Source organism: Terrabacter sp. 2YAF2, from assembly GCF_052114705.1.
In the GTDB taxonomy this organism is placed as follows: domain Bacteria; phylum Actinomycetota; class Actinomycetes; order Actinomycetales; family Dermatophilaceae; genus Terrabacter.
This window is the reverse complement of the sequence record NZ_JBFRFG010000003.1, coordinates 115,344-230,686: the sequence shown is the minus strand read 5'-3', so window position 1 is coordinate 230,686 and position 115,343 is coordinate 115,344. Positions and strand designations below refer to the sequence as shown.

Genomic DNA, 115,343 nt, shown 5'->3' with positions numbered 1-115,343 from the left:
AGTTCGTGAGCGACACGTAGAGGTAGTCGATGAACTCCGGGCGCCAGTTGGTCCGCTGGCTCGACGTCGCGGCGACCTCGATGACCGTGTCCTGGTTCTCGTCCTGGGAGAAGCGCCAGTCCGCCGCCGGCAGCCGGTCCCGGGCGAGGGTGTGGCGTGACACGGGCCCCCCTCGGTCGAGCTCCCAGAAGAGCAGACCGAATCCGATGACGTTGGTCAGCCAGACCTGCATGCCGGCCAGCAGGAGCGGCATACCGCCCGGCTTCGCCGAGGCGAGGGCGCGCACGAGCATGCCCAGCGCCACGAGGTTCGCCGCGATGACCACGCACGCGAGGGCAATGGACAGACCACGCGACCACCGTGTCTGGCGCACCATCCGTCTCGGGTTGGTCACGAGCAGGGCGCCGAGCAGCACGAGCTCGACCACCGGGATCGCGAGGCGAGGGCCGACGAGCAGTCCCTCGGGCAGCACGGCATACGCGAGCGCCGCCACGACGACGGCGAGGGCGGGCCACAGGCGGTTCTCCCCCGCGCTCGACCGCGTCTCGCGCCGACGCCGTCCTCGCCGCTCGGATGTCATGGCGACAAGGTAGCGCTGGCGGCTGGACGAATCGGTCAGGCGAGCGAGATGAGGTCCTTGTAGTCGGGACCCCACAGGTCCTCGACGCCGTCGGGCAGGAGCAGGATGCGCTCGGGCTCGAGGGCGTCGACCGCTCCCTCGTCGTGGGTCACGAGGACGACGGCTCCCTCGTACGTCTTGAGCGCGCCGAGGATCTCCTCGCGCGACGCGGGGTCGAGGTTGTTGGTGGGCTCGTCGAGGAGGAGCACGTTGGCGGCCGACACGACGAGCAGCGCGAGCGACAGGCGCGTCTTCTCCCCGCCGGACAGCACGCCCGCCGGCTTCTGCACGTCGTCACCGGAGAAGAGGAACGAGCCGAGCACCTTGCGGACCTCGGTCTCGCCCAGCTCGGGGGCGGCCGACTTCATGTTCTCGAGCACGGACCGGGTGACGTCGAGGTTCTCGTGCTCCTGGGCGTAGTAGCCGAGGCGCAGCCCGTGCCCGGGCTCGACCTCGCCCGTGTCGGGGGTGTCGACGCCGGCGAGCATCCGCAGCAGGGTCGTCTTGCCGGCGCCGTTGAGCCCGAGCACGACGACCTTGCTCCCCCGGTCGATGGCCAGGTCGACGTCGGTGAAGACCTCGAGCGAGCCGTACGACCGTGACAGCCCGGAGGCTCGCAGGGGCGTCTTGCCGCAGGCGGCGGGTTTCGGGAAGCGCAGCTTGGCGACCTTGTCCTGGACGCGCTCGCCTTCCACGCCGGCGAGGAGGCGCTCCGCGCGCTTGGCCATGTTCTGGGCCGCGGTCGCCTTGGTCGCCTTGGCGCGCATCTTGTCGGCCTGCGCGAGCAGGGCGCCGGCCTTCTTCTGGGCGTTCTGCAGCTCGCGGCGACGACGCTTCTCGTCGGTCTCGCGCGACTGGAGGTAGGTCTTCCAGTTGACGTTGTAGACGTCGAGCGCCGAGCGGTTGGCGTCGAGGTGGTAGACCTTGTTGACGACCGCGTCGAGCATCTCGGCGTCGTGGCTGATGATGATGAGCCCGCCCTTGTAGGCGCGGAGGTACTCTCGCAGCCAGACGATCGAGTCGGCGTCGAGGTGGTTCGTCGGCTCGTCGAGGAGCAGGGTCTCGTTGCCGGAGAAGAGGATCCGCGACAGCTCGACGCGGCGGCGCTGTCCGCCGGACAGCGTCTTGAGCGGCTGGCCGAGGATGCGCTCGTCGAGGCCGAGGGCGCTCGCGATGGACGCGGCCTCCGACTCGGCGGCATAGCCGCCCTGGGCCTCGAACTCGACCTCGAGGCGGGTGTACTTGCGCATCGCCTTGTCGCGCACCTTCTCGTCGTCGCTGCCCATCCGGGCCTCGGCCTCGGAGCGCTCGCGGACGATGGTGTCGAGTCCGCGGGCCGAGAGGATGCGGTCGCGGGCGAGGATCTCGAGGTCCCCGGTGCGGGGGTCCTGCGGGAGGTAGCCGACGGCGCCGGTGCGAGTCACGGTGCCCGCGGCGGGCTGCCCCTCGCCGGCGAGGACCTTCGTCAGGGTGGTCTTGCCCGCACCGTTGCGCCCGACGAGACCGATGCGGTCGCCGGAGTCGATCCTGAAGCTGGCGTCCTCGACGAGCAGGCGCGCTCCCGCACGCAGCTCGATCCCGGTGGCGACGATCACGGCATTCCTCCTATCGGTGCCGCACTACGTCAGCGGCCGGACAACCCCACCAGTCTAGGAGCCGCGAGGGGGTGCTCTCGACGCGTTATCGCTTCGGCGGCCTGATGGCACGCAGCGCAGTCGCAGGTGCGCGAGGCGTGCATCGTGCCCGCGTTGCGCTGGGATCCGGGTTGCCACAGGGGTTCGCGAATGCCGTGTGGCGAGCTCGTCGTGGGCAGCAGGGTGGGCGTGGGGTCGGGGTCGGGCACACCGGCGCGGCAGCACCGGCACGGCGTGTAGCCGCCGTTGCCGGACTCGTGCCAGGGCTGCTGGTGGGTGCAGCTGCGACACAGGTGGACGAGGACGCTCACCGGCGCCGGCCCTCGGGCGCGACGGGCATGAGGACGGAGAAGCCGGCGCCGTTCCCACGGATCGCGAGCGGGCGCAGCGGACCGTCGAGCACCAGGGTGGGACGCGGTCCCGCCACGGCGAGCGCCTCGTGGAGGAACTCCGGGTCGACGAAGACATCCGCGCTGCCGGCCTCGTCCGACGGCGCGAGGTGCACGGAACCGTCGCGCACGACGAGGCCGACCGATCGCAGCTCGAGCGGCAGGAGTGCCGGCAGCCCCGCTGCGTCCACGGGGTCCCGGCTCGGTTCCGAGGCGACGATGCTCCGGTAGTCGGGGAACGAGCCCGGGACGACCGGGGTCGCGAGCAGCTCGCCGTCGACGACCACCCCCACCCGACCGGGCCCCACCTCGACCACCACCTCGGCGTCCGGGTCCGCGCGCGCACAGGCCTCGGCGACCCGGTCCGCCCAGCTGACGGGGACGACAGCGGTCACGGGCTCGGTCGGCAGGTCGACGTGCCCGCCGAGCGCCGGGGCCCACCCGACCGCGAGGCGGTAGCGGTCGGTCGCGACCCACCGCACCTCCCCGCTGCACAGCTCGACGAGGATCCCGGTCAGCACGCGCAGGTCGACCCCGCCGGGCGCACCGGCCACCGGCTCCCCCGGCGCGACGGCGAACCGGACCGATCTCATGGCTGCGACGAGGTCGGCGGCGCGGACCGCGACCCGGCGGCCCGCTCCCCCGCCTCGCCCGCCTCGCTCGCCTCCGCCTGCTCCCCTGGCGTCGCGCCCGGCGCCCTCGGCGAGGAGCGCCAGGGTCCGCACGATCTCCCGCCGGGCGTCCGCGAGGCCGTCCACGAGCCGCTGCTCGTGTGCGGCGACGACGTCGGCCGCCGCACCGGACGCCCCGAGGGCGTCCTCGTCGAGCACGAGCGCCACCTCGGCGAGCGGCATGCCCACCCGGCGCAGCGACGCGAGCAGGCGCGCGGCGCGGACCTGCGCGACGGCATACCTCCGGTAGCCCGTCACGGGGTCGACGTCGGCGGGCACGAGCACCCCCTCGCGGTCGTAGAAGCGCAGGGCGCTCGCGGTGAGGCTGCTGCGACGGGCGACCTCACCGATCGTCAGGCGGTGGTCCGGCTCGGGCACGGGGTGGGCGGGCATGAGGAGAAGACTGGGCCCTCGACCGGGTCGAAGGTCAAGACCCCGTCGTGCCCGCACGCGGCGGTGGCGGGCGAGGGCGTATGCCGGGTGGCGGGCGAGGCGAGTCGGCCGCACCGTCGCGCTCGGGTAGCGTGAGCCAGCGTGAACTCGCCCATCTCCGTCCGTGACATCACTGCAGCCGAGCACCTCGCGTGGCTGCGGACCCAGCCGTCGGCGAGCTTCCTCCAGACACCCGCGTGGGCCGACGTGAAGAAGGACTGGCGCTCCGAGTCGGTCGGCTGGTTCGAGGGCGACGAGATGGTCGGCGCCGCGCTGGTGCTGCACCGCTCGCTGCCGCGGATCAAGCGGTCGCTGGCATACGTCCCCGAGGGGCCGTGCATCGACTGGTCCTCGCCACGGCTCGTCGAGCTGCTCCGTGCCCTGCGTGACCACCTCAAGGCCAAGGGTGCCTTCGCGCTGCGGGTCGGACCGCCCGTCGCGACGCACCGCTGGGGCACGGCGACGATCAAGGACGCCATCGCCGACCCGGCGATCCGTCGCTACGACGAGGCGGCCCCCGACGTCGTCGAGCCGGTGGGGACGGCCGTCGTCGCCCAGCTGGAACGACTGGGCTTCCGGCACCTCAGTCCCGAGGATGGCTTTGCCGCCGGGCAGCCGGAGTACGTCTTCCAGGTGCCGCTCGCGGGACGCACCGAGGCCGACGTGCTCGCCGGGATGAACCAGCTGTGGCGCCGCAACATCAAGAAGACCGTCAAGAACGGCGTGAAGGTGCGCGTCGGTGACGCCACCGACCTGCCTGCCTTCCACCGCACCTACGTCGAGACCGCCGAGCGCGACCGGTTCACCCCGCGCGGGCTCGCGTACTTCGAGCAGATGTATGCCGCCCTGGCGTCCGAGGACCCGGAGCGGATCCGCGTCTACCTCGCGGAGCACGACGGCGACGTCCTCGCCGCGACGATCTTCATCCGCGTCGGCGAGCACGCGTGGTACTCCTACGGCGCGTCGTCGGCGGCCAAGCGCGAGCTCCAGGGGTCGACGGCGATCCAGTGGCGGATGATGCAGGACTCCCTTGACGCGGGCGCTGCGGTCTACGACCTGCGTGGCATCACGAACACCGTCGACGAGGCCAACCCCCACATCGGCCTCATCCGGTTCAAGGTGGGCACGGGCGGCGAGGCCGTGCGGCTGGCCGGCGAGTGGGACCTGCCGCTGAATCGCTTGCTCTACAAGGCTTTCGACCTCTACATGAAGCGGCGGTGACGCATCGTGTCCTTCGTCCTGCACGTCGACGGTGAGCGCTGGCGCGCCGGTCACGACCGCTTCGTCGCCGACCACCCCGGCGTCGTCCCGGTGATCAAGGGCAACGGCTACGGCTTCGGCCGCGACCTGCTGTGCGCCGAGTCCACCCGGATGGGCGTCCCGATGGTCGCTGTCGGCACGTATGCCGAGGTCCCTTCTGCCCTGGCCGAGTTCGGCGGCGACGTGCTCGTCATGGAGCCCTTCCGGGCGGCCATCCACTCCGGGCAGCCCCAGGTCGCCGACCGTCGCCTCATCCACACGGTGACGAACCACGCCGATGTCTCGAGCCTCCGGGGTGGCTTCGGCGATGCGCGGGTCGTCGTCGAAGGCCTGACGTCGATGAACCGCTTCGGGGCCCCTGCTGCCGACGTCGCCGAGCTCGCGGGGTCGGCGGACGCCGTCGGCGTGACGCTCCACCTGCCGCTCGGCACCGGTCACGTCGAGGAGATCGCGGGCTTCATCGCCGCCGTCCCCGGCGTGCTCACGTGGTTCGTCTCGCACGTCTCTGCAGCCGAATTGGGCACTCTCGCAAAGCGATTCCCAGAGCATGAGTTCCGCCCACGCATCGGCACCGACCTCTGGTATGCCGACAAGGGCTCCTACGAGGTGCGCGCGCACGTGCTCGACGTGCGGCCGGTCAGCAAGGGCACGCGCGTCGGCTACCGGCAGCGCGCCGTCGCCGCCGGGCACCTCGTCGTCGTCAGTGGCGGCACGTCGCACGGTGTCGCCATGGAGAGCCCGTCGTCGGCCGCGACGGCCCGGTCGCGGGCGATCGCGGTCACCGAGGGCGTCCTCGAGGCGGCCCACCGGGTGCGGTCGCCGTTCACGGTGTCCGGGGTGATGCCGCGCTTCGCGGAGCCGCCGCACATGCAGTGCAGCCTCATCGTGCTTCCCGAGGGCGTCACTCCCCCGCAGGTCGGCGACGAGGTGACGGTCCGGATGCGGCTGACCACGACCACGCCGGACGCCGTCGTCGTCTCCTGACCCCAGAGGCGACCTGGTCGGCCGGCAGGCACGCCCAGGCAGACTGGCCGGAACGAACCGCCGAAACGGGGGCGGAACGCATACCTCAGGCACCTCGCTCCGGCCGGTCCGCCCGCACGGCCCAGCCAAGCGGCACCATGTCGGTGTGAAGCTCACGATCTCCCGGCTCGCCGACCGGCCCGATCTCGCCGAGGCCATGTGGACCATGCCCAGCTCGTGGCCGGAGTTCATGCGGCACGACCCCATCGGCGGCCTCTACTACGGCAACGTCGAGACCCGTTTCGCCGAGTTCGTCCTCATCGCGCAGGACGACGCTGGCGAGGTCGTCGCGGTCGCCCACTCGATCCCCTTCGAGCAGGGCGACGGCGCGCTGCCCGAGAACGGGTGGGACTTCGTCATCCGCAACGGTCTGCTGACCAGCCTGCACGGCCGCCAGCCCGACACCGTCTCGGCGATCGAGATCGCCGTCCGGCCGGACCGCCAAGGGCAGGGGCTGTCCGGGCAGATGCTCGCGGCGATGCGCGAGAACGCGGCCCGGCACGGGTTCGCCACGCTCGTCGCCCCCGTCCGACCCAACGGCAAGGACGACGTCGACGAGCCGATGAGGACGTATGCGTTCCGGGTGCGTGAGGACGGTCTGCCGGTCGACCCGTGGCTGCGGGTGCACGTGCGAGCGGGTGGCCGCATCCACGCAGTGGCCCCCCGCTCGATGGTCGTGCCCGGCACCCTCGAGGAGTGGCGGGAGTGGACCGGGCTGCCGTTCGACCGGACCGGACCGGTCCTCGTGCCTCGGGCGCTCACCCCGGTGCACTGCGACCTCGAGCACGGGGTGGCCGTCTACGTCGAGCCGAACGTCTGGGTCGTGCACCCGACCGGGGCCGGTGGTGCCCGCGGGGCCGGCAACGACTAGACAGGGGTGGTGCACAGCGACCCGACCGACCACTTCGTCCACGTCCGCGGCGCCGCGGAGCACAACCTCAAGACGGTCGACGTCGACCTACCGCGCGACGCCATGGTCGCCTTCACCGGTGTCTCTGGGTCGGGCAAGTCCTCGCTCGCCTTCGGCACGCTCTACGCGGAGGCACAGCGCCGCTACTTCGAGTCGGTCGCGCCCTACGCCCGCCGACTGCTCCAGCAGGTCGGTGCGCCGCACGTCCAGGAGGTCACCGGGCTGCCGCCCGCGGTGGCGCTGCAGCAGCGCCGTGGCGCTCCGAGCTCGCGCTCGACCGTGGGCACGCTGACGACGCTGTCGAACCTGCTGCGGATGCTCTACTCGCGCGCCGGCAGCTACCCCGAGGGCACCCAGCGTCTCGAGGCAGAGGCCTTCTCGCCCAACACCGCGGCCGGGGCGTGCCCCGAGTGCCACGGCCTCGGCGAGGCCCACGACGTGGCAGAGGACCTGCTCGTGCCGGACCCGTCGCTCACCGTCCGCGAGGGCGCCATCGCGGCGTGGCCGGGCGCCTGGCAGGGCAAGAACCTCGTGCGGGTCACGCGAGCCGTCGGCATCGACGTCGACGTGCCGTGGCGCGACCTGCCGAAGAAGGACCGCGACTGGCTGCTCTACACCGACGAGCAGCCGCGGGTGCTCGTCGACCGGAAGGGCGAGCCCGACGACTCGACGGGCCGCGACTACCACGGCACCTTCTGGAGCGCCCGCAAGCACGTCCGCCACACGCTCGCCGACACGAAGAGCCAGATGATGCGCGACAAGGCACTCCGCTTCGTCCGCAGCGTCCGGTGCCCGGCCTGCGGCGGCACGGGGCTGCGGCAGGACGCGCTCGCGGTGACGTTCCGCGGGCTCAGCATCGCGGAGGCGAACGCGCTGTCGTTCACCGACCTCTCGGCCCTGCTGCGACCCGTGGCCGAGCTGACCGAGGCCGGTCCGGCCACGTCGTCGGCCACGTCGGGCGAGGCCACCGAGGTGGCGGTCCGCCTCTGCACCGACCTCGTCGAGCGCATCGCGGTGCTGCTCGACCTCGGCCTCGGTTACCTGTCTCTGGGGCGGAGGTCGACGACGCTCTCCCCCGGTGAGGCCCAGCGCCTGCGCATCGCGACCCAGCTGCGCTCGGGGCTCTTCGGCGTCGTCTACGTGCTCGACGAGCCGTCGGCCGGGCTCCACCCGGCCGACGCCGAGCCGCTGCTCGGGGTCCTCGACGCGCTCAAGCGGTCGGGCAACTCGCTCTTCGTCGTCGAGCACGACCTCGACATCGTGCGGCGCACCGACTGGGTCGTCGACATCGGCCCGGGCGCCGGCGAGCAGGGTGGTCAGGTGCTCTACTCCGGCCCGGTCGAGGGGCTCGAGCAGGTCGAGGCGTCGGTCACCGGCCAGCACCTCTTCGGCCGCGCCGAGGTCTTGCAGCCGCACGAGCGCACGCCGCAGGGCTGGCTGCACCTGCGCGGCGTCAGCCGGCACAACCTCGATGCCCTCTCGGTCGACGTGCCCCTGTGCGTCCTCACCGCCGTGACCGGCGTCTCGGGGTCGGGCAAGTCGACGCTCGTGACCCAGGTGCTCGCCGAGCTCGTGCGCCGGCACCTCGGCCAGGCCCCCGACGACGCCGAGGAGACCGAGCTCGAGATCGACGTCGACGACGCGACCGGGCTCGAGTCGTTCGACCGCCTCGTTCGCGTCGACCAGCGCCCGATCGGACGCACGCCGCGCTCGAACCTCGCGACGTACACCGGCCTCTTCGACGCCGTGCGGAAGCTGTATGCCGCCACCCCCGAGGCGCGCGAGCGCGGTTACGGGCCGGGACGCTTCTCCTTCAACGTCGCCGAGGGCCGCTGCGAGACGTGCCAGGGCGAGGGGTTCGTGTCGGTCGAGCTGCTCTTCCTACCGGGCACGTATGCACCGTGCCCGACCTGCCACGGCGCCCGCTACAACGCGGAGACGCTAGAGGTGACCTACGACGGCAGAAACATCGCCGACGTGCTAGGCCTCACCGTCGACGAGGCGGCCGACTTCCTCGCCGACGTGCCCGCCGCCGCCCGGAGCCTGCTGACGCTGCGCGAGGTCGGCCTCGGCTACCTCCGCCTCGGGCAGCCGGCCACCGAGCTGAGCGGCGGCGAGGCGCAGCGGATCAAGCTCGCGACCGAGCTGCAGCGGGCCCGCCGTGGCCACGCGCTCTACCTCCTGGACGAGCCGACCTCCGGGCTGCACGCGGCCGACGTCGCGCTGCTGCTGCGTCAGCTGCACGCGCTCGTCGACGCCGGCAACACGGTCGTGCTCGTCGAGCACCATCTCGACACCATCGCCAGCGCCGACTGGGTCATCGACCTGGGCCCCGGCGGCGGGGACGAAGGCGGTCGCGTCGTGGCGGCTGGCACTCCGGAGGAGGTCGCACGGGTCGAGGGCAGTGCCACGGCGCCCTACCTGGCCAGACGGCTCTCGTCTCGCGAGGATCGTCGCTAGGGGGCGAGCTCAGTGGGTTCGGCGGCCCGGGGCCGGGACGAGGTAGACGGGAACCGGCGCCGAGCGGACGATCTTGGAGGCCCGGGAGCCGAGAAAGAGCCGGGCGGCCGGGGCCGACGAGCTCGGACCGACGACCAGAAGGTCGCCGTCGCTCCATTCGACGTCCCAGATCGCCTTGCTCCAGGACACACCCTCACCCACCACGAGCGATCGCGCGAGACGGTCACCCAGACGGCCGGCGTCGGCCGCCTCCACCTGCTTCAGGAGGGCATCCTTCAGGCGCTTCACCCACCGGTCGATGACGAGCTCGTCGGCCGACTCCTCCACCCCGCCGTAGAACCTCCGGGGAGGCCGGACGGCGAACGACACGACCCGCACTCCCGCGCCGAGCGCCTCGGCCAGTCGCGCCCCCACGACAGCCACGTGCCCCGCACCCTTGGATCCCCCGTAGCCGATGTTGACCCGGCGGACGCGTGCCGTCGCTCCGGCGCGATAGCCGCGCGGGGCGAGGAGCACCGGCAGCGGTGCGGAGTGCACGAGCCGGTCGGTGACGCTGCCGAGTGAGATCCGGCCGAGGGGGCCCTTGGTCGACGAGCCGAGCACGATGGCGGACGCGTCGACGTCGGCCGCCAGCTCGAGCAGGCCGCCGGGGATCGACGACGCCTGACGCACCTCGAAGGACGCCTCGACGCCGGTCGGCAGACTCGTTCTGGCCTGGTCGAGGACGGCGCGCCCCCAGTCCGTGAGCGGACCGACGTAGTCACCGTCGATGAAGTCCGGCACCCCCGCCGCATGCGGGGTCGTGACGACGACGGCGACGACCAGCGGCTCGCCGGTGGAGCGCGACAGCACGCCCGCCAGCTCGAGAGCCGAGGTGCCGCTGTCCTGGGCGGTGAAGGCGACGACGATCGTCATCGATCACACCTGCGCGACCAGCGAGGCCGCCTCGACGTGGGTCACCGGCACCCCGAGCTCGGCCGCGCGGTCGACGACCTCGAACCGTTGCCACACCGACTCGGCGGCGGGAAGCGTCACGATGACGATCTGGTCGGGATCGAACTGGCGCACCGCCGTGCGCAGGGCACGCAACGGCCGGTAGTCGCCGATGCCTCCGGAGGCGTCGAGATGGTGCGCCGTGAGCGCTTCGAGCGTCCGGTCCAGCCGCCCCTGCGCCGCCTCGGTCGTCGCATCCCGGACCGACACTGCGCCGTGGGTCGACGCCGTGCCGGTCTCCACCGCGCTGGCCGGGACACAGACGTAGTACGTCGCCTTGCCCATCGCGTCGATGCGCTGCAGCTCCCCGATCAGCTCGTCGGCCTCGAGCGTCTGGTTCGCCAGGACGAGCACGCGGCGCGCCTCGCCGGTCTGCGCGGGGGCAACCCGCTCGGGCAAGCGGGCGATGCGGGCCCGGTTGATGAAGAACAGGACGAGGACGACGGCGAACGACACGAGGCTCAGCACCAGCTGGATCCGCACGTCCTCGGTCAGTCCCATCTGGACCAGCACGAGCACGATGCCCAGGGTCGTGATCACGGAGAGCGCCGGGAACCACCACATCTTCACCTTGAGCGTCGACGGGTCGGCCCGGTAGCGCAGGATGATCTGCGAGATCGCGATGAGGAGGTAGACGAAGAGGATCACGGCGCCGGACGAGTTGAGCAGGAAGGAGAACACGGTGTCGGGCGAGACGGCCGCCATGATCACGGCGAGGAAGCCGACGACGGACGAGGCCAGGATGGCGACGACCGGAACGCCGCGCGAGTTGACCGACACCATCGAGGCCGGAGCCTCGCGTCGAGCCGCCAGGACGAAGAGCATCCGGGAGGCGGTGTAGAGGCCGGAGTTCAGGCACGAGAGGACCGCGGTGAGCACGACGGCGTTCATCACGTGGTCGGCATACGGGATGCCCATCTCCTTGAACGCCGCGACGTACGGGGACGCCTCGAGCGTGGCGGAGTTCCACGGCAGGATGACGCAGAGCAGGAAGATCGAGCCCACGAAGAAGATCGCGATGCGGGTGATCACCGAGTTGGCGGCCTTGGAGACGGCCCGCTCCGGGTCGTTCGACTCCGCTGCCGCGATCGTGGCGATCTCGGCGCCGACCATCGAGAAGATGACCGTCACGACCCCCGCCGTGATCGCCAGCTTGCCGTTCGGGAAGAACCCACCGTGTGCGGTGAGGTTGCTGAAGTCGAGGTTGGCATTGGGCCAGATCCCGAGCACGAACAGCCCACCGCAGACGAGGAAGACGATGATCGCGCCGACCTTGATCCCCGCGAACCAGAACTCGAACTCGCCGAACGACGAGACCGAGATGAGGTTGGTGCCCGTCATGAGGAGCATGAGGACGAGGCTGAGCACCCAGGTCGGCACGCCCGGGAGCCAGAAGTTGAGCACCTTGGCCCCGGCCACGGCCTCGAAGCCCACGACGATGACCCAGAAGTACCAGTACAGCCAGCCGACGGAGAAGCCGGCCCAGTCGCCGAGCGCCTTGCGGGAGTAGTCGGCGAACGAGCCCGTCGACGGGTTGGCCACGGCCATCTCGGCGAGCATCCGCATCACCAGGATGATGAGGACACCGCACAACGCGTACGTGAGGAACGCGCCGGGTCCGGTGTCGTGGATGACCGTTCCCGACCCGACGAACAGGCCGGCCCCGATCACGCCGCCCATGGCGATCATCGTCAGCTGTCGCTGGTTGAGCGTCTTCTTCAGCTCGGGACCGGCGCCGGACACGTCAGGCCCCCGGAGACGTGATGGGCGGACGGCAGGATTTCACGTGACGAGACATGGACGTATCCCTCTCGATCGGTCCGAAGTGGCAGTGCTCCCCCTCGACGATCTGCCCAAAGTAGCCACAGTGTGGTGATCTGTCTATGCCGGGTCCAACCTCGCGGCGTCTGTGTCTTGCCCCCGAATGACTCACGGGGGCAACGGTCCTCGTCGCCCGGATCCGGTGCACCTGAGTCCGCGACGGTGGCTCACCATGGGCAACGACTCTCTCGCCGCACCTGCGGCATACGTTCTGCCCGTTCACCCACCTTCGTGAGAAAGCAGGGCGAGGAAACGCTCTGCGTCGCGACACTAACTGGTCCCCGCGGCACACTGGGTTGATGGTCATATCGCCCCGGCGGAGCCGGTGGACGAACCTCGCGCTCCTCGTGCTCCTGGCGGGTTCGTTTGTGACCGGCTGGGTGGCCTTCGGAATCGAGGGCTGGCCTGGATCCAGGACCGTGAGCTGGGTCCACGGCGTCCTGGGCCTCGGCATCCTGGTGCTCGCCCCGTGGAAGAGCGTGATCGTCAGACGCGGCTTGCGCCGTCGCCGCAGGCACGCGGTGGCGCTCGTGTTCGCCATTGTCGTTGCGGTCAGCTTGGTCGCCGGAATCGTGCACGCCACGCTCGGTCCGCTTCAGGTCGCCGGGTTCAATGTGCTCGCCGTGCACGTCGCGGCCGCAGTGGCAGCCGTACCACTCGCTCTGCGCCATGTGGTCCGCCGACGGCAGCGGGTCCGCGCGACCGACCTGTCTCGACGAACGGCGCTGCGCGCGATCGCCGTCGCCGGCACCGCCGCACTGGCGTACGCAGCTCTGGAGTCCGCTACGTCGCTGGCCGGGCTCGCTGGGGCACGACGCCGTGCAACCGGGTCCTACGAGCTCGGGTCGGGGCAACCCGCCTTGATGCCCGTCACGCAGTGGTTCACCGACGATGTGCCCACCATCGACCCGGCGGCCTACGAGCTGCAGGTCGGCCGACCCGGCGAGCGAACGCTGCGGATCTCCCACGACGACCTGCTCGCGATGACCAGCACGACCCGGTCGGCAGTCCTCGACTGCACCGGCGGCTGGTGGGCCGAACAGACCTGGCGAGGCGTCCAGCTCGACACGCTGCTCGGCCCCCACACCTCCGGATCGATTGCGGTGCGTTCGGTGACGGGCTACACCAGACGCTTCCCATCCGAGGACGCTCCCACCCTGCTGCTCGCTACGCACGTAGGAGGCATACCGCTCTCGCCCGGCCATGGCGGGCCCGTCAGGCTGGTCGCCCCCGGACGCCGTGGCTTCTGGTGGGTCAAGTGGGTCCAGCACGTCAGTCTCGAATCACGGCCCTGGTGGTCGCAGTCGCCGTTCCCTCTCCAGTGAGACACCCCCGGCCGCCGCAGCGACACATCGAGACCGCCAAGCGTGCCGAGACCCGAAGCCGACGCATCGAGCAGTTCGTCGCCAGGCCCGCGCGGGGAGAAACCGTCCACCCCAACACCGCCAGGCGCCAGGATGATCACCGCGACGCGTAGCTGGACGCAGCCGCGCAGCAGTCTGTCCTCCTCCCTCCGAGGCACCTTTCGCCGCTCACTCGCGCATCAGCATCCCCTGGGCTTCTCGCTCCAGGTCGATGTACGGCTCGCCACTGACGTCGACGGCGACCCGCTTGATCGTGCCTCCGGTGAAGCGGTAGGGGCGCTCGCCGGGATAGTCCTGTGTCACCGGATCGCCGACGTCGCGGCCGACGGCCAGGCCCTCGCCCGCGATCATGTAGCTGCCGGGCTGGAGCTTGATCCGCCCCTCACCGACCTTCGTGTCGCCGTGGAAGAGGGACAGGATGCCGGTCGCCACCGGTGTGACTTCGCCGTCGTCCTTCTCGAAGGACGCTGCCAGGATGAGGTTTTCGCCGGTCGGCAGGTCCTGCGTCGCGACCACTCTCTGCTCGACGATGCCGACGAAGCTGTTGACGTAGTGCAGCCGGTTGTCCTTGACGTAGAGGCTGTGACCACCGAAGCGGGACCCCTGCGCGAAGAGCACGCCCTGGGCACCCGGCTCGGGAAGGTCGACCAGCGCGCCGATGACGAACGACCGGCCCCGAACGACGACGGCCTGGGCCTCGGGCACCTCGGCGTGGTTGGGGTAGTAGACGTAGCGGCCCCGCGGCGCGGAGAGCTGCGGGCGCGGTGACACGAGGATCTCCAGCGCCGACCGGTCGTCGAGCGGGAAGCCCTCGTTGGCGCCGGCCTCGGCGTACCAGAGGTTGACCATCTCGCGGAGCTTGTCGGGTTGCTCGGCCGCGAGGTCGTGCAGCTCGGAGCGGTCGACGTCGACGTGGTAGAGCTCCCACTGGTCCTCGTTGAAGTGCCCCCACCCGCTGATCGTCGGGTGGGTGGTGACGGCCTTCCAGCCGTCGTGCCAGATGCCCCGCGACCCGAGCATCGAGTAGAACTGCGTCTGCCGCTCGCCGGGGGCGTTGGCGTCATCGAAGCTGTAGCGCATGCTCACGCCGTCGAAGTGGCTCTGGGTGTGGCCCTTGATGGTGGCCGGGGCGTCGATGCCGAGGGCGTCGAGCACGGTGGGCACCAGGTCGATCGCGTGGTGGTACTGCTCGCGGATCTCGCCCTTGGCGGTCATGCCGGCCGGCCAGGAGATCACGCACGGGTCGGAGGTGCCACCGTTGAGCTCGTAGCGCTTCCACATCTTGAAGGGCGTGTTGAACGCCATCGCCCACCCGTTGGGGTAGTGGTTGTAGGTCTTCGGCCCACCCAGGTCATCGAGCATGGCGAGGTTGGCGTCGATGTCGTCGGGGATCCCGTTCATGAACAGCATCTCGTTGACCGACCCGTTCGGGCCGCCCTCGCCGCTGGCCCCGTTGTCCGACACGAGGATGACCAACGTGTTCTCCCGCTGGTCGGTCTGCTCGAGGTAGGTGAGCAGCCGACCGATCTGGGCGTCCGCGTGGGAGAGGAACCCGGCATACACCTCGGCCATCCGGGAGAAGAGCCGCTGCTCCTGTTCCGACAACGAGTCCCACGGACGGGTGGTGTCCACGGGAGGGAAGGGCTGCCCCTCGGGACCGGTGCGCGTCTCCGGGGTGCCGAGCGGGTTGATCGCCGGCAGCTCGGTGTTCGGCGGGACGATACCCATCTCGATCTGGCGGGCCAGCGTGGTCTCGCGCATCGCCTCGTAGCCCTCGTCGAACCGGCCCGCGTACTTCTCGATCCACTCCTTGGGGGCGTGGTGCGGTGCGTGGCAGGCGCCGGGGGCGTAGTAGAGGAAGAACGGCTTCTGCGGCGCCACCGCCTTGGCGTCCATGATGAACTCGATCGCCTTGTCGGTGATGTCCTCGCCGAAGTGGTAGCCCTCCTCGGGCGACCTCGGCTGGTCCACGGGATGGTTGTCGTAGGTCAGCTCCGGGTACCACTGGCTGGTCTCGGCGCCGAGGAAGCCGTACCACCGCTCGAAGCCTCGTCCCGTCGGCCAGTTCCGACGCGTCGACGCGAGGTTCATCTCGACGGTCGGGCACAGGTGCCACTTGCCGACCATGTAGGTGTTCCAGCCCCGCTCGCCGAGGATCTCCGACAACATGCCGTTCTCGGGCGGGATGGTGCCGCTGGCGTTGGCGAAGCCGCTGGCGCCCTCGGTGATGCAGGCCATGCTGTTGCGGGTGTGGTTGCGCCCCGTGAGCAGGCAGGAGCGCGTCGGCGAGCACAGCGCGGTGGTGTGCCACTGGGTGTAGCGGACTCCGTCGCCCGCGATCTTGTCGATGTTCGGGGTCTCGATCGGACCGCCGTAACAGCTCATCGCCGAGAAGCCCACATCGTCGAGCACGATGTAGACGACGTTGGGCGACCCGTCCGGCGCCTTCGGCGGCGCGAAGGGCCCCCAGTCCTCCACGGAGTCCCGGATGTCGACGTTGACCTTGCCCTTGAACGGGACGCTCATGGCTCCTCGAATCTGTTTCGTGACGAAGGCGACTGCTCGCCCGCCGAGTTCGAGCGCGCCAGGTCGGCTCGCCTTCCCCCGAGACAACAGCCATCGCGACGCCGCGGCATCGCCCGGACGGGGTGACGTGTCGCCGTGCCTCAGCGTCCGCCTGCCGCAACGAGGGTCTCGGGGTAGCCTCTCAAGCGTGACGACGCCCACGGGGCTGACGGCGCTGGTCGAGGTGTCGGGCGGCTCGTTCGCCATGGGAGCGGATCGCTTCTACCGGGACGAGGGCCCGATCCACGACGAGACCGTCGGTGCGCTCGCCGTCGAGCGCCACCCGGTGACCAACGCCCAGTTCGCACGCTTCGTCCGCGACACGGCATACGTCACCGTCGCCGAGCGACCCCTGGACCCGACGCTCTACCCCGGCGTCGCGCCCGAAGACCTCGCCCCGGGGGGACTCGTCTTCCGGCCGACTCCCGGACCGGTGGACCTCGGCGACTGGCGCCAGTGGTGGACCTGGGTGCCCGGCGCCACGTGGCGTGAGCCCTTCGGCGAGGGCAGCGCACTCACCGGGAAGGACGACCACCCCGTCGTGCAGGTGGCGTTCGAGGACGCGACCGCGTATGCCGCGTGGGCCGGTCGGCGCCTGCCCACCGAGGCCGAGTGGGAGCACGCCGCCGGCGGAGGTACCGGCACGACGTACGCGTGGGGCGACGAGGTCCGTCCGGACGGACGCCTCATGGCCAACACCTGGCAGGGCCGGTTTCCGTATCTCAACACCGGCGCCGACGGCTGGGTCGGCACGTCGCCCGTGGGCTCGTTCCCGCCCAACCATCTCGGCCTCGAAGACCTGATCGGCAACGTCTGGGAGTGGACGACGACGACGTATGCCGACCGTCACGTCGTGCAGCACGCGTGCTGCTCGCCCGCGCGGCCAACGGAAGCCGACGGCTCGACGACGGACCCGTCGGTCCGGAAGGCGCTCAAGGGCGGCTCGCATCTCTGCGCGCCCGAGTACTGCCTGCGCTACCGTCCGGCCGCCCGCTCCCCGCAGTCGGTCGACACGTCGACGACGCACATCGGTTTCCGCTGCGTCGTTGACCGCTGACCCCGCTGACCGCAGGGTTTCGCGGGCGGTCCCGCGGGCGGTCCCGCGGCGGGGGCATCATGGACCATAGGAGGCGAGGATGAGCGACGAGACCCGTGAAGCGATCCAGCGGTTCCACGACGCACTCAACAGTCACGACATCGACGCGTTGACGCTGGTGGTGCATGAGGAGTGCGTCTTCGAGACCACCAACCCGCCCGACGGCACCCGGCACATCGGCCGTGCGGCGGTGTTGAGTGCGTGCCAGGAGTTCTTCGTCCAGTCTCCGGAGGCGCGGTTCACGATGGAGGAGGTCACGACCTTCGAGGACCGGGCGTTCGTCCTGTGGCGGTACGACTGGGCCGACGGGCACGTTCGTGGCGTCGATGTGATGCGCGTGCGGGACGGGAAGGTCGTCGAGACGTTCGCGTACGTGAAGGGGTAGCGCCTGCTTCACTCGATGCCGCTGTCGACTCGCCGACATGCCGACAGCATTCCCTGAAAGCAGGCATCGCGGCCCGGTCCCCGCCCTACCCTCGAAGGGTCCACGATGACAACCAGGGGGTTGGCGAGGATGTTCACACGACGGACGAGTGCCCTGCTCGCGGCGTCTGCGGTGGTCCTGATCAGCGCGGGACCGGCGGTGGCGGGCATCTACACGCCAGGATCCTCCGGAGCAGGCGACCCCTACTTCCCACAAGCGGGAAACGGCGGCTACGACGTCTCCCACTACTCCCTGACCCTGGGCTACGAACCCGCTTCGAAACAGCTCACCGGCAGGGCTGTCATCACCGCGACCGCGACGCAGAACCTCTCGCGATTCGACCTGGACCTCCGGGGCTTCACCATCTCCAAGGTGCAGGTGAACGGCTCTCCAGCAGCCTACGAGCGTGCCGGCGACCAGGAGCTCGTCATCACACCCAGCAGCGGTCTTCGCGTCGGTCGCTCGTTCACGGTCTCGATCGCGTATGCCGGTGTGCCCCGAGTGGTGACCGACCCCGACGGGTCGATCGAGGGGTGGGTCCCGACCGCTGACGGCGCCTTCGTCGTCGGGGAGCCGCAGGGCTCACCCGGCTGGTACCCGGTCAACGACACCCCGCAGGACAAGGCGACCTTCGACTTCCACGTCACCGTTCCCGAGGGCCTCACCGTGATGGCGAACGGCGTGCTCGTGTCGCACCGGTCGTCGGGAGGACGCACGACCTGGGTCTGGCGAGAGAGCGACCCGATGGCTCCGTATCTCGCCACAGCCACCCTCGGTCGCTTCGACCTGACGGTCTCGAAGGTCGGAACCATCCCCTCCTACGTCGCCATCGACCCGACCCTCCCCTCGGGCAACGTCTTCCGGAAGCTTCCGCAGATCGTGCAGTTCTACGAGTCGATCTACGGGCCCTATCCGTTCAACGCCGTCGGCTCCGTCGCGGACAACGCCCCGGCCGTGGGCTACTCGCTCGAGACGCAGACGAAGCCGGTCTACGACCGGATGCCGGATGAGACGACGGTTGCCCACGAGCTCTCGCACATGTGGCTCGGAGACTCGGTCACTCTCCGCCGCTGGCCGGACATCTGGCTCCATGAGGGTTTCGCGACGTGGTCGGAGTGGATCTGGAGCGAGCACAACGGCCAGAAGAGTGCCCAGGGCTACTTCGACACGCTGTACAACACCCCCGCCTCGAAGACGTCGTTCTGGGCTCCCCCGCCCGGCAACCCGGGAGACGCGGCGCACCTCTTCGACGGGACGGTCTACGACCGTGGCGCGATGACGGTGCAGGCGCTGCGGAACAAGGTCGGTGACGACACGTTCTTCCACATCATGCGCGCCTGGGTGACGCAGAACCGCTACGGCAATGTCACGACCTCCCAGTTCATCGCCCTGGCCGAGAAGATCTCGGGGATGAACCTCGACCACTTCTTCGACGTCTGGCTCTACCAGCCCCAGAAGCCGACCTCGTGGTGAGCCAGACAGGACCGGTGGGGCGCTGTCGTCAGTCCACGATGGGTTCCCAGACGAGCTCCGCAACGTCGATGACCAGATCGGAGCTCTGTGCCGCAGGGTCATCCGGCGCACGCACCTCGCCCACACACACGCATACGACATCGTTGAGGCGGCGGTAGCGGCGTTGTCGCTGAGGTGGAGGACGGAACCGACGATCTGACGTCGCCCTGGAGGGTAGGCACGACCGTAGCCGTGCCACTCGAACATCAGCGTCGCTCCGTCGTCCGTCTCGATGACGGCACGGAAGTCCGGACGGAAGGGCCCCGTCGCGGTCCGACGCTGCGGGAAGTTCACACCGCGGAAGCGGCCGGAGATCTGGCCCTCGCATCGCCCCTCGGCGATCATCAGGTGCTGCTCCCACCCGCCCTCGAGCCCGACCACCCAACTCTCCGGGTAGGTGAAGCGGATCCGGTACAGCTGCTCGAGCCTCAAGGTTGCACTCCCCACTGGCAGACGAACCCTCTGACAGGATCGCACGCCGCAGCGAGGCGACGCGCCCCTTCCCTCAGCGGCCGGCGAGATCCAGTCCGAAGGCCGTCGCCATCGAGGGGGCGGCGGCGGCCTCCCCGAGCGGCGCTGCCGCGACGACCTCGCTGTAGAGGCGGGCCAGCGAGTAGTGGCTCAGCGGCGTGGTGACGACGGCGCCGTGCAGCGACGGGTGCGCCACGGCGGTCAGGACGAGGTTGTCCTGGTGGTGGTCGTCCTCGTCGGCGGTGACCACGATCGCGAGATGTCCGGCCCTCCAGTCGGGACCGGCCATCACCGTCCCGATCTCGGTCCGGAGCCAGTCGTCGGCCACCGAGAGATCGCAGTCGTGGGCGTCGTTGCACAGGTCTGGGATCACCATGCCGGCGTTGGGCAGCCGTCCCGCGGCGGCATCCTTGCTCAGCTCCGGGAACGGCACGTCGTACTGGAGGCAGGAGGACCGCTCGCTGAGGTAGTACGGCCACGGGTTGTGCTTGACGACGTACTGTCCCGAGTTCTCCGGTGCGCAGTTGCCGGGCATCCCCTCGGCATACACCTTCGCCGTCTTGCCCACCGACAGCGCCTGGCCGAACACCGACGGCTGGTCGGTCGTGTGACTGGACGGCGGGGCATCATCGGTGACGCCGAACGTGCTGCCACCCGTCATCGCGAGATAGTTCGGCAGCGAGGGGTGCGCCACCGCGCGGTAGCTCGTCGCGTGGGCGAACTCCTGGCCCAGTGCTGCCGTGAACGGCATGGCTTCGCGCATCTGGTCCAACGAGTGGTTCTCGACGACGAACGTCAGCAGCTTGGTCACCTTCGTCGGCTGCACCGTGGCGAAAGTGGCGGGGGCGGGAGGGGCGGAGGGCTCTCCCGCCCCGCAGCCGGCGAGGCCAAGCAGTGCTGTTGCGATGACCAACCCCGCCACCTTGTGCGACACGTGTCCCCCATGGTCCGAAGCGGATTGCCGCGGAGACAGTACCGCGGGGTGCTCGATGCGGGCTGGGAATGCCGGCGTGAAGCGGCCGGTGGGAGAGTGGGCCGATGGAGATCCAGCTCAGCATGCTGATCCTCGAGGTTCGCGACCTGGCGACGTCGATCGCGTTCTACCGCGACGTCGGTCTCGACGTCCCCGATCCGGTGTCCGGTCGGCCGGTCGTCATTCACCGAATGGGCAGCGGCGTCAGCCTGCTGCTGACGACATCCTTCGCCGCCACTCACGATCCTGCCTGGACGCGCCCGGCTGGGGGCTACCAGCAGCTGCTCGAGTTCTATGTCGGCGACAACGCAGCGGTCGACCGGCGTTGGGCCGACCTCGTCGCCGCAGGCCATCCCAGCCGCATGCCACCCACCCAGACCGCGGGCCCCTACGCTGCCATGATCGACGACCCTGATGGCAACGTCGTCCTTCTCACCTCGGACGAGGCGGCGCGGGTCGACACGGACGACGCGTAGCGCCACCCGGCATACCCGGCCTGACGTCGGGTTGCGAGCGGAACGCTGGCAGGGCGTGCGGGGTGCGGGAAGATGAAGTATGCGTGAGGTGTCGGTGAGTGCCGAACCGATCGATCGTTTTGCCCGGGTGCTCCCGCCGGAACGGGTTGCGCTCCTGAAAGAGGCTGCCGACCGATCCTCCCTGCTGCTGAGGGGCCGGACGGTGTGGAACGTCAGCTCCACCGAGCGGGGTGGCGGCGTGGCCGAGATGCTCCAGACGTTGGTGGCCTACGGGCAGGGCGCCGGTGTCGAGACGCGCTGGTTCGTCCTCACGGGCGACGAGCGGTTCTTCACCGTGACCAAACGGTTGCACAACCTGCTCCACGGCTTCGCCGGGGACCGGGGCGGCCTCGACGAGGCCGACAGGGACCACTACCGCGATGTGATGGCCCGCAACCTCGAGGTCTGGCAGAACCGGGTGCATCCCGGCGACATTGTGCTGCTTCACGATCCGCAGACCGCCGGCATGGCGGGCGCGCTCCGGGACCGGGGCGCGCACGTCGTCTGGCGTTGTCACATCGGAGCCGACCGGGCCGACGGGCACACCGGCCGCGGCTGGGAGTTCCTCCGGCCGTTCGTCGAGGCCGCCGACGCGTGCGTCTTCTCGCGGAGAGAGTACGCGCCAGCCTGGCTGCCGACGCCCCGGGTCTGGGTGATACCGCCGTCGCTCGACCCGTTCAGCGCGAAGAACGCGCCCATGACGACCGACAGCATCCGGGGGGCCCTGCACCGGGCCGGTATCGTCGAGCAGCTCACGGGGGACGGCACTCTCGCGTTCGTCCGCCGCGACGGCACTGAGGGCACGGTCCGAGTCCACCGCGGTCTGTTGTTGGACGAGGACCGACCGTTGCCCCCGGCCGCCGACGTGCTGCTGCAGGTCAGCCGGTGGGACCACCTCAAGGACATGGCCGGCGTGCTCACCGGGTTCACCGACCACGTGGACCGCTTCCCCGACGGCGTGCACCTGCTGCTCGTGGGGCCGAACGTCGGTGGGGTGGGTGACGACCCCGAGGGCGCCCAGGTGCTCGGCGAGTGCCGGGGGCTGCGTGCCGCCCTTCCGCCGTCGAAGCGTGCCCGCGTGCACCTGTGCTGCCTTCCCATGGACGACGTCGACGAGAACGCACACCTCGTCAACGCGCTCCAGCGGCACGCGACCGTCGTCGTGCAGAAGAGCCTGATGGAGGGCTTCGGGCTGACCGTCACCGAGCCGATGTGGAAGAAGCGCCCGGTCGTCGCCTCGGCCGTGGGCGGCATCACCGACCAGATCGAGGACGGCCGCAGCGGGGTGCTGCTCGAAGACCCCACGGATCTCGAGCGCTTCGCCGCCCTCGCCGCGGGCCTCTTCAAGGATCCGGAACGTCGGGCGCGGCTCGGGGCCGCCGCCCACGAACGGGTGACCAGTGCGTACCTCGGCGACCGCCACCTGATCCAGTACGGCGAGCTGTTCACCTCCCTCGTCGCCGGCTGACGAGCGCGCACCCGTCTGCCCCGCGGACCGTGACCGGACCCGGTTCACGGGGGAAGGATGTTGATCACCCGGGACAGCACCACGACGAGGACCCCGAGGGAGATCATCGACTGGATCGCCATCAACCCTTTGACGCGGTGGGTCAGTGGGAGGGTGTCGGTGGGGCTGAACGCGACGACGTTGGTGAACGCCAGGTAGAGGTGGTCCGGGAATCGTGGCTGCCAGTCGGGTGGCGCCAGTCCCGGGGTGCCGGTCTGGGGGAACTGGAAGTCGGGATAGCGCCCGGCACCCGCCCGGCGCACGTCGGGGCCGCCGCCGTCGATCTGCCAGTAGAGCAGCCCGAACGTGACGATGTTGGCGGCGAGCAGGGTGACCGCCGTGACGAGGAGCTGGGTCACGGTGGGTGGCGACTCGCCTTCGGGGGTGCTTCGCAGGACGAGTGCCACGAGCCTGACCGCGGCGGCGGTGTTCGCCAGGATGAGAACGGCGACCAGCGACAGCACCAAGGGGCGAGCCGCCCGTGGGACGGGTCCCGGCTTCGCAGCCACGGCGAGGAGTATCAGGACCACGGCCGCTTCGATGGCGGGCACGACGAGCGGGGGTCCCTCACGCAGCTTCGCCGGCACCAGAACCTGCGGGAGGATGACGACGCAGAGGGCGACCAGTGCCCAGACGTAGGTCTCCGGCGCCGGAGCAGGGCCCGGCTGACCGGAACCGGCGCCGTGCGGTGTCTCCGGCTGGGGACCGGTTGACGGCTCGTCGGGCATGGGCCCATCATGCGCCGACCAGCGTCGACCGTCACCGGATCCGTCGACACGCCACTGGCGAAAGGCGACTCCCATGGACAGCAGACACCAGCAGGTCGACCCCACCGGACAGTCGGGCCACTCCACCGAGCGAGCGCTGGTTCTCGCCGGCGGCGGAGCGGCGGGCAATGCCTGGGAGCTCGGTCTCATTGCCGGACTGGCCGACGCCGGCATCGATGTGACCGGTGCCGACCTCATCATCGGGACCTCCGCAGGTTCGACGGTGGCTGCCCAGATCACCAGCGGCACCAGGCCGGCCGACGTGTATGCCGCCACCCTCGCCGAGGTGCACCAGCCCCGGACCGGCGGGGCCGGAGCGGGCACGGGACGCGCCCCGAGCGTCTCGGGCCCGAGCTACCTGGAGTGGTCGAACCGCGTCATCAGCTCGGCGACGGATCCGTCGGACATGCGCCGCAGGATGGGGGCTGCGGCGCTCGAGCTGGATGCCTCGGAAACGTCGAGCCGGACTCGCTGGCGCGACATCGTCGCCGCGCGGCTGCCCAGCCAGCAGTGGCCGCACCAGCGCGTGCTCATCACAGCCGTCGATGCGCAGACCGGCGAGCCCGTCGTCTTCGACCGCCACAGCGGAGTGGACCTCGTGGATGCCGTGGCGGCGAGCACCTCGGCGATGACGCCCTACCGCATCGGTGAGCGCCGGTACATCAACGGCGGCTACCGCCGCAGCGAGAACGCCGACCTTGCGGCGGGCTGCGGACGGGTGCTCGTGCTGTCTCCCTTCGGTGGCAGGACGCGCATGCCGCTCGAGTGGGGCATGGACCTTGCAACCCAGGTCGACGAGCTGCGCGCAGGCGGCAGCCGCGTGGAGACGGTGTTCCCGGACAGCGGCGCGGGTGACGTCTTCGACGCCAATGCGTTGGATCCGTCAACCCGTCCGCAAGCCGCCCGAGGGGGCTACCTCCAGGGCGCTGCTCTCGTGGAGGTGCTGACCGACTTCTGGCGCTGACGCCGGCCCGGCGCGTGGCTCATTCCGCCCACGTGGAGGTCGAGCCCGGAGGTATCGTCGGGCCCATGGCGCACTTCCTGCTGCTCCATGGGGCCTGTCACGGCGGTTGGTGCTGGGATCCGGTGTCCACGATCCTGGACGCCGCCGGGCACCGGACGACCGCGCCCGACCTCCCTTGCGAAAGCCTTGACGCCGGCTTGACCGAGTCCGCTGACGCCGCCGTCGCCGCGTTGCCGGACGGCGTCGGCGAGGTGGTGGTCGTGGGTCACTCCTTGGGCGCACTCCTCGCGCCGCTGGTGGCTCACCGGGTGCCGACACGACGCATGGTCATGCTCGCCGGAGTGGTGGGCGCTCCCGGGACGAGTCTCGAGTCGCTGGCCACGGAGGACGCGGATCGCGATGTGCCACTGGAGGATTCAGACCTCGAGTTCGACACGGAGGGCCGGTTCCGCTTCACGGACGCCGGTGCTCGACGCGTGCTGTACCACGACTGTCCACCCGACGTCGCAGACGCGTCCATCGCACGGTTGAGGTTCCAGCGCTCGATGTGGCGTGACGTCGCCGAGTTCGACACATGGCCACAGGTGGAGACCTTGTCGGTCGTCTGTGCCGAGGACCAGGTCGTCGATCCCGCGTGGTCGCGACGGGTTGCCCGCGACCGGCTGGGTGTCGAACCCATCGAGCTGCCGGGGGGCCATTCGCCCTTCCTCGCGCGACCTGCCGCCGTGGCGGCCGTCCTCATGGACGGCCTCTGACGATCAGGTCAGACGCTCCACTCGCTGGCCAGGACGGCATACGAGAAGGTGTCGCTCCAGCCGGCCGACCGGTGCAGGGCGTCTCCGACGGCATGGAGCTCCCGACGCATGCCCACGCGTTCCATGACCCGCCAGGACGGGATGTCGTCGGCGAAGCAGGTGGCCACGACTCGCCGAACTCGTAGCTCCGCGAAGCAGATTCGCATCAGGTCGCGCACGGCCTCGGTCGCGTAGCCGTGCCCCGTGAAGTGCGGGTCCAGCACCCACCCCAGCTGCGCCTGCACCTCGCGAGCCTGTTCGGCGACCTCCTTCTGTGACCAGGCGTCCTCGACGCGGAGCATGAGGTCGCCGATGATGCGTCCGTCCAGCTGGACGACGAGGGTGGTGGCCATCCTGTCCTCGTCCTCGAAGGTCGTGCGGTAGGACTCGAGCCCGTCCGGCGCCTCCGTCAGCCACCGGCTGACCGACTCCAGGCGACGGAAACGCCACGTCGCGTCGGCATCCCCTCGCAGCGCGGGCCGCAGCTCGAGACGCTCGGTGGTCCGGGGCCAGTCGAGCCGAGACAGCGGGTGCCTCGAGACGCCGGGCTCGTCGGGCAGGGCCTGCACCGACAGCAGTGAGGCGCCGAGGTCGCGGAGCCGGGCCAGCCGTCCATGGAGCTCGGCCTGGTCGCGCACCGGCCCCGTGAGGGTCGTCGTCCCGTCAGGGTCGTGTCGAAGGGCGAGGCCGTCGAGGACGCGCGTCCAGTGCTCGTCGAGGTGCCCGGCGACCCGGAACTCGTAGCAGGTGGTCATGGTCGGCCGACCCCGGCCAGGACCCGCCCTCCGCGGCGACCCCGAGCGGCACTGTGGCGGCGGATCGCCCACTCGGCGACGGCCAGGTTGACGACCCAGGCCGCCGCCCTGGAGGCGTCCAGCGCAAGGGGGCTGTGCCCGAACAGGGCAGCACCCGCGCCCTCGGTGAAGGCCTGGGTCCCGGCAGCAAGCGCGATGGCGTAGGCGCGGGTCATCCAGGCCCGGTGGGTCATGACGTCATGCCGTCGGATCGCGACGACTCCGAGGAGCAGGGCCGTGGCCATCGCGGGGCCGAAGACGAGCCGCAGCACGAACAGCAGCGGCCCGGAGCCCGGCTGGGGCGGGACGAACAGCGTCAACCACAGGGCCGACACCGCCACCCCGAGGCCGGCCACCACGAGAACTCGGCCCGATGCTCGATGCCATCCCGGGCGGCGACTCCGCAGTCCGGGAGCGAACTGCAGGGCGCCGAGGAGTGCATACGTGGTCGCGGAGACGATGTGCACCACGACGGGCAGCGGGGAGGCGGTGAACCTGGGGTCGCTCGGGATGAGCGACGGGCCGCCGTTCAGCTCGACCAGGCGCGCGGTGCCAGCCAGGACGGGGATCAGGCTCAACGCGATGAGGGCTGCCGGCACGCGCCACCCCCGCTGCCGGGTCGTCATCGGACCGCGGCCTGCGGCCGGCCGGCGGCAGTGGCCGCGGGGGCGAGCGTGCCGGACGCCTCGCGGCGCTGGTCACGCCACAGCGAGACACCGAGACCGATCAGGGCGATGCCGGTGGGGACGGCGAGTGGGCGGTTGAACGAGGCCGGAAGGACGGCGAGGGCAACGGTGGAGAGGTTCCCGACGGCGAGCAGGGCGGCTGCCCACCTCGAGAGGATGCCTGCGCGGAACGTCGCGATGCCGAACACGAGTCCGCCTGCGACGTAAGCCGCCCCGGTGACCGCGAAGACCGTCGTCAAAGCACCGATGTCCCCCGTCGCGTGCCCACCGAACGCGGCGACGACGACGTCGTTGACGTAGCCCGGCGCCGACGTCGCTGCGGTCGGCAGCACGAACGCAGCCGCGAACTCGGTTCCGAACATCAGAAAGTAGCCGGCACTGAGCAGCAGGTAGCCGACCAGGCCGGAGACCCCGACCGTGGCGCGCTGACGCAGGTACAAGCCGGTGATACCGGCCAGCGCGAGGGCGGTCATGACGGTCTTGGCGGTGCTGCGCACGAACCAGTCGGTCGTCGTCACGGAGGCGACCTCCATGGCGGGGTGGTTGATCTGCACGAGGACGAAGATCGTGCCGGCGACGGCGGTTGCGATGCCGGCCGCCTGGCCGAGACGGGAGGTCGTGATGGTCATGATGGGGTTCCTTTGCCGGAGGCGGTCCCGGGGGTTCCGGGGACAGCTCGAACATAGGAACGGCGACGGTGTCACCGAATCACCAAGCGATGTGATTGGGGTGGTGATCCCTGCGGCGACCGGTCAGAGCAGGCCGAGCTCGGCGGCGCGGACCACCGCGGCCCGCCGGGTGTTGACGCCCAGCTTGGTGAAGATGTGCTTGGTGTGGGTGCGTAGCGTGTTGACGGACACGAACAGCTCGCTCGCGATCTGCGGTCCGGTCCTGGCCGTCGCCAGCAGCCGCAGCACGTCGAGCTCTCGTTCGCTGAGCCCGTCGACCCGCGGCACCCGGGACGACACCACCGGGCTCCCGTACGCCGCGTGCGTGAGCCGGTCGACGAGAGCCGAGGCTGCGGGCGACCGCTCCGTGATCGTGAGCAGCTCCGACAGGGGGGCGCCCTCGTCGAGGAAGAGGCGGACGTAGCCGACCGGGGCGGCCGCCTCGAGAGCGGCACCGAGCTCGGCGACGGCCGCCGCCTCGTCACCGTCGGCATGGTGCACGAGCGCCCTGAGCATCCGGATCTCCAGGAGACTGCCGTCCCGACCATCACGGCGCGCGCCCGGAGCCAGGAGGTCGAGCCGGCGTAGCGCGTCGTCCAGGTGGCTCTGGTCGCCGTCCGCGCGGTGTTGGGCAAGGAGCAGACGCACGAAGGTGAGCTGGGCGAACTCAGCGAGGTAGGACACGTCGTCGACCCGCAGCACCTGCTCGCCGTCGGCCCAGCGCCACGTGTCCGCCAGTCGACCCTGCGCGATCCGTAGGCGCGCCAGCTGGGCCGGAATGGGGCGCACCTCGGGGAAGAAGCCCGGCAGGTGCAACTGCTCGGCCTGCGCGAGCAGCTCAGCCGCCGACTCGAGCTCGCCCTCGGCGCGCCGCAGACGCGCCATGGCGACGTACCAGCGATAGCGGTTCTCCAGCAGGGACGCGGACTCACCGAGCGCCCGGGCGGCGTCCAGGTGCTCAGCCGCGGCCTCGAGCTCATCCTGTTCGACGAGCACGTCGGCCAGACCGACGTGCAGGTCGCCGAGGGTGGCCAGTGCGGCACCGGGATGCCGCTGGGACGTCGCCAGGGCGTCCTCCTGGAGCCGCCTGGCCTCGTCGGGTCTCCCCCTCGCCACCCACATGCCGGCCAGGGCCACCGTGCTGCCGAGCTGGTCGGCGACGTCTCCGGCCTCGGCCATGCTGCGGACCGCTCCGGAGAACGTGTCGACCGCCTCCTTGGCGTCACCCTTCCCCCAGGCAGCGAGCCCCAGGAAGCCGAGTGCGCCCGCCCGGGCCATGTGGTCGTCCGGCCCGGTGAGCGCCAGGGCTTCGCGGGCATGCTGAGCCATGGCGTCGGTGTCACCTCGGGCCTGCGCGGCCGACGCCCGGAAGATGGCCATCGTCGCGGGCAGCGTGCGCAGCTCCTCGGACGTCGCGGTCGAGGCGTCGACAGGGGCGGTCGGCGGGCGTTGCGCGAGAGCCCGTTCAGCCTGCGCCAGAACGGTTTCCACGCCCTGTACGTCGCCCTCGACCAAGCGAGTCCAGGCGAGGTAGGTGCCCAGCAACGGACGTTCGAACACCACCTCGACGGGCAGCGCGGTCAGCCATCCGCGCAGCATGACGTCGCGGCGTCGACGCCGCAGGTCCGGCAGCACAGCCTCGAGGAGGTCGGCCGCATGCTCCGGGTCGCCGCTCGACAGGGCGTGCCCGACAGCTTCCTCGGGAAGGCCGTTCGCGGCATACCACTCGCTGGCGGCCCGGTGGAGCAGCGGAATCCGTTCCGGTCGCTCTGCCGCGAGCCGCGCCCGAAGGGCTTCGGCGAAGAGGTGGTGGTAGCGGTACCAGTCGCGGTGGTCGTCGAGCGGGACGATGAACACGTTGGCGCGGTCCAGCGCCTCGAGGAGTGCGGCGCCGTCGGCTCCGCCCGTGAGGCGGTCGCACAGCTCGCCGGTCAGCTGCTGCAGGACCGAGGTGTCGAGCAGGAACCGACGCGAGGACTCGGGTTGCGAACGCAGCACCTCGTCGACGAGGTAGTCGAGCACGAACCGGTGACTGCCGGCGAAGTCGGCGACGAAGGAAGCGGTGTCGTCCATCCCGCGCAGCGAGAGACCAGCAAGCTGGAGCCCGGTGACCCACCCCTCCGTGCGGGTCTCGAGAGCGGCCATCTGCGCGTCGCCCAGGTCCAGGCCCATCACGTCGGTGAGGAAGGCGCCGGCCTCGTCGGGAGTGAACCGCAGGTCGGCGGCACGCAGCTCGACGAGCTCGCCGCGCGCCCGTAGCCGGGGCAGCGGCAGAGGCGGGTCGGACCGCGTCGCGATCGCCAGACCGGCCTGTGGCGGCAGGTGGTCCAGCAGGAACGTCACCATCGCGTGCACCTCGGGTGCCACGACCACGTGGAAGTCGTCGAGCGCCAGCACCGTCCGGCCGGGCCGGAGGTCGAGCTCGTTGACCACACTGGTCAGCACCGACTCGGGTGCTCCTTGTGCAGCCACCAACGCAGCCGCCTCGGGGAACTCACCCCCGGTCCGGAGCGCGGCCACGAGGTGCTCGAGGAAGCGTCGCGGGTCGTTGTCGTCCTTGTCGAGCGACAGCCACGCGACGTGGCCCTGGCCGGCCGCGACGGGTGCAACTCCCTGGGCCAGCGCGGTCGTCTTGCCGAAGCCTGCGGGTGCCGACACCAGCACCAGGCGGGGCAGGGCCCCCTCGGCGAGCCGTTCCGTCAGCAGCGCCGTCAGCCGGCGCCTATCGACGAGGTCACGGCGCAGCGTCGGCACGTGCACCTTGGTCCCCAGGACGGCCATGCGACGAGCATAGGAGCGCGACGACTCGGTGCACGGCGTCGGTCCCGGGCGCTACCGTCGGACTGACGATCGGCGGGCGCCCGGGAGGTGGTGGCATGCGGCACGACACGAGTCCGACGGCGCGGGCCCTCCTCGCGCTCGAGGCCATCCAGGACAGCCCCGGCATCACCGCCCAGCGGCTGGGTGACCACCTGGGCGTGACCGAGCGGGCTGCTCGACGCTATGTCGCCATCCTCCGCGAGGCGGAGGTGCCCATCGAGTCGGTCACGGGACCGCACGGTGGCTACCGCGTCGGCCGTGGGTTGCGTCTGCCGCCCCTGATGTTCACCGCCGCCGAGGCACTCGGTCTCGTCATGGCCGTGCTCGAGGGGCACCGGGGAGCGGCCGACCCGACCGAGCTCGTGGGGGCCGCCCTGTCCAAGATCCTGCGGGCGCTCCCCCAGCAGGTCGCCGAGCCGGTTCGGGCCGTCCGTCGGATCACCGGGCCGCCGCCCAACCCGAGCCTGCGCGTCGACCCGCTCCTGACGGCCAAGCTCGTCGAGGCCTGCACGTCGGCGCGGCGGGTGCTGATCGACTACCGGCTCGAGGACGGACGCGAACGACCGATGGAGGTGGATCCGTGGGCGGTCCTCCTGCGCCACGGTCGCTGGTACCTCCTCGGTTGGTCGCACACGAGCGGTGCCCAGCGCGCCCTCCGGGTCGACCGCGTGCTCTCGGCCTTTCCCACGTCACAGCGGTTCACCCCGCCCGCGGACCTCGACGCGCTCCGCACCCTCGAAGAGCACCTCTCGCAGGGGTGGCGGCACGAGGTCGACGTGCTCCTCCGGGCCGACCTCGACGAGGCGTCCCGGTGGCTGCCGCGCAGCCTGGGGCACCTCGAGCGGGTCGACGGAGGCATCCGGCTGCGGGCGACGACCGACGACCCCGACTGGTACGCCCGCCAGCTCGCCGTCACGCCGCTGACGTTCGAGGTGGTCGGGTCACCCGCGCTCGTGCAGGCCACCGAGGACCTCGCCGCACGTCTCGTCAAGGCGGCCGGCGCCCCCGACGACGGCCGGGGCCGGCCGCAGCCGCCCTCCCAGGGCTGAACCCGCCGGAGCGGGTACGACCCCGCCAGGGCGGCGCCGAAGCCGCCGACGCACACCGGTCACCGCGCACTAGGGTGATCACGACCGGACCGGGGAGGCCCCCGGTCCTGAGCCCGAGGAGCGGCACATGAGCTTCAACGACAACGCCCAGCTGGACACCTCACAGGTGCAGAGCGGCGGCAGTGGTGGGGGCGGCGGAGGCGGAGGGTTCCCCGGCGGCATCCAGGTCGGAGGCGGCATCGGCGGCCTCATCCTCCTCGTGCTCATGCTCATCTTCGGTGGCGGCAAGATCCTCGGTGGGGGCGACTCGGGCAGCACCGCCGGCGGCCTCCCCTCCCAGCAGCTCCAGAGCGACCAGGTCGCGGCCGCCGGACAGGTCGACCAGGGGCAGTTCTCCCAGTGCAAGACGGGCGCCGACGCGAACCGGAACGACGTGTGCCTCATCGTCGCGACCGTCAACAGCGTCCAGGACTACTGGACCAAGACGCTGCCGAAGTACCAGCTGAACTACGAGCCGGCGAAGACCGTGATCTACCAGGGCCAGACGCAGTCCAAGTGCGGCACCGCCAACGCGCAGGTGGGTCCCTTCTACTGCCCCCTGGACGCGAAGGTCTACGTGGACGCGAGCTTCTTCCAGGAGCTCCAGAGCAAGTTCGGCGCCAACGGCGGCCAGCTCGCGAAGGAGTACGTCATCGCCCACGAGTACGGCCACCACGTCCAGGACCTCCTCGGCATCCTGAACCGCGCCCAGCAGGACCCGCAAGGCCCCAACTCGGGGTCGGTCCGCATGGAGCTGATGGCCGACTGCCTGGCCGGTACGTGGGTCAAGCACGCGACCGAGACGACCGACGCGAGCGGCACCCCGCTGCTCAAGCCCATCACCGACGCCGACATCCAGTCCGCGCTCTCGGCCGCGTCCGCCGTCGGTGACGACCGCATCCAGCAGAAGGTCCAGGGGCGCGTCACCCCCGAGACCTGGACGCACGGCTCGTCGGCCGCCCGCCAGAAGTGGTTCACGCAGGGTTACCAGACCGGCGACATCAACCAGTGCAACACCTTCGGCGTCGGCACCGTCAGCTGACGTCCACCACCCGATCGAAAGAGCGATCCGTCCGCTCCTGATCGAAAGAGCGATCCGTCCGGACGGATCGCTCTTTCGATTGTTGGGGGACGGATCGCTCTTTCGATTGTTGGGGGACGGATCGCTCTTTCGATTGTCCGAGGGTCGATCGTCAGGGCTCGGTGAGCTCGATGCGGACCGCGCGGCCTCGCCGGAGCGCGGTCTCGAGCACGTCGCGCTTCGGGTCGGGCAGGTCGTAGAGCTCACGCATCGGCAGCCCGGCGAGCGCGCGCAGGGCGCTCGCCTCGAGGACCTCCCGCACGAGCGTGCGGTCTCCCCCGACGACGAGTCCATGAGGTATGCCGTCCGCACCGGCCCGCGGGCTCTCGTCGTCCCCGAGCAGCACCCGTCGGGCATGCCCGACGACGGCGTCGACGAGCTCGTCGGCCTGCTTGCCCCGGCGACGCGCGAACCGCTGCTGCGACCACCCTCCAGCCGCTGTCCGCGACTGCACGTGCCGGGTGCCGACCTTGGAGGCCGTGAACGCACCCGTGCGGGCGAGCCCCACGGCATACCCTCCCCGCCGGATGAGGATGACGCCGAGCGGTTCGTGCGCGAACGGCGTTGCGACGACAGTGGATCCGTCGGCGGCGCGCGCGGACACGACGACGCCGCCGGGAGTGGTCTCCTCGGCGGCGTCGTAGGGGCCGTGTCGCTCGGCGAAGCCCGCCATCCACCGGTCGAACCGCTCGGGGTCGACCTCGATGAGGCGCGTCGTCACGGGCGCGGGTGGCGTCGGCTCAGAGGTTGAAGCCGAGGGCGCGCAGCTGCTCGCGGCCGTCCTCGGTGATCTTGTCGGGGCCCCACGGCGGCATCCACACCCAGTTGATGCGATGTGTCGTGACGAGGCCTTCGAGGGCCTGCGCCGTCTGGTCCTCGATGACGTCGGTGAGCGGGCAGGCGGCCGACGTCAGCGTCATGTCGAGGACGGCGTGCGACTGCGCGTCGACGGTGATGCCGTAGACGAGGCCGAGGTCGACGACGTTGATGCCGAGCTCGGGGTCGACGACGTCGCGCATGGCCTCCTCGACGTCGGCCACGTTGGGCGGGGTGGTGGTTGCTGTCATGACGAAACTCCTTGTGGGGAGGGCGAACTCGTGGAAGAGATGTCTACGCCGGCTCGGGCGAGCGCGTCGGTGAAGGCGGTCCACCCGAGCAGGGCGCACTTGACGCGGGCGGGGTACTTCGAGACGCCGGCAAAGGCGACCCCGTCACCGATGACGTCCTCGTCGCCGGCGACCTTGCCCTTGGAGGTCAGCATCGTCCGCATGGCCTCGAACGTCTCGAGGGCCTCGTCGACCGGGTGGCCGATGACCTCCTCGGCGAGCACGGAGGTGCTGGCGACGGAGATCGAGCAGCCCTGGGCGGCATACGAGATGTCGGTGACGACGGCGTCGGGACCGGTGCCGGTGACGTCGACGCGGAGGGTGACCTCGTCGCCGCACGTCGGGTTGATGTGGTGCACCTCGGCGTCGAACGGCTCGCGCAGGCCGGCATGGTGCGGTCGCTTCGAGTGCTCGAGGATGAGCTCCTGGTAGAGGTCCATCAGCTCGCCTTCCTCTCGGTGTCGGTGCCGAAGATGACCGGCACCCGGTCGAGAGCCGCGAGCAGCGCCTGGACGTCGGCGGGCGTGTTGTGGACGGCGAAGGACGCGCGGGTCGTCGCCGCGGCGCCGAGGGCGCGGTGCAGCGGCCACGCGCAGTGGTGCCCCACCCGGACGGCGACCCCCGCGTCGTCGAGCACCTGCCCGACGTCGTGGGCGTGCACACCGTCGACGACGAACGCGACGGCGCCACCCCGGGGGGTGCCGACGTCAGGTCCGACGACGTGGACCCAGGCGCGCTCGGCCAGGCCCCGCTGGAGCTGCTCGACAAGCGACGCCTCGTGCGCGTGGATGCGGTCGATGCCGATCGCCTCGATCCAGCGCACCGCGGCGGCCAGGCCCACGGCCTGCGCGGCGTTGGGCACGCCGGCCTCGAACTTCTGGGGGGCGGGCGCGTAGGTCGAGCGCTCCATCGTGACGAGCTCGATCATCGAGCCGCCCGTGAGGAACGGCGGCATGACGTCGAGCAGGTCACCGCGTCCCCACAGCACACCGACCCCCATCGGGCCGTACATCTTGTGGCCGCTGAAGGCGATGAAGTCGGCGCCGAGCGTCGCGACGTCGACCGCGAGGTGCGGCACCGACTGGCACGCGTCGACGACGACGAGCGCCCCGACGGCGTGCGCCCGCGCCGCGAGCTCGGCGACGGGGTTGACCGTGCCGAGCACGTTGGAGACGTGCGTGAAGGCGAAGACCTTGGTGCGCTCGGTGAGCAGCTCGTCGAGGGCGCTCAGGTCGAGTGCGCCGTCGGGACCGACCGGCACCCAACGCAGGGTCGCGCCCGTGCGTCGGGCGAGCTCCTGCCACGGCACGAGGTTGGCATGGTGCTCCATCTCGGTCACGAGGATCTCGTCACCGGGTGCGAGCACGAACCGCTCGTCCTTGGGCTCGTCGGTCGGGGCTGCGTTGGAGAAGGCGTACGCGACGAGGTTGAGCGCCTCGGTGGCGTTCTTCGTGAAGACGACCTCGTCGGCGGGCGCCCCGATGAACGACGCGATGGTCGCGCGGGCGGCCTCGAAGTCGTCGGTCGCCTCCTCCGCGAGCTGGTGCGCGCCGCGGTGGACCGCGGCGTTGTGCTGCTCGTAGAAGGCACGCTCGGCGTTGAGGACGGCCGTCGGCTTGTGCGACGTCGCCCCCGAGTCGAGGTAGACGAGCGGCCTGCCGCCGCGCACCGTGCGCGCCAGGATGGGGAAGTCGCCGCGGATCGCGGCGAGCTCCCCGTCCGTGAAGGGCAGGACGTCGGTCATGGCGCTCAGGCCTCGGCGGCCACGGCCGGAGTCGCGACGAGGTAGCGGTCGTAGCCCTCGTCCTCGAGACGGTCGGCCAGCTCGGGTCCACCCTGCTCGACGACCTTGCCGTCGATGAAGACGTGCACGAAGTCAGGCTTGATGTAGCGCAGGATCCGCGTGTAGTGGGTGATGAGCAGGACGCCGAGGTCCGTGGACTCCTTGGCGCGGTTGACGCCCTCCGAGACGATCTTGAGCGCATCGACGTCGAGCCCCGAGTCGGTCTCGTCGAGGATGGCCACCTTGGGCTTGAGCAGCTCCATCTGGAGGATCTCGTGGCGCTTCTTCTCGCCGCCGGAGAAGCCCTCGTTGACGTTGCGCTCGGCGAACACGGGGTCCATCCGCAGGTTGCCCATGGCCGCCTTGACGTCCTTGACCCACGTGCGCAGCTTGGGCGCCTCGCCGTCGATGGCCGTCTTGGCCGTGCGCAGGAAGTTGCTCACGGTGACACCCGGCACCTCGACGGGGTACTGCATCGCGAGGAAGAGGCCGGCGCGGGCGCGCTGGTCGACGCTCATGGCGAGGACGTCCTCGCCGTCGAGCGTCACGGTGCCGCCGGTGACGGTGTACTTCGGGTGGCCGGCGATGCTGTAGGCCAGCGTCGACTTGCCGGAGCCGTTGGGCCCCATGATCGCGTGGGTCTCCCCCGACTTCACCGTGAGGTCGACCCCGCGCAGGATCTCCTTGGGGCCGTCCTCGGTCTCGACCGAGACCGTCAGTCCCTTGATCTCGAGCGTGCTCATGGGTCAGTTCTCCTTGTTCGTGCTGGGGATGCTGGGGGTCTGCTGGGTGGGAGCGGCGTATGCCGTGGACGCGAGCTCCTCCTCGATGGCCGCGGTGATCTCGTCGCGCAGGTCGGCGAGCGGGATCTCACGGATGATGTCGGCGAAGAAGCCGCGCACGACGAGGCGCTTGGCCTCGTCCTCGCTGATGCCGCGCGACTGGAGGTAGAACAGCTGCAGGTCGTCGAAACGGCCCGTGGCAGAGGCGTGCCCGGCGCCCTCGATCTCGCCGGTCTCGATCTCGAGGTTCGGCACCGAGTCGGCGCGGGCACCGTCGGTGAGGACGAGGTTGCGGTTGAGCTCGTAGGTGTCGGTGCCCTCGGCCTCCGCGCGGATCAGCACGTCGCCGACCCACACGGTGTGGGCCGTGTCGCCCTGGAGCGCGCCCTTGTAGGTGGCCCGGCTCTTGCAGTGCGGGGCGTTGTGGTCGATGTACGAGCGGTGCTCGAGGTGCTGGCCGGCGTCGGCGAAGTAGACGCCGAGCAGGGTGGCGTCACCGCCGGGGCCGGCGTAACGCACGTTGGCGTTGACGCGGACGACCTCGCCGCCGAGGCTCACCGAGAGGTGCTTGTAGTGGGCGTCCCGACCGACGAGGGCGTCGTGCTGCGCCAGGTGCTGGGCGTCGTCGGCCCAGCGCTGCACCGACACGACGGTGAGGTCGGAGCCGTCGCCGGTGACGACCGAGACGAGCTGCGCGTAGCGCGCCGAGCCGGTGTGCTCGACGACGACCGTCGCCTTGGAGAAGCGTCCCGCGCGCACGACGAGGTGGCCGTGGACGGGCTCGCCACCCTGCCCGACGAGCGAGAGCCGCACGGGCTCGTCGAGCTCCGCCTCGGCCGGGATGTCGAGCAGGAGGGCGCCGTCGGCGGCCGCCCCGGCGACGACGGCCGCGCGGTCCTGGGGAGGCAGGATGCCGAGCTCCTGCGCCTGCTCGGACGTGATCGTCGAGGTCGTCACACCGGCGGGGAGCTTCGTGGTCCAGTCGAGCCGGCCCGACGCGCCCTCGGCCAGCAGGCCGGCGAGCTTCTTGACCGGCGTGAAGCGCCAGTCCTCCTCCCGACCTGTCGGCAGCGGGAACGCGGAGACGTCGAACGACGCCGTGCGCTCGGCACGCGACTGGTCGGGCACGAAGGCCGCGGCGGAGTCGGTGTGGGCCGACGCGCCGGGGCGGGCTGCGGTCATGGTGGGGGCGGCGTCGGGCACCGTGGTCTCGCTCTGCTGGGTCTCGGTGATGTCGGGGGTGTCGGTGGTCGTGTCAGCCAGAAGGCCCATCAGCCGACGGCTCCTTCCATCTGGAGCTCGATGAGGCGGTTGAGCTCGAGGGCGTACTCCATGGGCAGCTCTCGGGCGATCGGCTCGATGAAGCCGCGCACGATCATCGCCATGGCCTCGTCCTCGGCCATGCCGCGGGACATGAGGTAGAAGAGCTGGTCCTCGGACACCTTCGAGACGGTGGCCTCGTGACCCATCGAGACGTCGTCCTCACGGATGTCGACGTAGGGGTAGGTGTCCGAACGGCTGATCGTGTCGACGAGCAGCGCGTCGCAGCGCACCGTGGACGCGGAGTGCGACGCACCCTCGAGCACCTGCACGAGACCGCGGTAGCTCGCGCGGCCGCCGCCGCGGGCGACGGACTTGCTGATGATCGAGCTCTTGGTGTTGGGCGCCGCGTGGACCATCTTGGAGCCGGTGTCCTGGTGCTGGCCCTCACCGGCGAAGGCGATCGAGAGCGTCTCGCCCTTGGCGTGCTCGCCCATGAGGAAGACGGCGGGGTACTTCATCGTGACCTTGGACCCGATGTTGCCGTCGACCCACTCCATCGTCGCCCCGGCCTCGCACGTCGCGCGCTTGGTGACGAGGTTGTAGACGTTGTTGGACCAGTTCTGGATCGTCGTGTAGCGCACGCGGGCGTTCTTCTTGACGATGATCTCGACGACGGCCGAGTGCAATGAGTCCGACTTGTAGATGGGGGCGGTGCAGCCCTCGACGTAGTGCACGTAGGAGCCCTCGTCGGCGATGATCAGCGTCCGCTCGAACTGGCCCATGTTCTCGGTGTTGATGCGGAAGTACGCCTGGAGCGGGATGTCGACGTGGACACCCTTGGGCACGTAGATGAACGAGCCACCCGACCACACGGCCGTGTTGAGCGCGGCGAACTTGTTGTCGCCGGCGGGGATCACCGTCGCGAAGTGCTCGCGGAAGAGGTCCTCGTGCTCCTTCAGGGCCGTGTCGGTGTCGAGGAAGATGACGCCCTGGGCCTCGAGGTCCTCGCGGATCTGGTGGTAGACGACCTCGGACTCGTACTGGGCGGCGACGCCGGAGACGAGGCGCTGCTTCTCGGCCTCGGGGATGCCCAGCCGGTCGTAGGTGTTCTTGATGTCCTCGGGCAGGTCGTCCCACGTGGCCGCCTGCTTCTCGGTGGACTTCACGAAGTACTTGATGTTCTGGAAGTCGATGCCGGTGAGGTCCGAGCCCCAGGCGGGCATCGGCTTCTTGCCGAAGAGGCTGAGGCTCTTGAGGCGCAGCTTCGTCATCCACTCGGGCTCGTTCTTGCGGGCCGAGATGTCGCGCACGACGTCCTCGTTGAGCCCACGACGCGCCGTGGACCCGGCCACGTCACTGTCGGCCCAGCCGTACTCGTAGGTGCCGATGCCCTTGAGGCCGGGGTTGAGCTCTTCGATGTGGGTGGTCATGAGGAACCTTCCTGAACGTGCGTGAGCGTGTCGGTACTGGTGCTCGTGCTGGTGCTCGTGCGGGTCTGGGCAGCGTCTGGGTCAACACCCGAGGGCTGCGTGGTCTTCCGGGGGCGAGTGCCGATCCCACCGGTCGGGACGAAGGTGGTGCAGACGTGGTGACCGCCGGCGAGGGTCGCGAGACGCTGGACGTGCACCCCGAGCAGCCGCGAGAACGCGTCGGTCTCGGCCTCGCAGAAGGCCGGGAACTCGGCAGCGACGTGCTGCACGGGACAGTGCCCCTGGCACAGCTGGACCCCAGTGAGCCCACCGGCGCCCACCGGTCGGGCCGTGGCGGCGAAGCCGTCCTCGCTCAGCGCCTCGACGAGCGCCTCGGTGCGAGCGGCAGGTGCGTCTCCCGCTGCGTCGAGGCGGGCGGCATACCGCTCCTCGAGGGCGCCGACGCGGGCGCGGGCGAAGTCGCTGACGGCGGTCGGGCCGGCGTGTGCCTCCAGGTAGCGCAGCACCTCGACGGCGAGCGAGTCGTAGTCGGCCTCGAGCGCGCTGTGCCCGGCATCGGACACGACGTAGGCGCGCGCAGGGCGCCCGCGCCCGCGGCGCCCGCCGGTGGGCTCGTGCGGCACGACGGCGCCCTGCTCGACGAGGGCGTCGAGGTGGCGGCGGACCGCGGCAGGCGTCAGGTCGAGGTGACGGCCCAGCTCGGCAGCCGTGATCGGGCCGTCGGCGGAGACCATGTGGAGAACTCGTGAGCGCGTGCGGGACTCGAGCGGCGAGACGTGCTGGACGTCCTCGCCGTCTTTCGTCTCACGCGGTGCGTGCTCACCGATAAACACCACACCATTGTGACGTAAATGGGCCGCACACTTCCAGTTAGGACGGCCTTACCGGCCACCCCGGTCGTCGAGCTCGTCATCCGCGTCGTCATCCGTGTCCTCGTCGGAGTCCTCGTCGGAGTCCTCGTCGAGCTCCGGGGGCATGATCACCGACGGCATCCGGGTGCGTGGCGGGGCCACGGCGTCCTCCCCGAACCAGCGCCGGCGCAGCGGCGCCGTGACCCACCCGAGCGGGCACGTGAGCACGTAGCCGTAGGCCAGCGCCATGCCCGTCGCCCCGGGGAAGAGCGCGAGCCCCAGGGCGATGAGGACGCCGAGTGGCACCGTGATCCGGAGGTGTCGCGGCGAGAGCAGGTCGCGGAAGGACCGGAAGCGGAACGAGGACGCCATGAGGGCCGCCGGCACGACGCCTGCCGCCACCGGGACGAGCGGCGCCCAGTCGTAGAGCGGGTCGCCGATGGCGAGCACGGTGGAGATGACGACGCCGGCCGCACCCGGGCTCGCGAGGCCGACGAAGTAGCGCTTGTCGGCCAGCGGGTCGATGGTGACGTTGAAGCGGGCCAGGCGGTAGGCGGCGCAGGCCAGCCAGAACATCGCCCCGGCCCAGGCCCAGACGGGATACGCCGGCAGCGCCCACGTGTAGACGAGGACGGCGGGCGCGATCCCGAACGAGATGAGGTCCGCGAGCGAGTCGAACTGCAGACCGAACGGGGTGATCGCCCCGACGGCACGGGCGACGGCACCGTCGCAGATGTCGAGGACGATCGAGATCCCGACGAGGACCGCTGCCGTGCGGAAGTGTCCCTGGAAGGACAGCAGCACCGAGGAGAACCCGCAGAGCATGTTGCCGAGGGTGAAGAGGCTCGGCAGCGTGGCCCGGGCACGGACGCGCGGGTTGAGCCGGTCGAGGGGGATGACGCGAGCGCCCGTGGCCGAGACGAGCCTCATCCGCCGGCCCACGCGGTCACGCCGCCGAGGTCGCTCGTCGGACGCCGAGTCGCCGTTCACGAGGGGTCCGCCGCCGGGAAGCGGCCCAGCACCGTCTCTCCCCCGATGGCGCGCTTGCCCTTGGACACCTCGAGCCGCACCTCCGGCGGGACGAAGACGTCCATCCGGGAACCGAACTTCATCAGTCCCATCCGGGTGCCGGTGGCGATCTCGTCGCCCGGCTCGATCCGCGTCACGATGCGGCGCGCGAGCTGCCCGACGAGCTGGCGGTAGATGATCCGGCGGCGCTGTCCGTGCACGACCCGCTCGACGATGATCTCGCTGCGCTCGTTCTTCGTGGCGCTCTCGGCACGGTACGCGGCGAGGAACCGACCGGGCGTGTGGGTCACGTCCACGACCCGGCCGCCGTAGGGCGAGCGGTTCATGTGCACGTCGAGCAGGGACAGGAAGATGCTGACCTGCTGCCACTCACCGGGAGGTGCGATGCCCGCCTGGGGTTCCCCGACGTGCATGACGATGCCGTCGGCGGGCGCGAGCACGACGTCCGGGTCCGAGACCGGCGTGTGGTCCGGGGTGCGGTCGGGGTCGCGGAAGAAGAGGGTCACCCCTGCCGTCAGCAGTCCGAGGGCGGCGGTCGTACGCGGTCGGCGGGCCAGTGCGGCGATCACCGTGGGCACGGCGGCCAGGGCGGTGAAGGGCCTGGCGGCTGGGTCGATCTTCACGGGTGGGGCTCTCCGTCAGGGTCGAGTGGTCGGTCGGTAGAGAAGGGGGCTGTGGTCGCACGGCGGAGGGGGTACGCCAGCGGCGACCGAGGTGCGATGACCGGGGTCGTCGGGACCGAGCCTAGACTCATGAGCCATGACCGCTGCGGTGACACTGTCCGACCTCCGCCGCACCTTCGGTCAGGTCGCCGCCCTCGACGGACTGACGTGGAGCGCCCCGGTCGGGCGCATCACGGCGGTGCTCGGCCCCAACGGGGCGGGCAAGACGACCGCCATCGAGTGCGCGGTCGGGCTCGGCCGTCCCGACGGCGGAACCGTGCGGGTGCTGGGCACCGACCCGTGGCAGGCGAGCGCCGACCACCGCGCCCGTGTCGGCGTCATGCTGCAGGCCGGTGGCCTGCCCAACGGCACCAAGCCGTTGCGCCTGCTCCACCACCTCTCCCGGCTCTACGCCGACCCCGTCGACGTCGACTCGGTCGCCCGTCGACTCGGCGTCACGGACTTCGCGTCGACGACGGTCCGCCGGCTGTCGGGCGGCCAGAAGCAGCGCCTCGCCCTCGCTGCGTCGCTCCTGGGTCGCCCCGAGGTCCTCTTCCTCGACGAGCCCGCGGCGGGCCTGGACCCGCACGGCCGCCTCGACGTGTGGGACCTCGTGGCCGAGCAGCGCGACGCAGGCACCACCGTCGTCGTGACGACCCACTCCTTCGAGGAGGCCGAGCGGCTCGCCGACCACCTCGTCATCATGAATGCCGGACGCACCGTCGCGGAGGGCACGCCGGGATCGGTGACCGGCAACCGCTCCCTCGAGGACGTCTACTTCAGCCTGACCCGCAAGGGAGCCGCGTGAGCACCCCGACCACACCCAGGACCTCCGTCACCCCACGGGCCGCGACGCAGCGACGCCGCATCGTCACCCAGGCCGGGTTCGAGGTCGGGAGCCTGCTCCGCAACGGTGAGCAGCTCCTCGTCTCGCTGGTCCTCCCCGCGATGGCGCTCGTCGGGCTCAGCCTGACCACCTCGCCGAGCCTGGGTCCCGGCACGCGCATCGACGTCGCGACGGCCGGGGTCATCGCCCTGTGCGTCATCTCGACCGCCTTCACCGCGCAGGCCATCTCGACCGGCTTCGACCGTCGCTACGCGGTGCTGCGCTACCTCGGGGTCACGCCTCTCGGCCGCGGCGGCCTCGTCGCCGCCAAGGTGCTGGCCACGCTCGCCGCCGAGGTGCTGCAGATCGGCGTCATCGCCGCCCTGGGGCTCGTCCTCGGGTGGCAGCCGGAGACGTCCGGGATCGCGTATGCCGTGCTCTTCGTCGTCGTCGGCACGTGGGCCTTCGTGGCCCTGGCCCTCCTGCTCGCCGGCACCCTGCGGGCCGAGGCCGTGCTGGCGATCGCCAACCTCGTGTGGGTGCTGCTCCTCGGGCTGGGCGGCGTCATCGTGCCACGCACGGAGCTGCCGCCAGGCGTGTCCCACGTCGCTGCCTACCTGCCCTCGGCCGGGCTCGCCGACGGCCTCCGGTCGGCGCTCGTGGACGGAGTGCTGAACCTGCCCGCCCTCGGTGTCGTCCTCGCCTGGGGACTGGTCGCCACGGTCCTCGCGGCGCGTCTCTTCCGATTCGACGACTGAACGCACGAGACTGGCCGGACCGCGCGACACCCGACGACCCGACCGGCCTGGAGGCGATGTGTTCGACGAGATCTTCGGCCTTCCGACGCATGCCCTCGTCGTCCACGCCGTCGTCGTGCTCGTGCCCCTGTCGGCAGTGTCCGCCGTCGCCTACGTCCTCCGCCCCGACTGGCGGCGCGTGCTGCGTTGGCCGACCGCGGCCGGCGCCGTCGTGTCCGGCGCCTCGGCCTTCGTCGCGGCCGAGAGCGGTGAGGCCCTGCAGCGACGCGTGTCACGGGTGCGCTCCGGCACGACGGACTTCGACCTGCTGAGCACGCACGTGGCGTGGGGCGACCGGGCCCGGCTGTTCTGTCTCCTCTTCATGGTCCTCACCCTCGCTGCGCTCTGGCTCGTGCGACCGCCGGAGGAGGAGTCGCCCCGCGGGCACGCGGTCGAGCTGCTCGCTGGCACGCTCGTCGTGCTCACGGCCGTCGCCGCGGTCGTGACGGTCGTCGTGGCCGGCCACGCCGGCTCCCAAGTGGTCTGGCACGACCTCGCCTGACGGTGGTCAGAGGCGTCGCTGGCCGGTCCCGAGCGGTCCAGGGTGATGCGGGAGCACCGCGCGCGGCGGCATACCCTTGCGGGGTGTCCTCCACACCTACCGTGACCCCCGTCGACCGTGCGACCGGCACGAGCCGTCTCGCCCGGGCGGCGGGTCACCTTCCTGCCGTCCCGTTGCGCTGGGTCCGTCCGCTCCTGCTCGCCAACCTCGTCGGGGAGGTCGGCATCGTGGTCACCGGGGGCATCGTGCGCCTGACCGGCAGCGGGCTGGGGTGCAGCACCTGGCCGGAGTGCCAGCCCGGCTCGTTCACGCCGGTCCGCACGCCGGCGAGCTCCTACCACGACCTCGTCGAGTTCGGGAACCGCACGCTGACCGGTGTCGTGAGCGTCCTTGCGCTCGTCTCGCTCTGGGTGGTCCTGACCCAGTGGCCGCAGCGTCGGCGCCTCCACCTCGTCGCGATCGGCGTCCTCGCCGGCATCCCCGCGCAGGCCGTGCTCGGCGGGATCTCCGTCCTCACGGGACTCAACCCGTGGAGCGTCATGCCGCACTTCCTGCTCTCCATGGTGCTCGTCGCCCTGTCGGCGGCGCTCGTGCGTGGAGCCCGCGACGACGTGTCGGGTCCGGGCGAGCTCGTCGTCCATCCGCTCGCCCGGACCTTGGCGCTCGGCACGAGCGCGGTCGGCGCGGTGGTGCTGACCCTCGGCGTCATCGTGACCGGCTCCGGACCGCACTCCGGTGATGCCGACCGGCCGGCACGGACCGGCTTCGACCCACGGTTCGTGTCGTGGATGCACGCCGATGCCGTCATGCTCTTCTGCGGACTCGTCATCGCCACGCTGGTCGCGGTGCGCATCAGCGCCACGACCGACGAGGCACGTCGGGCCTGGACCATGGTGCTGCTCGTGACGATCGGGCAGGGCTTCATCGGCTACGTGCAGTACTTCACGAAGCTCCCGGAGATCCTCGTCCTCGTCCACATGCTCGGCGCCAGCCTGCTAGTGGTCGCCCTGACCTTCGGTGTGCTCTCGACCAGACGCCACCCCGTCTGACCCGGCGGGTCGCAGGACCTCCCTAGGCTGGGGTGGTGACCGACCAGCCGACGCTCCGCGAGGGCGAGCTCGTGCTGCGTCCGTGGACGCTCGACGACAGTGCCGTCACGCGCACCCTGCACGACCGCGAGATCGCCCGCTGGTTCGACTTCCCGGTCATCGAGCCGTCGGCGGCCGAGCATCGCGACTGGATCGAACGGACCCGCGCCGAGTGGGCGACCCGGACCAAGGTCACCTACCTGGTCGAGTGGCGCGGACGCGCCGCCGGCACCGTGGACGTCCGGGTGCAGGATCCCGGCGTGGGCGTCCTCTCCTGGGCGGTCTACGCGCCCTTCCGCGGGCAGGGGCTGGGGGCGCGGGCCGTGCGCCTGCTCGTCGAGTGGGCCTTCGACGCGCTCGGCCTCGAACGCGTCGAGGCGCACGTCAACCCGGAGAACCGCGCGTCGGTGCGCACCGCGCTCCGGGCGGGCCTGCGGCGTGAGGGGCACCTGCGCGGGAACGCGACGCTGGGCGGCGTGCGCCAGGACACCGTCGTGCTCGGCCGGCGCCGGGACGACGCCCACCCGGACACGCAGGAGGGCTTCACGGCGATGCTCGACTCGACGCTGCCGACCAAGCGGGCCATCGCCCAGGGCGTCCTGCGATCGGGCTCGGGTCACGTGCTCCTGTGCGAGCTCGTCTACAAGCGCGAGTGGGACCTGCCCGGCGGCGTCGTCGATCGGCACGAGTCCCCGGCCGCCTGCGTCGTGCGCGAGGTCCGGGAGGAGCTGGGCCTCGTCGTCAGCGCCGGCCCCCTGCTCGCGGTCAACTGGCTACCGGCCCTGCACGGGTGGGCCGACGCCACGGTCTTCGTCTTCGACCTCGGCACCGTCGACCCCGCCGTCATCGAGCGGGCGCACCTGCAGCAGCGCGAGATCCGCGACGTCCACTGGACCGGACCAAGCGACTGGCCGGGACACGTGGCGCCCTACAACGAGCGGCTCCTCACGGCCCTGCACCGGCACGACGGAGGGACGCTCTACCTCGAGAACGGCGCGCTGACGTCCTGACCGCGCCACCCGGCATACGCCCCCTCGCCGCGCCCCTCGCGAAGCCCCCTCCCCGTAAAACCCGATCGAAAGAGCATTCCGACCGGACGGATCGCTCTTTCGATCAGGGGTTTCTCAGGAGAAGAACGGGAGTGGCAGGTGCCAGATGGGGTCGAGCGCCACCCCCACGAACAGGATCGTGAGGTAGGTGATCGAGAAGTGGAACAGGCGCATCGGCTTGAGGACGTCCTCGGCCGCGCCCGCCCGTGCCTTGGCGAGGAGTCGGTGCGCCTCGGTGAGGAAGAGCGCACCGGCGACGACCGCAGCGGTGGTGTAGACCCACCCGACCTGCTGGACGGGCACGAGCGCCAGCGACGTCAGCACCATCGCCCAGGAGTAGGCGACGACCTGCCGCGCGACGACGACGAAGCGCTCGACGACCGGCAGCATCGGCACGTGGGCCGCGGCGTAGTCGTCCTTGTAGCGCATCGAGAGCGGCCAGTAGTGCGGCGGCGTCCAGAAGAAGATGACGAGGAAGAGGATGAACGCCGACCAGCTGAGTGACCCGGTGACGGCCGACCAGCCGATGAGCACCGGCATGCACCCCGCCGCGCCGCCCCACACGATGTTCTGCGCCGTGCGGCGTTTGAGCAGCAGGGTGTAGCCGAAGACGTAGAAGAGCAGCGCGCCGAGGGCGAGCCCGGCACTGAGCCAGTTGACGAGCAGCCCCAGCCACAGCGTCGAACCGACGGTCAGCGCCGCACCGAAGACGAGGGCGCCACGCGGGCTCACCGTGCCGGTCACCAGAGGTCGTCGGCTCGTGCGGTGCATGACGGCGTCGATGTCGCGGTCGATGTAGCAGTTGAGGGTGTTGGCGGCGCCCGCCGAGAGCGTGCCGCCGACGACCGTCGCGACGACCAGCCAGAGGTCCGGGACGCCCTGCTCGGCGAGGAACATCACGGGGATCGTCGTGATGAGGAGCAGCTCGATGATCCGCGGCTTCATCAGCGAGACGTACTGTCCGACGAGGAACTTCACCCCGCTGCCGTCCGGACCGTGGAGCGCCGAGAGGTCGGCGCGGGGGTCCACCGTTGTCACGAAGATCCTCACCGCTGGTACGTCGCTCCGACCCCTTGGGTACGTGAGCATTGCGATCGCAAGTCTAGACCGTCGCCGACCACGGTCGGCACGCCGCGGTGCCGACCACCGGGCGAGGTGTCGTCCCTCACAGCGCGGGGACTAGGCTCGTGGCCGTACGTGATCAACCCCTTTGTTGAAGGAGAACCGTTCCGTGCCCACTGCTGCGTCCAGCACCGCCCCGAAGGCGAAGAAGACCACCAGATCCACCACCACGCGGACGGCGAAGACGAAGGGCCTGCTGGCACAGCGCGACCCGGGTCTGCCACTCCCCGTGGCGAGGAAGGCCGGGTGGAGCGACCTCGACGTGCGCGCGGTCGACACGACCCGGCTGCTCGCTGCCGACGCCGTGCAGAAGGTCGGCAACGGCCACCCCGGCACGGCCATGTCCCTGGCCCCGCTGGCCTACCTGCTCTACCAGAACGTCATGACGCACGACCCCTCCGACCCCACCTGGCTCGGACGCGATCGGTTCGTGCTCTCCTGCGGGCACTCGAGCCTGACGCAGTACATCCAGCTCTACCTCAGCGGCTACGGCCTCTCGCTCGACGACCTCAAGTCGCTGCGCACGTGGGGCTCGCTGACCCCCGGCCACCCCGAGGTCCACCACACCCCCGGTGTCGAGATCACGACCGGCCCGCTCGGCTCCGGCCTCGCGTCCGCCGTCGGCATGGCGATGGCCCAGCGCCGTCAGCGCGGCCTCTTCGACCCGGAGGCGAAGCCGGGCACGAGCCCCTTCGACCACCACGTCTACGTCATCGCCTCCGACGGTGACATGCAGGAGGGCGTCTCCCACGAGGCCTGCGCGCTCGCCGGACACCAGGAGCTCGGCAACCTCACCGTCGTCTACGACGCCAACCAGATCTCGATCGAGGACGACACCGACATCGCGTTCAGCGAGGACGTGGCCGCACGCTTCGAGGCCTACGGCTGGCACGTCGTCGAGGTCGACTGGCGCCAGGACGCCGACGGCGCGACCTACGTCGAGGACGTCGACGCCCTCCTCGCCGCCATCCGCTCCGGCGACAAGGTGACCGACAAGCCGACCCTCGTCGTGCTCCACACGATCATCGCGTGGCCCGCCCCGACGAAGCAGAACACCGGCAAGTCCCACGGATCGGCCCTCGGCGACGAGGAGATCGGCGCCACCAAGGAGCTGCTCGGCTTCGACCCGAAGAAGACCTTCGCCGTCGAGCCGGCCGTCCTCAAGCACGCCCGCGACGTCGTCAAGCGGGGCAAGGCCGCCCACCGCGAGTGGGACAAGGCATACAAGGCCTGGCGTAGGGCCAACCCCGACCGCGCCGACCTGCTCGACCGGATCCTCGCCGGCAAGGCCCCGTCCGGTCTCGCCAGGGCGCTGCCGACCTTCCCGGCCGACGCGAAGGGCGTGGCGACGCGCGCCGCCTCCGGCAAGGTGCTCACCGCCCTCGCCGACGTCATGCCGGAGCTGTGGGGCGGCTCCGCCGACCTCGCCGAGTCCAACAACACGACGATGGAGGGCCAGCCCTCCTTCATCCCCCAGGGCAAGCAGACCCGCGAGTGGAAGGGCGGGCCCTTCGGCCGCACCCTGCACTTCGGCATCCGCGAGAACGGGATGGGCATGATCCTCAACGGGATCGCGCTCGAGGGCCTCACCCGTCCCTACGGCGGCACGTTCCTCGTCTTCTCCGACTACATGCGCCCGGCCGTGCGACTGGCCGCGATCCAGCAGGCTCCGGTCACCTACGTGTGGACGCACGACTCCATCGGCCTCGGCGAGGACGGCCCGACCCACCAGCCGATCGAGCACCTCGCCGCCCTCCGCGCGATCCCCGGACTCGACGTGGTCCGTCCCGCGGACGCAAACGAGACGGCGGCCGCGTGGGCGCAGATCCTCACCAACGGCGACGGCCCCGCAGCACTGTGCCTGACGCGCCAGCCGGTGCCGACGTGGGACCGGAAGAAGTACGGCAAGACGAGCGGGGTCGCCAAGGGCGCCTACGTCCTCGTCCAGGAGTCGCGGGCCGGTGACCCCGACGTCGTCCTCGTCGCGACCGGCTCCGAGGTTCAGCTCGCGGTCCAGGCCGCCGAGCGCCTCGAGAAGTCCCGCATCGCGACGCGCGTCGTGTCGATGCCGTGCCGGGAATGGTTCGAGAAGCAGAGCCGTTCCTACCAGGACAAGGTTCTGCCGCCGGCAGTCCGGGCCCGCGTCAGCGTCGAGGCGGGGATCTCGATGGGCTGGCACGACGTGGTCGGCGACGCCGGGCGCATCGTCAGCATCGAGCACTTCGGCGCCTCCGCCGACCAGGCCACCCTGTACCGCGAGTTCGGCATCACGGCCGACGCGGTCGTCAAGGCCGCGAAGGACTCCATCAAGGCTGCCAAGGGTTCCGCGACCAGGGCCCCGGGGGTCACCGAGACCAACCCGGCCCGCGCCGCCCAGAGCGCGTCCACCGACGTCATGGGTGGCGACGCGCAGACCGGCAGCGGCAACGCCGCCGGCGCGGCAGCCGCATCCGCTACGAGCAAGGGGAAGTGACCAGCATGACCAACCCGAACACCCAGGCGCTCTCAGACGCAGGCGTCTCGATCTGGCTCGACGACCTGTCCCGCGAGCTCATCGAGACCGGCAAGATCTCGGAGCTCATCACCGAGCGCAACGTCGTCGGAGTCACCTCCAACCCGTCGATCTTCCAGGCCGCCCTGTCCAAGGGCGAGCGCTACAACGAGGACCTGGCCGCGCTGACCAAGGCCGGCAAGGGCGTCGACGAGGTCGTTCACGAGCTCACGACCTCCGACGTGCGAAGCGCCTGCGACCTCTTCCTCCCGCTGTACGAGTCGACGAAGGGTGTCGACGGTCGCGTGTCCATCGAGGTGGACCCGCGCCTCGCGCACGACACCGACAAGACCGTCGAGCAGGCCAAGCAGCTGTATGCCGACATCGACCGGCCGAACGTCCTCATCAAGATCCCCGCGACCAAGGCGGGCCTGCCTGCCATCACGGCGACCATCGCCGAGGGCATCAGCGTCAACGTGACGCTGATCTTCTCCCTGGATCGCTACCGCGCCGTCATGAACGCCTACCTCGAGGGGCTGGAGAAGGCCCACGCGGCCGGCCACGACGTGTCGAAGATCCACTCGGTCGCCTCGTTCTTCGTCTCCCGCGTGGACACCGAGATCGACAAGCGCCTCGACGCCATCGGCACCGACACGGCCCGCGGGCTCAGGGGCAAGGCGGGTCTCGCCAATGCGCGCCTCGCGTACCAGGCCTTCGAGGAGGTCTTCTCGACGCCGCGCTGGGCCTCGCTGGCCGAGGCGGGCGCCAACGTCCAGCGCCCGCTCTGGGCCTCCACCGGCGTCAAGGACCCGGCCTACCCCGACACGATGTACGTCACCGAGCTCGTCACGGCCGACGTCGTCAACACGATGCCGGGCACGACGCTCGAGGCCACCGCGGACCACGGCGACATCCACGGCGACACGGTGACCGGCGGCTACGAGCTGGCCAGCAACCTCATCGATGACCTCGAAGGGGTCGGCGTCTCCTACACCGAGGTCGTCGACCAGCTCGAGACCGAGGGCGTCGAGAAGTTCGAGAAGGCCTGGGGGGAGCTGCTGGACGGCGTCACGGCAGAGATGGAGAAGGTGACCGCATGAGCTCGCTGTCCGTCAGCGCATCAGGAGCAGCGGCGGACGCGATCGGGAGGCACGTGCCGACCCTCGTCGAGGACTCCGTCGCCAGCCGGCTCTTCGCCCAGGACCCCACCCTCTGGGGTCCGGACGCCGAGTCCGAGTCGCGGATCCGCCTGTCGTGGGTGGGTCTCCCCCGCTCGTCCCGCCCCCTCGTCGGTGAGATCGCCGCCCTGCGCGACTCGTTCGCGGAGCAGGGCCTCCACCACGTCGTGCTCTGCGGCATGGGCGGGTCCTCGCTCGCGCCGGAGGTCATCTGCGCGACGGCGGGCAAGCCGCTCGTCGTGCTCGACTCGTCGGACCCCGACTACGTCCGCCGCGCCCTCGGCGACGACCTCGACCACACGGTCGTCGTCGTGTCGAGCAAGTCCGGCTCCACGGTCGAGACGGACTCCCAGCGACGCGCCTACGAGCAGGCGTTCACCGATGCCGGCATCGACCCGGCGTCGCGCATCGTCATCGTCACCGACCCGGGAAGCCCGCTCGACGAGGAGTCGCGCGCCAAGGGTTACCGCGTCATCAACGCCGACCCGAACGTCGGCGGTCGCTACTCCGCCCTGACCGCCTTCGGCCTCGTGCCGAGCGGCCTCGCCGGGGTCGATGTAGAGGCGCTCCTCGACGAGGCGGAGTCCGTGGCCGACGTGCTCGCCAGCGACGACGACGCCAACCCCGGCCTGCGCCTCGGTGCCGCCATGGGCGGCACCGACCCACTGCGCGACAAGCTCGTCCTCGTCGACGACGGCTCGGGCATCACCGGTTTCGCCGACTGGGCCGAGCAGCTCATCGCGGAGTCCACCGGCAAGAACGGCACCGGCGTGCTGCCCGTCGTCGTCGGGGGGGACGGGGACCCCGAGGTGACCTGGCCGGCAGCCGACGTCACCGTGGCGCGTCTCGTGTCCGCCGACAGCGAGTTCGCTGCCGGAGGTGACGTCGCGTCGGAGGTACGCGTGGGCGGCGCCCTGGGTGCCCAGCTGCTCCTCTGGGAGGTGGCGACGGCCGTGGCCGGTCGCCTCCTCGACATCAACCCGTTCGACCAGCCCGACGTCGAGAGCGCCAAGAAGGCTGCTCGTGCCCTGCTCGACCAGGGCACCGCCGCGACCGCCGACCCGGCCGCGACGGACGGGGCCATCGAGATCCGCACCCTGGGCGGCCCCGACGGCTGGCTGGGCGACGCCCGAACCGTGCCGGCTGCTCTCGACGCCCTCTTCGCGCAGCTCGACCCGCAGCGCGGCTACGTCTCTGTCATGGCCTACCTCGACCGGCTCGCCGACGCCGAGCTGGCCGAGTGCCGGGTGCCTCTGGCGCGCCGCACCGAGCGTCCGACGACGTTCGGCTGGGGCCCCCGCTTCCTGCACTCGACCGGTCAGTTCCACAAGGGCGGCCCGGCCGTCGGCGTCTACGTCCAGGTGACGACCGCCCCGAAGGAGGACCTCTCGATCCCCGGTCGTGAGTTCACCTTCGGTGACTTCATCGCCTCCCAGGCGGGCGGCGACGCCGCGGTCCTCGCCGACCACGGTCGTCCCGTGCTCCAGCTCCACCTGACCGACCACGACACAGGTCTCGCGCAGCTGCGCGAGGTGCTGCTGGCAGGAGGGCGTGCATGAGTCCCGCGCGGATCTCGCACGGTCACAACCCGCTTCGTACGGCCGAGGACAAGCGCATCCCCCGCATCGCGGGACCCTGTGGACTCGTGCTGTTCGGGGTGACCGGTGACCTCGCCCGCAAGAAGCTGATGCCGGCGATCTACGACCTCGCCAACCGCGGGTTGCTGCCGCCGGGCTTCTCGCTCGTCGGTTTCGCCCGCCGTGACTGGGCGACACAGGACTTCGGCCAGGTCGTCCACGACGCCGTCAAGCAGCATGCCCGCACGCCCTTCAGCGAGGACGTGTGGCGCAACCTCTCCGAAGGCTTCCGGTTCGTGCCCGGCACGTTCGACGATCCCGCGGCGTTCGACCTGCTCGCCAAGACGGTTGCGGAGCTCGACGCGGATCGCGGCACCGGTGGCAACCACGCCTTCTACCTCTCCATCCCGCCGGGCTTCTTCGCCACCGTGTGCGAGCAGCTCGAGCGGTGCGGTCTGACCACCGCCGAGGGTGACAGCTGGCGACGCGTCATCATCGAGAAGCCCTTCGGCCACGACCTCAAGAGCGCCCAGGTGCTCAACGAGATCGTCGAGAGCGTCTTCCCCCCCGACTCGGTCTTCCGCATCGACCACTACCTCGGCAAGGAGACGGTCCAGAACCTCCTCGCCCTGCGCTTCGCCAACCAGCTCTTCGAGCCGGTGTGGAACGCCAACTACGTCGACCACGTGCAGATCACGATGGCCGAGGACATCGGCATCGCCGGCCGCGCTGGCTACTACGACGGCATCGGTGCAGCACGCGACGTCATCCAGAACCACCTGATCCAGCTCCTCGCGCTGACGGCGATGGAGGAGCCGGTCTCCTTCGACGCCAAGGACCTTCGCGCGGAGAAGGAGAAGGTGCTCTCCGCGGTCCGTCTCCCTGCGGACCTCGACAAGGGAGCCGCCCGCGGGCAGTATGCCGCCGGCTGGCAGGGCGCGGAAGAGGTCGTCGGCTACCTCGACGAGGAGGGCGTCGACCCGACGTCTGTCACCGAGACCTTCGCCGCGGTGACCCTCGAGGTCGACACCCGCCGGTGGGCGGGTGTTCCCTTCTACCTGCGCACCGGGAAGCGCCTCGGCAAACGGGTCACCGAGATCGCGGTCGTCTTCAAGCGGGCGCCACACCTTCCCTTCGAGCACACCGCGACGGAGGAGCTCGGCCAGAACGCCATCGTCATCCGCGTCCAGCCCGACGAGGGCGTCACACTGCGCTTCGGCTCCAAGGTGCCCGGGGCGCAGATGGAGGTCCGTGACGTGACGATGGACTTCGGCTACGGCTCGTCGTTCACGGAGGCCTCGCCCGAGGCATACGAACGCCTCATCCTCGACGTGCTCCTCGGCGACCCGCCGCTCTTCCCCCGACACGAGGAGGTCGAGTCCTCCTGGCGGATCCTCGACCCGCTCATGAGGCACTGGGCCAAGTCGGGCAAGCCGGAGCAGTACCCCGCCGGGACGTGGGGACCGCCCTCGGCCGACCGGATGCTCGAACGCGATGGACGTACGTGGAGGATGCCGTGATTCGGGACCTGACCGACACCACCACCACCGGGATCAGCAAGACCCTGGTGCGCCTGCGCAACGAGGTGGGCGCGCTGGCGCTCGGGCGTGTGCTGACGCTCGTCGTCGTCGTCGAGGACACCGACGCCGGCAGCGCCATCGAGGTGGCCAACCAGGCGAGCCGACAGCACCCCTGTCGCATCGTCGTCGTCATCGCGGGCGACCGCCGCGGCAAGAACCGCCTGGACGCCCAGATCCGCCTCGGTGGGGACGCCGGAGCGAGCGAGATCGTCGTGCTGCGGCTCTACGGCGCCCTGGCCAACCACGGCCCCAGCGTCGTCGTGCCGCTGCTGCTGCCCGACTCCCCCATCGTCGCCTGGTGGCCCGGCGAGGCCCCGGCCGACGTCGGCAAGGATCCCATCGGCGCGATGGCCCAGCGTCGCATCACCGACGTGGCCCAGCACAGGAACCCCCGGCTGATGCTGAAGAAGCGGGCGGCGAGCTACGCGCCGGGCGACACCGACCTCGCCTGGACCCGTATCACCCGCTGGCGCGGCCTGCTCGCAGCGGCGCTCGACCAGCCGCCCTACGAGCCCATCACGGGCGCCGTCGTCAGCGGCGCCCCCGACTCCCCGTCGTCCGACCTGCTGGCGGCCTGGCTCTCGCGTCGGCTCCGCGTGCCCGTTCACCGGGTGTCGACGCCGCGCGGTTCGGGCATCGCCTCGGTGCGTCTCGAGCGCAAGAGCGGCCCCATCGACCTCGTGCGCCCGGGGGACGTCGTCGCGACCCTGTCGCAGACGGGCCAGCCGGACCGGCGCATCAGTCTCCCGCGCCGCGAGCTCCCGGAGTGCCTGGCGGACGAGCTCCGTCGCCTCGACCCCGACGATGCCTACGAGGACGCGCTCCTGCACGGCCTCGGCGCCCTCCAGCCGGTGCGTCTCACGGCCGCGGCGGCGGCCAAGGCCGGCAAGGCGCCCGACCCCGCAGAGTCGCGTCGTCTCGCCGCCCGCCTCGGCCGTGACGAGTCGGCGCAGGAGGCCAGCGCCATGATCGCCGCGCCACCGGCACCCGAGCACGCCGAGACCGAGGAGGTCCGGACGGCGACGGCCCGCAAGCTCGCCGGCAAGCGCACGCCCCGCGAGAAGCAGTCGGACAAGGCCCGGAAGAAGGCGGCCGCGAACGGCACAGGGGCTGCGAAGAAGGCCACGACGGCGAAGGAGGCCACGGCCTCGGCCTCGGCGGCGACCTCCACGGCGACGACGAAGTCCACCGCCAAGAGGGCCACGACGAAGAGGGCCACGACTCAGAAGGCCACGACTCAGAAGGCCACGGCGAAGAGGGCGACTGCCACCAAGGCCACGACCAAGAGGGCGACTGCCACCAAGGCCACGGCCAAGAGCGCCTCCGGGGCGGCGTCCTCGTGAGTGCCGAGCCCCGGGTCGTCGTCCACCCGGACAAGCGGGCCCTCGCCGACGGCGCCGCGGCCCGGCTCGTCACGGCGCTCGTTGACGCCCAGACGCGCAACCCCGAGGCGCAGGTCGCCCTCACCGGCGGGTCGATGGGGTCGGCGATCATCGCCTCGGTCCTGGCGACGCCGGGCCGCTCGGCCGTCGACTGGTCGCGGGTCCGCGTCTGGTGGGGCGACGAGCGCTACCTCCCGGCCGGCGATCCCGATCGCAACGACACCCAGAACGACGAGGCGGGCCTCAGCGCGCTGGGGCTCGACCCGGCGAAGGTGCACCGGGTGGCCGGACCCGACACGTCCGAGAGCGCCGAGGCCAGCGCCGAGGCGTACGGTCGGACGATCCGGGAGCACGGCCAGAAGGCCTGGGACGTCGTGCTCTTCGGCGTGGGTCCCGACGGTCACGTCGCGTCGCTCTTCCCGCACCACCCCGCCCAGCGGCTCACCGACGCCGTCGCGGTCGCCGTGCACGACTCGCCCAAGCCGCCACCCGATCGCGTCAGCCTCACCTTCGAGTGCTTCGAGCGCAGCCACGAGGTGTGGTTCCTCGTCGCCGGCGACGACAAGGCCGACGCGGTGAAGGCTGCGCTCGCTCCTGGCGCCGACCGGTGGGACGTCCCGGCGGCCGGTCCCCGCGGCGGCGACGCCACGCTGTGGCTCCTCGACGCCCCAGCTGCCTCGCGACTCGACTAGGAAGCGCCCCGCCAGCGGACGGCATACGTCGTCGCACCGCGCGTGGCACGACGATGGGCCCGGGAGGATCTCCCGGGCCCTTCGTCGTGCGGCCGCCCTGGTGGGACGGCCACTGAGGTCACTGGATGAGACCGCGCTCGCGCAGGGTGCTGAGGGCCTCGTCGAGGATCGCAGCGCCGTCAGCGTCGCTGCGGCGCTCCTTCACGTAGGCGAGGTGCGTCTTGTACGGCTCGACCTTCGGCGCCGCCGGAGGGTTCTGCTTGTCCTGGCCGGCCGGGAGGCCGCAGCGCGGGCAGTCCCAGGTGTCGGGCAGGACCATGCCGGGCTCCTCGGCGAAGCTCGGGCGCGTCTCGTGCCCGTTCGCGCACCAGTAGGAGATGTGCACGCGAGGGGCGGAGTCGCCACGCTCTGCCTCGCCCATCGGGCCGGCGCCGACCCGGCTTCCACGAATGGCGTTACCGCTGGCCATCTACGTCTCCTGTCAGCTCACGAAGCGGGCGAGCATGCCCAGCCCGATGATGGATGTCGCCCAGACCAGAGCCACGGCCACCGTGAAGCGGTCGAGGTTGCGCTCGGCGACCGACGACCCTCCGAGCGACGTGGACATGCCCCCGCCGAACATGTCGGACAGGCCGCCACCCTTGCCCTTGTGCAGCAGGATGAACAAGGTCAGGACCAGGCTGGACAGCACCAGCAGGACCTGCAGCACGATGCGAACCGCATCCACGTGGTCACTCCAAATCGTCGGGGTCCCGGGGGTCGGTGGGGCCGGTCGGCCCCTCCCCCACATGTTCCGGGGCTCGGGCAAGGATACCTGCCCGAGGGCCCTACGGCCGAACGCACCCGTCGGAGTCCGTCCGGCCGTAGGAGCCGCTCAGGAGGTGGCGAGGTGGTCGCGGTAGCGACAGATCGACGCGAACTCGGCCGGGTCGATCGAGGCGCCGCCCACGAGGGCGCCGTCGACGTCCTCCTGGGCCATGATCGCCGCCACGTTGTTCGCCTTGACGCTGCCGCCGTAGAGGACGCGGACGCCGTCGGCGACGTCGCCGCTGTAGAGCTCGGCGAGCAACGTGCGGATCGCCGCGCACACCTCCTGCGCGTCGTCGGGGGTCGCGACCTCGCCGGTGCCGATGGCCCAGATGGGCTCGTAGGCGATGACGATCGACGCGGCCTGCTCCTTGGGCACGCCGGCGAGGTTCTCGCGCAGCTGCGCGACGACGTGCTCGACCTGACGGCCCTCCTTGCGCACGTCGAGCCCCTCGCCGCAGCAGAGGATCGGCGTCAGGCCGTGGGCGTATGCCGCCTTGACCTTCGCGTTGACCACCGCGTCGGTCTCTGCGTGCCCTTCGCGTCGCTCGCTGTGTCCCACGACGACGTAGGTGCACCCGAGCTTGGCCAGGAAGGCGCCCGAGATGTCGCCGGTGTAGGCACCGGACGAGTGCGGCGACAGGTCCTGCGCGCCGTACTTCAGGTCGAGCTTGTCACCCTCGACGAGGGTCTGGACCGAGCGCAGGTCGGTGAATGGCGGGAGCACGGCGACCTCGACGGCTGCGTGGTCGTGCTTCGCGTCGCGCAGCGTCCAGTCGAGCTTCTGCACGAGGTGCGTCGCCTGGAGGTGGTCGAGGTTCATCTTCCAGTTGCCGGCCATGAGCGGCACGCGCCCGACCGGCTTGGTGTTCTTCGCCATCAGGCGTCGCCCTCCTCGAGCACGGTGAGACCGGGCAGCTCCTTGCCCTCGAGGTACTCGAGGCTGGCGCCGCCGCCGGTGGAGATGTGGCCGAACTGGTCGTCTTCGAAGCCGAGCTGGCGCACCGCCGCAGCGGAGTCACCACCGCCGACGACGGTGAGCGCGCCCGCCCTCGTCACCTCGACGAGGGCCTGCGCGAGCGCCTTGGTGCCGGCGGCGTAGGGCGCCATCTCGAAGGCACCCATCGGTCCGTTCCAGAAGACGGTGCGGCAGTCGGCGAGCTTCTCGGCGAAGAGCGCGCTGGACTCGGGTCCGATGTCGAGGCCCATCCGGTCGGCCGGGATCGCGTCGGCCGCGACGACCTCGTGAGCGGCGTCGGCGCTGAACGCGTCGGCAGCGACGACGTCGACGGGCAGGACGATCTCCACGCCCTCCTTCTCGGCGCGGTCGAGGTAGCCCTTGACCGTGTCGATCTGGTCGGCCTCGAGCAGGCTCTTGCCGACCTCGTGGCCCTGGGCCGCGAGGAAGGTGAAGACCATGCCGCCGCCGATGAGGAGGCGGTCGGCCGTACCGAGGAGGTTGCCGATGACGCCGAGCTTGTCGGACACCTTCGCGCCCCCGAGGACGACGGCATACGGCCGCTCCGGGTCCGAGGTGAGGCGGCGCAGGACGTCGACCTCCGTCGACACGAGGTCGCCCGTCGCGTGCGGGAGCAGGCGGGCGACGTCGTAGACGGAGGCCTGCTTGCGGTGCACGACCCCGAAGCCGTCGGAGACGAAGACGTCTGCGAGAGAGGCCAGCTCTCCGGCGAACTCGGCGCGCTCGTCATCGGTCTTGGCGGTCTCGCCGGCGTTGAAACGAAGGTTCTCGAGGAGCAGCACCTGGCCGTCCTCGAGGGCCGCGGCCTTGGCCTTGGCGTCGTCGCCGACGGTGTCCTCGGCGAAGACGACGTCGGTGCCGAGCACCTCGCCGAGGCGCTTCGCGACGGGGGCGAGCGAGTACTTGGCCTCGGGGGCGCCCTTGGGGCGGCCGAGGTGGGCGCAGACGATGACGCGGGCGCCGGCGTCGGCCAGGCCCTTGATCGTCGGGGCCGAGGCGCGGATGCGGCCGTCGTCGGTGATGGTCGAGCCGTCGAGCGGCACGTTGAGGTCTGACCGGACGAGGACGCGCTTGCCGCGCAGGTCCCCGAGGTCGCTGGTGGTCTTCACGCTGGATGCCTCTTCGTCAGTTGGGGATTCAGCCGGGCACGGCTGGACACGAGTGCGGCCACCGTCCCGGATGCTCGCAGAGGAGCACCGAGGACGGTGGCCGGGTGGTTCAGAGGGAGGTGCCGACGAGCGCGACGAGGTCGACGAGGCGGTTGGAGTAGCCCCACTCGTTGTCGTACCAGCCGACGACCTTGACCTGGTTGCCGATGACCTTGGTGAGGCCGGCGTCGAAGATGCACGACGCGGGGTCGGTCTCGATGTCCTTGGAGACGATGGGGTCCTCGGTGTAGACGAGGAAGCCCTTGAGCGGGCCCTCGGCGGCGGCCTTGACCGCGGCGTTGACCTCCTCGACCGTGGTCTCGCGGCCGGCCTCGAACGTCAGGTCGGTCGCCGAGCCGGTGGGCACGGGGACGCGGAGAGCGTAGCCGTCGAGCTTGCCCTTGAGCTCCGGGAGCACGAGGGACACGGCCTTGGCGGCACCGGTCGTCGTGGGGACGATGTTCAGGGCGGCGGCACGGGCCCGGCGGAGGTCCTTGTGCGGCGCGTCCTGCAGGTTCTGGTCCTGCGTGTAGGCGTGGATCGTCGTCATCAGGCCCTTGACGATGCCGAACTCGTCGTTGAGCGCCTTGGCCATCGGTGCGAGACAGTTCGTCGTGCACGAGGCGTTGGAGATGACGGTGTGCTTGTCGGCGTCGTAGAGGTCGTGGTTGACACCCATGACGATGGTGATGTCCTCGTTCTTGGCCGGGGCCGAGATGATGACCTTCTTGGCGCCACCGTCGATGTGGGCCTTGGCCTTCTGCGCGTCGGTGAAGAAGCCGGTGGACTCGACGATGATGTCGGCGCCGACGCCGGCCCAGTCGATGTTGGCGGGGTCGCGCTCCTCGAAGACACGGATGGCCTTGCCGTCGACGATGATCGACGTGTCGTCGTAGGTGACCTCACCGGGGAAACGGCCCAGGATCGAGTCGTACTTGAGCAGGTGGGCGAGGGTCTTGTTGTCCATGAGGTCGTTGGTGGCCACGACCTCGATGTCGGCTCCGGACGCCACGATGGCGCGGAAGAAGTTGCGGCCGATGCGGCCAAAGCCGTTGATACCAACGCGAACGGTCACTGCTGTGCACCTCTTCGGTGAGACTGTTTCGGACGGAAAAGCCAGACCTAGGGCCGCCCCGTTGCGACCGTGATCACATCCACCCTAGTGCGTCACCGACGACGGCGAGGCGGCAGTCTCAGGGCTGGGTGAGCATCCGCTCAGCGCGCGAGAGGTCGTCCGGCGAAGCGGCGGGCGGGGTGACGGAACCGCTCAGCTCTCCAGCATGTCGGGCGTGAGGTTCGCGTCGGTGCCGGCCACCCCGAGCTCCTCGGCGCGCTTGTCGGCCATGGCGAGCAGTCGTCGGATGCGGCCGGCGACGGCGTCCTTGGTCATCGGCGGCTTGGCGAGCTGGCCGAGCTCCTCGAGACTCGCCTGCTTGTGCTCGAGCCGCAGCACACCGGCTTCGCGCAGGTGGTCGGGGATGTCCTCCCCGAGCAGCTCCATGGCGCGCTCGACCCGTGCACCGGCAGCGACGGCGGCCCGCGCCGAACGGCGCAGGTTGGCGTCGTCGAAGTTGGCGAGTCGGTTGGCCGTGGCGCGGACCTCGCGCCGCATCCGACGCTCCTCCCACGCCATCACGGCGTCGTGGGCGCCGAGGCGGGTCAGCATCGCCCCGATGGCGTCACCGTCACGGATGACGACGCGGTCGACGCCGCGGACCTCACGAGCCTTGGACTGGATGCCGAGCCGCCGGGCTGCGCCGACGAGGGCGAGCGCGGCCTCGGGCCCGGGACAGGTCACCTCGAGCGCCGACGAGCGGCCCGGCTCGGTGAGCGAGCCGTGAGCCAGGTAGGCGCCTCGCCACGCGGCCTCGGAGTCGCACGTCGCCGCGCTGACGACCTTGGGCGGCAGACCGCGGACGGGGCGACCGCGGGTGTCGATGAGCCCGGTCTGGCGGGCCAGGGTCGCCCCCTCCTCGACGACGCGGACGACGTAGCGCGAGCCGCGGCGCAGTCCGCCCGCGGCGAGGACGAGCATGTCGCTCTTGTGGCCGTACACCTCGGCGATGTTGCGGCGGAGGCGTCGCGCGGCATTCGCGGTGTCGAGCTCCGCCTCGACGACGATCTGTCCCCCGATGATGTGCAGGCCGCCGGCGAAGCGGAGCATCGTGGCGACCTCGGCCTTGCGACAGCAGGGTTTGGTCACCTCGAGGCGCGAGAGCTCGTCCTTCACCTTTGCTGTCATGGCCATGGGCGCCATCCTGCCACCCCGATCAAGCACCCTCGCGCCCGAGGTGCTGGGCTTTGTCGTCGTGTCTGTTCCCCGACGCCGGCGTATGCCGTGTCGCCGAGCCCGCGGGACGGCATACGTCGTCGGCTCGTGACGGCTCGTGACGGCTGGTGACGGCTGGGGACGGCAATGACGGCTCGGTCGGCGCGAGGTGGTGCAACCGACCGGACCGAGCGCCGCACCAGGCCCGTGGGAGCCGTTTCGCCGGTTCGTTCCGGCCGACCGGCCCGGTCGCGTCAGGTCGTGTCAGGAGATGACGTCGCGCAGCGCCGCCGCGAGCCGCAGCGGGTCGTGCACACCCGGTTCGCCCTTGGCCGCCACGGGCGAGACGACGAGCTCGGCGCCGAGCTCGGCCGCGGCGGCCCGCAGGGACGCGTCGTCGGGAACGACGCTGGGGTCGGCGAGGACGACGTCGAGGCGCACGTCGGGGGCGTTGGCCGCGAAGGATGCGAGGTGGTCCTCGGCCCGGAAGTCGCGGGTCTCCCCCATGTGCACCTCGAGGTTGAGGTTGAGCAGGCGTCTGGCCGACGTCGTGACGAGAGCGTCGGCGAGGGCCGGGACGAGCAGGTGGGGCATGACGGAGGTGAACCACGACCCGGGGCCGAGCATCACCCAGTCGGCCTCGCGAACGGCGGCCAGGGCTTCGGGGCAGGGCTCGGGACAGGTCGGGACGATGCCGATCGAGGAGACGATGCCCGGAGACGACGCGACCCGATGCTGTCCGCGCACCTCGACCGTCTCCTCGGGCCGGTCGGGATCGTGGCCGCGGATCTCGGCGACGATCTCCAACGGCTCGGCGGCCATCGGCAGCACCCGCCCCCGGGCGCCCAGGAGACGCCCGACGAGGTCGAGTCCCTGGACGGTGTCGCCGAGCAGCTCCCAGATGGAGACGATCATGAGGTTGCCGAGCGCGTGGCCCTGGAGGTCGCCCGTCCCGGCGAAACGGTGCTGCAGCACGTCGCGCCAGGTGTGGCCCCAGTCGCTGTCGTCGCAGAGCGCCGCCAGCGCCATGCGCAGGTCGCCGGGCGGGAGGACGTCGAACTCCTCGCGCAGGCGCCCGCTCGAGCCGCCGTCGTCAGCGACCGTCACGACGGCGGTGACGTCGTCGGTCAGCAGCCGCAGGGCGGACAGGGCAGCGGCGAGCCCGTGCCCACCGCCGAGCGCGACGATGCGGCGCTGGTGTGGAGAGCCGAGGGGTGGACGTGAAGAAGTCACGGAGAAGGTACTGGTCACCCGTTCACTCGCGGCCCAGGTCCCGGTGGACGACGAAGGTGTCGACGCGGTCGCGTCCCCGGAGTCGCCCGCTCAGCGCCTCGGCGATCGCCACGGACCGGTGCTTGCCGCCCGTGCAGCCGACGGCGACCGTGACGTACCGGCGACCCTCGCGGACGTAGCCGTCGATCATCGTGTCGAGCAGGCTGCCGGCCCGGCTCAGGAACTCGTCGGCCCCCTCCTGCCGCATGACGAACTCGCTGACCGGCGTGTCACGTCCGGTCAGGGCCCGCAGCTCGGGGACCCAGTACGGGTTGGGCAGGAAGCGCATGTCGAAGACGACGTCGGCATCGAGCGGCAGGCCGTACTTGAACCCGAACGACATGACGGCGATCCGAAGCTGCACGCGCCGGTCGCCGGCGAAGAGCGAGGACAGCTTGGCGCTCAGCTGGTGGACGTTGAGGCCGGAGCTGTCGATGACGACGTCGGCGGTCGAGCGCAGGTCGAGGAGCAGCTCGCGCTCGCGCTGGATGCCGTCGAGGAGCCGGCCGTCGCCCTGCAGCGGGTGCGGGCGACGGACGCTCTCGAAGCGCCGCACGAGCGCCTCGTCGGTCGCGTCGAGGAACACGAGGCTGGGGCGCTCGCCCCGGGCCCGGGCCGCCCCGATGGCGTCCTCGAGCTGGGAGAACCACCCACCGGCGCGGACGTCGACGACGACCGCGACCTGCTGGAGGTGTGCCTCGGGGTTGCGCGCCCGGGCCTCGTCGCGCAGCTCGGCGAGATGGCTGAGCAGCTGGGGCGGCAGGTTGTCGACGACGAGCCAGCCCAGGTCCTCGAGGACGTTGGCGGTGGTGCTGCGGCCGGCGCCGCTCATGCCGGTGACGATGACGATGGGGGCATCGGCCAGGGACGTCTGGGCGGCTGGGCTGCTGTCGGCGGTCATTCGAGCACTTCTCCCGTCGTGAGGTTCACGGCTGGCTCCTGGGGTGCACCCTCAGCCAAGTGGCTGACGACCGCTGATGCAAGCGACCGGCCGAAGCCCGGTACGGCCATGATGTCCGCGATGTCCGCGGCGCGGAGGCGTTTGACCGAACCGAACTGGCGCAGCAGCGCCTTCTGACGACTGGCGCCGAGGCCGGGTATGCCGTCGAGCTGGGACGTCGTCATGGCCTTGGACCGGCGTTGGCGGTGGAAGGTGATGGCGAACCGGTGCGCCTCGTCGCGCAGCCGCTGGAGCAGGTAGAGACCCTCGCTCGTGCGCGGCAGGATGACCGGGTGGTCCTCCCGGGGCAACCACACCTCCTCGAGACGCTTGGCGAGGCCGACGAGGGCGACCTCCTCGATGCCGAGCTCGTCGAGCACCGCCTGCGCCGCGTTGACCTGGGGCAGTCCGCCGTCGACGACGACGAGGCTGGGCGGGTAGGCGAAGCGTCGCGGTCGGCCCGTCTCGGGGTCGATGGGCCCGGAGGCGGAGGGCTCGTCGTCGTCGTCGTCGGAGGAGCCGCTGGAGCCGTTCGTCGAGCTGTTCGTCGAGTCGTTGGCCGAGGTCTGCGCCGGTTCGGACGAGGCACCGACGACCCCCGTGGACAGGTCGAGGTCACCCGCCCCCTCGGCGTCCTCGAGGTAGCGCCGGAACCGGCGGGTCAGGACCTCCCGCATCGCGGCCGTGTCGTCCACGGTGACGGGCTCGGCACCGTCGTCACCCGAGGTGGCCCCCCTGACGATGAAACGGCGGTACTCGCTCTTGCGCGCGAGACCGTCCTCGAAGACCACCATCGAGGCGACGACGTTGGTGCCCTGCACGTGGCTGACGTCGTAGCACTCGATGCGCAGCGGGGCGTCGTCGAGGCCGAGGTAGTCCTGCAGCTCCTGCAACGCCTTGCTGCGCAGGGTCAGGTCGCCGGCGCGGGCCACCTTGTGCCGGGCGAGCGACTGGTCGGCGTTGCGCCGCACGGTCTCCATCAGGGTGCGCTTGTCACCGCGCTGGGGCACCCGGACGCTGACGGCCGAGCCCCGCACCGACGACAGCCACTCGGTGACGGCGTCGACGTCGGCGGGCAGCGCGGGCACGAGCACCTCCCGCGGTATCGCGTCACGGTCGGCGTCGCCGTAGACCTGCAGCAGCAGGTGCTCGACGAGCGTCGGGACGTCCTCGCTCTCCTTCTCGACGACCCACCCTCGCTGGCCGCGGATGCGACCGCCTCGGACGTGGAAGACCTGGACAGCGGCCTCGAGGTCGTCGTCGGAGAGGGCGAAGACGTCGGCGTCGGTGGCGTCACCGAGGACGACGGTCTGCTTCTCGAGCGCCTTCGTCAGGGCGCCGATGTCGTCGCGCAGGCGTGCGGCCTGCTCGAAGTCGAGCTCGGCCGCCGCCTGCTTCATCCGGTTCTCGAGTCGCTTGGCGAAACGGGCCGTGTTGCCGCCCATGAAGTCGCAGAAGTCCTCGGCGATGGCCCGGTGCTCCTCGGGCGTGACCCGTCCGACGCAGGGCGCCGAGCACTTGTCGATGTAGCCGAGCAGGCACGGCCGCCCGCTCGCGGCCGCGCGCTTGAACACGCCGGAGGAGCAGGTGCGCACGGGAAAGACGCGCAACAGCAGGTCGAGGGTCTCGCGGATCGCCCACGCGTGGCCGTAGGGCCCGAAGTAGCGGGTGCCCTTGCGCTTGGCGCCGCGCATCACCTGGGCGCGCGGGAACTCCTCGCCCATCGTGACGGCGAGGAAGGGGTAGGACTTGTCGTCGCGGTACTTGACGTTGAAGCGCGGGTCGAACTCCTTGATCCAGGAGTACTCGAGCTGGAGCGCCTCGACCTCGGTGCGCACGACGGTCCACTCGACCGACGCGGCGGTCGTGACCATCGTGGCCGTGCGCGGGTGCAGGGCGGTGATGTCCTGGAAGTAGGACGACAGACGCGGGCGCAGCGACTTGGCCTTGCCGACGTAGATGACCCGGCCGTGCGCGTCGCGGAAACGGTAGACGCCCGGGTCGGTCGGGATCTCCCCCGGCTTCGGTCGGTAGGTCGTCGGGTCCGCCACGGTCCCACCCTATGTCGGGCCACCGACGCCCCCGCACGCCGCCCGGGCCCTCAGCTGACGGAGAAGGTGCCGCCCGTCACCGTGATCTTCTTGGCGGTGAGGCCCGTGGGCGCGGGACCCGAGACGACGTTGCCGGTGGCGGCGTCGAAGTGGCTCTGATGGCAGGGGCAGATGATCTGCCCACCCTCGACGGACCCGACGGTGCAGCCCTGGTGGGGACACACCGCGTCGAACGCCTTGAAGGTGCCTGCAGTCGGCTGGGTGACGACGGTCTGGCTGTCGGCGAAGACCTTGCCGCCGCCCACGGGGATCTCGGACGTCGGCGTGCTGCCGCCCGATCCCGGCGAGGCCCCATCCGAGGACGGGGTGGCGTTCGGGCTGCTGCAGGCGGCCAGGGCCCCGGCGCCGACGACGACGCCGACGACCTTGAGGACGCCACGACGGTCGGTGAGGGCGCCGACCCGCTCGTGGAGTCCGCGGTCCGACGCGGGGTGGGGGATGCCCTCGGTCATGCGTTCCTCTTCCGGGTCGTGGTGGAGGACCGCGTCTTGCTGACGGTCGTGCTCGACGTGGTCTTCTTCGCAGCGGCCGTGGTGGAGCTTGCGCGTGCGCGCCCACCCGCCGTCGACTTCACTGTGCGGGACTTCGTTGTGCTCTTGCCGTCAGCCCGCTGGGAGCCCGCCGCGCTCTCGGCCTTCTTCGTGCGGGTGCGCGTCGTGCCGCGGGCGGTCGTGCGCGCGGTCCGCTCGAGGATCGGCTTGAGGAAGCGCCCGGTGTGGCTGGCCGCCACCTCGGCGACGTGCTCCGGGGTGCCCTCGGCGATGACCATGCCACCACCGGAGCCACCCTCGGGCCCCATGTCGATGATCCAGTCGGCGTTCTTGATGACGTCGAGGTTGTGCTCGATGACGATGACGGTGTTGCCCTTGTCGACGAGCCCCTGGAGCACGTCGAGGAGCTTGCGGATGTCCTCGAAGTGCAGGCCGGTGGTCGGCTCGTCGAGGACGTAGATGGTGCGTCCGGTGGATCGCTTCTGCAGCTCGCTCGCGAGCTTGACGCGCTGGGCCTCGCCACCGGAGAGGGTCGGCGCCGGCTGACCGAGGCGCACGTAGCCCAGGCCGACGTCGTTGAGGGTCTTGAGGTGGCGCGCGATCGCGGGGACCGCCTCGAAGAAGGTGGCGGCCTCCTCGATGGGCATGTCGAGCACGTCGGCGATCGTCTTGCCCTTGAAGTGCACCTCCAGCGTCTCCCGGTTGTAGCGCGCCCCGTGGCACACCTCGCAGGGGACGTAGACGTCGGGCAGGAAGTTCATCTCGATCTTGATCGTGCCGTCGCCCGAGCACGCGTCACAGCGGCCACCCTTGACGTTGAAGGAGAACCGGCCCGGCTGGTAGCCGCGCACCTTGGCCTCGGTCGTCTCGGCGAAGAGCTTGCGCATGTTGTCGAAGACGCCGGTGTAGGTCGCGGGGTTCGACCGCGGCGTGCGTCCGATCGGGCTCTGGTCGACGTGGACGACCTTGTCGAGCTGGTCCAGACCGGTCACGGTCTTGTGCCGGCCGGGCACGTGGCGCGCACCGTTGAGCTTGTTGGCGAGGACGTTGTAGAGGATGTCGTTGACGAGCGTCGACTTGCCCGAGCCGGAGACACCGGTGACCGCCACGAGGTTGCCCAGGGGGAAGTTCACCGAGACGTTCTGCAGGTTGTTCTCGCGGGCCCCGGAGACGGTGATCTGGCGACCGTCGTGGCCGCGGCGGACCTCGGGCGACGGGATCTCACGGCGACCCGAGAGGTACATGCCGGTCAGGGAGTCGGGGTGCTCGAGCAGGCCCTTGACGGACCCCGAGTGCACGACGTGGCCGCCGTGCTCACCGGCGCCCGGGCCGATGTCGACGACCCAGTCGGCGGTCGCGATCGTGTCCTCGTCGTGCTCGACGACGATGAGCGTGTTGCCGAGGTCGCGCAGGCGCGTCAGCGTCTCGATGAGGCGGTGGTTGTCCCGCTGGTGCAGACCGATCGACGGCTCGTCGAGGACGTAGAGCACGCCGACGAGGCCGGAGCCGATCTGGGTCGCCAGCCGGATGCGCTGGGCCTCGCCGCCCGAGAGCGTTCCGGCGGGACGGTCGAGCGAGAGGTAGTCGAGGCCGACGTCGAGCAGGAAGCCGAGGCGGGCGTCGATCTCCTTGATGACGCGCTCGGCGATCTGCTTCTCGCGTGCCGTGAAGTCGACCGTGTCGAGGAAGCCGGCGGCCTCGTTGATGGCCAGCCCACAGACCTCGGAGATGTTCTTGCCGCCGAGGAGCACGGCGAGCGACTCGGGCTTGAGTCGCGCACCCTTGCAGACGGGGCACGGCACCTCGCGCATGAAGCCCTCGTAGCGGTCGCGACTCCACTCCGAGTCGGTCTCGGAGTGACGGCGCTTGATGAACGGGACGACGCCCTCGAAGCCGGTGGTGTAGGAGCGGTCGCGGCCGTAGCGGTTCTTGTACTTGACGTGGACCTTGTAGTTCTGGCCGTGCAGCAGCGCCTCCTTGGCGCGGGCCGGCAGCGCCCGGAACGGCGCGTCCATCGAGAACTTCATGTCCTCGGCGAGCGCCCCCATGACGCGCTGGAAGTACTCGGCCGAGCCGGAGCCCTGGGCCCACGGGGCGATGGCGCCCTCGGCCAGCGACAGGTCGTCGTCGGGCACGACGAGCTCGGGGTCGACCTCGAGCTCGGTGCCGATGCCGGTGCACTCCGGGCACGCGCCGAACGGCGAGTTGAAGGAGAAGGATCGTGGCTGGATCTCGTCCATGCCCAGGGCGTGGTTGTTGGGGCACGCCATCTTCTCGGAGAAGCGCCGCTCGCGCTCCTTGTCCTTGGCGTCCCGGTCGACGAAGTCGATGATGACGACGCCACCGGCGAGGCCGAGAGCGGTCTCGACCGAGTCGGTGAGGCGACGCTTCGAGCCGCTGTCGTCGCCCTTGGCCACGAGGCGGTCGACGACGACCTCGATGGTGTGCTTCTTCTGCTTCTCGAGGGCCGGCGGCTCGGTGAGCGAGACGACCTCGCCGTCGACGCGGGCGCGCGAGAAGCCCTTCGCCTGCAGCTCGGAGAAGAGGTCGACGAACTCGCCCTTGCGACCCTGCACCACGGGGGCGAGCACCTGGAAGCGGGTGCGGTCCTCGAGCGTCAGCAGCTGGTCGACGATCTGCTGCGGGGACTGGCGGGTGACCGGCTCACCGCAGACCGGGCAGTGCGGCCGGCCGGCGCGGGCGAAGAGCAGGCGGAGGTAGTCGTAGACCTCGGTGATGGTGCCGACCGTCGAGCGCGGGTTGCGGTTGGTCGACTTCTGGTCGATGGAGACCGCGGGCGACAGACCCTCGATGAAGTCGACGTCGGGCTTGTCCATCTGTCCGAGGAACTGCCGGGCGTAGGCCGAGAGCGACTCGACGTAGCGACGCTGCCCCTCCGCGAAGATCGTGTCGAACGCGAGGCTCGACTTGCCCGACCCCGAGAGTCCGGTGAAGACGATGAGGCTGTCTCGGGGGAGGTCGACGGACACGTCGCGCAGGTTGTGCTCGCGCGCGCCGCGGACGACGAGGGAGTGGGCGTTGCCGGTGGGTGTAGCAGTCACGCGCATCATGCTAGGTGGGGTCACCGACAGTCCCCTCATCGGCAGCGCAGGGGTGGACAAGCCACGCGCCTGCGGACACCTCCCGTCCACCCCGCCCACACGCCTCCCGAGCCTCCCGCGCTCGCCCCGGCGGGACGGCATACTCGATCCCATGAGTCAGCACGTGCCGACGCCGATCGAGGACTACGCCGTGCTCGGCGACCTCGGCACCGCCGCCCTCGTCAGCCGTCGCGGCTCGGTCGACTGGCTGTGCCTGCCCCGCTTCGACTCCCGGGCCTGCTTCGCGGCGCTGCTCGGCACCCCCGACAACGGGCGGTGGCTCATCACCCCGGCCGACCCCGACGCGGTGACGACACGCAGCTACGTCGGCAACTCGTTCGTGCTGGAGACGACCCACGAGACGGCCACGGGACGGATCCGCGTGACGGACCTCATGCCCCTCGGTGACGGCCGCTCCGACCTGCTGCGCCGCGTCGAGGGCCTGGAGGGCACCGTCCGGGTGCTCCACGAGTGGACGGTGCGGTTCGACTACGGCCGCACGCGACCCTGGGTGGCCCGGCACACCGACGACCGTCGAGACCGCGTCGACGAGGTGATCACGGCCATCGCGGGCCCCGACATGCTCGTGCTGCGCGGCGCCCGGCTCCCCCACGCCCAGAAGGGCCATCACGTCGACGAGTTCGACGTCACGGCCGGCCAGACCTTCACCTTCTCGACGACGTGGTTCCGCAGCTACGACCCCATCCCCCCACCGCTGCGGGTCCGGGCCCGCATCCGCGAGACGATCGCGCGGAGCGAGGTGTATGCCGCCCACAGCGACTACGTGGGTCCCTATGCCAAGGCCGTGACGCGCTCGCTCCTCGTCCTCCGCGGTCTGACCCACCAGAAGACCGGCGGCATCGTCGCGGCGCCGACCACCTCCCTCCCCGAGGAGTTCGGTGGCGAGCGCAACTGGGACTACCGCTTCTGCTGGCTGCGCGACGCCGCGCTGACGCTCGAGGCGCTGCTCGGCTGCGGCTACCTCGAGGAGACCGCGCTGTGGCGCAACTGGCTGCTGCGAGCCATCGCCGGGGACCCGCAGGACATGCAGATCATGTATCGCGTCGACGGCGGACGTGACCTCCCCGAGCGGGTGCTCGGGCACCTGCCGGGGTATGCCGCGTCGCGTCCGGTGCGCATCGGCAACGCCGCCGTCGACCAGCGACAGACCGATGTGCTCGGCGAGGTCCTCATCGCACTCGGGCATGCGCGGTCGCGCGGGCTCGAGGAGACCGACGACTCGTGGAACCTGCAGTGCGCCCTCGTCAACCACCTCGCCGAGCACTGGGAGGAGGCCGACAACGGACTGTGGGAGATCCGCGGCCCGCTGCGGCACTTCACCCACTCCCGCGCCATGGTGTGGGCCGCCTTCGACCGTGTCGTCCGTGCTGTCGAGGAGCACGGTCTCCACGGGCCCGTCGAGCGGTGGCGGGAGCTGCGCGACCGGGTGCGCGACGAGGTCCTGACGAAGGGGTTCGACGCCGAACGGAACACCTTCGTCCAGCACTACGACACCACCGAGGTCGACGCGTCGCTGCTGATGCTGTCGTCCATCGGCATCGTCGACGGCGACGACCCGCGGATGCTCGGCACCATCGCTGCCGTCGAGGCCGACCTGATGCGCGGTGGGCTGGTCCTGCGCTACCGCACCGACACCGGCGTCGACGGCCTCTCCGGCGACGAGCACCCCTTCCTGGCGTGCTCCTTCTGGCTCGTGACGGCCTACGCGCGGGCGGGTATGACGACGCAGGCCACCGAGCTGATGGACCGCCTCGTGGGCCTGACCAACGACGTCGGCCTGCTGTCCGAGGAGTACGACCCCATCGGGGAGCGCATGGTGGGCAACTTCCCCCAGGCGTTCTCGCACCTGACGCTGGTCGGCGCCGCGCTGGCGCTGGCGAAGGCGGCCAAAGTGGAGACGAGAGAGGCAACGCATGCGGCACGCTGACGTGACACCCGAGCTGGTCGCCGCCGAGACGGACCGCCTGGTCTCGACGGCGGCGTCGTTCCGCAACGACGCCGTCCTCGCGCCGTCCCTGTGCGAGGGATGGTCCCGTGGCCACGTCCTGTCGCACCTTGCCCGCAACGCGGACGCCCTCGTCCGCGTGTGCGACGTGGCCCTGACGGGCAGCCCCGGCACGATGTACGACGACGTCGCGTCGCGAGACGCCGACATCGAGCGCGGGGCCCGCCGCGCGGCCGACGACCAGGCCTCCGACCTCCGGACCACCGCGGCGCGCCTCGCCGAGCGGCTCGAGGCACTGCGACCCGAGCACTCCGAGGTGCGGGTCGAGCGGACTCCCGGCGGATTTCCCGTCGCGGTTGGGGTCGTGCCGTTCATGCGGCTGCGCGAGCTCGTCTTCCACCACGTCGACCTCGACGCGGGCTACACCTTCGCGAGCGCCCCCGCAGAGGTCGTGGCGCTCTTCGTACGCGACGCGGCCAACCGCCTCGCCCACGCCGACGCGCCGCCCTCGCTCCACATCGTCATGGACGAGGGCGACGACCACGTCGTGGGTGGAGGGGCGACGCGGGTGACGGGCTCAGCTGCGCAGGTGCTGCTGTGGCTCGCCCGCGGACGCACCGACGGCGTCCGCTTCGACGGGCCCGTCCCGACCCTTCCCTTCGGAGGCTGACCGTGACCGACCAGGACGACTCCTACACCGGGCACGTCACCGCCACCGGGCCGGCCGGGGTGCGCCGGCTGCCCGCCCTGACCATCCGCAAGTGCGAGGTGGGCGGCTTCGGCAACAACGCCTACCTGCTCACCTGTCGGGCGACCGGTGAGCAGCTGCTCGTGGACGCGGCCGCCGAGCCGGACCGGCTGCTCGAGCTCGTCGCCTCGGGCGGGGAGGGACTCGCCACCGTCGTCACGACCCACCAGCACCACGACCACGTCGGCGCGCTCGCCGAGGTCGTGGCGGCAACCGGTGCCCGCACGGTCGCCGGGGCCGACGACGCCGACGCGCTCCCCGTCCCGGTCGACGTGCGTGTCGAGCACGGCGACACGGTGTCCTTCGGCGACATCACCCTCGACGTCGTCCATCTCCGCGGCCACACGCCGGGCTCGATCGCCCTGGCCTACGCCGACCCCGACGACCCGGCCGGTCACACCCATCTCTTCACCGGTGACAGCCTCTTCCCCGGTGGCGTCGGTAACACGAAGAACCCGGGCCAGAGCTTCGACTCGCTCATCGACGACGTCACGACCCGTGTCTTCGACGTCTACGACGACGACACGTGGTTCTACCCCGGGCACGGCGACGACTCGACGCTCGGCGCCGAGCGACCGCACCTCGACGAGTGGCGCGCCCGCGGCTGGTGACCCGCTGAGCCGAGCGGACGGCATACGCCCGCGAGGCCCCGGTGAAGGCGTATGCCGTCGCGTCCACCACGTCGTCAGGGCGACGGTGCGTGGGGGCCCTCGACGGGCAGCCGGACCCGCAGGCGTGTGTCGCCCGGTCGGGACTCGATCTCGACCGAGCCGCCGTGGCGCTCGACGACGATGCGGTGGGCGATGTCGAGGCCGAGGCCGGTCCCCCGCCCGACCTCCTTGGTCGTGTAGAAGGGCTCGAACGCGCGCTGCTGCACCTCGGGGGGCATGCCCGCTCCGGTGTCACCGACCTCGACGACGACGGCGTCCCCGTCCCGGCGCGTCGTGACGGTGAGGGTGCCGGCACCGTCCATCGCGTCGACGGCGTTGTCGACGAGGTTGGTCCACACCTGGTTGAGCTCGCCGGGCATGCCGTCGACGAGCGGCACGTCGGCGCCCCAGTCACGCACGACCGTGATCCCGGGCCGCAGCCGCGGGCCCATGACGAGTAGGGTGCTTTCGAGTCCCTCCCGGACGTCGACCCGCTGGTGCGAGGCCCGGTCCATCTGGGAGTAGGACTTGATCCCGGCGACCAGCTCGGAGACCCGACGGGTCGACTCGCGCACCTCCGCCAGCAGCGATGAGACGTCGATGGTGCGCGCGACCCAGCCCAACGACGCCTCGAGCCCGTCGCCCGGGGACACCGCGGCCGCCCGCTCGACCCAGTCGACGTCGGCGCCGGCCGAGACGAGGGAGGCCGCGAGCTCCCACGGGCGCGCGACCCCGGAGCCGTCGAGCCACTCCCCCAGCTCCTCCTCCCGGTCGGCGGTCTCGAGGGGGTCCGGCAGCGCCGTCAAGGGCGCGAGCTCGCGACGCAAGGCGTCGAGCTCGCCGAACTGCGTCGCGGTCACGCCGCTCGTCGCCATCTGGCGCAACGCGTCGAGCAGGCCGTCGCAGGCGCGCTCAAGCTCGGCGGCCGAGCGTGCGGCCGCTGCCGCAGGGTTGTTGATCTCATGGGCCAGCCCGGCTGCGAGAGTCCCGAGCGTGACGAGTCCGCTGCGCTGGCGGGCCGTCGCCTCGATCGACCTCGCCGTGCCGTAGAGGCCGGCGACGAGGTGCGCGGCGAAGGGGAACCACAGGTTGGCCAGCTCGTGGAGGCGCTCGGCCGGGACGCGCAGCAGCCGGCCCGCCACGACGCCCCGCGCCGTCGCGAGGTAGACGCCGTGCTCGTCCCAGGCCCGGAAGCCGCCCGCCCAGCGACCCGGTACGTCCATCCGGCCGACGACGACGTCCTCACGGCCGATGTGGCGCGACAGGTCGAGCGTCCCGTCGACGACGACCCACCAGTAGTCGGCGCGGTCGCCCTCGGTCCAGACCACCTCGCCGGGGACGATGGGAACCTCCGCGCCACCGGCGAGCAGCTCCTCGAGCTGGTCGTCGCGCAGCCCGTCGAAGAGCGGCACCGTCCGCAGGTCGGAGAGCTCGAGCATCGCGGGGGTCCCGTCGGTCGGCTGGTCAGATGGTGGCGAGGTAGCGGTGGACGAAGTAGACCGACATCGAGCCCTCACCGACGGCCGAGGCGACCCGCTTCATCGAGTCCGAGCGCACGTCGCCCGCGGCGAAGACGCCGGGCAGGCTCGTCTCCAGGGCGAACGGCGGACGCGCGAGCGCCCACCGGTGTGCCTGCCGACCGGTGACGAGGTCGTGCCCGGTCACCACGAAGCCGTGGTCGTCGCGCACGACGTCGGCACCGAGCCAGTCGGTCCGTGGCGAGGCGCCGATGTAGACGAAGAGCCAGGCGGCGTCGACCTCCGTCGTGGCGCCGGTGTGCCGGTCCGAGAGGGTCAGCCGCTCGAGGTGGCCGTCACCGGCCGCCCCGACGACCTCGGTGCGGCACAGGACGCGGATGCGCTCGTCGGCCCGGATCCGCTGGACGAGGTACTGCGACATGCCCGCCTCGAGCGCCTCACCGCGCACGACGAGCGTGACGCGGCTGGCGTAGCGGGCCAGGTTGAGGACCGCCTGACCGGCGGAGTTGGCCGCGCCCACGACATAGACCTCGTCCCCCGCGCAGGCCGCCGCCTGGCCGGCGTTCGAGCCGTAGTGGACGCCGCGCCCGGCCAGTGTGTCGATACCTGGGGCGTCGAGCCGACGGTAGGAGACACCGGTCGCGAGCACGACGCTGCGGGCCTCGATGTCGTCGGCGCCCTCGAGGCGGACGGCGCGCACGGGGCCCCGGGCCTCGAGGGCGACGACGTCCCGGGCCAGCACCATCTCGGCGCCGAACCGACGGGCCTGGGCGATGGCCCGCTGGGCGAGGTCGGCGCCGGACAGCCCGCGAGGGAAGCCGAGGTAGTTCTCGATGGCCGCACTCTGACCTGCCTGCCCGCCGGGGGCGTCGTGCTCGACGACGACGGTGCTCAGGCCCTCGGACGCGGCGTAGACCGCGGCAGCGAGGCCGGCCGGACCGCCACCGACGATGCAGAGGTCGTAGAGGGCGCGCTCGGCGCGCGTGCGCAGGCCCAGGGCCGTCGCGACGGCGACCGGTGTCGGGGAGCGGAGGGTGTCGCCGTCGGGGACGAGGACGAGCGGCAGGTCCTCGGGCCCGGCGCCCGCGAGGTCGCGCAGGCGGGCACCCTCCTCGTCCCGCTCGACGTCGAGCCAGACGTACGGCACGTGGTTGTTCGCGAGGAACGTCTTCACGAGGTGGCTCGCCTCGGACCACCGGTGGCCCACGACACGGACGTCGTTCGTGTGCTCGGGGTGCGCGTTGTGCCAGTCGGAGAGCAGGTCGTCGACGACGGGGTAGAGCCGGTCCTCGGGCGGGTCCCACGGCTTGAGGAGGTAGTGGTCGAGCCCGATGTCGTTGATCGCGGAGATCGCGACGTCCGTGTCGGCATACGCCGTCAGCAGCAGGAGCTTGGCGTCCGGGACATCGACCCGCACCCGGGCCAGCAGCTCGATGCCCGTCATCCCCGGCATCCGCTGGTCGGAGGCGACGAGCGCGAGGGGCTGGCCGCGAAGGACGAGACGGGCCACCAGGTCGAGGGCCTCGGCCCCGGAGGAGGCGCGCAGGATGCGGTGCTCGGCGCCGTAGCGGGCCCGCAGGTCCCTCGCGATCGCGGCCGAGACCGGCGCGTCGTCGTCCACGGTGATGATCGCCGGTCTGGCCACTCGCTCAGCGTACGAGCGCGACCCACGGGTCGGGGGCGGGACGACGGGGTTCACGCCCGCGAGGTGCGCACGGCAGGGTGGGTGCGCCTCGTCGAGGGGCGGCGCCGGCTACTGAGCGTCCTCGAGGTCCGACGTGGTGTCCGGGTCGAGCGCGGCGATGAGCGACTCGAGCTCGGACCGGACGAAGTCGAGGTCCGCCGGGACGTTGGTCAGGAGGAGGTGCCGCCTCGGGTTGTTCGCGACCGAGAGGCCGACACCCAGGCGGGACCGGCCGTGTCGCTCCCGCCAGGCGTGCTCCAGGCGGGGGCCACCGGTCCAGTCCACCGGCGCGTGGAGCCAGCCCTGCACGTCGACGAGGTCGCCGTCGGGGCTGTGTCGTCGGTTCTTCGGGGGATCGAATCCCTCGAGGGTGATTCGCTCTGCCATACCTCTGACGGTACGGCTCCGGAGGACTGCGGACCAGTGGATCGTCGAGGTCGGCACGCATTTCGTTCGAGAACCGACACGTCCCTGTGGCGGGAGGTGGGTCCCACCGTCCGGGCCGCCCGAGCGCCGTCGTCCCGTGGTGCGAGGATGGCGGGCGTGAGCTCGCCCGTCGCCGTCAGCCCCGTCACGTCCACCCATGTCGTCCGCGTCCCGGTGACGACGGTCTGGTCCAGCCCCGAGAGTCCGCGCCTCGTCGACGCGCCTGTCGTGGCCGACGACCCGGACGTCGAAGGGTGGCTGGCCGCCCTGGACGCCAGGACCGCCGACGACGAGTCGGGCGACGGCCGTCTCGGTCTGCACGGCCGGGTCGAGACGCAGCTGCTCGAGGGTGAGCCCGTCTGCGTCACCGACACCTCCGGCTCGTGGTCCCGGGTGGTCGCCCCGTGGCAGCTCTCCCCCAAGGACGACCGCGGCTACCCGGGCTGGGTGCCGAGCGCCCATCTCACCCCGGTCGCCGGGTCCACCCCGGTAACCGCCCCGACGGCCGAGCTCGACGACGCGGTGCCCGACGGGGAGGACGCCGCCCACCCGGCCGTGGCCGAGGCCCGCCGGCACATCGGGCTGCCCTACCTCTGGTCCGGCGTCTCCCCCTTCGGCTTCGACTGCTCCGGCCTCGTCCTGCACACGTGGCGACGGATGGGCGTGGTCGTGGCTCGCGACGCGTACGCGCAGGCCGACTTCGCGGCAGCGGTGGAGCTCGACGCGGTCCGGCCGGGCGACCTCTACTTCTTCGCCCGACCCGGCCGGCGGATCCACCACGTCGGCATCGTCGTGCGCCCCGGTCGCATGGTCCACGCGTCCGAGACCGGCGGCGTCCTCGTCGAGGAGGACCTCCCGGCGGACCGCGTGGCCACCCTCGTGGCCGCCGGGCGCCTGCCGATGCCGTGAGCGTCGATCGCCGCAGCGCCCCCCTGCTCGTCCTCGCCGGAGTCGTCTCCGTCCAGTTCGGCGGTGCCTTCGCCGCCACGCTCGTCCCGCGGATCGGAGCCACCGGCTCGGTGCTCCTGCGGCTGCTCTTCGCCATGGTCATCCTGTATGCCGTCGCCCGGCCGTCGTGGCGTGGACGCAGCCGGTCCGACTGGGGCACGGTTGTGCTCTTCGGACTGGCGCTCGCCGCGATGAACACCTCGTTCTACGCCTCGCTGGCGCACCTGCCGATCGGTGTCGCCGTGACGATCGAGTTCCTCGGACCCCTCGGGCTCGCCGCCGCCCTGAGCAGACGTCCCCGGGACGTCATCGCCGTCGCCGCGGCCGCGGTCGGCGTCGTGCTCGTGTCCGGGGTGCTGCACACGTCGTGGAACCGGCTCGACCTCGTCGGTGTCGGCTTCGCCGCGCTCGCCGGAGTCATGTGGGCCGCCTACATCGTCCTCAGCCAACGCACCGGGAAGGCGTTCGGAGGCCTCGACGGTCTGGCGCTCGCACTGATCGTGTCGACGGTCGCTGTCGCTCCCCTGGGCCTGACCTCGGTAGACCGGTGGACGCCGGCCGACGTCGCCCTGGGCCTCGGCATCGCCGTCCTGTCGTCGGTGCTGCCCTACTCGCTCGAGCTCGTCGCCCTGCGCCACCTCGCCCAGCACGTGTTCGGCATCCTGCTCAGCCTCGAGCCCGTCGTGGCGGCGCTCGCCGGTCTCATCGTGCTCCACCAGGTCCTTGACCGCAGTCAGGTGGCCGGCATGGTGCTCGTCGTGCTTGCCAGTGCGGTCGTGCTCGGGGCACAGTCGCGTGCCGAGTCACCCGACGCAGCCCTGGGCCCCGGGTGATGACGGGGTTGACCTCACGTCGGCTCGAAGTCCTAGCCTCGCCGCATGGCCTCGGGCACGATGCACCCTGACGCGGCCTCGACCGTCCCCGACGACGGTGGCGGCATCATGTCCGCCGCGCTGCGGGCCACGACCGTCGGGGTGCTCGCCCTCGTCTCCCTGCACGCGTTCGAGGCCTTGGCCCTGACGACGGTGATGCCGACCATCGCCCGTGAGCTCGACGGCGCCTCCCTCTACGCCATGGCCTTCACGGCGACGCTCGCGTCCGGCCTCGTCAGCATCGTCTGGTCCGGCAACCTCGCCGACCGTCGAGGTCCCCGTTTGCCCCTGCTCCTCGGCCTGGCCCTCTTCGCCGCCGGTCTCGTCGTCGCCGGGCTCGCGCCGTCGATGGGGGTCCTCGTCGCCGCACGGGTCGTGCAGGGTCTGGGAGCCGGGATGACGAGCACCGCCCTCTACGTCCTCGTGACCCGCGTCTACCCGCAGCGCCTGCACACGGCGATCCTCGCCGGCTTCTCGGCGGCCTGGGTCGTTCCGTCAATAGCCGGCCCCTTCGTGGCCGGGCTCATCACCCAGACGATCGGCTGGCGCTGGGTCTTCGGCCTGGCCCTCGTCGTCCTCGTGGTCGCCGCGGTGCTCCTCGGGCGCATTCTCGCCGGGCTGCGGCAGGAGGTGGTCGAGGTGCCGTGGCGCACGCGCTCGATCGCCGCGTCGGTCGCCCTTGCCGTCGCCGTGCTCGCCCTCAACGGGGCCGCCGGCCGCCTTGACCCCCTCGGCATCACGTCCGGGGTGCTCGCGCTCGTCGTCGTGGCACTCACCCTCCTGCCGCTGACGCCGCGCGGGACCCTGCGGGCGGCCCGTGGGCTGCCGACCGACATCGCCCTGCGCGCGCTCGCCTTCGCCGCCTTCAGCGGCGCGGAGGTCTACCTCCCGCGGCTGCTCACGGAGCGCGACGGTCTGAGCCCGAGCCTCGCCGGCGTCGCGCTGACGATCACCGGCGTGACGTGGTTCGTCGGCTCCTGGGTGCAGGGCCGCTGGGACCGCCACTTCGAGATCGGCCGCACGGCTGCGGTGTCGCTGGGTGCCATCACGCTCTCCCTCCTGGGGCTCGCCGCAGCCGTGGCTCTCGGCGCCCCCACCTGGGTCGTCATCGCCCTGTTTCCCGCGGTCGGCCTCGGGATCGGCACGCTCTACCCGCGGGTCACGGCCCAGGCCCTCGCCCGGTCCGGGGCGGGCGAGCAGGGCTTCGTCAGCTCGGCCCTGCAGATCGGCGACTCCTCGGGTGCTGCCACCGCCATCGCCGTATCGGCCATCGTCTTCGCCGGCGCCGGCTCCGCCGTTCCTGGTGCGTATGCCGTGGTCTTCGCCGTCATGGCCGTGCCCGCCCTCATCGGCTGGGTCGTCGCCCACCGGGTCCGCGGAGGCACCGCACCGTCGCCCGACCTGGGCTGACGGTCCACGTTGGAGGCGAAAGTCGTTCGTCCGGTTCGGGACCTAGGTCCCTGCCGCCCGCAGTGGAGAGAACGTATCTTCGCAGTCACGACCCACACCTCGAGCGCCACCCGATCGGGGCGCGACGTGTGGGCCGCGCTTCCCCTCCCAGCTGACGACACCGGCCGTGCCCAGCACGGCTTTGGAGTTCACATGTCCAACCTGCAGAACCTGCTCGCTCCCGCCGAAGAATCGACTGCGAACATGTCCGACATGAGCATCCGCGAGCTCATCGGCGCCCTCAAGTCCACCGAGGACCGCTTGCGTCACCTGCCCACGTTCGTCCCGATGGGTGGACGACTCGTCACCAATCCCGAGCGGCGTCTACTGCTGCGGCACCAGCGCGCCGTCATCGCCAGCCTGCGCCGACGGCGCGCCACCCTCCGGTTGCCGGTGGCCGGCTCGTAGGTCCGGAGCCCGAGACTCAGCTCCCGCGGCGCAGCCTCACGGAGCGTCGTGCGTCGCTGCCGCGTCGAGGGCGGCCCGGCGCTCGGACGCAACCCTCAGCGGGCGGCGTCCGCCGGTTCGAGTCGGGCGTCGCGAGCTGACTTCCAGAGRCTGGCGACGGTGGTGACGCCGAGGATGAGCACGATGGCTCCCAGCGACACGAGGATCGGGATGTCCGGCACGCCCTCGATGGGCCGGCCGCCGTTGATGAACGGCAGGTTGTTCTCGTGGAGGGCGTGCATGACGAGCTTGACGCCGATGAAGGCGAGCAGCACGGCCAGACCGATGCTGAGGTAGACGAGCTTCTTGAGCAGGCCGCCGATGAGGAAGTAGAGCTGCCGCAGACCCATGAGGGCGAAGATGTTGGCCGTCAGGACGAGGAACGGTTCCTTCGTCAGCCCGTAGATCGCGGGGATGGAGTCGAGCGCGAAGAGCAGATCGGTCGTGCCGAGCGCGAGGATGACGACGAGCATCGGGGTGATGAGGCGCTTGCCGTTCTCGATCACCGTGAGTCGCGTGCTGTTCCACTCCTTGGTGGCCGGGAAGCGCTTCTCGATCCAGAGGATCAAGCGGTTCTCGTGGTACTCGTCGTCGTCGCTCTCGCCGCCGGTGGCGAGCTTGACGGCGGTGTAGACGAGGAACGCGCCGAAGATGTAGAAGACCCAGGAGTACGCGTTGATGACGACGGCTCCCAGCGCGATGAAGATGCCGCGCAGGATGATCGCGATGACGATGCCGACCATGAGCGCCGACTGCTGCAGCTTCTGCGGCACCTTGAAGCTGGCCATGATGAGCAGGAAGACGAAGAGGTTGTCGACCGACAGGGAGTACTCCGTCAGCCAGCCGGCATAGAACTCGCCGGCGTACTGGCCGCCCCACTCGAACCACACGAAGAGGCCGAACAGCACGGCCGCCCCGACGTAGAAGGCGAGGTGTCGACCTGCCTCGGCCATCGACGGGACGTGCGGACGCCTCGCGATGACGAAGATGTCGATGAGCAGGAACACGGCCATCAGGCCGATCGTGAGGAACCAACCCCAAACGGGAATGTTCATTGGGCACAACCTTCCGGTCACCAGATCAGTAACCGGAGGTCTCTCCCGCCCGACCTGGAGTCGGACCGACGGGACCGGGAGAGGCGGTGAGACCCACTCCGTGATGACGAGCCCGTCGTGTCGGGGATACTCCCCTCCGTGAACGCCTGAGTCTTTCACTCCCGCGGTCGTGCCTCAAATCAGGACCGCCCCTCGGGCGCGGCGGCGGTCCAGGTCAGTGCTCCCCGTGTCAGTGCTGCCCGTGAGCGGTGCCCGGGCGAGAACGCCGTGGAAGCCCGGAGACGACGATGTCGTAGGAGTTCTCGATCGCCTCGAGCAGCTCGTCCTCGTCGATGGCCCCGGTGGTGCGCAGGGTGTTCCAGCCGTGTCGGCCGATGTAGGCCATGACGGTCGCGTCGCCCGGGTAACGGTGCAGCCACTCGTCGGCCTCGGTGCGACTGCGGGCACTCTTGACCCCGATCGACTCCGCGCCGAGGAAGACGAAGATCTTGTCGCCCACCTTGGCGACCGTGTCACCGTCCCAGGGCGAGTCCTCCCAGGCCCCGGGAAGAGCGAGGGCTGCGGCCCGCAGCCGGGCGGCCACCTCTCCCTGGGACACCCCCCTCGTCATCGTCCGCTCCTCACCGCGTCGCGGCACTCATCTGCCGCAGCTCCTTCTTCAGCTCGCCGATCTCGTCGCGCAGTCTGGCGGCCAGCTCGAAGTGCAGCTCCGCCGCCGCCTGGTGCATCTGCGCCGTCAGCTCCTGGATGAGCCCGGCGAGGTCCGCCGCGGCCATGTCCGCCGGACGGTTGGTCGAGCCGCCCGCGGACACCCCGACGTCGGCCGCCATCGCGCCGCGCCCCGAGCCGCTCTTGCCACGGGACTGCATGCGCCCTGAGCCCAACAGCTCCTGGGTGTCGGCGTCCTCCCGCTCGAGCAGGTCGGTGATGTCGGCGATCTTCTTGCGCAGCGGCGTCGGGTCGATGCCGTGCTCGGTGTTGTAGGCGATCTGCTTCTCACGGCGCCGGTTGGTCTCGTCGAGCGCCTGCTCCATCGACGGCGTCATCTTGTCGGCGTACATGTGGACCTGGCCCGACACGTTGCGGGCCGCGCGCCCGATGGTCTGGATGAGCGACCGGGCGGAGCGGAGGAACCCCTCCTTGTCGGCGTCGAGGATCGACACGAGCGAGACCTCGGGCAGGTCGAGCCCCTCGCGGAGGAGGTTGATGCCGACAAGGACGTCGAAGACCCCGGTGCGCAGCTCACGCAGCAGCTCGACGCGGCGCAGGGTGTCGATGTCGCTGTGGAGGTAGCGGACCCGGATCCCCTTGTCGAGGAGGTAGTCGGTGAGGTCCTCGGCCATCTTCTTCGTCAGGGTCGTGACGAGGACGCGCTCGTTGCGCTTCGTGCGCTCCTGGATCTCGTGCATGAGGTCGTCGATCTGGCCCTTGGTCGGCTTGAGCACGACCTCGGGGTCGATGAGGCCCGTGGGGCGGATGATCTGCTCGACCGGCGGGCCGGACTTGGCCAGCTCGTACTCCCCCGGCGTCGCCGAGAGGTAGACGGTCTGGCCGATGCGCTCGAGGAACTCCTCCCACTTGAGCGGGCGGTTGTCCATGGCGCTCGGCAGGCGGAACCCGTGCTCGACGAGCATCCGCTTGCGGGACATGTCGCCTTCGTACATCGCACCGATCTGGGGCACTGTCTGGTGCGACTCGTCCAGGACGAGCAGGAAGTCCTCGGGGAAGTAGTCGATGAGGCAGTTGGGGGCGGACCCGGAGGTGCGGCCGTCGATGTGGCGGCTGTAGTTCTCGATGCCGTTGCAGAAGCCGACCTGACGCATCATCTCGAGGTCGTAGGTCGTGCGCATGCGCAGGCGTTGGGCCTCGAGGAGCTTGCCCTGCTTCTCGAAGAGCGCCAGCTGGTCCTGCAGCTCGAGCTCGATGCCGCGGATGGCCCGCTCCATGCGCTCCGGTCCGGCGACGTAGTGCGAGGCCGGGAAGACGTACATCTCCTGCTCCTCGTTGACGACCTCTCCCGTCACCGGGTGCAGGGTGTAGATGCGCTCGATCTCGTCACCGAAGAACTCGATCCGGATCGCGAGCTCCTCGTAGACCGGGATGATCTCGACCGTGTCGCCCCGGACGCGGAACGTCCCGCGGGTGAAGGCGAGGTCGTTGCGGGTGTACTGCATCTCCACGAAACGCCGCAGCAGGTCGTCGCGCACGACCTCCTGACCGACCTTGAGCCGGGCCATCCGGTCGACGTACTCCTGAGGGGTGCCGAGACCGTAGATGCACGACACCGACGCGACGACGATGACGTCGCGCCGGGTGAGCAGCGAGTTGGTGGCGGAGTGCCGCAGCCGCTCGACCTCGTCGTTGACCGAGCTGTCCTTCTCGATGTAGGTGTCGGTCTGCGGGATGTAGGCCTCGGGCTGGTAGTAGTCGTAGTAGCTGACGAAGTACTCGACGGCGTTGTTGGGCAACAGCTCCCGGAACTCGTTGGCCAGCTGCGCGGCGAGCGTCTTGTTGGGCGCCATGACGAGGGTCGGCCGCTGGACCTGCTCGATGAGCCAGGCCGTCGTCGCCGACTTGCCGGTGCCGGTGGCACCGAGCAGGACCGTGTCGGTGTCGCCGGCCTTGACGCGCCGCGCGAGCTCGGCGATCGCCGTCGGCTGGTCACCGCTCGGGGTGTACTCGGAGATCACCTCGAAGGGTGCCACCGTGCGCTGGAGGTCGGTCGTGGGACGCATGGCTCAACCGTACGTCGCACCTCCGACAGCGCCCACTCTCGGACCGGGATCGCGCGGCCTTCGCGGCTCCGCTCACGGCGCGTGTCACCATGAGCCCGTGAACCGCTCCGGGACCGCGACGCCCGCCTCGCAGACGGCGACTGCCCGGCGCGGTTCCAACCTGCCACGCGTCGGCGACTACAACCAGGTGGTCGTCCTGGAGGCCATCCGGCACCGCGTCGAAGGACTGAGCCGGGTGGAGATCGCGACTCTGACGGGCCTGTCGCCGCAGGCGGTCTCCAACATCTGCCGCCGTCTGCTCTCGACCGGGCTCGTCGTGGAGGCGGGAAAACGCGTGGCCGGCCCCGGCAAGCCCCGAACGCTGCTTCGCCTCGCCCCCCGTAGCCGGTTCGCCGTCGGGGTCCACCTGGACCCGGCTCTGATGACCTTCGTCGTCCTCGACCTCGTCGGCCGTCCCGTGGCCCGCTCGGTGCGGCCGCTCCGTCCGGGCCTGGGCCCCGACCAGGTGCTGACCGAGGTCGCCCAGGAGGTGTCCGCCCTCATCACGGCTTCCGGAGTCGAACCCGATCGAGTCGTCGGCCTCGGGGTGGCCGCACCGGGACCGGTGGACGCCTCGACCGGCACCCTGGTCCGTCCCCCCAACTTGCCAGGCTGGGACCGGGTCGCCATCCGCGACGCCCTGAGCGCAGCGACGAACCTGTGCGTCCTCCTCGACAAGGACGTCGTGGCCGCCGCGGTCGCCGAGCTCTGGACCGGCGCGATCGGAGAGCGGGGCAGTGCTGTCTTCTTCTACATCGGGACCGGAGTGGGTGCGGGTCTGGTCCTGGGTGGCGAGGTCTACCGTGGCCCGTCCGGCAACGCCGGAGAGATGGGCCACCTCCTCACCGGTCCCGACGGCCCTCTCTGCGCGTGTGGTCAGCGTGGCTGCATCGGTGAGGCGTGTTCTCCACGCGTCCTCGTCGAGACGGCACGCCGTCGCGGCATCGGCCCGCTCGACCCACCTGACCGAATGACCGAGGACGAAGGCAGAGCTGTGGACGTCGACCACCGGGATGTCATCGGCGATGCCTTCGGCAGGCTCTGTCAGCTGGCGAGGGGCGGGGACGCGGACGCCATCCAGTTGCTCGAGGCCATGGCCGAACGGTTCGCAAAGGCGGCCGCCGACGTGGTCGACCTGCTGGACCTGGACGAGGTCGTGTTCGGGGGCCCGCTCTGGGACGGACTGGCTCCCGTCTTCCTCCGCATCCTGCCCGACCTGCTCCGCTCGTCGGCTGCGGCCTCCACGATCCATTCCGTCACGGTGCGGGGCACGAGCGTGGGTGCCGATGTCGCCGCCGTGGGAGCGGCCTGCCTCGTGCTCGACGAGGCCTTCAGCCCTCGCTCGACGACCCTGCTCGTGACCCGCTAGGCCCAGGCGGGCTCTCGATTCGTCCCGGCTTCCCGAGAACGTGGGCCGTCGGCGGGAGCCCTCCCGAGGTGCGATCAGACCCTTGACACCAATAACTCCATTTGATGTATAAAAGGCCGCAACGCGAGTCAAAGACGACTCGACCGGAGCAAAGGGGCCATCACTCATGAACCGCAGACACGGTGCCGTCGCGCTGAGCGCCGCCGCCCTCAGCATCTCCGTCGTCCTCGCGGGCTGCGGATCCTCCAGCTCAGGCGCCCCCGGACAGGGTGGTGGCGACGCCAACACCCTCACCGTCGCCTACCAGCGCACGTCGCAGTTCACGCAGCTCGACGCCGTCCTCAAGAAGGCCAAGACGGAGTATGAGGCAGCCCACCAGGGCAAGAAGGTCAACCTCGTGCCGATCGAGGCCGAGCAGGACCAGTACTTCACCAAGCTCTCCCTGATGAACCGTTCGGCGTCCACCGCTCCCGACGTCATCTACGAGGACAGCTTCCAGGTGCGCTCCGACGCAGCGGCAGGCTACCTCTCCCCCATCGACGAGCAGCTGGCCAAGTGGGCCGACTGGTCGCAGTTCGACGACACCGCGAAGCAGGCCGGACTCGGGGACGACGGCAAGACGTACGGCGTCTCCATGGGAACCGACACCCGGGCCCTCTACTACAACAAGAAGCTCTTCGCCCAGGCCGGGCTCCCGACGCAGTGGCAGCCGAAGACGTGGGACGACGTGCTCACCGCTGCCCGGACGATCAAGACCAAGCTCCCTGGCGTCACCCCCCTCAACATCTACGCCGGCAAGTCCAACGGCGAGGGCACCTCGATGCAGGGCTTCGAGATGCTGCTCTACGGCACCGACAGCACCCTCTTCGACACCAGCTCGAAGAAGTGGGTCACGGGCTCCAAGGGGTTCAAGGACTCCCTCGGCTTCTACAAGACCGTGTACGGCGAGAAGCTCGGGCCGAACCTCGACCTCGCCCTCGATGCCACGGTCGGCAGCCGGGTCTCCACCGAGCTGCTGCCGAAGGGCAAGCTCGCGATCGCGCTCGACGGTTCGTGGATGCCCGGGCAGTGGATCAAGGGTGACAACGCCTGGCCCGAGTGGGAGCAGTCGATCGGCTACGCGCCCATGCCGACGCAGAACGGCCAGCAGCCGGGCTCGACGTCCATGTCAGGAGGCTGGCTGCTGTCGGTCGGCGCCCACGCGCCCGACAAGCAGGCCGCCGTCGACTTCATCGGTGTGGCGCTCAACCGCGAGAACGCGCTGAAGTACGACACGGAGAACAGCCAGATCGCGGTGCGCAAGGATGTCGCGAGCGACCCCAAGTACCTCGCCTACAACCCGTCCTTCAAGTTCTTCTCGTCGCTCGTCCCGGTGACGCACTTCCGCCCCGCGACGCCGGACTACAGCCAGATCTCCGGTGCGATCCAGGTCGCCGTCGAGTCGGTGGCGACGGGAGCCGCCACTCCGGACGCCGCCACGCAGACGTACGACCAGAGCCTGCTGGGCATCGTCGGCCAGGACAAGACCCAGGCAGGCTGAGATGACCGCCCTGGACACTCAGGGCCCGACGCGTCGGGAGCCGGCTCCGGTCAGCTCCCGTCCCGGCGGACCCGGCGCACCCGTGAAGGGGCGGGCGCGGGCGGCCCTGCGGCTGCTGCCGCTCAGCCCCGCGATCGTCCTGATGGCGATCTTCCTCGCAGGCCCCATCGGGTACGCGCTCTACGGCTCGCTCACCAACGCGGCCATGTCGGGCTACCGTGCCGCCAACCCGGACTTCGTCGGTCTCGACAACTACACGCGACTACTGTCGAGTGGCCAGTTCTGGGAGTCGGCCTGGCTCACGCTGCTCTTCGTCGTGGCCTCCGCGGTGATCGGCCAGAACGTCCTCGGGATGGCGCTGGCGCTGCTGTTGCGCGCCGGTCCCAAGCGGCTCGGCTCCCTCGTCAGCGCCCTCGTCGTCATGGCCTGGGTGCTCCCCGAGATCGTCGCCGCCTTCACCTTGTATGCGTTCTTCTCCTCCGAGGGCACGCTCAACACCGCCCTGGGCTGGCTGGGGCTCGACGGCCCGTCGTGGTTGATCCTGTTCCCGATGCTCTCGGTCATCCTCGCCAACGTGTGGCGCGGCACGGCCTTCTCGATGATGGTCTACAACGCCGCCCTGGCCGAGGTCCCACCGGAGATCACCGAGTCGGCGCAGATCGACGGCGCGAACGCCCTGCAGCGCTTCAGCCGCATCACGCTGCCGATGATCCGGCGTGCGATCGCCACGAACATGATGCTGACCACGTTGCAGACGCTCGGCGTCTTCACGTTGATCTGGGTCATGACGGGAGGGGGCCCCGGCACCAAGAGCTCGACGTTGCCCGTTCTCGCCTTCCAGCAGGCCTTCAAGTTCGCCCAGGTCGGCTACGGCACCGCAATCGCCACGGTGACGCTTGTCATCGGCGCGGCCTTCGCCCTCGTCTACGTCCGCGTCCTCAAGCCGGAGGTCGACTGATGACCGAGTCCACCACCCAGGCCTCGCGCCGCGGGCCGTCGCCCGTGGCCGCCGTGCCGGGCACCGTCGCTCCCCCGGTGCCGAGTCCGGCTCCACCACAGCTGTCGTCGCCCACGCGCAAGGGGACCTCCCTCGCTGCGGGTGCCGCTCTCGTCATCGTCGCCGTCGCGTTCATCGTGCCGCTGGCCTGGTTGCTGCTGGCGTCGATCAACCCCTCTGCCACCGTGTCGGTCACGGTCCCCACGTCACCAACCCTCGAGAACTACCGCACCGTGCTGACGCCCGAGCTCACCTTCACACCGCTGCTCAACTCGCTCGTCATCTCGGGCAGCACGGCGCTGATCACGGTCCTGGTGGCGGTCCTCGCGGCATACCCCCTCTCGCGGTACAAGATGCGGTTCAACCGCAGCTTCCTCTACACGATCCTCTTCGGCAGCTGCCTGCCGATCACCGCGGTCATGGTGCCCGTCTACGCACTCTTCGTCACCCTCGGCCTGCTCGACTCGATGCCCGGCACCATCCTCTTCCTCGCGGCAACGTCGCTGCCGATGGCGGTGTGGATGATGAAGAACTTCATGGACAGCGTGCCGATCTCGCTCGAGGAGGCCGCATGGGTCGACGGCGCCAGCGCGATGCAGGCGCTGCGCCGGGTCGTCGTCCCATTGATGCGACCTGGCCTCGCCGTCGTCTTCATCTTCGTCTTCACCCAGGCATGGGGGAACTTCTTCGTCCCCTTCGTGCTGCTCCTCGACCCGGCCAAACAGCCTGCTGCCGTGTCGATCTACACCTTCTTCGGCACCAACGGCGCGATCGCGTACGGCCAGCTGGCCGCGTTCTCGGTGCTCTACTCCGTGCCGGTGCTCGTGCTGTACCTGCTGGTCCAACGCCTCGCGGGCGGCTCCTTCGCCCTCGCCGGCTCCGTCAAAGGTTGAGAGGAATCCTCCGTCGTGCACGACAACACCAAGCTCGTCGAGATGCGGGTCGACCGCTTCGTCCGTGAGCGCGTCATCCCCTCGCTCTACCGCCGCCGTGAGGCGTTGTCGACCCGGCACTGGGTGGTGCCCGGCGAGCCGGTCCCCTTCGCCGAGGCCGTCGGTTCGGACTTCGAGCCCATCGAGCCCGGTACACCGTGGGGTCGCCCCTGGGGCACGACGTGGTTCCGGGTCACGGGAGACGTGCCAGCGGGCTGGGGCACCGAGGGCACCCGGGTCGAGGTCGTCGTCGACCTGGGCTACTCCGACACGCACCCCGGCTTCCAGGCGGAGGCCACCGCCTACCGGCCGGACGGCACGGTGATCAAGGGCCTGCACCCGCGCAACCGCTACATCCGGCTGGCTGACGCCGCCACCGGCGACTCGGTCGACCTGCTGCTCGAGGCCTCGGCCAACCCCGACGTCGCCGGCGGCGGCGCCTTCACCTTCGAGCCGACCCGCCTCGGCGACCTCGCCACCGCTGGTCAGGTCCCCCTCTACCGTTGGCGTGCGGCCGACCTCGCCGAGCTCGATGTCACGGTGTGGGAGCTGCACCAGGACGTGATCGCGCTCACGGGCCTGATCGAGCAGCTGCCGCCGACGTCCTCCCGCCGGGCCACGGTGGTCCGAGCGCTCGAGGACATGGTCGACGCCGTGGATCCCGAGGACGTGGCGGGCACCGCGAGCGCCGGCCGCGACGCGCTGCGTGCCGTCCTGGACGCTCGCGCCGACGCGACGGCGCACCGGGTCGTTGCCGTCGGGCACGCCCACATCGACTCCGCCTGGCTGTGGCCGACGCGCGAGACGGCCCGCAAGTGCGCCCGCACCTTCTCGAACGTCCTCGCGCTCATGGACGAGAACCCCGACCTCGTCTTCGCCTGCTCGTCCGCGCAGCAGTACGCCTGGGTCAAGGACACGCAGCCCGAGCTCTTCGAGCGCATCCGCGCCCGGGTGCGCGAAGGCCGCTTCGTGCCGGTGGGCGGCATGTGGGTCGAGTCCGACACCAACATGCCCGGGGGTGAGGCGCTCGCCCGACAGTTCGTCGCCGGGAAGCGCTTCTTCGCCGAGGAGCTCGGGGTAGAGCCGCTCGACGTGTGGCTCCCGGACTCCTTCGGCTACACCGCCGCCCTGCCGCAGATCGCGACCGCTGCCGGGGCCAGGTGGTTCCTCACGCAGAAGCCGTCATGGAACGAGACCAACCGGATGCCGCACCACACCTTCTGGTGGGAGGGCATCGACGGCAGCCGGATATACACCCACTTCCCGCCCGCTGACACCTACAACTCCCTCGTGTCGGCCGAGGACCTCGCCCGGGCCGAGGGCCAGTTCGCCGAGAAGGGCCGGGCCAACACCTCGCTGCTGCCCTTCGGCTACGGCGACGGTGGCGGTGGTCCCACCCGCGAGATGCTAGCCGCCGCCGCTCGCGCCAGGGACCTCGAGGGCTCGCCCCGGGTCGAGCTGGGAGGCCCCCACGAGTTCTTCCGGGACGCCCAGGCCGAGTATCCCGACCCGCCCGTGTGGAGCGGCGAGATGTACCTCGAGTTCCACCGTGGCACCTACACCTCGCAGGCCCGCACCAAGCGCGGCAACCGCCGGAGCGAGCACCTGCTGCGCGAGGCGGAGCTCTGGGCCACGACGGCCGCCGTCCGGGGCGGCACGGCATACCCCTACGACGCGCTCGAGCAGGCCTGGCACACGGTTCTGCTCCAGCAGTTCCACGACATCCTGCCCGGCACGTCCATCGCCTGGGTGCACCGTGAGGCGGAGGAGCGCTACGCCGAGGTGGCGGAGCGGCTGGAGGCGCTCATCTCCACCTCGCTCGCTGAGATAGCCGGAGAGGGTGGCCAACCCCTCGTCTTCAACGCGGCGCCGTATGCCGTCGACGGCGCGGCTGCGCTCGGGGCCGGGGCGGCAGCCGCGGCCGAGGCCGAGGGGGGAGGTGACCGCGGGACCCGCAGTGACCCCGAAGACGTCCACGCGACAAGGCAGCCCGTCACCGTCGAGCACGATGACGCAGGCGGCATCGTCCTCGACAACGGGATCGTCCGAGCCGTCGTCGATGCCGACGGCCTGCTCGCCTCGGTGCTGGACCTGCGCGCCGGCGCCCGGGAGACGCTCGCGCCGGGCACGAGGGGTGGCCTGCTCCAGCTGCACCGGGACACCCCGACGCAGTGGGATGCGTGGGACATCGACGAGCACTACCGGCGGCACACCACCGACCTCGTGTCCGCGGACGTCGTCAAGGTGGACGCGTGTGACGACTCACGCGCCAGGGTCCTGGTCGTGCGCTCCTTCGGCTCCTCCCGGATCGAGCAGCTCATCACGCTCGAGGCCGGCCGCAGCGTGATCGGGTTCGACCTCGACATCGACTGGCACGAGCGCCAGAAGATGCTCAAGCTCGCCTTCCCGATCGACGTGCACGCCGAACGGGCTGCCTCCGAGATCCAGTTCGGCCACGTGCACCGTCCGACGCACAGCAACACCTCGTGGGACGTGGCGCGCTTCGAGACCTGCGCGCACCGCTGGGTTCACGTGGGCGAGAGCGGCTGGGGCGTGGCCGTGGTCAACGACTCGACCTACGGTCACGACATCGGCCGCGCGACGCGGGAGTCCGGCGGGACGACGACGACAGTGCGCCTCTCGCTCCTGCGGGCCCCGGCCTACCCGGACCCGGAGGCCGACCAGGGCCGCCACCGGCTGCGTGTCGGACTCGTCGTCGGTGCCGGCATCCCCGAGGCCGTGCGTGAGGGCTACCGCATCAACCTCCCCCTGCGGCGGGTGACAGGCGCGGCCGTGCCCGACCCCCTGGTCCGGGTGGAGGGGTCGGAGGCCGTCGTCGTCGAGGCGGTCAAGATGGCCGAGGACCGGAGCGGTGACGTGGTCGTGCGCCTCTACGAGGCACACGGTGGTCGGGCGCAGGCTCGTCTCGTGCCCGGCTTCGACGTGGCCGAGATCGTCGAGACCGACCTGCTCGAGCGACCGCTCGAGGAAGGCTCGGTGCTGCTCGACGCCGACGGGCGGCTCTCGCTCCGCCCGTTCCAGCTCGCAACGCTCCGCCTGCGACGGGCGCGGTGACGGGCGCGGTGACGGGCGCGGTGACGGGCGCGGCCGTGCCGTGGTTCGGTCAGGCCACACACCGCGCCTGGCTCGACGACCACTGTCGGGACCTGCTCGCCTTCGGCGCGCAGTGCGCGGCACAGGGCGGGGGCGCATGGTGGCTCGACGATCGGGGACGCCCAGCTCCTGAGCGGGGACTGCACACGTGGATCACGGCACGCATGGTCCACGTCTACTCGCTCGGCGCACTCCTCGGGCTGCCAGGCAGCGGACCCGTCGCGGACGCCGCACTGGCCGGCCTCACCGGCCCGTTGCGCGACCCGGAGCACGGTGGGTGGTATCCCTCGCTCGACGCCACGGGCCGCCCTGCGACCGGCAAGGCGTGCTACGACCACGCGTTTGTCGTGCTCGCCGCATCGACGGCCACGGCGGCGGGGCGCCCCGGCGCCGCGCAGCTGCTGCGCGACGCACTCGCCGTCTTCGACACCCGCTTCTGGGACGCACACGAGCAGCTGCCTGTCGACCTCTGGGACACCGGCTTCGAGCAGCTCGACGGCTACCGCGGCATCAACGCGGCGATGCACTCGACCGAGGCGATGCTCGCCGCCTCCGACGTGCTGGCCCACGTTCTCGGGGACGGCGACACGGCCGCGACTTGCCGCGCGCGGGCACTCGGCATCCTCGACCGCGTCGCGGCCTGGGCCGCCGACAACGCGTGGCGCGTGCCGGAGCACTTCGACGACAGGTGGCAGGTGCAGCTCGAGCACCACGCCGACCGACCCGACGACCCGTTCAAGCCCTACGGGGCGACGGTCGGTCACGCCCTCGAATGGGCTCGGCTCATGCTGCACGGGGAGGCCGCCGCCTTCGCCGCAGGGGATGCCGCGTCGCCGGCGCTGCTCCGGGCCGCCGAGTCGCTCTTCGACCGTGCGGTGGCCGACGGCTGGGACGTCGACGGCAACCCGGGTTTCGTCTACACCACGGACTGGAGCGGAGCCCCGGTCGTGCGCGACCGCATGCACTGGGTGGCCGCCGAGGCCACCGCCACAGCGGCGGCGCTGCACCAGCGCACCGGACGGCAGGCCTACGCCGACCACTACGCCACGTGGTGGGACCACATCCGGCTGGCGCTCGTCGATGACGTGCACGGCTCCTGGCACCACCAGCTCGACGAGCACAACGTGCCCACCGACACCGTGTGGCCCGGCAAGGCCGACCTCTACCACGCCGTCGGCGCCACACTGGTCCCACGGCTGCCCCTGGCGCCGGCCGTGGCGGTCGCCGTGCGTCACGCGTGCTGGCTCTGACCCAGACCCAGACCCCGAGCCCGACCCGGAGCGACCCGGACCGACCCCACCGCGGCCGATGCGCTCGGTCCCCCGGGCGGCGCGGCCGTCAGCCCTCGGGCGACTCGTCCCAGACGTAGGCGGGGCGCAGCTCGACGGTGTCGCCCGGCCCGGCGAAGTTGACCGCGATCTCCTCCGCCCGCTCCCGGGACGCGACGTCGAGCAGGAAGAAGCCCGCGAGGTGCTCCTTGCTCTCGGCATACGGCCCGTCCGTGGCCACGGTGCCGTCGGCAGCCCAACGGTAGAGCCGGGAGGACGTGGGGTCGCCGAGGGCCTCGCCGCCCTTGAGCTCCCCGCTCTTCGAGAGCTCCTCGAGCATCGCGTCGAAGGCTGCGCCCCCGGCGTCGCGCTCCTCCTGAGGCCGGGCGAGCGCCTCGGCGACGAAGTCACCGGTCGGGTGCCCCCACGGCTGGGGGTTCGAGTGGATGAGGATGACGTACTTCATGGGTGGTCCCTTCGGTTCGCGAGCGGTCAGTCTGCCGCTTCGGGAGGGACGTCGGAGCCGACACGCCGTCCTCGACGTCAGGGCACGCGGTGGGTCCACTCCGGGGTCGCGAACTTCTCGTCGACGAGCCGCTGGGCGGCAGCCAGCTCGTCCGGCCGGTAGTCGGAGCCGCTCGAGCGGTAGCGACGCGCGAAGGACGCCGCGAACGACTCGAGGATGGCGTCACGCGTCATGCCCGTCTGCGAGCGCATCGGGTCGACCCGCTTGTTGGCCGACTTGGTGCCCTTGTCGCTCATCTTCTCGCGGCCGATGCGCAGCACCTCGAGCATCTTGTCGGCGTCGATGTCGTAGGCCATCGTCACGTGGTGGAGCACGGCGCCGGAGGCGAAGCGCTTCTGGGCAGCGCCGCCGATCTTGCCGCGGTCGCTCGCGATGTCGTTCAGGGGCACGAAGTGCGCGTCGACGCCGATGTCGGCGAGCGCCTCGATGACCCACTCGTCGAGGAAGGAGTAGGAGCGCTCGAAGCTCAGGCCCTCGACGAGCGAGGTCGGCACGGCGAGGGAGTACGTGATGGTGTTGCCCGGCTCCATGAACATCGCGCCCCCTCCGGAGACCCGACGCACGACGTCGATGCCGTGTCGTTGCGCGCCCTCCGGGTCGACCTCGTTGCGGACGGACTGGAAGGAGCCGATCACGACGAGCGGGCTGTCCCAGTCCCAGAAGCGCAGCGTCGGGGGCCGCTCCCCCGAGGCGACCTCGTGGGCGATGACCTCGTCGAGGGCGACGTGGAGGGCCGGGTCGAGCACGCGGGCCGGGATGACGTCGAAGTGGTGGTCGTCCCACCCGGTCGCCTTGCCGAGGGCGCGGCGGATCGCGATGCCGATCGACTCGGCGGTGAAGCCGATGAGCGACACGTCATCGGCGAGAGCGCCGGTGACGGCCCCGGCCAGCTGCTCGACACCGGCGTCGACGGGCATCCCCGTCAGCGCCGCGTTGATGTCGCCGAGCGCCTCGTCGGGCTCGAGGAAGAAGTCTCCGGACACGCTGACTCCCGCGAGCCGCCCATCCACCTCCTCGAGGTCGACCGCCACGAGCTTGCCACCGGGAACCTTGTACTCACCGCGCATGCCAGCCACAACACCACGCACCGCGTGCGTATGCCGGGTGCCTCCCTAGCGCGGCTGCCACCCCGTGCGCTCGGCCCAGTCCGTGGCGCGCTGCCACGCGCCCTCGAACCACGGCTCCTTGGCCGCCACGTAGTCCGACGTGCTCTCGTGGAGTGCGAGCAGGCGCCGCTTCTCGGCCGCGTAGACGTCCCGCTCAGCGGGCTCGTGGCGCAGCCAGTCTCGGAAGAGCAGCGCGAATCGCCAACCCGCAGAGCCTTTCTCGCGTACATGGACGTGGACATGGTTGTCCGGGTCGCACCCACCGAGGAAGCGTTTGAGCCACTCCGCAGGGTCGGCGCCACCGGGGTGGGGCGTGTCGGAGTGGATGCCGTGGTTGAAGACGTAGCCCGCGTCGGCGAAGGCTGCGCGCACGTCGTCACGGTCGGCGTCGGCGAGGTGGTGCACCCCGACCTGGACGTCGATGACGTCCTTGGCGACGAGGCCCGGCACGGACGTCGAGCCGATGTGCGACACCTCGGTGACGACGCCGGTGGCCGCGAGCGCCGCGGCGACTCGGGCGACGACGCGCTCGGCGCGGGGCTCCCAGTCGACGCGAGGCGCGACGATGACGTCGGCTGCCAGGTCCGAGCGGCGGGACCGGGTGCCGGCCGCGAGGTTGACGGCATACGGCTGCAAGCGCTCCGCCCACAACGCGTCGACGGCGCGCTCGAGCTCGTCCGGCGTGCCGGAGTTGTCGAGGACGACGTCGGCGACGGCGCGCCGCTGTGCGTCGGTGGCCTGCGCGGCGACGCGGTGTCGGGCGTCCTCCTCCGGGAGGCCTCGCTGCTCGACGAGCCTGCGCACCCGGGTCTCGACGTCGGCCTCGACGACGACGGTGAGGTGCTCGTGCACCCAGAGGCCGCGCTCGACGAGGAGGGGCATGTCGTAGACGGAGACACCGTCACGGGGAGCGGCGGCCCGCTGCCCGGCAACCCGGGACGCTATCGCGGGCCCGGTGATGGCGTCGAGGGCGTCGAGGGCGTCACGGTCGGGGAAGACGATGGCGGCCAGAGACCCCCGGTCGAGCGAGCCGTCGGCGCGGATCACACCCTCGCCGAAGCGCTCCCGAATTCCTTGCAGCGTCGGCTCGCCCGGCTCGACGACCTCACGCGCAACGGCATCGGCGTCGACGACGTGCGCGCCGAGCTCGCCCAGTCGACGCGAGACCGTGGACTTGCCCGAACCGATTCCTCCGGTGACCCCGACGCGTAGCATTCGGCCAGCCTAGGGGCCGTCGGGCCCGTGGACGTCTCAGGCCAGACGCGCGGGGAAGCCGCCCTTGGCCACCGGACCCCACCGGGTGGGGGTGACCCGGAGCAGCGACTTGCCCTGGTCGCGCATCGCCTGGCGATACTCCTCCCAGTCGGGGTGCTCGCCGGAGATGGCGCGGAAGTAGTCCACGAGGGGCTCGACGGACTCCGGGAGGTCGATGACCTCGCAGTCACCGTCCACCTGCACCCACTCGCCGCCGAAGTCGTCGGACAACACGAGGACGCTGACCTGGGGCCGGCGGCGGGCGTTGGCCGTCTTGGCCCGCTCGGGGTAGGTCGAGATGACGATGCGGCCCTGCTCGTCGACGCCGCCGGTGACCGGGGAGGCCTGCGGGCGGCCGTCCGAGCGCTGCGTCATGAGCACCATGGAGTGGCGGGGGCGCACGAAGTCGAGCATCGCCTCACGGTCGACGTCGGTGTTGGTGGCGATCTGCCGGGGCATGGTCAGTCCTCCTGGCTTCCGGTGCTGGCACGGTCGAAGGTCGCGACGAGCGCGTCGGCCAGCCACGCGGCATACATCGCGTGGGTCCACCCGCAGCGTCGCACGAGGCGGTCGTAGATCTCGGGGGCGGTCACGGTCCAGACGGTGTCGGTGAACCGCTCGCGGTCGAACCGGGTCGGGAGCCCGTGGGCCGCCTCGAGGGCTGTCAGGGCGTTCGTGTTGCCGACGCGGCGCTCGAGGTCGATCGTCGCGACGAACTCCTGCAGGCCCGTGTCACCGCCCGAGCCCTGGGCGAGGAGCACGCCGAGCAGCGGTCCGACGCGCTCGTAGATGATGGCGCACAGGGCGGCATACGCGCGCACGAAACCCTCGCGGTCCGGAGCCTGTGACATGGCCCGGAACTCCGGCCGCTCCTGCATGGCCACGGGGGCGTCGTCGCCGACGAGCAGCACGTCGTAGACGGCCTTGACGACCGACGCCTTGCCGCCAATGGCGTTGTAGACGGTCTGCGCGCTGACCCCGGCCGACGACGCGAGGGCGTTGACGGACATCGCGTGGTAGCCGTCGCGCAACAGGATGGCCCGGGCTGCGTCGATGACCCGGCGCCGGGTCGCCAGGGCCGCCTCCGCACGCGAGCGGTTGTCGTACGCCCGGTCTGTTGACATCGGTGCCCTTCGAAAAGCATCATGAGTTCGCTGGAACGGCGTTCTAGCGAATGGGTGGGGTCCAGGGGTCCCCATCCAGCTGCTGCACTCGCGGCTGCGACCGCTAGCTGCCGATCGCACGAGTGTGCCACGAGCGCCCCGGCTCCCGCCCGAAGGGGCAACGGAGGGGGAGCGAGGGGCCGGACCACGGTCCGGTCCCTCGCTGCCGCGAGGGGTCAGGTGGAGGCGCGTGACAGCGCCGAGGCGGCCCGGTCGGGATAGTCGGTGACGAGCCCGTCGACCCCTGCCCGGACGAGCTCGACCATGCGCGCGGGGTCGTTGACCGTCCACGGCAGCACGGCGAGTCCCGCCGTGTGGGCCCGCTCGACGAGGCCCTCGTCGACGAGCTCGTGCGCCGGCGAGATCACCTGCGCCCCGACGGCGACGGCGCCGTCGCACATGTCGTGCGACTCCCCCACCACGACGCTGCCCGTCCACGGGCTTCCCGGCACCCACGTCTCCGGCGCCACGAGTGCGGAGCGGAGCACGCCCGGTGCGAGCTCCGCCGAGAGCTCGAGGACCGCCCAGTCGAAGGAGTGCACGAAGCACTGGCGCTCGAGCCCCGCCGCGTGCACGCTCGCGAGCACGCCTTCGAGCAGTCGACGCCGGCCCGCCGACTCCGCGGCGTCGCGCGGGTCGATCTTGAGCTCGATCGTCCACCACACGTCCGGAGCACGCTGCAGCCCGTGGGCCAGGACCTCCCCGAGCGTCGAGATGCGGGCGCCCGGCGCAGGACGCTGGTCCGGGAAGCCCTCCAGCGTCCGGCTGCCCACGTCGACCGTGCGCAGCTGCTCCAGCGTCAGGTCGGCGACCCGGGCCCCGACGAGGTCGCGCCCGGTCGGGAGGCACTTCTCCGGCAGCAGCACGGCGTCGTGCCAGACGACGACCTCGCCGTCCGCGGTGAGCCGGACGTCGAGCTCGACTCCGGTCACGCCCGCGTCGTAGGCGGCCCCGAAGCCGGCGAGCGTGCTCTCCACGACGAGGCCCCGGGCCCCGCGATGGCCCTCGACGTCGAACCGGCCGGCGGCCCAGGGACCGGGGCGTGCGGGCATCTCAGGCCTCGATCCGCTCGCCCGACCCGGCGTCGAAGAGGTGCACCTCGCCACGGTTCGGCTCGACGTGCACGACGTCCCCGACCCGCAGGTGGGTGCGCTTGTCGAGGCGGACCGTGACCCGATCCGCCGTCTCGTCGGCATCGACCGGACGGCCGTAGACGAACGACTCCGCCCCGAGCGACTCGACGAGCTCGACGTTGAGCGCCACCGACGTCGCGCCCGGGCCCTGCTCCGGCGTCCCGACGACGTGCCACGACTCGGGGCGCAGGCCCACGACGACCTTCTCGCCCGCCCGACCGGCCACCGCGCGGTCGAGGGGCACGTCGACGCCGTGCACGCGGGCGACGCCCTCCCGGACGACGGACTCGACGAGCGAGATCGCCGGTGACCCGATGAAGGCCGCGACGAAGGTGTTGACCGGGTGGTCGTAGAGCCGCTCCGGGGTGTCGACCTGTTGCAGCTTCCCGTCGCGCAGCACCGCGACGCGGTGACCCATCGTCATGGCCTCGACCTGGTCGTGGGTGACGTAGACCGTCGTGATGCCGAGACGACGCTGGAGGCCGGCGATCTGCGAGCGGGTGGACACCCGGAGCTTGGCGTCGAGGTTGGACAGCGGCTCATCCATGCAGAAGACCTTGGGGTTGCGCACGATGGCGCGGCCCATGGCGACGCGCTGGCGCTGGCCGCCGGACATCTGGCCCGGCTTGCGGTCGAGGAGCTGCTCGAGCTCGAGGATCTTCGCGGCCTCGGTGACGCGCTGCCTCGTCTCCGACTTGCTCACCTTGGCGTTGTCGAGCGCGAAGGCCATGTTCTGGGCCGCGGTCATGTTGGGGTAGAGCGCGTAGCTCTGGAAGACCATGGCGATGTCGCGGTCACGCGGCCGCACACCCTTCTGGTCGTGCCCGTCGACGAGGATCCGCCCTCCGTCGATCGGCTCGAGGCCGGCGAGCATGCGCAGCGTCGTCGACTTGCCGCAGCCCGAGGGCCCGACGAGGACGAGGAACTCACCGTCGGCGATGTCGAGCGTGATGCCGTCGACGGCGGGGGTGTCGTCCTTGGAGAACCGACGAGTTGCCTCGTCGAAGTACACGGTTGCCATGTGCTGGCCTCTCGGGTCGTTCTGGTCGGGTCCGGAATGCCGTCCGGCGGCTCCGTGCGGAACGCGCCGGACGGCATACGACCGGGTCGTGCAGTACGTCAGGCGCTGAGCTTGCTCTTGATCTGCGAGTCGAAGACCTGCTGGCTGTCGGCGTCGAGACCCTTGAAGACCGTTGCCACGTCCTGGCCCTGGACGATCTGGTCGAGGCCCTTGCCGATGCGTGCCCCGCCGCCGGGCAGGAGCACGCGCGCGTTGTCCTGGGACCGCGTCTTGGGCAGCTGCTCGATGGCCGTCTTGGCGTTCGGGTTCTTTGCGAGGAACGCCTTCTCCGCCGGCAGGTCGACAGCCGACTTGCGCACGGGCATGTAGCCGGTGGCCTGCGTGAAGGTGACGGTGTTCTGCGCGTTCGTCAGGAACTCGATGAACTTCAGGGCGTTCTTCTTGCGCTCGTCGGAGATGTTCGCCGGGATGCCGACGCCGGCGCCGCCGGTGGGGCAGTTGCCCTCACCGGGCAGGAACGCCGTGCCGAACTGGAACTTCGCGTCCTTGGCGACACCGCCGAGCGAGCCGGTCGACATCATGCTGCAGCCGACGATGCCGGCCGTGAAGTCGGGCGCCGGGTCCTTCGAGAGCTTGAGGAAGCCGCTCTTGGCGAGGTTCTGCAGGTAGGTGCCGGCCTTGACGGTGTTGGGGTCCGAGAAGGTGGGCGTCCACTCCTTGGAGTAGGCGCCGCCGTAGCCCCACACCATGTTCTGGAAGACCCAGTCGAGGTAGTTCGAGCCGTCGGGGAGCTCCATGACGATCTTGTCCGAGCCCGCCGCCGCCTTGAGCTTCGGTGCCCACGTGAGGAACTCGTCCCAGTCCTTCGGCCCGCGGTCCTCGAGGCCGGCAGCCTTCCAGAGGTCCTTGTTGTAGTAGAAGAGCGGCGTGGACCGCGCGAACGGCAGGGCATAGTGCTTGTCGCCCAGGTTGTAGTCGTTGTAGAGCGCGTCGACGTAGTCGCTGGTGTCGATCTTGGCCGACGACAGCAGCTCGTCCATCGGGGCGAGCTGCTTGTTGAGCGCGAAGTTGAACCACGTGACGTCGGAGACGACGACCACGTCCGGCAGCTGGCCACCGGCCAGGGAGGCGTTGAACTTCTGCGCGACCTCCTCGTAGTTCTTGCCGGCGTCGACGAGCTTGACCTTGAGGCTCGGGTTCGCGGCCTCGAACGCCTTGATGATCGCCTGCTCCACCGACTTGCTGTTGCCGGGGTGGTTGCTCCAGAACTCGACGGTGTTGCTCGAGCCGCCTCCGCCGCCCGTCGACGGGGCGGTGCCGGTGCCGGCGCACGCGGAGAGCCCGGCGATGCCGGCAGCACCGGCGAGGCCGAGAAATCCTCGGCGTGAGAACTCGTTCATGGATGGTGCCTTTCCCTGTGGTGGTGGGTTGGGTCGGTGGGACGTGGATGAACGGCGAATCGCGCTGCAGCAGCTGCGGGTTCAGCTCTTGACAGCCCCGGCGGTGAGTCCCTTGATCATCTGTCGCTGGAGGAAGAGGAACAGCACGAGGATCGGCAGCATCGCCAGCACGGTGCCGGCCATGACCGGGCCCCAGTTCGTGACGCCGTCGTTGTTCTGCAGAAACGTCAGGCCGACTGGCAGGGGCGCCGTCGTCTCGTCGTCGGACATGAGGAACGGCCAGAGGTACTCGTTCCACTCGTTGACGACCGTGATGAGGGCGAAGGCGACGAGCGTCGGCCACGACATCGGCAGGACCACGCGCCAGAGCAGCTTCATCGGGCCGGCTCCGTCGAGGCGCGCCGCCTCGATGATCTCGCCGGGCAGGTTGAGGAACTGGTTGCGCATGAGGAAGGTGCCGAACGCGACGCCCGCCAGCGGGATGATGATGCCCTGGTAGGTGTTGCGCCAGCCCAGCTGCGCGACGAGGGCGTAGTTGCTGATGACGGTGATCTGGTTGGGCACCATGAGGGCCGCGATGACCACGAGGAAGACGATGGAGCGTCCGGGAAAACGCAGCAGCGACAGGGCGTACGCGCTGAGAACGCCCAGGACGATCTTCGCGACCGACGTCGCCGACGTGATGATGACCGAGTTTCGGACGTAGTCGAAGAACGGGATGCGGGTCGTCAGCTCGCTGTAGTTCGCGCCGGTCGCCGGGTTGGGCCACCACTGGGCGGGGCGGACGTAGATGTCGCCACGCTCCTTGAAGGACGTGATGAGGATCCAGAAGAGCGGGACGGCGACGACGAGGACGATGAGGACCATGCCGGCGTATCCCGCTGCCGTCCAGGCGGGCCCGCGGTGGTGCGTCGAGGCTTCGACGTTGTGCGCCGCGCGGCGTCGCCGGCGCCGCGCGGGCACCTCAGGGGCTTTCTCCTCGTCGAGGTCCTCGACGACCGTGGACGTGCTCATGCCTGCTTCCCCCTGTCCATGAACCGCACCTGCACGACCGTCACGGCGAGCAGGATGACGAACATGACGGTGGCGACGGTGGCGCCGTAGCCGGCGCGCTGGTTGACGAACGTCTCCTGGTAGACCTGGTAGACGAGGGTGGTCGTGCCGTTGCCCTGGGGGCCGCCCCGGGTCATGACGTTGATGATGTCGAAGACCTGGACCGAGCTGAGCAGCACCGTGATCGAGAGGAAGAACGTCGTCGGGCGCAGCTGCGGCATGAGGACACGCCGGAAGCGCGTCCAGGCGGAGGCGCCGTCGATCTCGGCCGCCTCGTCGAGATCGGCCCGTCGCCCCTGGAGCGCCGCCAGGTAGATGACGAACGTGTAGCCGAGGTTCTTCCAGATGTAGGTGACCGTCACCATGAACAGCGCCCAGCCCGGCTGCTGGTAGAAGTCCGGCGACGCGACGCCGATCCGCGCGAGCAGGTCCCGGACGAGCCCGAACTGCGGGTCGAACACGAACTGGAAGGCGATCCCGATCGCCGCCCCCGAGATGACGAAGGGAGCGAAGACGACCGACCGCACGAGGTTGCGACCCCGGAGCTTCTGGTCGAGCAGGAGCGCGAGCCCCAGGCCGAGCGCCATGGAGATGCCGACCGTCGCAACGGTGAAGACCACCGTGTTGCGCACGATGATCTTCGTGTCGTCCCGCCCGAACCACTCGATGTAGTTCGACAGCCCGACGGGGTTGGCGACGGGCGAGGAGATGTTCCAGTCCGTGAACGACAGCCGGATGTTGTCGAGGAGCGGGCGGTAGGTGAAGACGATGAGCAGGACGAGGTTGGGCAGGAGCAGGAGCGCCGCGAGCGTCCACTCCCAGGCCCGTCCGCTCGAGCGCCGCGGCGGCGGCCCCACCTCCGGCGGCGGCCCCACCTCGGGCGCGGGGCTGCGGGGTTCGGTCAGCGATGACTGCACCCGGCCAACCTAGCGGCGCGGATGCACCGAGAGCGGCTTTGCCACGTCCGGCATTCAACGCGTGTCTGAACTCCTGGCGTGGGGCCCTCAGCCCTCACCGCAGCCGGGACGCGGAGAAGCCCCGGACCCTGTGGGGTCCGGGGCTTCTCCAGAGCGGTCAGCCCTGAGCGGTGGGGCTCAGTTGCCGGTCAGCTTCTCACGCAGCGCCGCGAGCGCCTCGTCCGAAGCCAGGGTGCCCTCGACGGGAGCCGGAGCGTTGCGCGGAGCGCGCTCGCCACGGTCACCACGGTCTGTGTCACCGGCCTCGGCGACGTCACCGGTCGCGGACGAGTACGACGTCGCGGAGCCGGCGTTGGCCGCAGCCTCGGCGTCGGCCTTCGTCGCGGCGTCGACCTGCGCCTTGTGGGCCTCCCAGCGGGCGTGGGCCTCGGCGTACTGACGCTCCCACTTCTCGCGCTGGGCGTCGAAGCCCTCGAGCCACTCGTTCGTCTCCGAGTCGAAGCCCTCGGGGTACTTGTAGTTGCCCTGCTCGTCGTACTCGGCGGCCATGCCGTAGAGTGTCGGGTCGAACTCCGACGCCGAGACGGCCTGGTCGTTCGCCTGCTTGAGCGACAGCGAGATGCGACGACGCTCGAGGTCGATGTCGATGACCTTGACGAAGATCTCGTCGCCGACGTTGACGACCTGCTCCGGCAGCTCCACGTGGCGCTCGGCCAGCTCGGAGATGTGCACGAGGCCCTCGATGCCGTCCTCGACGCGAACGAACGCACCGAAGGGGACGAGCTTGGTGACCTTGCCGGGGACGACCTGGCCGATGGCGTGCGTGCGAGCGAAGTGCTGCCACGGGTCCTCCTGCGTCGCCTTCAGCGACAGGGAGACACGCTCACGGTCCATGTCGACGTCGAGCACCTCGACGGTGACCTCGGTGCCGACCTCGACGACCTCGGACGGGTGGTCGATGTGCTTCCACGACAGCTCGGAGACGTGGACGAGACCGTCGACGCCGCCGAGGTCCACGAACGCACCGAAGTTGACGATCGAGGACACGACGCCCGAACGGACCTGGCCCTTCTGGAGCTCCTTGAGGAACGTCGTGCGCACCTCGGACTGCGTCTGCTCGAGCCAGGCACGGCGCGACAGGACCACGTTGTTGCGGTTCTTGTCGAGCTCGATGATCTTGGCCTCGATCTCCTTGCCGACGTACGGCTGGAGGTCGCGGACACGGCGCATCTCGACGAGCGAGGCGGGCAGGAAGCCGCGGAGGCCGATGTCGAGGATGAGACCACCCTTGACGACCTCGATGACGGTGCCGGTGACGACGCCGTCCTCTTCCTTGACCTTCTCGATCGTGCCCCAGGCGCGCTCGTACTGCGCACGCTTCTTGGACAGGATCAGACGGCCTTCCTTGTCCTCCTTCTGGAGGACGAGGGCCTCGACCTCGTCACCGACCTTGACGATCTCGCCGGGGTCGACGTCGTGCTTGATGGACAACTCGCGCGAGGGGATGACGCCCTCGGTCTTGTATCCGATGTCGAGCAGGACCTCGTCCCGGTCGACCTTGACGATCACACCCTCGACGATGTCGCCGTCGTTGAAGTCCTTGATGGTGGCGTCGATCGCCGCAAGGATGTCTTCCTGAGAGCCGATGTCGTTGATCGCAATCTCAGGCGCGGTCTTCTCGACCGTGTTGGCAGTCATGTAGTAGGAACTCCGATTGTGGACGGTTAGATTGGTGACCTCGCGACGGCGACCTGACGGCCCGCGCCCCGATGCCTTGTGGACAGGTTTACAACTGATCGTGCGCACACGAATGTGCTCGGCAATCCTATCCGCGCTGTCAGTACCCGGTCAAAAGAGAGCACGTATGCCGTGAGCACGCCCACCGAGGCCACCCGACGTCCCGCTCCCCCGGCCGAGACGGCCACGGCCAACCGAACGTGGTGGGACCGGGAGGCCACGTCGTACTACGTCGAGCACGGGTCGTTCCTCGGGGACACCGACTTCGTCTGGGGCCCCGAGCGCCTGCGCGAGGAGGACGCGCGCCTGCTCGGCGACCCTGCCGGCACGGTGGTCCTCGAGATCGGCGCCGGCTCCGGCCAGTGCTCGCGCTGGCTGGCCGCCCACGGCGCGACCGTCGTGGCCACCGACCTGTCCGCAGGCATGGTCGCGACCGGGGTTGCCGTCAACGACAGCCTCGACACCGCCCTCGACGCCACCGTCCACGTGCCGTTCGTGCAGTGCGACGGCCGTGCCCTCCCCTTCGCCGACGCGTCCTTCGACACGGTCTTCACGGCATACGGCGTCGTGCCGTTCGTCGCAGACTCCGACGTCGTCATGGCGGAGGCCGCCCGGGTGCTGCGGCCCGGCGGGCGGTTCGTCTTCTCGACGACCCACCCCGTGCGGTGGGCCTTCCCCGACGATCCGGGGCCGGGCGGCCTCACCGCCCGCCACTCGTACTTCGATCGCACCCCGTACGTCGAGCAGGACGACGCGGGGCGGGCGACGTACGTCGAGCACCACCGCACGCTCGGGGACCGGGTGCGCGAGATCTCGGCCGCCGGGCTGGTGCTCGTCGACCTCGTGGAGCCGGAGTGGCCCGTGGGGCACGAGGAGCCCTGGGGCGGGTGGTCGCCGCTGCGCGGGCGCGTCATCCCCGGGACGGCGATCTTCGTCTGCCGCAAGCCCCGCTGAACGATCTGCGAAGAGGAAACGGCAGGAGGCCACGAACCGGTCCCGGTTCGTGGCCTCCCGACAACAGCGGTCAGAGGAAGCGTCGCCTCAGCAGCACCGAGCCACCCGCGAGGCCGAAGACGCCTGCGGCGGCAGCCGCGCGACCGGCGTTCGCAGAACCTTCTCCGTCGACACCCGCGAGCTCGTAGGAGTACGCCGTCGCACCGGCCGCACCCTCGGGGGCGCCGTAGGCCATGCCCTCGGCCTTGGCGCGCCGGGCACCGACCTCGATGAGGGCGTACTTCTCGCCGTAGTCCGCCGCCGTCGCCTTGCCGGCCTCGACGAGCTTCTTCGTCCCCTCGTCGGACAGGCGCTGAGCCCCGTCCTTGAGCTGTGGCGCGCCCGCGGCGGCGTCCGACAGACCCGCGGCCAGCTGGCTGGTGCCGTCGGCCGCATCGGCGAGGCCGTCGGACAGCTGACCGGCGCCGTCCTTGAGCTTGGCGGCCCCGTCATCGAGCTGTCCTGCGCCGTCCGCCAGCGTGCCGATTCCGGCATCGAGCTGGCCGGCGCCGGTCGCCAGGTCACTGGACCCGTTCGCGAGCTTGGCGGCACCTGCCCCGAGGTCCTTGGCCCCCGTCGCGACCTGCGAGGTCCCACCGTGGACCTGGTCCGCCCCGACCGTGAGCTGGTCGATGGCGTCGAGCAGGTCGAGACCACCGAGACCGAGCTGGTCCACGCCGTCCTGGAGGCCGTTGACGCCACCGCGCAGCGTGAGGTTCTTCGGCGTGTCCTTCGGCCCTCCGATGCCGCCCTGCACCTTCCCGACGACACCGTCGACGAGCGTGGACACGCCGGTGTCGACGAGGTCGACGCCTTCGAGCAGGCCGGGCACCTTGGGGTCGCAGACGGACAGCGTCGTGTTGCTCAGCCCGCACTCGACCCTGGCGAGACCGAAGGCGGCGTCACTGAGCTTGCCCTTGAGCTGGCCCAGGCCATCGGACACCTGGCCGAGGCCGGGCGACACCTTGGCCAGACCTGCCGAGACTTGGTCGAGTCCGCCGGAAGCGGTCCCGGTCTTCGTCCTGAGGTCGGTCAGTCCCGACTGGACCTGCGCCAGGATCCCTTTGCACGTGTCCCCACAGTCGACGATCTTCGCCAACGCGACGCCGCCAGCGAGCTGGTCGATGCCGCCGCCGGCGGAAAGGGCGTCGTCCAGGCCTGAGCGCACCTGGTCGACTCCGGCCTTGGACTGGTCCACACCGGCTTTGGACTGGTCGACGCCGCCCTTGAGCTGGTCGAGGCTCCCGCCGCTCTTGGTGGCCTCCGCCAGCCCGGCGCGGATCTGGTCGACGCCGTCGATGAGCGTGCCTTCCTGGCCCTTGGCTCCGAGGCCCGCACGGAGCTTGGCGATGCCGGCGTGGAGCGGCTTCGCCTGCTCGGGGAGCCCGCCGACGCCGTCGTAGAGCTGGGTCAGGCCGGCATCGACCCGGTCGAGGCCGTCGGCGACCTGGGCGAGACCGTCCAGCAGCTGGGGCGCCTGGTCGCCGACCTGGTGCAGACCGCCGGCAACCTGGGCGGCACCGCCGTCGACCTGCGCGGCCCCACCGCTCAGCTTCTTCGCGCCGGCGTCGAGCTGGCCGGCCCCGCCGGCGACCTGGCTGGCTCCGTCGGCGACCTTGGACGAGCCGTCCTTCGCCACCCCGGCGCCGGAGCGCAGCTTGGACGTGCCGTCCTTGAGCTGGCCGGCACCGCTGGCGAGCGTGCGTGACCCAGGCAGGGCCTGGGCCCCGAGACCCGCGTCGAGCTTCTTCGCACCGTCGCGCAGCTGGATGAGACCGGCGAGCATCGTGCTCGCCCCGTCGCGGAGCTTGAGCAGGTTGGCGTCGATCTCGGTGGCACCGGCGGTCAGGGTCGCACCGGTCGTGGCACCACTCTTGTAGCTCGCGGCCCCGCCCTTGAAGGACGGGCTGTCGAGCGGGCTCACCGGCAGCGCCGACACGTTGGCCTTGGGCAACGTGCCGTCGACGATGTCGGCCGCGTAGCCGAAGGTCGCGGTGGGCGTGCCGATGGGGCCGAAGAGCGTCATGGTGAAGGTCAGCTTCGTCCCGCCTCGACCGTCGCCGGCGACGTTGGCCTCCTTGGAGCTGACGTTCGTGAAGGTGTCGGGCAGGGTCGTCGTGAGCGAGCCGACCATCGGGATGACGACGCTCTGGGTTGCAGAGGCACTGTGGCCGGTGCCGTCGTCGAAGGTGATGACCTGAGGGGTCCCGGTGACGTTCTTGACGGCGTAGCGGACCTCGAGATGACCGCTGCGGCCCAGGACGTCACCGGGCTCGACGGGCCGGCCGTCGAGCAGGTAGGTGACCTGCACCTCGAGCGGCAGCTTCTTCGTGAAGTCGCTGAGGGTACGAAGCTGCTGCTCGCCGTCGACGTCGAAGTGGCCGAGCATGACGCCGTCCTTGACCTCGAAGGCGCCGAAGCCGTCGAGGTTGCGCAGGCCCTGCGCCTCGACCGGGTTGCGCAGGTCGACGGTGCCCCGGCCCTTCATCGCGACCTGCTCGTAGACACGGGCGACGTCGACCTTGCCCGACGCGTCGAGGTAGGCCTGCACCGTCTCCGTGTTGGACACCTGCACCGAGCCGTCACCGGCGGCGGCCGCCGGTGACGCAGCGAGCAGGAGAAGCGTGGGCATGGCCGCCAGTCCGGCGACCATGGTGGCGAGGGTCCGCTTGCTCATCGGGTGGCTCCTGTCATGAGGCCATCGAGATCGGTGGCGGTGTCGGAGTCCGGTGAAGACTCCTCGACCCGTTCGGCCGACGAACGATGCCGGGGGGGCGAGTGCGACGGGTTCGCCTGCGGCGCAAGCAGGTTCGTTGACAGGTAACCGAGACCGACGGCGAGGAGCACCGTCGTGGCCGCGGCCGGGGACTCGCTGAGGAACTGCGACGGAGCGTTGGTGTACACCGACTCGTAGGCGCCCACGATCGAGGCGGCACCGACCAGACCACTCCACAGCGGCAGGCGGCCACGACTCGCCGCGGTGACGACCGCGATGAGTGCCACGACGACGAACGCCGCGACGGCGCGACCGGCCGACGAGTCGGGCAGCTCGGCGGCACGCAGCCCGAAGCCGAGCCAGGCGAGGAGGAAGCCCGCGAGGAAGCCGGCCACCTTTCCCCAGGTGGAAGCGTGTGGGACGAGCCCGAGAACACCACCGAGTGCCGCGCCGAGAAGGGCGACGTGCTCGAGGTCGAGACCGAGCACGCTGCTCAGCCCGATGATGACCGCCGCGAAGACGGCGAGACACAGACCTGTGACCAGGCTTCTGACCATGTCCACCTCACAGTAAAAGCACCCGTCTCCGTTGGCGGGTGCAAGTTACCGGTCAGTATGTCCGTGGGGGTCGATCACGGTGCGACAAATGGGACAAGAAGCCCAGCTGTTTCCAAACCGTGATCTAAGGGATGTTTCGAACCGCCCTCTCCGGGGTGGCGGGTGACGGCCTAGTGCGCCGCGTCGTGCCAGGAGTGCCCGACCCCGACGTTGATGTCGAGCGGCACGTCCAGCTCGGCGGCATGACCCATCTCGTGGCGGACCAGCTTCTCGACGTCGTTGCGCTCGCCGGCCGCCACCTCGAGGACGAGCTCGTCGTGGACCTGGAGCAGGATGCGGGACTTCGCCCCGGCCGCGACCAGCGCCCGGTCCACCCCGATCATCGCGACCTTCATGATGTCGGCGGCCGAGCCCTGGATCGGGGCGTTGAGCGCCATCCGCTCGGCCATCTCGCGGCGCTGGCGGTTGTCGGAGGTCAGGTCGGGCAGGTAGCGGCGACGGCCGAACATCGTCGCGGTGTAGCCGGTCCCCCGGGCCTCGGCGACGACCTCCTTGAGGTAGTCGCTGACGCCACCGAAGCGCTCGAAGTAGCCGTCCATGAGCCCGCGCGCCTCCTCGGTGCTGATGGTCAGCTGCTTGGACAGGCCGAAGGCCGACAGGCCGTAGGCGAGGCCGTAGGACATCGCCTTGACCTTGGAGCGCATGGCGGACGTGACGTCGTCGGGCTCGACGCCGAACACCTTCGAGCCGACGAACTTGTGGAGGTCCTCACCGGTGCGGAAGGCCTCGATGAGCCCCTCGTCGCCGGAAAGGTGCGCCATGACGCGCATCTCGATCTGCGAGTAGTCGGCCGACATGAGCGCGTCGTAGCCCTCGCCGACGACGAAGAGCTCGCGGATGCGACGCCCCTCCTCGGTGCGGATCGGGACGTTCTGGAGGTTCGGCTCGGTGGAGCTGAGCCGGCCCGTGGCCGCGATGGTCTGAAGGTAGGTGGTGTGGATGCGGCCGTCGTCGGCCACCGACTTCTGCAGTCCCTCGACCGTGACGCGAAGGCGCGCCGCGTCACGGTGACGCAGCAACGCCTCGAGGAAGGGGTGCTCGGTCTTGGTGAAGAGGTCGGTCAGCGCGTCGGCATCGGTGGTCCAGCCGGTCTTCGTCTTCTTCGTCTTCGGCATGCCGAGGGTGCCGAAGAGCACCTCCTGAAGCTGCTTGGGCGAACCGAGATTGATCTTCTCGCCGCCGATCGCGTCCCAGGCGTCCTGCTGGGCCTGCGCGACCTTGGCCGCGAAGTCGCCCTCGAGGGAGTCGAGGCCCGGCACGTCGACGGCGATGCCGGTGCGCTCCATGCGGGCCAGGACGTCGACGAGCGGGATCTCCACCTCTGCCAGGAGCTGCTCGCCGCCGGTGGCGGCGACCTGCTCGTCGAGCACGGCGGCGAGGTCACGCACGGCCGTCGCGCGCACCATCTCCTTCTGGGCGGCCTGCTCGTCGGCGTCGCCGCCGAAGTCGAGCATGCCCTGGCCGTCGGTCGGGGCCGACCCGCTCAGCTCGCGGTGCAGGTTGCGCAGCACGAGGTCGTCGAGGTGGTAGGTGCGCTGGTCCGGCTTGACGAGGTATGCCGCGAGCTGGGTGTCGCTCGTCAGCCCACCGAGAGACCAGCCGCGGGCGGCGAGCGCCTCGATCGGACCCTTGGCGTCGTGCATCGCCTTCGGGCGCGTGGCGTCCTCGAGCCAGGCGCCCAGCGCGGCCTCGCCCTCCGGGGTCAGCGTCTGCAGGTCGATCCACGCGGCACTGCCTCCTGGGGCCGCCACGGCGATCCCGCTCGCGTCGCCGGTGCCGCGGGCCCAGGTGCCGGCGACGGACAGACCGGAACGCTCGTCCGCCGCGAGATGCTCGGCCACCCACGCGGGCACGGCCTCGGGGGCCAGCACCTGCCCGTCGACGTCGAAGCCCTCCTCGGCCTCGGGCGCGGCTGCCTCGACGGTCGCGAAGAGGCGGTCGCGCAGGACGCGGAACTCGAGACCGTCGAAGACCGTGTGGACCTCCTCGCGGTTCCACTGGCTGCGCTGGAGGTCCTCGATCTCGACGCCGACCGGGCTGTCCTTGACGAGCTGGTTGAGGCGCCGGTTGCGCAGCACCTGGTCGAGGTGGTCACGCAGCGACTGACCCGCCTTGCCGGGGATCTTGTCGATGCTCGCGACGATGCCGTCGAGGTCGCCGTACTGGGTGATCCACTTCGCGGCGGTCTTGGGGCCGACCCCGGGCACGCCGGGAAGGTTGTCGGAGCTCTCCCCGACCATGGCCGCGAGGTCGCTGTAGCGGGTCGGGGGAACGCCGTACTTCTCCTCGACCTCCTTGGGACCCATGCGCCACACCTCGGAGACGCCGCGGACGGGGTAGAGGATCGTGACCCGGTCGGAGACGAGCTGGAACGTGTCACGGTCACCCGAGCAGATGAGGACGTCGACGTCCTTGGCCTCGGCCTGCGTGGCGATCGTCGCGATGATGTCGTCGGCCTCGTAGCCGTCGAGCTCGATGAACGTGATGCGCAGCGCGTCGAGGATCTCCTTGACGAGCGGGATCTGCCCCTGGAACTCGTCGGGAGTGCGGGCGCGGCCCGCCTTGTAGTCCGAGTACTCCTCGGTGCGGAACGAGTGGCGCGCCTTGTCGAAGGCCACCACCACGTGCGTCGGCTCCTCGTCGCGCAGCATGTTGATGAGCATCGAGGTGAAACCGTAGACGGCGTTGGTGTGCTGCCCGGTGCTCGTGGAGAAGTTCTCGGCGGGGAGCGCGAAGAACGCGCGATAGGCCAGCGAGTGTCCGTCGAGGAGGAGAAGTCGGCTCACACCGGAAGCCTAGTGGCGCCCACCGACGCCACGATGCGCGGCACCGAGCCGGCCTGGATGGACGGCCACCACGCGGGTCTTCGGGGGCGCACGGGGGCGAAGCCCCCGTGGGCGCATACGATCGCGCCCATGACTGACTCTTCGACGCAGGCGGCCGGCCAGACCCTCGACGACATGCGGTCCATGGCCGAGGGCACGCTCCTCGAGCGCATGCAGATCGAGCTGACGGAGGTGTCTCCGGACCGCCTCGTCGCGACGATGCCCGTCGCGGGCAACACCCAGCCGTACGGCCTGCTCCACGGCGGCGCGAGCGTCGTCCTGGCAGAGACGCTCGGCTCGATCGGCGCCCAGCTCCACGCCGGGCCGGGACGGGTGGCGGTCGGCCTCGACATCAACGCCACCCACCACCGCGCCGCCCGGGCGGGCGTCGTGACCGGCACGGCGACCCTGCTCAGCGCCGGGCGCACGCTGGTCAGCTACGACGTCGTCGTCACCGACGAGGACGGCAGGCGCCTCTGCACCTCGAGGATCACCTGCCTGCTGCGGGACGTAGCCCCCGGGGCCTGACGGACGAGCAGCAGAGGAGCCCGGTCAGCCGGCGATCTTCGGGTCGTGCCGCGGCGCCCGCGCCCTCGCCCGCAGGTCACGGCGACGCTGCAGCAGGTCGAGCGACACCCGCTGGGGTCGCGGTTCCCCCGCCAGCTTGCGCTGGAGCGCCGCGGAGGACGCCACGCGACGCACCGTCTCGGGGGCGAAGCCGAGACGCGCGAAGAAGCGGTTTGCCTCGCGGTCACCTGCGGGAACCGCACTGGCGAGGTGCTCGCAGCCCTGACGGTCTGCGTAGCGGCTGGCCGACGAGAGCAACGAGCGCCCGATGCCCTGGCGGCGGAAGTCCGGGTGCACGAAGAGCATGTCGATCGACACGCACGGCGAGTCGACGAGCAAGCTCCGTGTCGAGTCCGCGAGGACGACGTAACCCGCCGGACGATCATCGATGAACGCGATGAAGGCGCAGATGTCGTTGCGCTGCAAGGCATTTCGCAGGGTGCCGTCGAGCGCGAGGCGCTGGGCGGCCTCCGGGGTGGTTCCCCCCTCGATCCGGTGCGTGATCCACAGTTCGATGAACTGCGAGTGCAACCCCTCGTCGACGCGCTGAACCGAGACCACTGCTCGCCCCATCATTCCTCCCGTTCCAGCCCTGAGGTCACCCGGCTGAGACTACGACCATAGACGCTCGGACGGAAGAGGAATCGGCAGGTCGCTCCTCCCGGAGGTGGGTGCCACGACCGCCGTCGTGGCACCCCCCTTCGGATTCCGAAGCGGCCTCTGCGCCGGTATGCCGTGTGGCCGCCGACGCGGAGAAGGCGCCTAGACGTCACCGCCGAGGTAGGCCGCCTTGACGGCGGGGTCGTCGGCGAGCTCCCGGCCCGTGCCCTCCCGGACGATCTCGCCCGTCTCGAGGATGTAGGCGCGGTGCGACCGCTTGAGCGCCTGGGCGGCGTTCTGCTCGACGAGCAGCACCGTGGTGCCCTGGCTGTTGATCTCCGTCACGATGTCGAAGATCTGCTGGATGAGCTTCGGCGCCAGACCCATCGAGGGCTCGTCGAGCAGCAGCAGTCTCGGCTTGGCCATGAGTGCACGGCCCATCGCGAGCATCTGCTGCTCCCCGCCCGACATCGAGCCGGCGGCCTGGTTGCTGCGCTCCTTGAGGCGTGGGAAGAGCTCGAAGACGCGCTCGAGGTCGTCCTTGACCGCTTTGCTCTTGCGGTCCGGGCGCGCGTAGGTGCCCATCTCGAGGTTTTCCATGACCGTCATGCCGACGAAACACCCGCGGCCCTCAGGCGACTGCGAGATACCGAGGACCGGCCGCTCGTGGGAGGGCGTGTGGGTGATGTCCTTGCCGTTGAAGAAGACCGTGCCGGCCCGCACCGGGCGCAGGCCCGAGACGGTCTTCATCGTCGTCGTCTTGCCCGCACCGTTGGCCCCGATGAGGGTGACGATCTCGCCCTCCTCGACCGTGAAGCTGATGTCGCGGATGGCCTCGATGCGCCCGTAGTTGACGCACAGGCCCTTGACCTCAAGAAGCATCTTCTTCATCAACTCCAAGGTAGGCGGCGATGACCGCGGGGTTGTCGCGGATCTCCGCAGGCGAGCCCTCGGCGATCTTGCGGCCGAACTCGAGCACGACGATCCGGTCGGTCACCCCCATGACGAGCTTCATGTCGTGCTCGATGAGCAGCACGGTGTAGCCCTGGTCGCGGATCGTGCGGATCAGCTCCATGAGCTTGGCCTTCTCCGCCGGGTTGAAGCCGGCCGCCGGCTCGTCGAGGCAGAGCAGCTGCGGGCTCGTGGCCAGGGCACGCGCGATCTCGAGCCGGCGCTGGTCGCCGTAAGGGAGGTTGCGCGCGAGCTCGTCGGCCTTGCCGTCGAGCCCCATGAAGGTCAGCAGCTCCATGGCCCGCTCGTAGCCCTGCGACTCCTCCCTGCGGTGCTTCGGCAGGCGGAACATCGCGGAGATGACACCGGTCGTGTGGTGCGCGTCGACACCGACGAGGACGTTCTCGAGCGCCGTCATGTTGGCGAAGAGCCGGATGTTCTGGAACGTGCGCGCGATGCCCAGCTTGGTGATCGCGAACTTCTTGCGCTTGCCGAGCGGCTCGCCGAGGTAGCGCACCGCACCGGAGGTGGGTTGGTAGACGCCCGTCATGACGTTGAAGCAGGTCGTCTTGCCGGCGCCGTTGGGACCGATGAGGCCCAGGATCTCGCCCTTGTTGATGTGGAAGCTCACCTCGTTGAGCGCCACGACGCCGCCGAAGCGCAGGGTGACCTCGTCGACCTCGAGCAGCTTCTCGCCCTCGGCCACGACCGGGACGCCGATGTCCTCGGGAGCGATGACGACGTCGGGGTTGATCTCGGTGACCTCGTCCACGGACAACGGCTGGCGAGGCTGGACTGGCTGGTCGGGCTGGACTGGCTGGACTGGCTGGTCGGGCTGGACTGGCTGGTCGGGCTGGTCGGGCTGGACTGCCTCAGACATTGTCTTCTCCTTCCTCGAGGACGGCCTGTCTGGCATCGGCACGCTTGGCACGGACCGTGCGTTTCGGCGGCAGCAGGCCCTGGGGGCGGAAGATCGCGAGCAGCATCAGGGCGAGGCCGAAGACGAGCACGCGGAAGTCCGCGAAGTCACGGAATCGCTCCGGGAAGTAGCCGACGACGATCGCGCCGACGATGACGCCCCACCGGTTGCCCGCGCCACCGACGACGACGGCGGCGAGGAACAGGATCGACAGCAGCAGGATGAAGCTGTCGGGCGAGATGAAGCCCGCCTTGGTGGCGAACAGGGCCCCGGAGAGCCCACCGATTGCGGCACCGAGGGCGAAGGCGAGTAGCTTGAACCGGAAGGTGGGCACGCCCATCAGCTCTGCGGCGTCCTCGTCCTCACGTGTCGCCTCCCAGGCCCGCCCGACCCGGCTGTTCTTGACGAGGATGTCGAAGAGCAGGACGAGACCGATGACGATGAGGGCGAGCCAGTAGTAGGGGACGAAGTCGCTGATCCCGAACTTGAGGAACGTCGACGTCGTGCTGAGGTCGACGACCGGCACGCCGCCGCTCCAGTCGATGCTGGGCACGCTGAAGACGATCAGGCTCGGGGGCTTCGGGATGTTGGAGATGCCCTGCGCACCACCCAGCCACTGCGAGTTGACCAGGCACAGGCGCACGATCTCACCGAAGCCGAGCGTGACGATGGCGAGGTAGTCGCCACGCACCCGCAGCGTCGGGGCGCCGAGGATGACGCCCGAGAGCATGGCCGCACCGATCGCGATGGGCACCACGACGATCCACGAGAGGTTGGCGTGCTCGGAGCTCAGGACACCGACGGTGTAGGCGCCGATGGCGTAGAACCCGACGTAGCCGAGGTCGAGCAGGCCGGCGTAGCCGACGACGATGTTGAGGCCCAGCGCCACGAGGACATACGTGGAGACCGTGAAGAGCACGCCGCCGAAGTCCGAGCCCTCGGTGGTGATGACGGGGATGTTGAGCATCGGCAGCAGGAACAGGAAGATCGCGAACAGGACCCAGAGGCCGATCTTCGCAGGCTTGGGCAGCGAGTCCACCCGCTCCTTGAACCCCGGGCGGGGCGCCTTGACGGTGGGGCCGGTGACGGTTCTCGTGGTGCTCATGCGCGGGCCTTTCCGAGCGACTCACCGAGCAGGCCGGTGGGCCGGAAGAGGAGGATGAGGATCAGCAGGACGAACGCGACGACGTCCTTCCACTGCGTGCCGACGAGGGCGGAGCCGTAGTTCTCCGCGAGGCCGAGGACGAAGCCGCCGAGGAGGGCACCGCGCAGGTTGCCGATACCGCCGAGGACGGCTGCCGTGAAGGCCTTGACGCCGAGGATGAAGCCGACGTCGTAGCGGGTGATCCCGATCTTCAGCATGTAGAAGACCGCCGCGGCTCCGGCCATGACGCCGCCGACGAGGAAGGTCACCTGGATGACACGGTCGCGGTTGACGCCCATCAGCGCGGCGGCCTCGGGATCCATGGCGACGGCCCGGATGCCTCGTCCGAGGCGCGAGCGCTTCACGAACTGGTCG

At 70.6% G+C, this 115,343-nt stretch carries 99 protein-coding genes (2 of these 99 cut by a window edge); 40 read left to right on the top strand and 59 right to left on the bottom strand.

Annotated features, from left to right (window positions below):
- The 3 genes from AB4030_RS05190 to AB4030_RS05180 all read right to left on the bottom strand — a co-directional run.
- Positions 1-580: the 5' portion of a hypothetical protein gene (locus tag AB4030_RS05190; protein ID WP_442278128.1), read on the bottom strand. 134 nt of this gene lie to the left of the window's left edge; 580 of the gene's 714 nt are visible here — the first part of the coding sequence; its start codon is at positions 578-580; its stop codon lies beyond the left edge, outside the window.
- A gap of 35 nt (positions 581-615) precedes the next feature.
- Positions 616-2,214, bottom strand: coding sequence for an ABC-F family ATP-binding cassette domain-containing protein (locus tag AB4030_RS05185; protein WP_442278127.1), 1,599 nt, complete (start codon positions 2,212-2,214; stop codon positions 616-618).
- 346 nt (positions 2,215-2,560) lie between these two features.
- Positions 2,561-3,706 carry a MerR family transcriptional regulator gene (locus AB4030_RS05180; RefSeq protein ID WP_442278126.1) on the bottom strand — a complete coding sequence of 382 codons (1,146 nt, stop codon included), beginning with the start codon at positions 3,704-3,706 and terminating at the stop codon, positions 2,561-2,563.
- 141 nt (positions 3,707-3,847) lie between these two features.
- Here AB4030_RS05180 and AB4030_RS05175 point away from each other — a divergent pair, with 141 nt between their 5' ends.
- The 4 genes from AB4030_RS05175 (at position 3,848) to uvrA (AB4030_RS05160) (ending at position 9,398) form a co-directional block, all read left to right on the top strand.
- Entirely contained in the window at positions 3,848-4,966 is a 1,119-nt protein-coding gene (locus AB4030_RS05175) for a lipid II:glycine glycyltransferase FemX (protein WP_442278125.1), read from the top strand.
- A 6-nt stretch (positions 4,967-4,972) separates the two neighbouring features.
- Entirely contained in the window at positions 4,973-5,989 is a 1,017-nt protein-coding gene (locus AB4030_RS05170) for an alanine racemase (protein WP_442278124.1), read from the top strand.
- A 145-nt stretch (positions 5,990-6,134) separates the two neighbouring features.
- Positions 6,135-6,899: a GNAT family N-acetyltransferase gene (locus AB4030_RS05165; RefSeq protein ID WP_442278123.1), complete on the top strand. Its 765-nt coding sequence runs from the start codon at positions 6,135-6,137 to the stop codon at positions 6,897-6,899.
- A gap of 9 nt (positions 6,900-6,908) precedes the next feature.
- Positions 6,909-9,398: an excinuclease ABC subunit UvrA gene (uvrA, locus tag AB4030_RS05160; protein ID WP_442278122.1), complete on the top strand. Its 2,490-nt coding sequence runs from the start codon at positions 6,909-6,911 to the stop codon at positions 9,396-9,398.
- Positions 9,399-9,407: 9 nt separating this feature from the next.
- On the opposite strand, the gene AB4030_RS05155 is transcribed toward uvrA (AB4030_RS05160), so the two are convergent.
- Both AB4030_RS05155 and AB4030_RS05150 read right to left on the bottom strand, forming a co-directional pair.
- Entirely contained in the window at positions 9,408-10,313 is a 906-nt protein-coding gene (locus tag AB4030_RS05155) for a universal stress protein (protein WP_442278121.1), read from the bottom strand.
- 3 nt (positions 10,314-10,316) lie between these two features.
- The gene (locus AB4030_RS05150) at positions 10,317-12,134 is read right to left on the bottom strand and encodes an amino acid permease (protein WP_442278120.1); all 1,818 of its coding nucleotides are present in this window, start codon (positions 12,132-12,134) and stop codon (positions 10,317-10,319) included.
- A gap of 497 nt (positions 12,135-12,631) precedes the next feature.
- Between AB4030_RS05150 and AB4030_RS05145 the strand changes: the two genes are divergently transcribed.
- Positions 12,632-13,537: a molybdopterin-dependent oxidoreductase gene (locus AB4030_RS05145; protein WP_442278119.1), complete on the top strand. Its 906-nt coding sequence runs from the start codon at positions 12,632-12,634 to the stop codon at positions 13,535-13,537.
- Positions 13,538-13,744: 207 nt separating this feature from the next.
- On the opposite strand, the gene AB4030_RS05140 is transcribed toward AB4030_RS05145, so the two are convergent.
- Positions 13,745-16,102: an arylsulfatase gene (locus AB4030_RS05140; protein ID WP_442278118.1), complete on the bottom strand. Its 2,358-nt coding sequence runs from the start codon at positions 16,100-16,102 to the stop codon at positions 13,745-13,747.
- Between the two features lie 187 nt (positions 16,103-16,289).
- On the opposite strand from AB4030_RS05140, the gene AB4030_RS05135 reads away from it, so the two are divergent.
- From AB4030_RS05135 to AB4030_RS05125, 3 genes are all read left to right on the top strand, one after another.
- The gene (locus AB4030_RS05135) at positions 16,290-17,198 is read left to right on the top strand and encodes a formylglycine-generating enzyme family protein (RefSeq protein ID WP_442278117.1); all 909 of its coding nucleotides are present in this window, start codon (positions 16,290-16,292) and stop codon (positions 17,196-17,198) included.
- 79 nt (positions 17,199-17,277) lie between these two features.
- Positions 17,278-17,622 carry a nuclear transport factor 2 family protein gene (locus AB4030_RS05130; RefSeq protein ID WP_442278116.1) on the top strand — a complete coding sequence of 115 codons (345 nt, stop codon included), beginning with the start codon at positions 17,278-17,280 and terminating at the stop codon, positions 17,620-17,622.
- Positions 17,623-17,751: 129 nt separating this feature from the next.
- Positions 17,752-19,134: a M1 family metallopeptidase gene (locus AB4030_RS05125; RefSeq protein ID WP_442278115.1), complete on the top strand. Its 1,383-nt coding sequence runs from the start codon at positions 17,752-17,754 to the stop codon at positions 19,132-19,134.
- Positions 19,135-19,678: 544 nt separating this feature from the next.
- On the opposite strand, the gene AB4030_RS05120 is transcribed toward AB4030_RS05125, so the two are convergent.
- Positions 19,679-20,470 (bottom strand): alkaline phosphatase family protein, encoded by a 792-nt coding sequence (locus tag AB4030_RS05120; RefSeq protein ID WP_442278114.1) that lies wholly within the window; start codon positions 20,468-20,470, stop codon positions 19,679-19,681.
- A 212-nt stretch (positions 20,471-20,682) separates the two neighbouring features.
- Here AB4030_RS05120 and AB4030_RS05115 point away from each other — a divergent pair, with 212 nt between their 5' ends.
- Positions 20,683-21,093, top strand: a complete 411-nt coding sequence (locus tag AB4030_RS05115; RefSeq protein WP_442278113.1) for a VOC family protein — start codon at positions 20,683-20,685, stop codon at positions 21,091-21,093.
- Positions 21,094-21,172: 79 nt separating this feature from the next.
- A complete protein-coding gene (locus AB4030_RS05110; protein ID WP_442278112.1) occupies positions 21,173-22,600 on the top strand; it encodes a glycosyltransferase in 1,428 nt (475 codons plus the stop codon).
- Between the two features lie 44 nt (positions 22,601-22,644).
- Here the strand turns inward: AB4030_RS05110 and AB4030_RS05105 are convergent, their stop codons facing one another.
- Positions 22,645-23,367: a hypothetical protein gene (locus AB4030_RS05105; protein WP_442278111.1), complete on the bottom strand. Its 723-nt coding sequence runs from the start codon at positions 23,365-23,367 to the stop codon at positions 22,645-22,647.
- 73 nt (positions 23,368-23,440) lie between these two features.
- Between AB4030_RS05105 and AB4030_RS05100 the strand changes: the two genes are divergently transcribed.
- Together AB4030_RS05100 and AB4030_RS05095 are read left to right on the top strand one after the other, a co-directional pair.
- Positions 23,441-24,370, top strand: coding sequence for a patatin-like phospholipase family protein (locus AB4030_RS05100; protein ID WP_442278110.1), 930 nt, complete (start codon positions 23,441-23,443; stop codon positions 24,368-24,370).
- Between the two features lie 65 nt (positions 24,371-24,435).
- Positions 24,436-25,125, top strand: a complete 690-nt coding sequence (locus tag AB4030_RS05095) for an alpha/beta hydrolase (protein ID WP_442278109.1) — start codon at positions 24,436-24,438, stop codon at positions 25,123-25,125.
- A gap of 8 nt (positions 25,126-25,133) precedes the next feature.
- On the opposite strand, the gene AB4030_RS05090 is transcribed toward AB4030_RS05095, so the two are convergent.
- The 4 genes from AB4030_RS05090 to AB4030_RS05075 form a co-directional block, all read right to left on the bottom strand.
- The gene (locus AB4030_RS05090) at positions 25,134-25,919 is read right to left on the bottom strand and encodes a GNAT family N-acetyltransferase (RefSeq protein ID WP_442278108.1); all 786 of its coding nucleotides are present in this window, start codon (positions 25,917-25,919) and stop codon (positions 25,134-25,136) included.
- Positions 25,916-26,557 carry a DUF2306 domain-containing protein gene (locus AB4030_RS05085; RefSeq protein ID WP_442278107.1) on the bottom strand — a complete coding sequence of 214 codons (642 nt, stop codon included), beginning with the start codon at positions 26,555-26,557 and terminating at the stop codon, positions 25,916-25,918. The genes AB4030_RS05090 and AB4030_RS05085 overlap by 4 nt, the downstream gene beginning before the upstream one ends.
- A gap of 23 nt (positions 26,558-26,580) precedes the next feature.
- Positions 26,581-27,273 (bottom strand): hypothetical protein, encoded by a 693-nt coding sequence (locus tag AB4030_RS05080; RefSeq protein ID WP_442278106.1) that lies wholly within the window; start codon positions 27,271-27,273, stop codon positions 26,581-26,583.
- A 123-nt stretch (positions 27,274-27,396) separates the two neighbouring features.
- Positions 27,397-30,093, bottom strand: coding sequence for a LuxR C-terminal-related transcriptional regulator (locus AB4030_RS05075; protein WP_442278105.1), 2,697 nt, complete (start codon positions 30,091-30,093; stop codon positions 27,397-27,399).
- A 95-nt stretch (positions 30,094-30,188) separates the two neighbouring features.
- On the opposite strand from AB4030_RS05075, the gene AB4030_RS05070 reads away from it, so the two are divergent.
- Complete coding sequence (locus tag AB4030_RS05070; protein ID WP_442278104.1) at positions 30,189-31,181, top strand: helix-turn-helix transcriptional regulator; 993 nt, start codon at positions 30,189-30,191, stop codon at positions 31,179-31,181.
- Positions 31,182-31,308: 127 nt separating this feature from the next.
- Entirely contained in the window at positions 31,309-32,262 is a 954-nt protein-coding gene (gene ypfJ, locus AB4030_RS05065) for a KPN_02809 family neutral zinc metallopeptidase (RefSeq protein WP_442278103.1), read from the top strand.
- A 151-nt stretch (positions 32,263-32,413) separates the two neighbouring features.
- Here the strand turns inward: ypfJ and AB4030_RS05060 are convergent, their stop codons facing one another.
- From AB4030_RS05060 to AB4030_RS05015, 10 genes are read right to left on the bottom strand one after another with little or no spacing between them, the layout of a single operon-like run.
- Positions 32,414-33,022 carry an acVLRF1 family peptidyl-tRNA hydrolase gene (locus AB4030_RS05060; RefSeq protein WP_442278102.1) on the bottom strand — a complete coding sequence of 203 codons (609 nt, stop codon included), beginning with the start codon at positions 33,020-33,022 and terminating at the stop codon, positions 32,414-32,416.
- 19 nt (positions 33,023-33,041) lie between these two features.
- The gene (locus AB4030_RS05055; RefSeq protein WP_442278101.1) at positions 33,042-33,368 is read right to left on the bottom strand and encodes a metal-sulfur cluster assembly factor; all 327 of its coding nucleotides are present in this window, start codon (positions 33,366-33,368) and stop codon (positions 33,042-33,044) included.
- Positions 33,365-33,847, bottom strand: a complete 483-nt coding sequence (gene sufU, locus AB4030_RS05050; RefSeq protein ID WP_442278100.1) for a Fe-S cluster assembly sulfur transfer protein SufU — start codon at positions 33,845-33,847, stop codon at positions 33,365-33,367. The genes AB4030_RS05055 and sufU overlap by 4 nt, the downstream gene beginning before the upstream one ends.
- A complete protein-coding gene (locus AB4030_RS05045; RefSeq protein ID WP_442278099.1) occupies positions 33,847-35,151 on the bottom strand; it encodes an aminotransferase class V-fold PLP-dependent enzyme in 1,305 nt (434 codons plus the stop codon). Before AB4030_RS05045 ends, sufU begins: the two co-directional genes overlap by 1 nt.
- Positions 35,152-35,156: 5 nt before the next feature.
- Entirely contained in the window at positions 35,157-35,933 is a 777-nt protein-coding gene (gene sufC / locus AB4030_RS05040) for a Fe-S cluster assembly ATPase SufC (RefSeq protein WP_442278098.1), read from the bottom strand.
- Positions 35,934-35,936: 3 nt separating this feature from the next.
- Positions 35,937-37,235: a Fe-S cluster assembly protein SufD gene (gene sufD, locus AB4030_RS05035; RefSeq protein ID WP_442278161.1), complete on the bottom strand. Its 1,299-nt coding sequence runs from the start codon at positions 37,233-37,235 to the stop codon at positions 35,937-35,939.
- An 8-nt stretch (positions 37,236-37,243) separates the two neighbouring features.
- On the bottom strand, positions 37,244-38,665 hold the full coding sequence (gene sufB / locus AB4030_RS05030; RefSeq protein ID WP_442278097.1) for a Fe-S cluster assembly protein SufB: 1,422 nt from the start codon (positions 38,663-38,665) through the stop codon (positions 37,244-37,246).
- Positions 38,662-39,501 carry a helix-turn-helix transcriptional regulator gene (locus AB4030_RS05025; protein ID WP_442278096.1) on the bottom strand — a complete coding sequence of 280 codons (840 nt, stop codon included), beginning with the start codon at positions 39,499-39,501 and terminating at the stop codon, positions 38,662-38,664. The genes sufB and AB4030_RS05025 overlap by 4 nt, the downstream gene beginning before the upstream one ends.
- 45 nt (positions 39,502-39,546) lie before the next feature.
- Positions 39,547-40,506 (bottom strand): CDP-alcohol phosphatidyltransferase family protein, encoded by a 960-nt coding sequence (locus tag AB4030_RS05020; protein WP_442278095.1) that lies wholly within the window; start codon positions 40,504-40,506, stop codon positions 39,547-39,549.
- Positions 40,503-41,168: a phosphatidylserine decarboxylase gene (locus tag AB4030_RS05015; protein WP_442278094.1), complete on the bottom strand. Its 666-nt coding sequence runs from the start codon at positions 41,166-41,168 to the stop codon at positions 40,503-40,505. Before AB4030_RS05015 ends, AB4030_RS05020 begins: the two co-directional genes overlap by 4 nt.
- Before the next feature lie 136 nt (positions 41,169-41,304).
- Between AB4030_RS05015 and AB4030_RS05010 the strand changes: the two genes are divergently transcribed.
- The 5 genes from AB4030_RS05010 (at position 41,305) to AB4030_RS04990 (ending at position 45,430) form a co-directional block, all read left to right on the top strand.
- A complete protein-coding gene (locus AB4030_RS05010; protein ID WP_442278093.1) occupies positions 41,305-42,015 on the top strand; it encodes an ABC transporter ATP-binding protein in 711 nt (236 codons plus the stop codon).
- Positions 42,012-42,791 carry an ABC transporter permease gene (locus tag AB4030_RS05005; RefSeq protein WP_442278092.1) on the top strand — a complete coding sequence of 260 codons (780 nt, stop codon included), beginning with the start codon at positions 42,012-42,014 and terminating at the stop codon, positions 42,789-42,791. The genes AB4030_RS05010 and AB4030_RS05005 overlap by 4 nt, the downstream gene beginning before the upstream one ends.
- 58 nt (positions 42,792-42,849) lie before the next feature.
- Positions 42,850-43,332, top strand: a complete 483-nt coding sequence (locus tag AB4030_RS05000; protein ID WP_442278091.1) for a DUF2231 domain-containing protein — start codon at positions 42,850-42,852, stop codon at positions 43,330-43,332.
- An 83-nt stretch (positions 43,333-43,415) separates the two neighbouring features.
- Entirely contained in the window at positions 43,416-44,381 is a 966-nt protein-coding gene (locus AB4030_RS04995; protein ID WP_442278090.1) for a COX15/CtaA family protein, read from the top strand.
- Between the two features lie 35 nt (positions 44,382-44,416).
- Entirely contained in the window at positions 44,417-45,430 is a 1,014-nt protein-coding gene (locus AB4030_RS04990; protein WP_442278089.1) for an NUDIX hydrolase, read from the top strand.
- A 114-nt stretch (positions 45,431-45,544) separates the two neighbouring features.
- Here AB4030_RS04990 and AB4030_RS04985 read toward each other — a convergent pair whose 3' ends face one another.
- Complete coding sequence (locus AB4030_RS04985; protein WP_442278088.1) at positions 45,545-46,519, bottom strand: heme o synthase; 975 nt, start codon at positions 46,517-46,519, stop codon at positions 45,545-45,547.
- A gap of 181 nt (positions 46,520-46,700) precedes the next feature.
- On the opposite strand from AB4030_RS04985, the gene tkt reads away from it, so the two are divergent.
- Genes tkt through pgl form a run of 6 tightly spaced genes read left to right on the top strand, consistent with a single transcriptional unit; the run spans position 46,701 to position 55,491 of the window.
- Positions 46,701-49,064 (top strand): transketolase, encoded by a 2,364-nt coding sequence (tkt, locus tag AB4030_RS04980; protein WP_442278087.1) that lies wholly within the window; start codon positions 46,701-46,703, stop codon positions 49,062-49,064.
- 5 nt (positions 49,065-49,069) lie between these two features.
- Positions 49,070-50,182 carry a transaldolase gene (gene tal / locus AB4030_RS04975; protein WP_442278086.1) on the top strand — a complete coding sequence of 371 codons (1,113 nt, stop codon included), beginning with the start codon at positions 49,070-49,072 and terminating at the stop codon, positions 50,180-50,182.
- Positions 50,179-51,819, top strand: a complete 1,641-nt coding sequence (locus AB4030_RS04970) for a glucose-6-phosphate isomerase (protein WP_442278085.1) — start codon at positions 50,179-50,181, stop codon at positions 51,817-51,819. Before tal ends, AB4030_RS04970 begins: the two co-directional genes overlap by 4 nt.
- Entirely contained in the window at positions 51,816-53,357 is a 1,542-nt protein-coding gene (gene zwf / locus AB4030_RS04965) for a glucose-6-phosphate dehydrogenase (RefSeq protein ID WP_442278084.1), read from the top strand. Before AB4030_RS04970 ends, zwf begins: the two co-directional genes overlap by 4 nt.
- Positions 53,354-54,760: a glucose-6-phosphate dehydrogenase assembly protein OpcA gene (locus AB4030_RS04960; protein WP_442278083.1), complete on the top strand. Its 1,407-nt coding sequence runs from the start codon at positions 53,354-53,356 to the stop codon at positions 54,758-54,760. Before zwf ends, AB4030_RS04960 begins: the two co-directional genes overlap by 4 nt.
- Positions 54,757-55,491 carry a 6-phosphogluconolactonase gene (gene pgl, locus AB4030_RS04955; protein WP_442278082.1) on the top strand — a complete coding sequence of 245 codons (735 nt, stop codon included), beginning with the start codon at positions 54,757-54,759 and terminating at the stop codon, positions 55,489-55,491. Before AB4030_RS04960 ends, pgl begins: the two co-directional genes overlap by 4 nt.
- Before the next feature lie 118 nt (positions 55,492-55,609).
- Here pgl and AB4030_RS04950 read toward each other — a convergent pair whose 3' ends face one another.
- From AB4030_RS04950 to uvrA (AB4030_RS04900), 11 genes are all read right to left on the bottom strand, one after another.
- Positions 55,610-55,960 (bottom strand): RNA polymerase-binding protein RbpA, encoded by a 351-nt coding sequence (locus AB4030_RS04950; RefSeq protein ID WP_442278081.1) that lies wholly within the window; start codon positions 55,958-55,960, stop codon positions 55,610-55,612.
- A gap of 12 nt (positions 55,961-55,972) precedes the next feature.
- Positions 55,973-56,218 (bottom strand): preprotein translocase subunit SecG, encoded by a 246-nt coding sequence (secG, locus tag AB4030_RS04945; protein ID WP_442278080.1) that lies wholly within the window; start codon positions 56,216-56,218, stop codon positions 55,973-55,975.
- A gap of 147 nt (positions 56,219-56,365) precedes the next feature.
- Complete coding sequence (tpiA, locus tag AB4030_RS04940; RefSeq protein WP_442278079.1) at positions 56,366-57,178, bottom strand: triose-phosphate isomerase; 813 nt, start codon at positions 57,176-57,178, stop codon at positions 56,366-56,368.
- Entirely contained in the window at positions 57,178-58,386 is a 1,209-nt protein-coding gene (locus AB4030_RS04935) for a phosphoglycerate kinase (RefSeq protein WP_442278078.1), read from the bottom strand. The genes tpiA and AB4030_RS04935 overlap by 1 nt, the downstream gene beginning before the upstream one ends.
- A gap of 109 nt (positions 58,387-58,495) precedes the next feature.
- Positions 58,496-59,500 (bottom strand): type I glyceraldehyde-3-phosphate dehydrogenase, encoded by a 1,005-nt coding sequence (gene gap, locus AB4030_RS04930; protein WP_442278077.1) that lies wholly within the window; start codon positions 59,498-59,500, stop codon positions 58,496-58,498.
- 192 nt (positions 59,501-59,692) lie between these two features.
- Positions 59,693-60,673 carry a DNA-binding protein WhiA gene (gene whiA / locus AB4030_RS04925; RefSeq protein ID WP_442278076.1) on the bottom strand — a complete coding sequence of 327 codons (981 nt, stop codon included), beginning with the start codon at positions 60,671-60,673 and terminating at the stop codon, positions 59,693-59,695.
- A 285-nt stretch (positions 60,674-60,958) separates the two neighbouring features.
- The gene (locus tag AB4030_RS04920; protein ID WP_442278075.1) at positions 60,959-61,927 is read right to left on the bottom strand and encodes a gluconeogenesis factor YvcK family protein; all 969 of its coding nucleotides are present in this window, start codon (positions 61,925-61,927) and stop codon (positions 60,959-60,961) included.
- A 22-nt stretch (positions 61,928-61,949) separates the two neighbouring features.
- Complete coding sequence (gene rapZ, locus AB4030_RS04915) at positions 61,950-62,867, bottom strand: RNase adapter RapZ (RefSeq protein ID WP_442278074.1); 918 nt, start codon at positions 62,865-62,867, stop codon at positions 61,950-61,952.
- A complete protein-coding gene (uvrC, locus tag AB4030_RS04910; protein WP_442278073.1) occupies positions 62,864-64,957 on the bottom strand; it encodes an excinuclease ABC subunit UvrC in 2,094 nt (697 codons plus the stop codon). Before uvrC ends, rapZ begins: the two co-directional genes overlap by 4 nt.
- Before the next feature lie 50 nt (positions 64,958-65,007).
- Positions 65,008-65,469 (bottom strand): Rieske (2Fe-2S) protein, encoded by a 462-nt coding sequence (locus tag AB4030_RS04905; protein ID WP_442278072.1) that lies wholly within the window; start codon positions 65,467-65,469, stop codon positions 65,008-65,010.
- The gene (gene uvrA, locus AB4030_RS04900) at positions 65,466-68,579 is read right to left on the bottom strand and encodes an excinuclease ABC subunit UvrA (RefSeq protein WP_442278071.1); all 3,114 of its coding nucleotides are present in this window, start codon (positions 68,577-68,579) and stop codon (positions 65,466-65,468) included. Before uvrA (AB4030_RS04900) ends, AB4030_RS04905 begins: the two co-directional genes overlap by 4 nt.
- A 142-nt stretch (positions 68,580-68,721) precedes the next feature.
- Here uvrA (AB4030_RS04900) and AB4030_RS04895 point away from each other — a divergent pair, with 142 nt between their 5' ends.
- From AB4030_RS04895 to AB4030_RS04885, 3 genes are read left to right on the top strand one after another with little or no spacing between them, the layout of a single operon-like run.
- Entirely contained in the window at positions 68,722-70,557 is a 1,836-nt protein-coding gene (locus AB4030_RS04895) for a glycoside hydrolase family 15 protein (protein ID WP_442278070.1), read from the top strand.
- Entirely contained in the window at positions 70,544-71,245 is a 702-nt protein-coding gene (locus tag AB4030_RS04890) for a maleylpyruvate isomerase family mycothiol-dependent enzyme (RefSeq protein ID WP_442278069.1), read from the top strand. Before AB4030_RS04895 ends, AB4030_RS04890 begins: the two co-directional genes overlap by 14 nt.
- The gene (locus AB4030_RS04885) at positions 71,242-71,934 is read left to right on the top strand and encodes an MBL fold metallo-hydrolase (RefSeq protein ID WP_442278160.1); all 693 of its coding nucleotides are present in this window, start codon (positions 71,242-71,244) and stop codon (positions 71,932-71,934) included. Before AB4030_RS04890 ends, AB4030_RS04885 begins: the two co-directional genes overlap by 4 nt.
- A gap of 74 nt (positions 71,935-72,008) precedes the next feature.
- Here the strand turns inward: AB4030_RS04885 and AB4030_RS04880 are convergent, their stop codons facing one another.
- From AB4030_RS04880 to AB4030_RS04870, 3 genes are all read right to left on the bottom strand, one after another.
- Positions 72,009-73,412: a sensor histidine kinase gene (locus AB4030_RS04880; protein WP_442278068.1), complete on the bottom strand. Its 1,404-nt coding sequence runs from the start codon at positions 73,410-73,412 to the stop codon at positions 72,009-72,011.
- Positions 73,413-73,437: 25 nt separating this feature from the next.
- Positions 73,438-75,096 carry an FAD-dependent oxidoreductase gene (locus AB4030_RS04875; RefSeq protein WP_442278067.1) on the bottom strand — a complete coding sequence of 553 codons (1,659 nt, stop codon included), beginning with the start codon at positions 75,094-75,096 and terminating at the stop codon, positions 73,438-73,440.
- Positions 75,097-75,204: 108 nt separating this feature from the next.
- Positions 75,205-75,522 carry a hypothetical protein gene (locus tag AB4030_RS04870; RefSeq protein ID WP_442278066.1) on the bottom strand — a complete coding sequence of 106 codons (318 nt, stop codon included), beginning with the start codon at positions 75,520-75,522 and terminating at the stop codon, positions 75,205-75,207.
- Between the two features lie 156 nt (positions 75,523-75,678).
- Here AB4030_RS04870 and AB4030_RS04865 point away from each other — a divergent pair, with 156 nt between their 5' ends.
- The 4 genes from AB4030_RS04865 (at position 75,679) to AB4030_RS04850 (ending at position 79,238) form a co-directional block, all read left to right on the top strand.
- Positions 75,679-76,470, top strand: a complete 792-nt coding sequence (locus AB4030_RS04865; RefSeq protein ID WP_442278065.1) for a C40 family peptidase — start codon at positions 75,679-75,681, stop codon at positions 76,468-76,470.
- A complete protein-coding gene (locus tag AB4030_RS04860) occupies positions 76,467-77,342 on the top strand; it encodes an EamA family transporter (protein WP_442278064.1) in 876 nt (291 codons plus the stop codon). Before AB4030_RS04865 ends, AB4030_RS04860 begins: the two co-directional genes overlap by 4 nt.
- A gap of 45 nt (positions 77,343-77,387) precedes the next feature.
- Positions 77,388-78,791, top strand: a complete 1,404-nt coding sequence (locus AB4030_RS04855; protein ID WP_442278063.1) for an MFS transporter — start codon at positions 77,388-77,390, stop codon at positions 78,789-78,791.
- A gap of 192 nt (positions 78,792-78,983) precedes the next feature.
- Positions 78,984-79,238 carry a hypothetical protein gene (locus AB4030_RS04850; protein WP_442278062.1) on the top strand — a complete coding sequence of 85 codons (255 nt, stop codon included), beginning with the start codon at positions 78,984-78,986 and terminating at the stop codon, positions 79,236-79,238.
- A gap of 95 nt (positions 79,239-79,333) precedes the next feature.
- Here AB4030_RS04850 and AB4030_RS04845 read toward each other — a convergent pair whose 3' ends face one another.
- From AB4030_RS04845 to uvrB, 3 genes are all read right to left on the bottom strand, one after another.
- Entirely contained in the window at positions 79,334-80,332 is a 999-nt protein-coding gene (locus AB4030_RS04845) for a TerC family protein (protein ID WP_442278061.1), read from the bottom strand.
- Positions 80,333-80,561: 229 nt separating this feature from the next.
- Positions 80,562-80,942 (bottom strand): MmcQ/YjbR family DNA-binding protein, encoded by a 381-nt coding sequence (locus AB4030_RS04840; protein ID WP_442278060.1) that lies wholly within the window; start codon positions 80,940-80,942, stop codon positions 80,562-80,564.
- A 10-nt stretch (positions 80,943-80,952) separates the two neighbouring features.
- Positions 80,953-83,067 carry an excinuclease ABC subunit UvrB gene (gene uvrB / locus AB4030_RS04835; protein ID WP_442278059.1) on the bottom strand — a complete coding sequence of 705 codons (2,115 nt, stop codon included), beginning with the start codon at positions 83,065-83,067 and terminating at the stop codon, positions 80,953-80,955.
- A gap of 97 nt (positions 83,068-83,164) precedes the next feature.
- Between uvrB and AB4030_RS04830 the strand changes: the two genes are divergently transcribed.
- From AB4030_RS04830 to AB4030_RS04805, 6 genes are all read left to right on the top strand, one after another.
- Positions 83,165-84,475 (top strand): ROK family transcriptional regulator, encoded by a 1,311-nt coding sequence (locus AB4030_RS04830; RefSeq protein ID WP_442278058.1) that lies wholly within the window; start codon positions 83,165-83,167, stop codon positions 84,473-84,475.
- Positions 84,476-84,641: 166 nt separating this feature from the next.
- Positions 84,642-86,015 carry an extracellular solute-binding protein gene (locus tag AB4030_RS04825; protein WP_442278057.1) on the top strand — a complete coding sequence of 458 codons (1,374 nt, stop codon included), beginning with the start codon at positions 84,642-84,644 and terminating at the stop codon, positions 86,013-86,015.
- A 1-nt stretch (position 86,016) separates the two neighbouring features.
- Positions 86,017-86,973, top strand: coding sequence for a carbohydrate ABC transporter permease (locus tag AB4030_RS04820; RefSeq protein ID WP_442278056.1), 957 nt, complete (start codon positions 86,017-86,019; stop codon positions 86,971-86,973).
- Complete coding sequence (locus tag AB4030_RS04815) at positions 86,973-87,905, top strand: carbohydrate ABC transporter permease (protein WP_442278055.1); 933 nt, start codon at positions 86,973-86,975, stop codon at positions 87,903-87,905. Before AB4030_RS04820 ends, AB4030_RS04815 begins: the two co-directional genes overlap by 1 nt.
- 15 nt (positions 87,906-87,920) lie before the next feature.
- On the top strand, positions 87,921-91,019 hold the full coding sequence (locus AB4030_RS04810) for an alpha-mannosidase (protein ID WP_442278054.1): 3,099 nt from the start codon (positions 87,921-87,923) through the stop codon (positions 91,017-91,019).
- On the top strand, positions 91,016-92,308 hold the full coding sequence (locus tag AB4030_RS04805; RefSeq protein WP_442278053.1) for an AGE family epimerase/isomerase: 1,293 nt from the start codon (positions 91,016-91,018) through the stop codon (positions 92,306-92,308). The genes AB4030_RS04810 and AB4030_RS04805 overlap by 4 nt, the downstream gene beginning before the upstream one ends.
- Before the next feature lie 88 nt (positions 92,309-92,396).
- On the opposite strand, the gene AB4030_RS04800 is transcribed toward AB4030_RS04805, so the two are convergent.
- The 11 genes from AB4030_RS04800 to rpsA all read right to left on the bottom strand — a co-directional run bounded on the left by AB4030_RS04800 (position 92,397) and on the right by rpsA (position 103,597).
- Complete coding sequence (locus AB4030_RS04800) at positions 92,397-92,792, bottom strand: YciI family protein (RefSeq protein WP_442278052.1); 396 nt, start codon at positions 92,790-92,792, stop codon at positions 92,397-92,399.
- A 77-nt stretch (positions 92,793-92,869) separates the two neighbouring features.
- Positions 92,870-93,919, bottom strand: a complete 1,050-nt coding sequence (locus AB4030_RS04795) for a lipoate--protein ligase family protein (RefSeq protein ID WP_442278159.1) — start codon at positions 93,917-93,919, stop codon at positions 92,870-92,872.
- A gap of 45 nt (positions 93,920-93,964) precedes the next feature.
- The gene (coaE, locus tag AB4030_RS04790) at positions 93,965-95,173 is read right to left on the bottom strand and encodes a dephospho-CoA kinase (RefSeq protein WP_442278051.1); all 1,209 of its coding nucleotides are present in this window, start codon (positions 95,171-95,173) and stop codon (positions 93,965-93,967) included.
- 36 nt (positions 95,174-95,209) lie between these two features.
- A complete protein-coding gene (locus tag AB4030_RS04785; RefSeq protein ID WP_442278050.1) occupies positions 95,210-95,671 on the bottom strand; it encodes a PPOX class F420-dependent oxidoreductase in 462 nt (153 codons plus the stop codon).
- A gap of 2 nt (positions 95,672-95,673) precedes the next feature.
- Positions 95,674-96,336: a TetR/AcrR family transcriptional regulator gene (locus AB4030_RS04780; RefSeq protein ID WP_442278049.1), complete on the bottom strand. Its 663-nt coding sequence runs from the start codon at positions 96,334-96,336 to the stop codon at positions 95,674-95,676.
- A gap of 215 nt (positions 96,337-96,551) precedes the next feature.
- The gene (locus tag AB4030_RS04775) at positions 96,552-97,427 is read right to left on the bottom strand and encodes a glycerophosphodiester phosphodiesterase family protein (RefSeq protein WP_442278048.1); all 876 of its coding nucleotides are present in this window, start codon (positions 97,425-97,427) and stop codon (positions 96,552-96,554) included.
- Position 97,428: 1 nt separating this feature from the next.
- Positions 97,429-98,529: an ABC transporter ATP-binding protein gene (locus tag AB4030_RS04770; protein ID WP_442278047.1), complete on the bottom strand. Its 1,101-nt coding sequence runs from the start codon at positions 98,527-98,529 to the stop codon at positions 97,429-97,431.
- Positions 98,530-98,627: 98 nt separating this feature from the next.
- On the bottom strand, positions 98,628-99,929 hold the full coding sequence (locus AB4030_RS04765) for an ABC transporter substrate-binding protein (RefSeq protein ID WP_442278046.1): 1,302 nt from the start codon (positions 99,927-99,929) through the stop codon (positions 98,628-98,630).
- Between the two features lie 81 nt (positions 99,930-100,010).
- Positions 100,011-100,943: a carbohydrate ABC transporter permease gene (locus tag AB4030_RS04760; RefSeq protein ID WP_442278045.1), complete on the bottom strand. Its 933-nt coding sequence runs from the start codon at positions 100,941-100,943 to the stop codon at positions 100,011-100,013.
- Positions 100,940-101,899: a carbohydrate ABC transporter permease gene (locus tag AB4030_RS04755; RefSeq protein ID WP_442278044.1), complete on the bottom strand. Its 960-nt coding sequence runs from the start codon at positions 101,897-101,899 to the stop codon at positions 100,940-100,942. The genes AB4030_RS04760 and AB4030_RS04755 overlap by 4 nt, the downstream gene beginning before the upstream one ends.
- Before the next feature lie 177 nt (positions 101,900-102,076).
- Complete coding sequence (gene rpsA, locus AB4030_RS04750; RefSeq protein ID WP_442278043.1) at positions 102,077-103,597, bottom strand: 30S ribosomal protein S1; 1,521 nt, start codon at positions 103,595-103,597, stop codon at positions 102,077-102,079.
- 171 nt (positions 103,598-103,768) lie between these two features.
- On the opposite strand from rpsA, the gene AB4030_RS04745 reads away from it, so the two are divergent.
- Positions 103,769-104,590, top strand: coding sequence for a class I SAM-dependent methyltransferase (locus AB4030_RS04745; RefSeq protein WP_442278042.1), 822 nt, complete (start codon positions 103,769-103,771; stop codon positions 104,588-104,590).
- Positions 104,591-104,660: 70 nt separating this feature from the next.
- Here AB4030_RS04745 and AB4030_RS04740 read toward each other — a convergent pair whose 3' ends face one another.
- The 3 genes from AB4030_RS04740 to polA all read right to left on the bottom strand — a co-directional run bounded on the left by AB4030_RS04740 (position 104,661) and on the right by polA (position 110,748).
- A complete protein-coding gene (locus AB4030_RS04740; protein WP_442278041.1) occupies positions 104,661-107,306 on the bottom strand; it encodes a hypothetical protein in 2,646 nt (881 codons plus the stop codon).
- Complete coding sequence (locus AB4030_RS04735) at positions 107,303-107,902, bottom strand: hypothetical protein (RefSeq protein WP_442278040.1); 600 nt, start codon at positions 107,900-107,902, stop codon at positions 107,303-107,305. The genes AB4030_RS04740 and AB4030_RS04735 overlap by 4 nt, the downstream gene beginning before the upstream one ends.
- A gap of 170 nt (positions 107,903-108,072) precedes the next feature.
- A complete protein-coding gene (polA, locus tag AB4030_RS04730) occupies positions 108,073-110,748 on the bottom strand; it encodes a DNA polymerase I (RefSeq protein WP_442278039.1) in 2,676 nt (891 codons plus the stop codon).
- A 129-nt stretch (positions 110,749-110,877) separates the two neighbouring features.
- Here polA and AB4030_RS04725 point away from each other — a divergent pair, with 129 nt between their 5' ends.
- On the top strand, positions 110,878-111,315 hold the full coding sequence (locus tag AB4030_RS04725; RefSeq protein ID WP_442278038.1) for a hotdog fold thioesterase: 438 nt from the start codon (positions 110,878-110,880) through the stop codon (positions 111,313-111,315).
- 24 nt (positions 111,316-111,339) lie between these two features.
- Here the strand turns inward: AB4030_RS04725 and AB4030_RS04720 are convergent, their stop codons facing one another.
- The 5 genes from AB4030_RS04720 to AB4030_RS04700 form a co-directional block, all read right to left on the bottom strand.
- Entirely contained in the window at positions 111,340-111,915 is a 576-nt protein-coding gene (locus AB4030_RS04720; protein WP_442278037.1) for a GNAT family N-acetyltransferase, read from the bottom strand.
- 201 nt (positions 111,916-112,116) lie between these two features.
- On the bottom strand, positions 112,117-112,836 hold the full coding sequence (locus AB4030_RS04715; protein WP_442278158.1) for an ABC transporter ATP-binding protein: 720 nt from the start codon (positions 112,834-112,836) through the stop codon (positions 112,117-112,119).
- A complete protein-coding gene (locus AB4030_RS04710; RefSeq protein WP_442278036.1) occupies positions 112,826-113,785 on the bottom strand; it encodes an ATP-binding cassette domain-containing protein in 960 nt (319 codons plus the stop codon). The genes AB4030_RS04715 and AB4030_RS04710 overlap by 11 nt, the downstream gene beginning before the upstream one ends.
- Complete coding sequence (locus AB4030_RS04705; RefSeq protein ID WP_442278035.1) at positions 113,778-114,929, bottom strand: branched-chain amino acid ABC transporter permease; 1,152 nt, start codon at positions 114,927-114,929, stop codon at positions 113,778-113,780. The genes AB4030_RS04710 and AB4030_RS04705 overlap by 8 nt, the downstream gene beginning before the upstream one ends.
- Positions 114,926-115,343: the 3' end of a branched-chain amino acid ABC transporter permease gene (locus AB4030_RS04700; RefSeq protein WP_442278034.1), read on the bottom strand. It continues 572 nt past the right edge of the window; 418 of the gene's 990 nt are visible here — the last part of the coding sequence; its start codon lies off the right edge, out of view; the stop codon is at positions 114,926-114,928. The genes AB4030_RS04705 and AB4030_RS04700 overlap by 4 nt, the downstream gene beginning before the upstream one ends.

Coding starts and splice junctions, on each gene's coding strand:
- AB4030_RS05105 (WP_442278111.1), bottom strand. CDS start 23,367: ATGCCCGACGAGCCGTCAACCGGTCCCCAGCCGGAGACACCGCACGGC.
- AB4030_RS04970 (WP_442278085.1), top strand. CDS start 50,179: ATGAGCTCGCTGTCCGTCAGCGCATCAGGAGCAGCGGCGGACGCGATC.
- uvrA (WP_442278071.1), bottom strand. CDS start 68,579: ATGATGCGCGTGACTGCTACACCCACCGGCAACGCCCACTCCCTCGTC.
- AB4030_RS05115 (WP_442278113.1), top strand. CDS start 20,683: ATGGAGATCCAGCTCAGCATGCTGATCCTCGAGGTTCGCGACCTGGCG.
- AB4030_RS04850 (WP_442278062.1), top strand. CDS start 78,984: ATGTCCAACCTGCAGAACCTGCTCGCTCCCGCCGAAGAATCGACTGCG.
- zwf (WP_442278084.1), top strand. CDS start 51,816: ATGAGTCCCGCGCGGATCTCGCACGGTCACAACCCGCTTCGTACGGCC.
- AB4030_RS04890 (WP_442278069.1), top strand. CDS start 70,544: ATGCGGCACGCTGACGTGACACCCGAGCTGGTCGCCGCCGAGACGGAC.
- AB4030_RS04710 (WP_442278036.1), bottom strand. CDS start 113,785: ATGTCTGAGGCAGTCCAGCCCGACCAGCCCGACCAGCCAGTCCAGCCC.
- ypfJ (WP_442278103.1), top strand. CDS start 31,309: ATGAGCTTCAACGACAACGCCCAGCTGGACACCTCACAGGTGCAGAGC.
- AB4030_RS04800 (WP_442278052.1), bottom strand. CDS start 92,792: ATGAAGTACGTCATCCTCATCCACTCGAACCCCCAGCCGTGGGGGCAC.
- AB4030_RS04950 (WP_442278081.1), bottom strand. CDS start 55,960: ATGGCCAGCGGTAACGCCATTCGTGGAAGCCGGGTCGGCGCCGGCCCG.
- AB4030_RS05070 (WP_442278104.1), top strand. CDS start 30,189: ATGCGGCACGACACGAGTCCGACGGCGCGGGCCCTCCTCGCGCTCGAG.
- AB4030_RS05080 (WP_442278106.1), bottom strand. CDS start 27,273: ATGACCATCACGACCTCCCGTCTCGGCCAGGCGGCCGGCATCGCAACC.
- AB4030_RS05055 (WP_442278101.1), bottom strand. CDS start 33,368: ATGACAGCAACCACCACCCCGCCCAACGTGGCCGACGTCGAGGAGGCC.
- AB4030_RS04760 (WP_442278045.1), bottom strand. CDS start 100,943: ATGAGCACGTCCACGGTCGTCGAGGACCTCGACGAGGAGAAAGCCCCT.
- tal (WP_442278086.1), top strand. CDS start 49,070: ATGACCAACCCGAACACCCAGGCGCTCTCAGACGCAGGCGTCTCGATC.
- AB4030_RS04785 (WP_442278050.1), bottom strand. CDS start 95,671: ATGCCCCGGCAGATCGCCACCAACACCGACGTCGACCGTGAGGCGATG.
- AB4030_RS04840 (WP_442278060.1), bottom strand. CDS start 80,942: ATGACGAGGGGGGTGTCCCAGGGAGAGGTGGCCGCCCGGCTGCGGGCC.
- AB4030_RS05140 (WP_442278118.1), bottom strand. CDS start 16,102: ATGAGCGTCCCGTTCAAGGGCAAGGTCAACGTCGACATCCGGGACTCC.
- AB4030_RS04895 (WP_442278070.1), top strand. CDS start 68,722: ATGAGTCAGCACGTGCCGACGCCGATCGAGGACTACGCCGTGCTCGGC.
- AB4030_RS04765 (WP_442278046.1), bottom strand. CDS start 99,929: ATGAACGAGTTCTCACGCCGAGGATTTCTCGGCCTCGCCGGTGCTGCC.
- AB4030_RS04825 (WP_442278057.1), top strand. CDS start 84,642: ATGAACCGCAGACACGGTGCCGTCGCGCTGAGCGCCGCCGCCCTCAGC.
- coaE (WP_442278051.1), bottom strand. CDS start 95,173: ATGCTACGCGTCGGGGTCACCGGAGGAATCGGTTCGGGCAAGTCCACG.
- AB4030_RS04780 (WP_442278049.1), bottom strand. CDS start 96,336: ATGTCAACAGACCGGGCGTACGACAACCGCTCGCGTGCGGAGGCGGCC.
- sufB (WP_442278097.1), bottom strand. CDS start 38,665: ATGACCACCCACATCGAAGAGCTCAACCCCGGCCTCAAGGGCATCGGC.
- AB4030_RS04740 (WP_442278041.1), bottom strand. CDS start 107,306: ATGAGCAAGCGGACCCTCGCCACCATGGTCGCCGGACTGGCGGCCATG.
- AB4030_RS04880 (WP_442278068.1), bottom strand. CDS start 73,412: ATGCTCGAGCTCTCCGACCTGCGGACGGTGCCGCTCTTCGACGGGCTG.
- AB4030_RS04770 (WP_442278047.1), bottom strand. CDS start 98,529: ATGGCAACCGTGTACTTCGACGAGGCAACTCGTCGGTTCTCCAAGGAC.
- AB4030_RS04795 (WP_442278159.1), bottom strand. CDS start 93,919: ATGCGCGGTGAGTACAAGGTTCCCGGTGGCAAGCTCGTGGCGGTCGAC.
- tpiA (WP_442278079.1), bottom strand. CDS start 57,178: ATGGCGAAGAACACCAAGCCGGTCGGGCGCGTGCCGCTCATGGCCGGC.
- rapZ (WP_442278074.1), bottom strand. CDS start 62,867: ATGACCGCCGACAGCAGCCCAGCCGCCCAGACGTCCCTGGCCGATGCC.
- AB4030_RS05095 (WP_442278109.1), top strand. CDS start 24,436: ATGGCGCACTTCCTGCTGCTCCATGGGGCCTGTCACGGCGGTTGGTGC.
- AB4030_RS04725 (WP_442278038.1), top strand. CDS start 110,878: ATGACTGACTCTTCGACGCAGGCGGCCGGCCAGACCCTCGACGACATG.
- whiA (WP_442278076.1), bottom strand. CDS start 60,673: ATGGCCATGACAGCAAAGGTGAAGGACGAGCTCTCGCGCCTCGAGGTG.
- AB4030_RS05045 (WP_442278099.1), bottom strand. CDS start 35,151: ATGACCGACGTCCTGCCCTTCACGGACGGGGAGCTCGCCGCGATCCGC.
- AB4030_RS05090 (WP_442278108.1), bottom strand. CDS start 25,919: ATGACCACCTGCTACGAGTTCCGGGTCGCCGGGCACCTCGACGAGCAC.
- AB4030_RS04705 (WP_442278035.1), bottom strand. CDS start 114,929: ATGAGCACCACGAGAACCGTCACCGGCCCCACCGTCAAGGCGCCCCGC.
- AB4030_RS04775 (WP_442278048.1), bottom strand. CDS start 97,427: ATGCCCGCACGCCCCGGTCCCTGGGCCGCCGGCCGGTTCGACGTCGAG.
- AB4030_RS05075 (WP_442278105.1), bottom strand. CDS start 30,093: ATGGCCGTCCTGGGGACCAAGGTGCACGTGCCGACGCTGCGCCGTGAC.
- AB4030_RS04905 (WP_442278072.1), bottom strand. CDS start 65,469: ATGACCGAGGGCATCCCCCACCCCGCGTCGGACCGCGGACTCCACGAG.
- AB4030_RS05130 (WP_442278116.1), top strand. CDS start 17,278: ATGAGCGACGAGACCCGTGAAGCGATCCAGCGGTTCCACGACGCACTC.
- AB4030_RS04870 (WP_442278066.1), bottom strand. CDS start 75,522: ATGGCAGAGCGAATCACCCTCGAGGGATTCGATCCCCCGAAGAACCGA.
- sufC (WP_442278098.1), bottom strand. CDS start 35,933: ATGAGCACGCTCGAGATCAAGGGACTGACGGTCTCGGTCGAGACCGAG.
- AB4030_RS04715 (WP_442278158.1), bottom strand. CDS start 112,836: ATGCTTCTTGAGGTCAAGGGCCTGTGCGTCAACTACGGGCGCATCGAG.
- AB4030_RS05155 (WP_442278121.1), bottom strand. CDS start 10,313: ATGACGATCGTCGTCGCCTTCACCGCCCAGGACAGCGGCACCTCGGCT.
- AB4030_RS05100 (WP_442278110.1), top strand. CDS start 23,441: ATGGACAGCAGACACCAGCAGGTCGACCCCACCGGACAGTCGGGCCAC.
- rpsA (WP_442278043.1), bottom strand. CDS start 103,597: ATGACTGCCAACACGGTCGAGAAGACCGCGCCTGAGATTGCGATCAAC.
- AB4030_RS04820 (WP_442278056.1), top strand. CDS start 86,017: ATGACCGCCCTGGACACTCAGGGCCCGACGCGTCGGGAGCCGGCTCCG.
- AB4030_RS05010 (WP_442278093.1), top strand. CDS start 41,305: ATGACCGCTGCGGTGACACTGTCCGACCTCCGCCGCACCTTCGGTCAG.
- AB4030_RS04735 (WP_442278040.1), bottom strand. CDS start 107,902: ATGGTCAGAAGCCTGGTCACAGGTCTGTGTCTCGCCGTCTTCGCGGCG.
- AB4030_RS04815 (WP_442278055.1), top strand. CDS start 86,973: ATGACCGAGTCCACCACCCAGGCCTCGCGCCGCGGGCCGTCGCCCGTG.
- AB4030_RS04855 (WP_442278063.1), top strand. CDS start 77,388: ATGGCCTCGGGCACGATGCACCCTGACGCGGCCTCGACCGTCCCCGAC.
- AB4030_RS05125 (WP_442278115.1), top strand. CDS start 17,752: ATGTTCACACGACGGACGAGTGCCCTGCTCGCGGCGTCTGCGGTGGTC.
- AB4030_RS05180 (WP_442278126.1), bottom strand. CDS start 3,706: ATGCCCGCCCACCCCGTGCCCGAGCCGGACCACCGCCTGACGATCGGT.
- AB4030_RS05110 (WP_442278112.1), top strand. CDS start 21,173: ATGCGTGAGGTGTCGGTGAGTGCCGAACCGATCGATCGTTTTGCCCGG.
- sufU (WP_442278100.1), bottom strand. CDS start 33,847: ATGGACCTCTACCAGGAGCTCATCCTCGAGCACTCGAAGCGACCGCAC.
- uvrB (WP_442278059.1), bottom strand. CDS start 83,067: ATGCGTCCCACGACCGACCTCCAGCGCACGGTGGCACCCTTCGAGGTG.